88 protein-coding genes, 2 tRNA genes and 1 riboswitch (1 of these 91 only partly in view) are annotated in these 115,343 nt (G+C 38.1%); of the genes, 42 read left to right on the top strand and 48 right to left on the bottom strand.

Features of this window, described 5'->3' with window-relative positions:
* Window positions 1-427 precede the first annotated feature (427 nt).
* Window positions 428-1,561: a tRNA guanosine(34) transglycosylase Tgt gene (gene tgt / locus QM524_RS13460; RefSeq protein ID WP_283326294.1), complete on the bottom strand. Its 1,134-nt coding sequence runs from the start codon at window positions 1,559-1,561 to the stop codon at window positions 428-430.
* A gap of 226 nt (window positions 1,562-1,787) precedes the next feature.
* On the opposite strand from tgt, the gene QM524_RS13455 reads away from it, so the two are divergent.
* From QM524_RS13455 to QM524_RS13445, 3 genes are all read left to right on the top strand, one after another.
* Window positions 1,788-2,849, top strand: a complete 1,062-nt coding sequence (locus QM524_RS13455) for a glycosyltransferase (RefSeq protein ID WP_283344998.1) — start codon at window positions 1,788-1,790, stop codon at window positions 2,847-2,849.
* Between the two features lie 36 nt (window positions 2,850-2,885).
* Window positions 2,886-3,518 (top strand): 16S rRNA (guanine(527)-N(7))-methyltransferase RsmG, encoded by a 633-nt coding sequence (gene rsmG / locus QM524_RS13450; RefSeq protein WP_166579928.1) that lies wholly within the window; start codon window positions 2,886-2,888, stop codon window positions 3,516-3,518.
* 166 nt (window positions 3,519-3,684) lie between these two features.
* A tRNA-Asn gene (locus tag QM524_RS13445) sits at window positions 3,685-3,761 on the top strand.
* A gap of 673 nt (window positions 3,762-4,434) precedes the next feature.
* Here QM524_RS13445 and pnuC read toward each other — a convergent pair.
* The 5 genes from pnuC to QM524_RS13420 form a co-directional block, all read right to left on the bottom strand.
* Entirely contained in the window at window positions 4,435-5,019 is a 585-nt protein-coding gene (gene pnuC, locus QM524_RS13440; RefSeq protein ID WP_283344997.1) for a nicotinamide riboside transporter PnuC, read from the bottom strand.
* A gap of 173 nt (window positions 5,020-5,192) precedes the next feature.
* Entirely contained in the window at window positions 5,193-5,861 is a 669-nt protein-coding gene (gene nth, locus QM524_RS13435) for an endonuclease III (RefSeq protein ID WP_095161054.1), read from the bottom strand.
* Window positions 5,862-6,078: 217 nt separating this feature from the next.
* On the bottom strand, window positions 6,079-6,321 hold the full coding sequence (locus QM524_RS13430) for a hypothetical protein (RefSeq protein WP_095161053.1): 243 nt from the start codon (window positions 6,319-6,321) through the stop codon (window positions 6,079-6,081).
* Complete coding sequence (locus QM524_RS13425) at window positions 6,296-6,898, bottom strand: RNA polymerase sigma factor (protein ID WP_095161052.1); 603 nt, start codon at window positions 6,896-6,898, stop codon at window positions 6,296-6,298. The genes QM524_RS13430 and QM524_RS13425 overlap by 26 nt, the downstream gene beginning before the upstream one ends.
* 768 nt (window positions 6,899-7,666) lie before the next feature.
* Window positions 7,667-8,080, bottom strand: coding sequence for a hypothetical protein (locus QM524_RS13420; RefSeq protein ID WP_095161051.1), 414 nt, complete (start codon window positions 8,078-8,080; stop codon window positions 7,667-7,669).
* Window positions 8,081-8,414: 334 nt separating this feature from the next.
* Between QM524_RS13420 and QM524_RS13415 the strand changes: the two genes are divergently transcribed.
* Together QM524_RS13415 and cobA are read left to right on the top strand one after the other, a co-directional pair.
* Window positions 8,415-10,517, top strand: a complete 2,103-nt coding sequence (locus QM524_RS13415; RefSeq protein ID WP_283344996.1) for a nitrite reductase — start codon at window positions 8,415-8,417, stop codon at window positions 10,515-10,517.
* A 211-nt stretch (window positions 10,518-10,728) separates the two neighbouring features.
* Window positions 10,729-11,517, top strand: coding sequence for a uroporphyrinogen-III C-methyltransferase (cobA, locus tag QM524_RS13410; protein ID WP_283344995.1), 789 nt, complete (start codon window positions 10,729-10,731; stop codon window positions 11,515-11,517).
* A 103-nt stretch (window positions 11,518-11,620) separates the two neighbouring features.
* Here the strand turns inward: cobA and QM524_RS13405 are convergent, their stop codons facing one another.
* Together QM524_RS13405 and QM524_RS13400 are read right to left on the bottom strand one after the other, a co-directional pair.
* Complete coding sequence (locus QM524_RS13405; RefSeq protein ID WP_283344994.1) at window positions 11,621-12,472, bottom strand: 5'-methylthioadenosine/adenosylhomocysteine nucleosidase; 852 nt, start codon at window positions 12,470-12,472, stop codon at window positions 11,621-11,623.
* Window positions 12,473-12,623: 151 nt separating this feature from the next.
* Window positions 12,624-13,934 carry an NCS2 family permease gene (locus QM524_RS13400; protein ID WP_283344993.1) on the bottom strand — a complete coding sequence of 437 codons (1,311 nt, stop codon included), beginning with the start codon at window positions 13,932-13,934 and terminating at the stop codon, window positions 12,624-12,626.
* Window positions 13,935-14,468: 534 nt separating this feature from the next.
* Between QM524_RS13400 and lon the strand changes: the two genes are divergently transcribed.
* Entirely contained in the window at window positions 14,469-16,955 is a 2,487-nt protein-coding gene (gene lon / locus QM524_RS13395; protein ID WP_283344992.1) for an endopeptidase La, read from the top strand.
* A gap of 112 nt (window positions 16,956-17,067) precedes the next feature.
* On the top strand, window positions 17,068-17,949 hold the full coding sequence (locus tag QM524_RS13390) for a phosphatase domain-containing protein (RefSeq protein ID WP_283344991.1): 882 nt from the start codon (window positions 17,068-17,070) through the stop codon (window positions 17,947-17,949).
* Window positions 17,950-18,214: 265 nt separating this feature from the next.
* On the opposite strand, the gene QM524_RS13385 is transcribed toward QM524_RS13390, so the two are convergent.
* From QM524_RS13385 to QM524_RS13375, 3 genes are all read right to left on the bottom strand, one after another.
* Window positions 18,215-19,687 (bottom strand): DUF4301 family protein, encoded by a 1,473-nt coding sequence (locus tag QM524_RS13385; RefSeq protein ID WP_283344990.1) that lies wholly within the window; start codon window positions 19,685-19,687, stop codon window positions 18,215-18,217.
* 481 nt (window positions 19,688-20,168) lie between these two features.
* Complete coding sequence (locus tag QM524_RS13380; protein ID WP_283344989.1) at window positions 20,169-21,422, bottom strand: metal-dependent hydrolase family protein; 1,254 nt, start codon at window positions 21,420-21,422, stop codon at window positions 20,169-20,171.
* Between the two features lie 387 nt (window positions 21,423-21,809).
* On the bottom strand, window positions 21,810-26,525 hold the full coding sequence (locus QM524_RS13375; RefSeq protein ID WP_283344988.1) for a hypothetical protein: 4,716 nt from the start codon (window positions 26,523-26,525) through the stop codon (window positions 21,810-21,812).
* Window positions 26,526-26,881: 356 nt separating this feature from the next.
* Between QM524_RS13375 and QM524_RS13370 the strand changes: the two genes are divergently transcribed.
* Window positions 26,882-28,117, top strand: coding sequence for an alkaline phosphatase family protein (locus tag QM524_RS13370; RefSeq protein ID WP_095161040.1), 1,236 nt, complete (start codon window positions 26,882-26,884; stop codon window positions 28,115-28,117).
* A 363-nt stretch (window positions 28,118-28,480) separates the two neighbouring features.
* On the opposite strand, the gene prmA is transcribed toward QM524_RS13370, so the two are convergent.
* On the bottom strand, window positions 28,481-29,317 hold the full coding sequence (prmA, locus tag QM524_RS13365) for a 50S ribosomal protein L11 methyltransferase (protein WP_283344987.1): 837 nt from the start codon (window positions 29,315-29,317) through the stop codon (window positions 28,481-28,483).
* 142 nt (window positions 29,318-29,459) lie between these two features.
* Window positions 29,460-30,023 (bottom strand): RNA polymerase sigma factor, encoded by a 564-nt coding sequence (locus tag QM524_RS13360; RefSeq protein WP_283344986.1) that lies wholly within the window; start codon window positions 30,021-30,023, stop codon window positions 29,460-29,462.
* 286 nt (window positions 30,024-30,309) lie between these two features.
* On the opposite strand from QM524_RS13360, the gene QM524_RS13355 reads away from it, so the two are divergent.
* Window positions 30,310-31,176, top strand: a complete 867-nt coding sequence (locus tag QM524_RS13355; RefSeq protein ID WP_095161037.1) for an AraC family transcriptional regulator — start codon at window positions 30,310-30,312, stop codon at window positions 31,174-31,176.
* A 230-nt stretch (window positions 31,177-31,406) separates the two neighbouring features.
* On the opposite strand, the gene QM524_RS13350 is transcribed toward QM524_RS13355, so the two are convergent.
* From QM524_RS13350 to QM524_RS13340, 3 genes are all read right to left on the bottom strand, one after another.
* On the bottom strand, window positions 31,407-32,945 hold the full coding sequence (locus QM524_RS13350) for a YifB family Mg chelatase-like AAA ATPase (RefSeq protein WP_283344985.1): 1,539 nt from the start codon (window positions 32,943-32,945) through the stop codon (window positions 31,407-31,409).
* Window positions 32,946-33,260: 315 nt separating this feature from the next.
* Window positions 33,261-34,172: a S66 peptidase family protein gene (locus QM524_RS13345; RefSeq protein WP_283344984.1), complete on the bottom strand. Its 912-nt coding sequence runs from the start codon at window positions 34,170-34,172 to the stop codon at window positions 33,261-33,263.
* Between the two features lie 216 nt (window positions 34,173-34,388).
* Window positions 34,389-35,381, bottom strand: coding sequence for an ion channel (locus tag QM524_RS13340; RefSeq protein ID WP_283344983.1), 993 nt, complete (start codon window positions 35,379-35,381; stop codon window positions 34,389-34,391).
* A 203-nt stretch (window positions 35,382-35,584) separates the two neighbouring features.
* Between QM524_RS13340 and QM524_RS13335 the strand changes: the two genes are divergently transcribed.
* From QM524_RS13335 to ftsZ, 4 genes are all read left to right on the top strand, one after another.
* On the top strand, window positions 35,585-36,541 hold the full coding sequence (locus QM524_RS13335) for a sugar phosphate isomerase/epimerase family protein (protein ID WP_283344982.1): 957 nt from the start codon (window positions 35,585-35,587) through the stop codon (window positions 36,539-36,541).
* Between the two features lie 72 nt (window positions 36,542-36,613).
* Window positions 36,614-37,150 carry a thioredoxin family protein gene (locus QM524_RS13330; protein WP_283344981.1) on the top strand — a complete coding sequence of 179 codons (537 nt, stop codon included), beginning with the start codon at window positions 36,614-36,616 and terminating at the stop codon, window positions 37,148-37,150.
* A 908-nt stretch (window positions 37,151-38,058) separates the two neighbouring features.
* Window positions 38,059-39,552: a M20/M25/M40 family metallo-hydrolase gene (locus tag QM524_RS13325; RefSeq protein ID WP_095161177.1), complete on the top strand. Its 1,494-nt coding sequence runs from the start codon at window positions 38,059-38,061 to the stop codon at window positions 39,550-39,552.
* A 385-nt stretch (window positions 39,553-39,937) separates the two neighbouring features.
* Complete coding sequence (ftsZ, locus tag QM524_RS13320) at window positions 39,938-41,365, top strand: cell division protein FtsZ (protein ID WP_283344980.1); 1,428 nt, start codon at window positions 39,938-39,940, stop codon at window positions 41,363-41,365.
* A gap of 163 nt (window positions 41,366-41,528) precedes the next feature.
* Here ftsZ and QM524_RS13315 read toward each other — a convergent pair whose 3' ends face one another.
* Both QM524_RS13315 and QM524_RS13310 read right to left on the bottom strand, forming a co-directional pair.
* Window positions 41,529-42,242, bottom strand: a complete 714-nt coding sequence (locus tag QM524_RS13315) for an SIMPL domain-containing protein (protein WP_283344979.1) — start codon at window positions 42,240-42,242, stop codon at window positions 41,529-41,531.
* Between the two features lie 121 nt (window positions 42,243-42,363).
* Complete coding sequence (locus QM524_RS13310; RefSeq protein ID WP_283344978.1) at window positions 42,364-43,713, bottom strand: flavin monoamine oxidase family protein; 1,350 nt, start codon at window positions 43,711-43,713, stop codon at window positions 42,364-42,366.
* Between the two features lie 373 nt (window positions 43,714-44,086).
* Here QM524_RS13310 and QM524_RS13305 point away from each other — a divergent pair, with 373 nt between their 5' ends.
* Window positions 44,087-44,497: an RrF2 family transcriptional regulator gene (locus QM524_RS13305; protein WP_095161028.1), complete on the top strand. Its 411-nt coding sequence runs from the start codon at window positions 44,087-44,089 to the stop codon at window positions 44,495-44,497.
* Between the two features lie 218 nt (window positions 44,498-44,715).
* Here the strand turns inward: QM524_RS13305 and QM524_RS13300 are convergent, their stop codons facing one another.
* The 5 genes from QM524_RS13300 to QM524_RS13280 form a co-directional block, all read right to left on the bottom strand.
* Window positions 44,716-45,201 carry a GAF domain-containing protein gene (locus QM524_RS13300; protein WP_095161027.1) on the bottom strand — a complete coding sequence of 162 codons (486 nt, stop codon included), beginning with the start codon at window positions 45,199-45,201 and terminating at the stop codon, window positions 44,716-44,718.
* Window positions 45,202-45,311: 110 nt separating this feature from the next.
* Window positions 45,312-45,803 carry a hypothetical protein gene (locus tag QM524_RS13295; RefSeq protein ID WP_283344977.1) on the bottom strand — a complete coding sequence of 164 codons (492 nt, stop codon included), beginning with the start codon at window positions 45,801-45,803 and terminating at the stop codon, window positions 45,312-45,314.
* Window positions 45,804-45,877: 74 nt separating this feature from the next.
* The gene (locus QM524_RS13290; protein ID WP_095161025.1) at window positions 45,878-46,672 is read right to left on the bottom strand and encodes a (Fe-S)-binding protein; all 795 of its coding nucleotides are present in this window, start codon (window positions 46,670-46,672) and stop codon (window positions 45,878-45,880) included.
* A gap of 12 nt (window positions 46,673-46,684) precedes the next feature.
* Complete coding sequence (locus tag QM524_RS13285) at window positions 46,685-47,683, bottom strand: alpha/beta hydrolase (RefSeq protein ID WP_283344976.1); 999 nt, start codon at window positions 47,681-47,683, stop codon at window positions 46,685-46,687.
* Window positions 47,684-47,802: 119 nt separating this feature from the next.
* Window positions 47,803-49,131 (bottom strand): (Fe-S)-binding protein, encoded by a 1,329-nt coding sequence (locus QM524_RS13280; protein WP_283344975.1) that lies wholly within the window; start codon window positions 49,129-49,131, stop codon window positions 47,803-47,805.
* 367 nt (window positions 49,132-49,498) lie between these two features.
* Between QM524_RS13280 and QM524_RS13275 the strand changes: the two genes are divergently transcribed.
* Window positions 49,499-49,571 (top strand) — tRNA-Phe (locus QM524_RS13275).
* Between the two features lie 135 nt (window positions 49,572-49,706).
* Window positions 49,707-50,669 (top strand): HNH endonuclease, encoded by a 963-nt coding sequence (locus QM524_RS13270; protein WP_283344974.1) that lies wholly within the window; start codon window positions 49,707-49,709, stop codon window positions 50,667-50,669.
* On the opposite strand, the gene QM524_RS13265 is transcribed toward QM524_RS13270, so the two are convergent.
* Window positions 50,659-51,183, bottom strand: coding sequence for a helix-turn-helix domain-containing protein (locus tag QM524_RS13265; protein WP_283344973.1), 525 nt, complete (start codon window positions 51,181-51,183; stop codon window positions 50,659-50,661). The genes QM524_RS13270 and QM524_RS13265 overlap by 11 nt on opposite strands.
* A gap of 374 nt (window positions 51,184-51,557) precedes the next feature.
* Here QM524_RS13265 and QM524_RS13260 point away from each other — a divergent pair, with 374 nt between their 5' ends.
* From QM524_RS13260 to QM524_RS13240, 5 genes are all read left to right on the top strand, one after another.
* Window positions 51,558-53,279: a DUF885 family protein gene (locus tag QM524_RS13260; RefSeq protein ID WP_283344972.1), complete on the top strand. Its 1,722-nt coding sequence runs from the start codon at window positions 51,558-51,560 to the stop codon at window positions 53,277-53,279.
* Between the two features lie 86 nt (window positions 53,280-53,365).
* Window positions 53,366-54,616 carry an NAD(P)/FAD-dependent oxidoreductase gene (locus QM524_RS13255; RefSeq protein ID WP_283344971.1) on the top strand — a complete coding sequence of 417 codons (1,251 nt, stop codon included), beginning with the start codon at window positions 53,366-53,368 and terminating at the stop codon, window positions 54,614-54,616.
* 60 nt (window positions 54,617-54,676) lie between these two features.
* The gene (locus QM524_RS13250; RefSeq protein WP_283344970.1) at window positions 54,677-57,037 is read left to right on the top strand and encodes a glycoside hydrolase family 127 protein; all 2,361 of its coding nucleotides are present in this window, start codon (window positions 54,677-54,679) and stop codon (window positions 57,035-57,037) included.
* A 244-nt stretch (window positions 57,038-57,281) separates the two neighbouring features.
* Window positions 57,282-57,623: a type II toxin-antitoxin system RelE/ParE family toxin gene (locus QM524_RS13245; protein WP_166576901.1), complete on the top strand. Its 342-nt coding sequence runs from the start codon at window positions 57,282-57,284 to the stop codon at window positions 57,621-57,623.
* A 20-nt stretch (window positions 57,624-57,643) separates the two neighbouring features.
* Complete coding sequence (locus tag QM524_RS13240) at window positions 57,644-57,955, top strand: helix-turn-helix domain-containing protein (RefSeq protein ID WP_283344969.1); 312 nt, start codon at window positions 57,644-57,646, stop codon at window positions 57,953-57,955.
* A 5-nt stretch (window positions 57,956-57,960) separates the two neighbouring features.
* Here the strand turns inward: QM524_RS13240 and QM524_RS13235 are convergent, their stop codons facing one another.
* A complete protein-coding gene (locus tag QM524_RS13235) occupies window positions 57,961-58,830 on the bottom strand; it encodes an AraC family transcriptional regulator (RefSeq protein WP_283344968.1) in 870 nt (289 codons plus the stop codon).
* 295 nt (window positions 58,831-59,125) lie between these two features.
* Between QM524_RS13235 and QM524_RS13230 the strand changes: the two genes are divergently transcribed.
* The 8 genes from QM524_RS13230 (at window position 59,126) to QM524_RS13195 (ending at window position 70,285) form a co-directional block, all read left to right on the top strand.
* Window positions 59,126-60,040 (top strand): dihydrodipicolinate synthase family protein, encoded by a 915-nt coding sequence (locus QM524_RS13230; protein WP_283345082.1) that lies wholly within the window; start codon window positions 59,126-59,128, stop codon window positions 60,038-60,040.
* An 81-nt stretch (window positions 60,041-60,121) separates the two neighbouring features.
* Window positions 60,122-61,588 (top strand): aldehyde dehydrogenase (NADP(+)), encoded by a 1,467-nt coding sequence (locus tag QM524_RS13225; protein WP_283344967.1) that lies wholly within the window; start codon window positions 60,122-60,124, stop codon window positions 61,586-61,588.
* A 294-nt stretch (window positions 61,589-61,882) separates the two neighbouring features.
* Entirely contained in the window at window positions 61,883-62,884 is a 1,002-nt protein-coding gene (locus tag QM524_RS13220; RefSeq protein ID WP_283344966.1) for a 4-hydroxyproline epimerase, read from the top strand.
* Window positions 62,885-63,195: 311 nt separating this feature from the next.
* A complete protein-coding gene (locus QM524_RS13215; protein ID WP_283344965.1) occupies window positions 63,196-64,593 on the top strand; it encodes an APC family permease in 1,398 nt (465 codons plus the stop codon).
* A gap of 223 nt (window positions 64,594-64,816) precedes the next feature.
* Window positions 64,817-67,204, top strand: coding sequence for a glycoside hydrolase family 127 protein (locus QM524_RS13210; RefSeq protein ID WP_283344964.1), 2,388 nt, complete (start codon window positions 64,817-64,819; stop codon window positions 67,202-67,204).
* Between the two features lie 283 nt (window positions 67,205-67,487).
* On the top strand, window positions 67,488-68,324 hold the full coding sequence (locus QM524_RS13205) for a hydroxymethylglutaryl-CoA lyase (protein ID WP_283344963.1): 837 nt from the start codon (window positions 67,488-67,490) through the stop codon (window positions 68,322-68,324).
* Window positions 68,325-68,356: 32 nt separating this feature from the next.
* Window positions 68,357-69,553 (top strand): acyl-CoA dehydrogenase family protein, encoded by a 1,197-nt coding sequence (locus QM524_RS13200; RefSeq protein ID WP_283344962.1) that lies wholly within the window; start codon window positions 68,357-68,359, stop codon window positions 69,551-69,553.
* Between the two features lie 126 nt (window positions 69,554-69,679).
* Window positions 69,680-70,285, top strand: coding sequence for a porin family protein (locus tag QM524_RS13195; RefSeq protein WP_283344961.1), 606 nt, complete (start codon window positions 69,680-69,682; stop codon window positions 70,283-70,285).
* A gap of 237 nt (window positions 70,286-70,522) precedes the next feature.
* Here QM524_RS13195 and QM524_RS13190 read toward each other — a convergent pair whose 3' ends face one another.
* From QM524_RS13190 to QM524_RS13160, 7 genes are all read right to left on the bottom strand, one after another.
* Window positions 70,523-72,877: a TonB-dependent receptor gene (locus QM524_RS13190; protein ID WP_283345081.1), complete on the bottom strand. Its 2,355-nt coding sequence runs from the start codon at window positions 72,875-72,877 to the stop codon at window positions 70,523-70,525.
* A gap of 175 nt (window positions 72,878-73,052) precedes the next feature.
* Window positions 73,053-73,149, bottom strand: a riboswitch (TPP riboswitch).
* A 61-nt stretch (window positions 73,150-73,210) separates the two neighbouring features.
* The gene (locus QM524_RS13185; protein WP_283344960.1) at window positions 73,211-74,188 is read right to left on the bottom strand and encodes an AAA family ATPase; all 978 of its coding nucleotides are present in this window, start codon (window positions 74,186-74,188) and stop codon (window positions 73,211-73,213) included.
* 329 nt (window positions 74,189-74,517) lie between these two features.
* On the bottom strand, window positions 74,518-75,762 hold the full coding sequence (locus QM524_RS13180; RefSeq protein WP_283344959.1) for a DUF4350 domain-containing protein: 1,245 nt from the start codon (window positions 75,760-75,762) through the stop codon (window positions 74,518-74,520).
* A gap of 126 nt (window positions 75,763-75,888) precedes the next feature.
* The gene (locus tag QM524_RS13175; RefSeq protein ID WP_283344958.1) at window positions 75,889-76,449 is read right to left on the bottom strand and encodes a hypothetical protein; all 561 of its coding nucleotides are present in this window, start codon (window positions 76,447-76,449) and stop codon (window positions 75,889-75,891) included.
* 22 nt (window positions 76,450-76,471) lie between these two features.
* Window positions 76,472-77,218, bottom strand: a complete 747-nt coding sequence (locus QM524_RS13170; protein WP_283344957.1) for a DUF4129 domain-containing protein — start codon at window positions 77,216-77,218, stop codon at window positions 76,472-76,474.
* A 233-nt stretch (window positions 77,219-77,451) separates the two neighbouring features.
* Complete coding sequence (locus QM524_RS13165) at window positions 77,452-78,417, bottom strand: hypothetical protein (protein ID WP_283344956.1); 966 nt, start codon at window positions 78,415-78,417, stop codon at window positions 77,452-77,454.
* Window positions 78,418-78,578: 161 nt separating this feature from the next.
* Window positions 78,579-79,529 (bottom strand): stage II sporulation protein M, encoded by a 951-nt coding sequence (locus QM524_RS13160; RefSeq protein WP_283344955.1) that lies wholly within the window; start codon window positions 79,527-79,529, stop codon window positions 78,579-78,581.
* A 70-nt stretch (window positions 79,530-79,599) separates the two neighbouring features.
* Here QM524_RS13160 and QM524_RS13155 point away from each other — a divergent pair, with 70 nt between their 5' ends.
* A complete protein-coding gene (locus tag QM524_RS13155; protein ID WP_095161002.1) occupies window positions 79,600-80,334 on the top strand; it encodes an RDD family protein in 735 nt (244 codons plus the stop codon).
* On the opposite strand, the gene QM524_RS13150 is transcribed toward QM524_RS13155, so the two are convergent.
* The gene (locus QM524_RS13150; protein WP_283344954.1) at window positions 80,335-81,195 is read right to left on the bottom strand and encodes an AraC family transcriptional regulator; all 861 of its coding nucleotides are present in this window, start codon (window positions 81,193-81,195) and stop codon (window positions 80,335-80,337) included. It lies immediately after the preceding gene.
* A 174-nt stretch (window positions 81,196-81,369) separates the two neighbouring features.
* On the opposite strand from QM524_RS13150, the gene QM524_RS13145 reads away from it, so the two are divergent.
* Window positions 81,370-82,188: a phytanoyl-CoA dioxygenase family protein gene (locus QM524_RS13145; RefSeq protein WP_283344953.1), complete on the top strand. Its 819-nt coding sequence runs from the start codon at window positions 81,370-81,372 to the stop codon at window positions 82,186-82,188.
* A 216-nt stretch (window positions 82,189-82,404) separates the two neighbouring features.
* Here QM524_RS13145 and QM524_RS13140 read toward each other — a convergent pair whose 3' ends face one another.
* Window positions 82,405-82,599: a hypothetical protein gene (locus tag QM524_RS13140; RefSeq protein ID WP_283344952.1), complete on the bottom strand. Its 195-nt coding sequence runs from the start codon at window positions 82,597-82,599 to the stop codon at window positions 82,405-82,407.
* 427 nt (window positions 82,600-83,026) lie between these two features.
* Window positions 83,027-86,122, bottom strand: coding sequence for a TonB-dependent receptor (locus tag QM524_RS13135; protein ID WP_283344951.1), 3,096 nt, complete (start codon window positions 86,120-86,122; stop codon window positions 83,027-83,029).
* A gap of 223 nt (window positions 86,123-86,345) precedes the next feature.
* Between QM524_RS13135 and QM524_RS13130 the strand changes: the two genes are divergently transcribed.
* A complete protein-coding gene (locus tag QM524_RS13130; RefSeq protein WP_283344950.1) occupies window positions 86,346-87,371 on the top strand; it encodes a DUF3089 domain-containing protein in 1,026 nt (341 codons plus the stop codon).
* A 258-nt stretch (window positions 87,372-87,629) separates the two neighbouring features.
* Here the strand turns inward: QM524_RS13130 and QM524_RS13125 are convergent, their stop codons facing one another.
* From QM524_RS13125 to QM524_RS13110, 4 genes are all read right to left on the bottom strand, one after another.
* On the bottom strand, window positions 87,630-88,508 hold the full coding sequence (locus tag QM524_RS13125; RefSeq protein WP_166550881.1) for a MerR family transcriptional regulator: 879 nt from the start codon (window positions 88,506-88,508) through the stop codon (window positions 87,630-87,632).
* A gap of 152 nt (window positions 88,509-88,660) precedes the next feature.
* Window positions 88,661-89,350: a carotenoid biosynthesis protein gene (locus tag QM524_RS13120; RefSeq protein WP_283344949.1), complete on the bottom strand. Its 690-nt coding sequence runs from the start codon at window positions 89,348-89,350 to the stop codon at window positions 88,661-88,663.
* A gap of 265 nt (window positions 89,351-89,615) precedes the next feature.
* The gene (locus QM524_RS13115; RefSeq protein ID WP_388046700.1) at window positions 89,616-91,787 is read right to left on the bottom strand and encodes a 3-hydroxyacyl-CoA dehydrogenase NAD-binding domain-containing protein; all 2,172 of its coding nucleotides are present in this window, start codon (window positions 91,785-91,787) and stop codon (window positions 89,616-89,618) included.
* A 43-nt stretch (window positions 91,788-91,830) separates the two neighbouring features.
* Window positions 91,831-93,036, bottom strand: a complete 1,206-nt coding sequence (locus QM524_RS13110) for an acetyl-CoA C-acetyltransferase (protein WP_283344948.1) — start codon at window positions 93,034-93,036, stop codon at window positions 91,831-91,833.
* Between the two features lie 344 nt (window positions 93,037-93,380).
* Here QM524_RS13110 and QM524_RS13105 point away from each other — a divergent pair, with 344 nt between their 5' ends.
* Entirely contained in the window at window positions 93,381-93,743 is a 363-nt protein-coding gene (locus QM524_RS13105; RefSeq protein WP_283344947.1) for a hypothetical protein, read from the top strand.
* Between the two features lie 281 nt (window positions 93,744-94,024).
* On the opposite strand, the gene QM524_RS13100 is transcribed toward QM524_RS13105, so the two are convergent.
* The gene (locus QM524_RS13100; RefSeq protein ID WP_283344946.1) at window positions 94,025-94,750 is read right to left on the bottom strand and encodes a pyridoxine 5'-phosphate synthase; all 726 of its coding nucleotides are present in this window, start codon (window positions 94,748-94,750) and stop codon (window positions 94,025-94,027) included.
* A 351-nt stretch (window positions 94,751-95,101) separates the two neighbouring features.
* Here QM524_RS13100 and QM524_RS13095 point away from each other — a divergent pair, with 351 nt between their 5' ends.
* The 6 genes from QM524_RS13095 to QM524_RS13070 all read left to right on the top strand — a co-directional run bounded on the left by QM524_RS13095 (window position 95,102) and on the right by QM524_RS13070 (window position 102,056).
* Window positions 95,102-95,551, top strand: a complete 450-nt coding sequence (locus tag QM524_RS13095; RefSeq protein WP_095160992.1) for a GatB/YqeY domain-containing protein — start codon at window positions 95,102-95,104, stop codon at window positions 95,549-95,551.
* Between the two features lie 71 nt (window positions 95,552-95,622).
* Window positions 95,623-96,147 carry a CvpA family protein gene (locus tag QM524_RS13090; protein WP_166576923.1) on the top strand — a complete coding sequence of 175 codons (525 nt, stop codon included), beginning with the start codon at window positions 95,623-95,625 and terminating at the stop codon, window positions 96,145-96,147.
* A 606-nt stretch (window positions 96,148-96,753) separates the two neighbouring features.
* Window positions 96,754-97,815 carry a 23S rRNA (adenine(2503)-C(2))-methyltransferase RlmN gene (gene rlmN / locus QM524_RS13085; RefSeq protein ID WP_283344945.1) on the top strand — a complete coding sequence of 354 codons (1,062 nt, stop codon included), beginning with the start codon at window positions 96,754-96,756 and terminating at the stop codon, window positions 97,813-97,815.
* Window positions 97,816-97,960: 145 nt separating this feature from the next.
* The gene (locus QM524_RS13080) at window positions 97,961-99,028 is read left to right on the top strand and encodes a fatty acid desaturase family protein (RefSeq protein ID WP_283344944.1); all 1,068 of its coding nucleotides are present in this window, start codon (window positions 97,961-97,963) and stop codon (window positions 99,026-99,028) included.
* Window positions 99,029-99,264: 236 nt separating this feature from the next.
* Window positions 99,265-100,668, top strand: coding sequence for a DUF3500 domain-containing protein (locus QM524_RS13075; protein WP_283344943.1), 1,404 nt, complete (start codon window positions 99,265-99,267; stop codon window positions 100,666-100,668).
* Window positions 100,669-100,952: 284 nt separating this feature from the next.
* Entirely contained in the window at window positions 100,953-102,056 is a 1,104-nt protein-coding gene (locus tag QM524_RS13070; protein WP_283344942.1) for a HupE/UreJ family protein, read from the top strand.
* 68 nt (window positions 102,057-102,124) lie between these two features.
* Here the strand turns inward: QM524_RS13070 and QM524_RS13065 are convergent, their stop codons facing one another.
* From QM524_RS13065 to QM524_RS13045, 5 genes are all read right to left on the bottom strand, one after another.
* Complete coding sequence (locus tag QM524_RS13065) at window positions 102,125-103,144, bottom strand: CobW family GTP-binding protein (RefSeq protein WP_283344941.1); 1,020 nt, start codon at window positions 103,142-103,144, stop codon at window positions 102,125-102,127.
* Window positions 103,145-103,323: 179 nt separating this feature from the next.
* Window positions 103,324-103,779, bottom strand: coding sequence for an SsrA-binding protein SmpB (smpB, locus tag QM524_RS13060; RefSeq protein ID WP_095160986.1), 456 nt, complete (start codon window positions 103,777-103,779; stop codon window positions 103,324-103,326).
* 334 nt (window positions 103,780-104,113) lie between these two features.
* The gene (locus QM524_RS13055; RefSeq protein WP_095160985.1) at window positions 104,114-104,716 is read right to left on the bottom strand and encodes an OmpH family outer membrane protein; all 603 of its coding nucleotides are present in this window, start codon (window positions 104,714-104,716) and stop codon (window positions 104,114-104,116) included.
* Window positions 104,717-104,953: 237 nt separating this feature from the next.
* Window positions 104,954-105,325: a hypothetical protein gene (locus QM524_RS13050; RefSeq protein ID WP_283344940.1), complete on the bottom strand. Its 372-nt coding sequence runs from the start codon at window positions 105,323-105,325 to the stop codon at window positions 104,954-104,956.
* 56 nt (window positions 105,326-105,381) lie between these two features.
* Entirely contained in the window at window positions 105,382-107,823 is a 2,442-nt protein-coding gene (locus QM524_RS13045; RefSeq protein WP_283344939.1) for a penicillin acylase family protein, read from the bottom strand.
* Between the two features lie 266 nt (window positions 107,824-108,089).
* Between QM524_RS13045 and QM524_RS13040 the strand changes: the two genes are divergently transcribed.
* From QM524_RS13040 to QM524_RS13030, 3 genes are all read left to right on the top strand, one after another.
* Window positions 108,090-108,917, top strand: a complete 828-nt coding sequence (locus tag QM524_RS13040) for a glycerophosphodiester phosphodiesterase family protein (RefSeq protein WP_283344938.1) — start codon at window positions 108,090-108,092, stop codon at window positions 108,915-108,917.
* Between the two features lie 122 nt (window positions 108,918-109,039).
* Window positions 109,040-109,852: a 4-(cytidine 5'-diphospho)-2-C-methyl-D-erythritol kinase gene (gene ispE, locus QM524_RS13035; RefSeq protein ID WP_283344937.1), complete on the top strand. Its 813-nt coding sequence runs from the start codon at window positions 109,040-109,042 to the stop codon at window positions 109,850-109,852.
* Between the two features lie 33 nt (window positions 109,853-109,885).
* Entirely contained in the window at window positions 109,886-110,458 is a 573-nt protein-coding gene (locus QM524_RS13030; RefSeq protein WP_166579291.1) for a cytochrome c oxidase subunit 3, read from the top strand.
* Window positions 110,459-110,562: 104 nt separating this feature from the next.
* On the opposite strand, the gene QM524_RS13025 is transcribed toward QM524_RS13030, so the two are convergent.
* The 3 genes from QM524_RS13025 to QM524_RS13015 all read right to left on the bottom strand — a co-directional run.
* Window positions 110,563-111,339 (bottom strand): hypothetical protein, encoded by a 777-nt coding sequence (locus tag QM524_RS13025; protein WP_283344936.1) that lies wholly within the window; start codon window positions 111,337-111,339, stop codon window positions 110,563-110,565.
* 301 nt (window positions 111,340-111,640) lie between these two features.
* Window positions 111,641-112,798 carry an efflux RND transporter periplasmic adaptor subunit gene (locus QM524_RS13020; protein WP_283344935.1) on the bottom strand — a complete coding sequence of 386 codons (1,158 nt, stop codon included), beginning with the start codon at window positions 112,796-112,798 and terminating at the stop codon, window positions 111,641-111,643.
* A protein-coding gene (locus tag QM524_RS13015; protein WP_283344934.1) for a CusA/CzcA family heavy metal efflux RND transporter crosses the window boundary here: on the bottom strand, window positions 112,791-115,343 show its 3' portion. Its footprint extends 1,776 nt past the window's final position; 2,553 of the gene's 4,329 nt are visible here — the last part of the coding sequence; its start codon lies beyond the right edge, outside the window — the gene reads right to left on this strand; the stop codon is at window positions 112,791-112,793. The genes QM524_RS13020 and QM524_RS13015 overlap by 8 nt, the downstream gene beginning before the upstream one ends.

Here is a 115,343-nt window from a genome sequence, read left to right as displayed (position 1 = left end):
TTCGCATTTACTACAAAATAACGGATATGAGGTTAATAGATAGTTCTATCCTTACAAATGTAAAAATATCCCTTGAAATTCATAAAGTTTACGACTGATTTTTATAGGATAATTTGGTAATTTGAAAATGTGATGATTTGAAAATTTGGAAATGGGGTAATTTGAAAATTGATTGATTTAAAAATTTGAAGATAGTGGTAATACCCATATAGGAAGACGATTTACTCGCTTTAACATCAAAAAGGTGGTCGAGATTATTTTCGACCACCTTTTTGAAAGCTATATGTATGATGAGACCTCTTTAGACGCAAAGCATTGCGTCTCTACTAATAAAATTTCAATTAAAATAATCACTAAACCACTCAATCACCATTCACTCAATAGAAATTAAAAAAACTCAGCACTCCCAACTCAAAACTCTACACTCCTAAAGTCTTTGCATCAATTTTACGACCATTTGGTCTTTCCATGCACGGAAAGTTCCTGCTAAGATATGTTCGCGTGCTTGACCAACTAACCATAAATAGAACGTCAGGTTATGAACACTGGCAATCATGGCGCCCAAAATTTCTTCTGCTTTTACCAAATGACGCAAATACGCTTTTGTATAAGAGTTACTCACATAGCTATCCAAACCAGCATCGATAGGAGAGTAATCATCCTTCCATTTCTCGTTCTTGATATTGATAATACCTTCGGTCGTAAACAACATACCGTTACGAGCATTACGAGTAGGCATCACACAGTCGAACATATCGATACCCAAACCAATCCCTTCCAAGATATTGGCAGGCGTACCTACACCCATCAAATAACGAGGTTTATCTTTTGGTAAAATATCTGTTACGATGTCGGTCGTTTCGTACATCATTTCGGCAGGTTCTCCTACCGACAAGCCTCCGATGGCATTACCTTCACGCTCAAAACTAGCGATTACCTCGGCAGATTTTACACGTAAATCTTTGTATACACTACCTTGAACAATAGGGAAAAGCGTTTGGCTGTATCCGTACTTTGGTTCGGTAGCATCAAAATGATCACAACAGCGCTTGAGCCAACGATGCGTCATTTCCATCGACTCACGTGCATACGTGTAATCGCATGGGTATGGTGTACATTCGTCAAATGCCATGATGATATCGGCACCGATACTTCGCTGAATATCCATCACACGCTCAGGCGTAAAATGATGAATTGAGCCATCAATATGTGATTTGAAAGTAACCCCTTCTTCCTTGATTTTGCGACCAGTACCCGCCAATGAATATACCTGATACCCACCTGAGTCCGTCAAAATTGGTCTGTCCCAACCATTAAATTTATGCAAACCTCCTGCGCGTTCTAGTACATCTAAACCCGGGCGTAGGTACAAATGGTAGGTATTTCCCAGAATAATCTGGGCTTTAATATCTTCTTTTAATTCACGTTGATGAACAGCCTTTACTGAGCCTGCTGTACCCACAGGCATAAAGATAGGTGTTTGAATATCTCCGTGGTCGGTATGAATCACCCCTGCTCTAGCCTTGCTGTTGGGGTCGGTGCTATGTATGTCAAAAGTCATATTTTCGTACTAAAATAAAATGAACTCTATCTTACAAGTAGGTCATAATTAAGCAACTCTACTTTTTCGAAAAGCCTGCAAAGTTACCAAAATCTACGCACTTATCAGCATTGCAGTGATAAGGATTCACTATCTTTGCGTTTTAAAACTTAATAGTCAGTTCGCTTTGGTTCCTTTTTTACTCATTTTGTTCCTATTATCCCTTGGGATTCAACTGTATTTTATATTGAATGTTTTCAATAAAATCAATCAATATGAAGCACCTACCAGCGATTTGGTGGCATTGCCTCCTGTATCGGTGATTGTATGTAGTTGGAACGAAATCCGTAATCTCGAAGAGCTATTACCTATGCTCGATACACAAGAGTATCCCAAGTTTGAAATTATCGTCGTAGACGACCGCTCGTATGATGGCACTTACGATTTTTTACTGACCGAAGCGCATAATTTCAAGCATCTCCGTTTTATCCGAATAGAAGAAACACCAGAGCATTTATCTCCCAAAAAATATGCATTGACTTTGGGGATTAAATCAGCTAAATACGATGTGATTCTATTGACCGATGCCGATTGTCGCCCTCAGTCGAGCACTTGGATTCAATCAATGGCTTCATGCTTGACCAAAGGCAAAGAAATTGTTTTAGGTTTTTCACCCTATTTTCCAGAAAAAACTACGCTGAATAAGTTTATTCGCTACGAAACCCTTTTGACGGCGGTTCAGTATTTTGGGTTGGCGCTGTACGGAATGCCTTATATGGGCGTAGGACGCAATTTGATGTATCGTAAATCTCTATTTTTCAAAAACAGAGGGTTTGCAAAACATACCAATATCTTGGGTGGTGACGATGATCTCTTCATGAATGATGTAGCCAACGAGCAGAATACCACTATTTGTTTGGACGAAGCCTCATTTATGTATTCTATTCCAAAACATAGCTGGCAAGATTGGTACCGCCAAAAGACTCGACATATTTCGGTAAGTAAGCATTACAAAACCAATCATAAACTTACGCTCGGGATAATAGCGAGCTCTCAGATATTATTTTGGTTAAGTTTTATCATATTAATACCTTTGGTAATGTTTAGTCAGCTAGTATATTGTATATTAGGATTTTGGCTGCTTCGATTGATTGTTCAATGGGTAGTTTTGGGTAAAATTAATACACGTCTCGACCGAACTATATCTTCATACAGTATTCCCTATTGGGATTTTTTAATGACAGTTTACTATGTAGTGATGGGCGTGGTCAATACCCTGCCTAAGCGCAAAAAAATGCGTTGGCGTTAGTCTATCCTACCAATTTATTTATCCATATTTTCGATTATGAACGATTCAAAACTAATAGAAAAATACTTTCCACAGCTCACCGAAAAGCAAAAAGCACAGTTTGCTCAATTGGGCGAATTATATCGTGAGTGGAATGAAAAAATTAATGTTGTATCTCGCCAAGATATTGAGAATATCTACGAAAAACATATTCTTCATTCATTGGGTATTGCCAAGGTTGTCAACTTCAAAGATTTCTCTGAAATTTTGGACGTAGGTACAGGTGGAGGATTCCCTGGCATTCCTTTGGCGATTATGTTTCCGCATTGCCAATTTCATTTGATTGACAGCATAGGCAAGAAGATTAAAGTCGTAACAGAAGTAGCAAACGCCCTAGGTTTGGAAAATGTACGTGCCGAACAAATCCGTGCCGAACAAGTGGACGGTGAATACGATTTTATCGTGAGTCGTGCCGTAACACGTATTACTCCATTTTACGGATGGGTAAAAGGCAAAGTGAACATCAACTGCTACAATAAGCTCAAAAACGGGATTTTGTATTTGAAAGGCGGAGATTTGGGTGAAGAATTAAAAGAATTAGGAAAAAAGACAAGAACCTTCGAACTACACGAATACTTCACAGAAGAGTTTTTTGAGACCAAAAAGGTCATTCACGTTCCGATGGTATAAAAATTTAAAAAAAAGTTTACAAGATAAGTTTTTGAAAATCAGGGAATAATACAAAAGTGTGCGTTTTTTTGTAATTTTTTTGCTTAAAACACTTGCATAGTAACAAAAAAGCGCATAATTTTGCATAACAATTCAGGAACAAAGAAACACAAAATTGTAAAGAGATTCCTTCTTAGCTCAGTCGGTTAGAGCACATGACTGTTAATCATGGGGTCCCTGGTTCGAGCCCAGGAGAGGGAGCCAAAAGCCTTAAGTCGAAAGATTTAAGGCTTTTTTGTTGTTTTGAAGAAACTACATCTTTAATAAATGTCAACATCCAGCTTCTGTTTTAATCTCCTGTTTATATTATTGCTCAATGAGAGATAATGCTTCGCCCAAATGATACTCAATTATTTATTCGCCATATCATATTTGCTCAAGGATTAAAAGAGTTTAGAACACTTTTGAATTGTTCTTAAAATAACTTTCTGAAAAACAGTGATTAATACACAGGACGATTCAAAGAATTGAGAATAACGAGTTAAAACAAAGCTGTTATTTTATTCATTATAGATGATTGGAGAAGCCTTGACAACCGATGTTTTTGAATTTAGCAAACCTCATGAACTTTAATTTCTAATTAAAATTACAGATATGTATCACTTCTTAAATGATTTTAAAGTCTTGATAAAAAATCATTGGAAAACAATTCCCTTGACTGTTTTAATTATTTGGCTTAAGACAAATTACACTGATATTAAGTCAGGGGTAATTGATAGGTATACTTTGGAGTTTTCGGATTGTCACAAAACCAATCAACGCATTATGCCTGCATTTTGCGTTGAAAAGAGGAACACAAAAGCTTAATGCTTTCGATTCAAGGCTTTTTAAATATTCTTTGAAAATTCTTTATCCATTTTCTCAATTATAAATCTCTTTAGCCTTCCATCCCCCTCCTCCAATCAAAATACCCTTTAATAGCCATGACGAGTAATAGCGCATACAAAATACTCGTTCCGTGTAAATCCTTGACGTAGTACATGCCTATATACACCAAGTTGGCTACAATCCACAAAATCCAATTTTCTAGATATTTTTTCGCAATCATCCATGAAGCAATCAAACTAATGGCTGTCAAACTCGAATCTAAATAGGGTAAACTAGCATCGGTTTGGGCATGCAAATACCCAGACACACCCGTAAATGCAATACCTGCTGCCAGACAAATAGGAATGTATTTTTTAGGGATTTTACTTACTGGGAGCTCCGTTTTATTAGCCCCACCATAAAGCCATTGATACCACCCATAAACGCCCAGAATGATAAACACGATTTGTAACTCCATATCAGAATAGAGCTTGCTCTGGAAATAGACTACTCCATACACAGATGAGCTTACAATCGCCCAAAACCAACTCCAGATATTTTGTCGGATATTCAACCAGACATATATTAAGGAGGTCACAATACCAAAAACTTCTATCCAATTGGTTTGGATATAATCTATAAGAAAATCAAACATAAGGTATCGATTGAGGATTTGGGATTAGGGTTTATAAAACTGTTTATTTCGGATATCGGATGTTGGATTTCGGAAGTATAATCTTCGATTTTTTGTAAAAGGTATTTTACTTTTTTTTCGAAATCAGCAATTCCAAATCTGAAATTGTTGAAAATCAATTCACAATTCATTCTTTACAGCTTTGGGCTATCCTTACGTAAATGTGGAGGTTTGCTAAAGTACTTGCACAAATGCGTTAGCTTACACTCTTCACATTTGGGCGAGCGTGCAATGCAGACATAACGCCCATGCAAAATCAACCAATGGTGCGCTTTGGGGACTAAATCCTCAGGAATATGTTTGATGAGCTCTTTTTCTACTGCCAAAGGCGTTGTAGCAGTTTTGGCTACCAAGCCCAAGCGATGTGATACTCTGAATACGTGAGTATCTACCGCCATGGCTGGTTGATTAAAAATCACCGAAACAATCACATTGGCTGTCTTACGACCCACGCCAGGAAGGGTTTGAAGTTCTTCGATGGTACTAGGTACTTCTGAGCTGAAGTTATCAACAAGCTTTTGTCCCAAACCAATCAAATGCTTTGCTTTATTGTTAGGATAGGAAATCGAGCGGATGTAATAAAATACCTCTTCGAAAGTGGCGCTGGCTAAGGACTCAGGCGTAGGAAAACGCTCGAATAGGGCAGGCGTCACCATATTGACTCTCTTATCGGTACATTGGGCGGATAATACTACAGCCACTAATAATTCAAAAGGAGTCGTATAATGTAATTCGGTTTCAGCTACAGGAAAATTGTGAAGGAAGTAATCTATCAGTAAACGATAACGTTCTTTTTTGAGCATAACAAAATCTGGATTAACGAGATTATACAGGAGACCTGTGTGACAAGTTCCAAAAATCAAAAATAAGGATAAATAGCCAGATTTTTTAGTTGCAGAGACACAATAAGATATAATCAGAAGTTTGTAGATAACTTCTAAAAAATAAAGCAAGTAGAAACTTACTCAAGTCGATTGAAGACTTGAGTAAAACAAAAAAACATCAAACCTGAGCCTAAAACTAGGCGGAGGTTTGATGTTTTGAGTCAAAATTACGAGAATACGCTAATATGTTATCGACCGTTCTAGAGGATGGTTCACGATAACTAGCATCTAAACCAATTTTAAGATCTACCAAATCCAAATAGAATTCGAGCATTTCGGTATCGTGTACCAATGCATCTTGGATTAATAGGTTTTCTTCTTCTGAAGTTTCCTCGTAAACGTAACGAATTACGTCATTCTGCGTAAAGGTTTGTATCATAGCTCGGAGAATTTTTACTCATCATTTTGCGTAGATTTATCAACGCATAACGCATTCTCCCCAATGCCGTATTGATACTAACGCCAGTGGCGTCGGCAATTTCTTGAAAACTCATGTCTTCATAATGACGCATAACGAGTACTTCGCGCTGCGAATCAGGAAGACGTTTAATCAAATCTCTAAGATGATTGTGTGTTTCATTTTTGATTTGCATTTCCTCGATAGAGTCTTCTGCAAAATCAAGTGTATTGAATACACTACTACCATCTTCGAATACGATATTGGGATAGCGTTTTTCTCGACGGAAATTGTCTATAGCCATGTTATGGGCAATTCTAAGCACCCACGGCAAAAATTTACCTTCATCGTTGTACTTTCCAGAACGGAGTACATCCACTGCTTTTACAAAAGTATCTTGTAATAAGTCTTCTGCAACGTAAGTGTCTTTTACGATTAAATAAATCGTTGTATAAACTTTTGATTTGTATCGGCGAACAAGTGTTTCGAAGGCATGTTCGTCACCATTTTGAATATAGCGTGATACTAGCTCACTGTCGTTAACATGGATTCTTTCCATCTTGATAAATCTATTTGGTTAACGTAAAGCTTTATATCATATTGTTTCTCCTATATTGTTTTTTTAGTGACTACTCTAGTAAAAAATGAAGTATGCTTGATTGGTTGATTCAAAGATAGTAGTTGTTATATTAATTCCAAAAAAATTACAAGCAATTTTAACTTTCGTTAACAAATATTAACAGCCTTTTCTTCGTTATAAGAGAATGTACCTACTCAAAATGACTGTTTATACCTAATAAATACCTAGTATTTTCCTGAAATCTCCAAATTTATTGTTAATCTACTTTATATACGGATAACAATATGATTTGGATGTTTACTGTCTTTGGTTTCAAAAATACTCAAAACTCAGGCAAATGCAAGGAATATGTACACAGAATTGATTAAATGGTCTCAAAGTGAGAGAAAATATGGGATATAATACAATAAATAGGCCAAACTTGAAAAATGCTATTGGGAGTTAGTAGGCTAAATAAAAATCAACTATTTGGCTATCGGCTTTCGGCTCTGGGCATTCGGCAAAATATATCTATCGTTACTAAATAACATTTTAACACTCTTTGCCTTGTGCCTGTTGCCTCGTGACTTCAACAAAAAACTTAAATCTTATTCTGCACGATTACTTACATGGATAGATACTGTTGCTATTAAAAACCAACTTTAGGTGTAAATAAATGATCTTGGGGCTGGATAAGACTCAGTGAAGAGTAATAAAAAAAGAACTGCCTTTTGTGAAGCAGTTCTCTTAAATGTACCAAAAGGAAAATTATCTACGACGTCTTTTCGCTTTGCCTGATTTGCTATTACGAACACGCTCTTCTAATTCTGCGATTACTTTAGATGAATTTTCTTTGTTTGATTCGTAAGTTTCATTCAATGACTTGTAAGAAGCTTGAATCTTGTTATAGTCGTCCAACAAACGATTATATTTAATAGTAAGTGTTTCGAAAGTATCCTTACTATCTTCTTGGCATTTCATGTAGTCTTCATTCTTTTTCTTGAACTGACTTTCAAGACTAAAACGGAAGCTACTTAGTTCAGCGTTTTCTTGACGCTCCTTCAAAATTTGACTTTCAAGTCTTCTTACTTGATCTTGATACTCAGCAACTTTCTTGCTATCTGTACAACTTGACAATAAAAATGCTAATAAAGCAACAAATAAAGATAGATTTCTCTTCATGGGTATAATGGGATTAATTGGTCGATTTGATTGACTAAACAATTGTTGTAATGTTCGACTTTTAATAACTACTTGTATGACGAATGAATATAATTGATTATTACTCAGCCACTAGACCATCTGGGCAAACTTACTTGGATTTTTTGAATGTTTAAAATATATATCAAACTTTTTTTAGAAAAAGCCTTGATAGATAGAATTTCTTCCTTAGTTTTGCATAAAAATCTACTTATTTTATAGAGTAAATAATGTAGGTGGATTACTCATTACACAAGAACCTTGTGCTACTTTGACCAGCTTAGGGTGTTTTGTTTGATTTTTAAACAGAAAAGCAATGCAAAGTTTCAGAACTGAACTCGAAAATCCACTTGTTGAAAAAGACATATTAGATTTAGCTCGTAAAATTGAATTATTCAGAGAAGGTAAAATCCACGAAGAAAAATTCCGTAGTTTACGTTTAGCACGTGGTGTGTATGGACAACGCCAGCAAGGGGTACAAATGGTGCGTATCAAGTTGCCTTATGGTAAAATGACCTTTAAGCAATGGAAACGTATCGCTGATATTTCGGATGAGTATTCGATAGGAAATTTACACTTGACTACACGTCAAGATGTTCAAATTCACTTTGTTTCTTTGGACCGCACTCCTGAATTGTGGGCACAATTGGAACAAGATGATATTACACTTCGTGAGGCTTGTGGTAATACGGTTCGTAACGTTACAGCGTCTATCACTTCGGGTATCGATACTCAAGAGCCTTTTGATGTAACTCCTTATGCTGATGCTATTTTCCGTTATTTCTTGAGAAACCCTATTTGTCAAGAAATGGGACGTAAAATTAAAATTGCCATTTCTAACTCCGAAGCCGATACTGCATTGACTTATATGCACGACTTTGGTTTGATTCCAAAAGTGTTGGATGGTAAACGTGGTTTTAAAGTAGTTGTTGGTGGTGGCTTAGGTGCTCAACCTATGTTGGCTTATACAGCATTTGAGTTTTTAGAAGAAAATCAAGTAATTCCATATTTTGAGGCAGCTTTACGAGTATTCGACCGTCATGGTGAGCGTAATTCTCGTCACAAAGCTCGTTTGAAGTTTTTGATTCAAAAAATTGGTTTCGATAAGTTTGTAGAGTTGGTAAATGCAGAAACTATTGCGATCAAAAACAAAACATTTGAGATTCCAACTACTGGTTTTAGCGAAACGGAAATCGAAGGATATTTGCCAACTCAAACAGCATCGATAGTAGCTCCTGAGACTGAAGAATATAAAACTTGGTTACAGTCTAACGTTTTTGCTCAAAAACAAGAAGGATATTTTGGTGTATATGTTCGTATCTTAAATGGTAACATTTCTTCTAACACGTCTCGTTCTTTGATCGAACAGTTGGATGGATATATAGCAAATGATGTACGTGTGAGTATCAACCAAGGTTTGATGTTGCGTTTTGTACCAGAAGCCAATATTCCATATATCTACGAGGTGTTAAAAGCGCATGATTTGGCATCTCCTGGAGCTAACTCAATTGCTAATATCACGGCTTGTCCGGGTACAGATACTTGTAACTTGGCGATTTCGGATAGTACGAATATTACTTCCAAATTAGAAGCTGTTATTTCTGAAGACTTCCCTGATTTGATTTATAATAACGATATTAAAATCAAAATTTCAGGTTGTATGAACTCTTGTGGTCAGCATGGTATGGCAAACATCGGTTTCCACGGTTCGTCTTTAAAGTCGGCAGATAAACGTGTCTTGCCTGCGCTTCAAGTACTATTGGGCGGTGGAACAGTTGGTAATGGTGTGGGTCGTGTAGCTGATAAGGTAATTAAAGTGCCTTCAAAACGTGGTCCTGAAGTATTGAGAGTATTGTTGAATAATTATGAAGAAAATGCTACAGAAGGTGAATACTTCAATGATTATTATGACCGTCAGGGCGAAAAATATTTCTATAGCTTATTAAAGCCAGTGGCTGACCTTACCACTTTGAAAGATGATGATTTCATTGACTGGGGTGCTTCGGAGCAATTTGCTACAGAAATTGGCGTAGGTGAATGTGCTGGTGTAATGATTGACTTAGTTGCAACTTTGTTGTTCGAGTCAGAAGAGAAATTAGAGTGGACTTTGAATGCCTTTAACGAAAACCGTGTAGCAGATTCTATCTATCATGCTTATAGTGTGTTTGTAAGTGCGGCTAAAGCCTTGCTTTTGGATAAAAGTGTTAACGTTTCAACACAAAGTGCTGTTATCGAGAAATTTGATGAGCATTTTGTTGCAAAAGGCGAAATCACCATTGCTCAGAGCTCTTTCAAAGAATTAGTACTTCAAATCAACCAAAATGAGCCTAGTATTGAATTTGCAACTACCTATATCGCTGAAGCAAAAGCTTTCTTAGCACTTGCCAAAGCATATCGTGAGCAAACAGTAGAGGCGTAAGAAGTTTTGATTGATTATTTAGTGTAGTCATATACAACATTTGAAGGGGTGTAATTCAAAAGGCTTGTCCAATTGGATACACCTCTTTTCATTTTATTGAGTGATTTGTGAGTAAAAGATGGAGTACTTTTTAGTATTCTTATAAAAATTGACCTATCGTAATTTGGTTTAATTCGCTTGCCATTACTCTGTGATCAAATACTTTTCGATTATGAATAATTTAGAAGCTTTTCATACAATGGAACCTAAGCCACGCCTGACGGTAGTCGGCGCTGGACCTGGTGACCCAGACTTAATTACCGTAAAAGCCACTAAAGCATTAGCTTCGGCAGATGTGGTGCTTTATGATGCGCTAATTGCTCCTGAATTGTTGGATTATTGTAAACCAGAAGCTGAAAAAATTTACGTTGGCAAACGCCCAGGAGAAAGCCATTCTCAAGATGCTATTAATTTTTTGATAGTCGAAAAAGCCTATATGTATGGTCATGTGGTGAGATTGAAGGGTGGCGATCCATTTATTTTTGGTCGTGGTATGGAAGAAATCGAATATGCTCAGCAATTTGGGTTAGAAACGGCTTATATTCCGGGCATATCTTCGTCGGTAGCTGCTGCTGGTTATGCAGGTATTCCTTTGACTACGAGAGGAGTTAGCGAAAGTTTTTGGGTAATTACAGGAACCAAATCAGACGGCTCTTTATCCAAAGATTTGGCACTAGCTTTACAATCATCGGCAACTATTGTTGTTTTGATGGGAATGAGCAAAATAGAACAAATTGCAGAACTATGTATTCAACACGGTAAAGCAGATTTGCCAATTGCCGTTGTACAGCAAGGAACAACCGTTCATCAAAAAGTTGGAATTGGCACTGCTAAAAATATTAAATTCGTCGTTGAGCACAATAAGCTATCTAATCCTGCCGTTATTGTGCTTGGAGAAGTAGTAAAGTTTGCTTCAACAACGACATTACAGTCAATTGCACAAAAGAAGTTTAGTGTCTAGTACACATTCGACATATTAACAAGCCCCCAAGGCATGTTTAAAGATTATTAGTGGTTAGGTATTTAGAAAAGCTCAATAGTTATTACTATGAGCTTTTTTTGTTTTATAGTGCTTTCAATAAGCCTAAGACCAAACTAGCAGAATTGTAAGCAGCAATTTTTTCAAAATTGGGCATATCCTGATGAGCTTCGCCATTGGCATTGTCACTTATGCTTCTCAAAACTAAACATGGTAATTGCATTTGATAACATACCTGTGCTACAGCCGCTCCTTCCATTTCGATTGCATCGGCTTTAAGGTTTTTTCTAAGTTCCTCTACCTTTGCCTGAGAATTAACAAAAACATCCCCTGTAGCAATGATTCCTGTCAAAATTTGAGGCATTCTATTATTTTTTCCAACAGCTTGATAAGGACATTTGGGAGCTATCTTTTGAGCTAAACCTATCAAAATACTATCTGAAGGAATATAAATCGGATTCAACTGTAAGGTTGCAGGATTTCTTGTTGGACGCAGTGTAATCCCTTCGTTTTGAAGTCTGCCAAAATCGTGATGTACGCAAGATTTGGCTATTACAATATCGCCTGGAGCAATACCGTTGGCAATTCCACCTGCAATGCCTGTAAAGATAAGCCTTTCAGGTTGCCAGTTCATCAGTAATAAAGTTGTTGTCATAGCGGCATTGACTTTGCCTACGCCAGTCAATGCGATTACTACCGATTTACCAGAAAGTTCTCCTGTCAAAAAACGAACTCCTTTTACTCGATGTTCTTCTTTGTTTTTGAGAGAATCCTCCAATAACTGGATTTCTGCATTAAATGCTCCTACAATTGCAGTAATAGTTTTAGTTTTTTGAGAAAAAACTTTGGGACTAAAGAAGCAAACCAAAATGAGCGTACTGATGAATACTGTGCGAATTGATGCACAAAAAGATGACTTTGGGCTAAAATTGAACATGTTTGTTGTGATAGGAGGTAATGCTTTTTACTCTTGGTTATTAGCATTCAGCAATACAAAGCTGATAACCAGAGCTTAAAACATTACTTAGCATTTGAATTAATGAATAGTCTTATTTGAAATCAATATGAAAGTCGATAAATACATTTTTCTAGTGTCCCCAAAAAAGTGCAATGAGTGCAAAAGCATCGATAATCCACAAAGCAAGTGATACTTCTTTTGATTTCCCGACAGCGACTTTGATAATAGTCCAGCTCAAAAATCCCCAAATAATACCTTGTGTAATCGAATAAGAAAAAGGAATAAGGACAAGGGCTAAAAAAGCAGGAACGGCATCGTCAAGCCCTGCCCAATTGATTTTAGCAATAGGTTTCATCATAAAAACGCCTACAATAATCAACGCTGGAGCCGTTGCAATGGCAGGAACAATACTCAACAATGGAGACAAAAACATAAATGGTAAGAATAAAAGTCCTGCCGTAATGGCAGTAAGTCCTCTTCGACCTCCTTGTTCAATGCCAACAGCCGATTCGATGTAGGCTGTACCCGGACTTGTGCCCAAAATGCCTGCTAAAAGCGTGGCCACGGCATCGGTCATAAGTGATTTTTTGACGTTTTGTGGCTCCCCATTTTCGTCATACAAATCTGCTGCTTCGGCTATTCCTACGAAGGTTGAAATACTGTCGAACATATCTGTAAAAACAAAAGCAAAAATCACTGGGAATAGCGAAACTTTCAGTGAGTTTACCAAGTCTAATTGAAATAATAAACTAAAGTCAGGAGAAGCAAAAACACCCTGCCAAGTAACTAGTTGGGCATTGCCAAAATTGACAGCCGAGGCATCGCCCCACCAGCGTCCAATCGGGATAGCCAAGAGGGTTGTCAATATGATTCCTATAATAATTCCGCCTGTAGTTTGACGAACAATTAAAACTGCTGTTACGAATAAACCTATTAGAAAAGTGATAACGATTGGGTCTTTAAACGAAGCGATACCGACCAATGTTGCTGGATTACCTATGATGAATTTCGCATTTTCAAAACCTATTAAGCTAATAAAAAGCCCGATTCCAGCCGATATTGCAAACCTAAGCTGTGTAGGAATCGCTTTTACGATATAGGTTCTAACATTAAACGCAGAGAGAATAACAAACAAAACCCCTGCCCAAAATACAGCGCCTAACGCTACCTGATAGCTAATACCCATGCCTTTCACGGCTGTGAAAGTAAAGAAAGCATTCATGCCCATGCCGGGTGCTACCACAATCGGGTTTTTGGCATAAAGTCCCATCATTAAGCTACAAAAAAAGCTTAAAATAACCGTTGCCGTCAATACCGCATTGAAAGGCATACCCGCCTGACCCAAGATAGAAGGGTTGACGACGATGATATACATGGTGGCCAAAAAGGAGCTTACGCCAGCAAGAATTTCTGTGCGATTCGAGGTAATTTTAGTTGTCATGAATAAGGGATTTTTCTAAAAATACAGTCCAATTTAGACAATCCCAAATAAGATGTAGATTCTCATGACTTTAATACAATTTCTTATTAAATTAGTTTCAATACCAATATGACACTTTTTTTTACTTGAAACCGTTATATAAATTTAAACCTACCGATTACGAAAGTTATTTTGGGTCAGTTACTTACAAGAATACTGACAACTTGTTCATTGGCACAGCTTTTGACCATTTAATAATTCACTTAAAAAGTATTCAGATTTTACTATAACTTTATTATCATTCTGACACTTTGTCAGTTGAGCTACTTACTAATTTGGAATTAAGCGCAGAACAAAATCTATTTTTAACATCATTAATTTTTTCTACAACTTCTTCAAATTATGAGTAAAATTCATCAACAGCAGCTTGCTTACGGAAATATTGATAAACTATTGCTTCTAATTTGCTTATAAGCTCATAGCCAAAAGCATCATGCTGAATGTTACTTAATTATAATACCTTACCGCTTATCCAAATTTTTTTAGAGGGAGATTATGAGCTACAATAAAAAATTTTTTGATACACTCAGACTTGCCGAAATTTCGGATTTCGATGGGATTGAGTTGATACCTTTAGGTACAGAACAAGTTGATGACGAGAAGTTAGGAAAACTCTCCGATGAATTACCAATACTTCCTATTCGCAACATCATATTATTCCCAGGAATGGTGATTCCTATTACGGTAGGAAGACAAAAATCTGTGCGCCTTGTCAAGAAAGCCTACAAAGGTGATCGTACCATTGGTGTTATTGCACAGGCCAACCCTAGCAAAGAAGAACCTGTAGGTGATGATTTGTACAAAGTGGGAACGGTAGCACATATCCTAAAAATGATTGTGTTGCCAGGAGGAAATATCACGATTATCGTTCAAGGACGTAAGCGTTTTGAAGTAACCGAGTATGTCAAAACAGAACCACACTTGTTGGCTAAGGTGAGCTATATTGAAGACACTTTCCCAACGAAGTTAAATCGTGAGAACAAAGCTTTGGTTCAGTCTTTGCGAGATGCGGCTGGAAAAATTTTATTATTAAATCCTGAAATTCCACGTGAGGCACAAATTGCCCTAGATAATATTGAGTCTCCTAACTTTTTGGTGCATTTCCTTTCTGCTAATATCAATGCAGAATTAGCCGAAAAACAACAATTGCTCGAAACTTTTAGCGGAATCGAACAAGCTCAAAATTTGTTGGAGTACATGATGAAGGATATTGATTTACTTGAACTCAAGCGAGAGATTCAAAGTAAAGCCAGTAGCGACATAGACCAACAACAAAGAGATTATTATTTACGTCAACAAATTAAGGTTCTTCAAGAAGAACTAGGCGTTGATAGCCCTGAGGCAGAAATTGATAAATTACGTGCTAAAGGTGCTAATAAAAAATGGTCAAAAGAGATTTCTGACCATTTCCAAAAAGAATTAGGAAAGTTACAGCGTACCAACTCCATGTCGGCTGAGTATCCTATGCTCATGAACTACGTAGAGTTATTAGCTGATTTGCCTTGGAACGAGTACTCAAAGGATAATTTTGACCTAAAAAAGGCGCAAAAAGTACTTGATGCTGACCATTTTGGTTTAGAAAAAGTAAAAGAGCGTATCATCGAATATTTGGCCGTTCTGAAAATGAAAGGCAATATGAAGGCACCAATCCTTTGTCTTTATGGCCCTCCAGGGGTTGGTAAAACCTCATTAGGTCGTTCTATCGCCAAAGCCTTGGGACGTAAATATGTACGTATGGCCTTGGGTGGCTTACACGATGAATCAGAAATTCGTGGTCACCGCAAAACTTATATTGGTGCCATGCCTGGCAAATTGATGCAAAACATCAAGAAAGCTGGTTCATCAAACCCAGTATTTATTCTTGATGAAATCGATAAAGTTGGTTCTGACCACCGTGGCGATCCTTCTTCTGCTTTATTGGAGGTACTTGACCCAGAACAAAATAGCGCTTTCTTGGACAATTACTTAGAAGTAGAGTTCGACTTGTCAAAAGTTTTGTTTATTGCTACTGCCAACTCTCTTGACACGATTCACCCTGCTTTGCGTGACCGTATGGAGATTATAGACATTAGCGGTTATACTATGGAAGAAAAGGTGCAAATCGGTAAAAAACACTTACTTCCAAAACAAAAAGAAGAACACGGACTTGAAAATAAAACGATTAACGTAACTGATGGTGCACTTCAAAAAATAGTTGAAGGATATACTCGTGAGTCGGGTGTACGTAAGTTGGAACAAGAAATCGGTAAGCTAGTTCGTAAAATCACTAAAGCCATCGCCATGGGCGACGATTACCCTAAAGTAATCAAGCCGGATGATGTGGTGAAGTTGTTGGGAACTGAGATTTTTGATAAAGACTTATACGAGACGAACGACTTGGCAGGCGTAGTTACAGGCTTAGCTTGGACTCCTGTAGGTGGCGACATTCTATTTATCGAATCACTATTAAGCCGAGGGAAAGGAGGTTTGACTTTGTCAGGACAATTGGGTGATGTCATGAAAGAGTCGGCACTAACAGCACTTTCTTACTTGCGTGCTCATTCAGATGATTATAGGATTGATTATCGTATTTTTGATAATTATCATTTGCATATTCACGTGCCAGCAGGAGCGGTGCCTAAGGATGGTCCTTCTGCAGGTATTACCATGACTACGTCTATTGCTTCAGCTTTGACCCAACGCAAAGTAAAACCACATTTGGCGATGACAGGTGAAGTAACGTTACGTGGCAAAGTGTTGCCAGTAGGTGGTATCAAAGAAAAGATTTTGGCTGCTAAGCGTGCTGGGATTAAAGAGATTATTCTTTGTAATAAAAACAAAAAAGACATTGAAGAAATCACGCCAGCTTATATTTCAGACCTTACTTTCTACTATGTAGACCATGTGGATGAGGTATTGAAAATTGCTTTATTACCTGAAAAAGTTAGTAAGCCAATTGATTTTATTTTTCCAGAAGAGAAAAAAGAAAATGTATTAGCATAAGTAATCGATAAATAACCTTCGAGCAGCCCACTGCTAAAAGTTTATAGGATTTAACAGTATCCAACTTAGGCACAGAGCTTCTGACTCTGTGCCTTTTTTATGTTCAAAAAAGATGTCTCAAAAAGTACTTATTCTACAAGGAATTCCTGCTAGTGGAAAATCTACATTTGCTAAAGCGTTGGTAGCTGATAGTCGAGGTTTGTGGAAACGACTCAATAAGGATGATATGCGCGCTATGCTTGATGATAGTGTGCATTCAAAAGAGAATGAAAGCTTTGTTGAACAGCTCCGCGATATGATGTTGTTTGAGGCACTTAAGTATGGAAAGAATGTAGTTATCGATGATACCAACCTTTGGGAAAGACCTATCGAGCGAGTAAAAAAGGTCGTAGAGCAATTTCAAAAAATACATCGTACCAAGATAGAAATAGAAATAAAACCATTTGAAGTGGATTTAGGTACTTGTATTGAGCGAGACAGCCAGCGAACGACAAGCGTTGGAGCAACAGTTATTTCAAAGCTCTATCGTCAACATATTGTATCAAAAGAAGAACTATATACCTATACAGAAGCTGATGGGTTATTACCTCAAGCTCTCATTTGTGAACTGGATAATGTATTGGCAATAGCTCATCAGCGAAATCTACAAGACGTTTTTTTGTGCGAAAATGACTTGGTGCATCAACCCATCAAAGAGTTACTAGATATTTACCGAGCAGCCAATTACCAAATCATTTTGCTAACCCAGCGCCCAGAAACCTACCGTCGACAAACACAAAATTGGCTCTATTATAATCGCATCGAGTTTGATGAATTATTGATGTATCCTTCAGGTATTAAAGGCATTAGGCATAAGAAAGAGTTTTATGAAGAAGAAATAGCTCTTAGGTATCAAGTAAAATTAGCTTTGGAAACACAACAAGAGGCTGTGGATTTATGGAGGCTAGAACTTCAAATTCCATGCTTGCAAGTGGGTTATGGTGATTTATACTAAGTACGAAGGATTTTATTTTGTTCAAAATAGCTCTTATCGTTAGTGTTTTTTGTGTAGTTACAACCCTTGCGGTTGTCATTTTGAATACAGTAACTGCAAGAGTTACCGCTACATTTACTTTATTAGAAAGACAAAGCAATCCTTCGTACAAACCAAATTCACAACTCATAATTCAGTACTAATACCTAGACTTTATTCATAGATAATAAAAAACCCTCAAATGAGTCATACACATTTGAGGGTTTTAAACTTATAATATACACTATTATTGGTGTTCGTCTCTTAAAAGGTCGTTTACCGTTTTTACTGGATTGAACGTAATCAATGGAACTTCTACAAAAACAGTATTCCAATCAGACATAGCGCCATTCCATAAACCTGGAAGTTCTTGTGCCTTTACTTCTTTTCCGTCACGAGATTTCACCGTTACGAAGCCAGTTTTAGGGTCTCTAAATTGCAATAAATTGAATTTTTCGCCTTTACCATTCTTCAAACCACAGATCAAATCAACTGGGTTAAAGTGAGTTGAGTTATTGAAAATGGCTTTTTGCTCATCACTGTCTACATCTATTTGAGCAGACTCTACAATTTGCAATGAAGCTGTTCCATCTGAGTTTTTGCACCAGAAAGGACCGCCGCCAGGTTCGCCAGTGTTTTTCACAACACCACATACACGAATAGGACGATTCAATTTTGTTTTGAAATATGTTACTTTTTGCTCGTCTGAGTAAGTATCGAAGCCCGCTGGAGGTAGTACGCAAATCTCTTTTTCGTAGAATTCAGCTAACTCAGCTAATAATTCTGGCGTTACACCAGCTTCTAAGGCAGCCTCAAAGGCAAAGATTTTTGATTGATAATTCAACAAAATACCTGCAAGTGCTTTCTTATAATCATAAGTTGTACCTTTCAAGCGATCTGGAACAACGTTGTCGATATTCTTGATAAATACGATGTCTGCATCGATATCATTCAAGTTTTCAATCAAAGCACCATGACCCGCAGGACGGAACAATAAGGTATCATCTTTTTCACGGAATGGAGAATTATCCATGTTTACCGCGATGGTATCTGTTGAGCCTTTTTGTTCAGAGAATGAAACGTTAAATTTCGTATTTAAAGCTCTTTGATAGTACGGCAAGATACTTTTGGTTAAGCCTTGGAAACCAGCGTTGTATTCTGGCGATACCGTAAAGTGCAAGTTGGCAACACCTTCCGAAGCACCATAGTTAGCAGCCTCGATAATATGTTCCTCTAATGGCGTACGACAACCCTCTGGGTAGGTATGAAATTTCAACAAACCTTTTGGTAAATAGCCGTAGTTTAATCCTTTTTCTGTCAAGAAATACTCTGCAATAGTCTGCTTATCTGCATCTTCTGGAATTAACTCCAATAAGTCTTTGTAAAAAGCAAATAAAGGAAGTTTTTCAAAAAACTGATCTACCGATTTATCTGCTTTGTTCTCTGTCAGGAAAGTAAAAAGGGACTTAAACATACGAGTAGCGGCTCCAGATGCAGGCACAAACTTTAATAAGTTGAGACCCGCTGAGTTTTGAGCATAGCTATCGGCATATTGCTTCACTTCTTCATCCGATAAGCGAATTACACCGTCGTTGACAGTTGCTGCTTTTTCTAGACTCATGAATGGGAATCCCGTTCTGAAGTCTTCAATTTGCTGCTCTACCGTCTCTATCGCAATGTTTTTGGATTGAATTTGTAAAAGGTCTTTTTCTGAAAACATAGTCGCTTTGGAGTAAGAGTATTTTTTAATGGGATAAAATCTATATTACTTATTTAATTGGTACTGAATTGCTGAGTTGTGGTTGGTGCAAAGCTCCAAAACGTATAACTTGTTGGTCTTTCAACCCAATATTTCTATGGTAAAAACTCTTTTTCCCATCAACAAATATACTTTTTTTGGATAGCATATTTGTATAAAAGTTAGTGAGCGGTAGCTATTACCATAAATCTAATTTTCTTCTGTCCAAATGCTTTTTACACTTGTAAAAGTAGAGGTTCATATTCTTTTCATAGTCATGACTAGGTTAAAGATGTAGAGTATCTACGTTGGTTTATCTAGCAAGTTTTTTAGGCAGCTTTGGATTTAGAAATTGAAGCCAAACCCGCTTTAATATCATGCTTAGAAGGCCAATAGATTTTAAATATACTCATTTGTTTGGGAAGCCTTTATCTACTTTTACTTTTTTTTCCTCAATAATTTATTAATCGACTTTAATTCCACCTTTGAGTACCATTTTCACCTTTCTAATGGCTTTAATATCTTGTATTGGATTTCCCTCTACCACAACAATATCCGCTAAATTCCCAGCCTTGATTCTACCAAGTTCTTTTAATTTAAAGACATCTGCATTGATAGATGTACTCGAACGCAATACATCCAATGGCTTCATCCCATATTCTACCATCAATTCTAATTCCCGTGCGTTATCGCCATGATTAAACACGCCGACGTCGCCTCCCATACAAATTTTCACGCCTGATTCTAAAGCCTGCTTGAAAGCTTTACGCTTAGTCACTATACGCTCTGGTTCGGGATCCTGTCCTTTTTTCCACCCTCTATATTGCGAAATAGCGTCACCAGCAGCCAAAGTTGGACAAAAACATACATCGTGTTGTTTCATCAAGGCAAAAACCTCTGGCGTAGCATTATCGCCATGTTCAATGGTCTTGACACCTGCCATTACGGCTCTGCGAATACCTTCTGCTGTAGAAGCATGGGCCACTACGTCCCGTCCTGAACTGCGGGCTATATCAACCACCATTTTGAGCTCTGATTCTAAAAAAGTAGGCTGAGCATCTTTAAATAAACCCCATCGGTAATCGGCATATACCTTCACGACATCGGCTCCTTTCCCAATTTGAGTACGCACAGCTTTTGCCAAATTATCAACACCATCAGCCTCTTCAGCTCCTTGTATTACTGATACATCTGACTGAAATCCTTTGGGTCCGTAGCTTCCTGTAGCTACGAGCGCTCGACCTGCAACAAGCATACGAGGCCCCTGAATGACACCCTTTTCAATAGATTGTTTCAATCCTACATCATCATAATCAGCGCCTTCTGAACCTAAATCTCTCACCGTAGTAAAACCTGCTAATAAAGTTTTGCGAGCGTGGTTGCCAGCCCGCAAAATACGCTCAGCGCGTGATTCTCGTAGTACTTGGTCATCCCAAGTAACTTCATTGTAGGGATGTAACAGTAAGTGAGAATGCCCCTCTATGAGTCCAGGAAGCAATGTACAATTGGGCAAATCAATGATTTCGGTATTAGCTGGCACTTTTAAAGTGGCTCCAACTGCTTCTATTCGTTGATTATGCACTAATACTTGCCAATTTGCTTGAAGATTTTCACCATCAAAAACCTGTTGAGGTTTTAGTAAAATCCATTTTTCTTGTGCCATTGACTGTAATCCCGCCGCAAGTATGAATCCAGAGAGTAAAACTTTTTTTAACATATTTGAATTAAGTTAGTGCGCAAAATAAAATTTAAGATGTGCTTTGGGCTTTCAGGTATCGGCTTTCGGCGGTGGGCTTTGGAAAAAAGCATGGCTGTGGTTATTAAAAAATATTTTAACACTCTTTGCCTAGTGCCTGTTGCCTAGTGCCTAAACACATAACTTAAATCTTATTTTGCATGATTACTTATATAACTCTAATCAATACAAGGCGAATCAAATCAATTAGAGCTTTTAGTTTGATGAATGTAAGAGGTATTCGCCTCAGGTAAAATTGCCTTCACTGTAAATGTAAAAATTCTCCATTAAAAACTCATCTTTCCATAGAGGTGATATGTGATGATATAGCAACAAAAAAGCCACTTCTTTCGAAGTGGCTTAATAATTTTAGAAGCCGTCTTTGGCTTCCTCTTTTTTCTTTTCTACTTTTTTAGTTTTATCATCACCTTGAGCGACCTTTTTCTGCTTAGTTTCTTTCACTCGATAAGCTTCCATAAAGCGTTCTACAAAGGCTAGCTTTTCCTCGGCTCCAACGCCTAAGAAAATATAGGAGTTCTTACCACTACCTTTTTTCACACCTTTTGCCTTGGCAGCTACAGCATTGTTGAATTCTGCATCTGATGAAATTACGCCCATTTCGCCTTTGATATAGCCCAAAAAGTACCATGTATCTTCGTTTGGCGCTAAATACAAATAGAACTCATCTCCCTCATTGGTTTTACGAATTTCTAGATACCCATCTACTTCCGAGTTAATATCTGTTCCGCCTATACTTGCCAAGCTCAGTTTTCCTGTTGAATAAAACGCCGATTGTTGATCCGAATAGCGTAGATTAACCTTAGAAAATACTAATGAGGTATTCAACTTAGAATTGATGGTATGCACAGGGACGTGTTCGTTTTTCAAACGACGTTCGATTGACTCTACGGCTTTGTGACCGACCAAATTTGCCAGTTTTGACATCAAGCGTTCTTTATCTTCAGGTTCGTCGGCACTACCATTATCTCTAGAGTCCAAGTTGATTTTAACAATTTTGTCTGATAATGCTTTTAGTACTTCCGAAGGCATCGGGAAATTGACTAATAGCATTTGATCAAATTTATATTTACTACTATCTATTCGAATATCCGCAAAACCTGCTCCTTGAATATAGTTATTTGGGGTAAAGAAATTGAAGGCACCTTCCAAATTCAAAGTTTTCTTGGCATCATCATAGATATAGCGATTGGCTTCGTAGGATTTATCGGTTTCTTCTGTGCCTATTTCAAACTTTGATGATTTGGCAACATCTCTGAATTTACCATTTACGACAAAGATATTTTCGTCTTTGGCATCTGTTTTTTCAGATAAGAAAGTCGTGTAAAGTCCCGTAGAAGCTGTTCGGAAATGTAAACCAGCTAACAATTGCGTATTGATATCGCTTTTTAATTCTGGCTGTACATCTAGCGTTAGATTGTTGGTGCTATTGCCTTTGTAGGGAATCCAACTAATTACATCTGAGCGTCCTTTAGTTTCTGGTTTAATAAAACCTTCCATTTTAAGATTCTTCTCCGAGGCTGTTAAAATTACATCGCCTTTGTAAAGAATTTTTGACGAAAGATGGAATTTATCTTTCTCATCTACTGTCGCTTTGGCTGTAGTCGTAATAGCTTTTACCTTTTTATTTTTACGGTCGTCAGCACCAGTTTCTTTAAAAGTAAAGTTACCAATCTTCAGATTCAGCGTATCACCGACCAAGTTTGGGAAGCGATAAATGGCGTCGCCTTCAAAAGCATTTCTCGATAAAATTCGAATATTACCTCCAACGAGTTTATGATAGCTCGTGAGCGTATCAATTTCGAGTTTGGCATTGTAGAAAGTCTTCATTTCGGCATCGCGACGAATTGATACTTGGCCTTGGTCTGGAATAATTTTAGCATCAGCAGACTTAATAAATGGCACACCACTAATATTCAATGATTGTTTTTCGATTTCGTAAAGTGCTCCTGACCCATTGAATGTTAAGCCCTCTTGAGATGGCTCGATTGAAGTAAAGGTTGATGTTTTAACATCGCCTTTCATCGTAATATTTTTCTTATTAATATCCCATTCCGCACTATTGATAGAAGTACGATAGGCTGTATAAGGGAAATACATACTTGTAGAATCTTCGAGCTTGAGTACGGCAGGAGTTTTGATATTTACTTTACCTGTAGTCAAGTTGAAATACACATTCATATGCTTACCAAACAAGGCAGGCTTAGCCGCTTTTAGATTACTACCTACCATCAAGTTGGCTGGTTCGGCGGAGAACCCATCTTTTCCAAATTTGAAATTATCAGACTCCGTCTCTGAATCTTGGCGGTGTACTTTACCAAAACCAAACATACCTGTCTGACGAACTAATAACTTACCTTCTAGTTTCGAAGAAGCAGCATAAAATTCAAATGAGTTTCCTTTGGTTTCAATCAACATACTATCCACTTTGGGTTGCCACTTAAGCGAGTAGTTTTTAATGTCTACTTTGGTAAAATAAGCTTGACCGACAGGACCTTCATTAATTTTACCGATGGTACCAGTAGCATTGACTGAGTCTTGCGTAAATACGGCCTCTTTAGCCTGAATTTGCGCTGTTAGGTGGTTGATTTCTCCAGCAGTATGCAAACCTCGCTTATCCATAATCAATGGTTCCTCAAACTTGATAAAGCTTTTGGTATTATAAAGCACATACTTACCCTCCGCCACTTTGTGACTAAACCCAAGGGTATTGTCTGGCATCGAAATCAGGGTTTCTTTAAAAGGTGGGAAAATACCATCCGAATAGAATGTTCCCACAAAGTCGATATCCTTGATATTTAAACTATCAAAATCAATGCTTGGTACTTTAAAATACACCTTTTTGTTATACGCCATTTGTCCACGATAGGCATGGTCGAAATAGGCGGTAACGCCCGTAGGAACCACCAATCGAGGATATTCAACCAGTCTTTGACGACCAGATTTGTTGTCGGGTTTGTTGATATAAATTGTACCCGACTCATACTTCAAATCACCTCCAACTTCGGTTCTGCCACGTTTGGCAAGCTCTTTTTGTGGCACAAAAGTAATAGAGTCAATTTTGTTTAGTTTAACACTAAATTCACCATAATTAAAGGATAAATCTTTTCCTCTAAATCTAAAATTACCTGTTTTTAACTCTCCACTAATACCGAAGTTACGGTCCTTATTTACTTTGATAAGATTGTCATAGGGAGCCATGTACACATTTAGTGAATCTGACAAATAAAACTGCTTAACCCCTCTAATAATCAACTGATTGTCCTTTAAACTCAATGTTGCATTAGCTGTGGTATCTTTACTACTAGTTGCATAAAGCGATGGGATTAATAAGTTGTCATAATCTCGTTTGGTATTTTGAACCGATAAGTAATGAGTTCCCTTTCTAGACAATTTGATAGTTTCGACTTCAGGGTCATACTCGAAGTAACCCTTTTGCATCATTGCCAAAAATACAGGTTTGAGCGTAGCTAGGTCTTTGTTATAGGCTTTGGCTAATTCTGAAAGTTTTACGGTAGTCAAATTATTTTTTTTGACATAATTATTAACCACAGTCAATGGATTGAAACCGAAGGTTTCCGAAATTTTATTGAATCGCTCTGGATTAAAATAGTCAAATGATTCGAATAAGGCAGGCACTACATTTTTAGCGACGAGTATATAAAAGTCAACCTTATGGTCACGCAAACTCCAGCGCATAGCATCGGCTGTAATTTCTAGTTTATGATAGCTATCAATATAACCCGCTTCCTTAAAACCACTTTCATCGACTTTACTTAGTCGCAAATTTTGCTGCAATCGGTCGTACGTTAGTTTTCCTAATGGATGATAAATAGAATCATTTTCGGCAAAATATCCTGTAAAGGAGGCGGCTGGTGAGGTAATTAAGGAATCTCCTATTATGAATTTTCTACCCGAAATCTTGAAAGCTACCTTTCCTTCTTTTTTTACTACGATGGTGGTATACTTTTCCTGCAGAGATGAACTCAACACTGTATTGCCAGACAAGGCAATACCTCCTTTATATTCAAAATCAGCAGATTTCTTTAGCACTGCTTCATTCTTGAAAGACATAAAACGAGGAAAGGTTGACACTACATTTTTTGGGCGTTTTTTACTCTGAAACTCAAACATTCCTTTGATAGGATTCGCAAGCTTATCGGCATAGGTCAGCGTCGACGACTCGGCCTTTAATCGTGGATTACGAATATCCATGCTATAGTTATCCAAAACGGCATATGCCTGTGGCAGTCCTACTGTTTCCCAAGAAAACTTTCCACCAGTACCGAGTAATACTCCATCTTTGATACCCAATGTAGCATTAGTACCTATCAAAGTTGCCGAATCACTGGCGGTAACAATAGAAAGGTTGATATTCTTAAAAACAATCGCTGGACCAGGATTGATAAACAAAGGAGCGGTTTCTTCTACAGGTGCTGGGGCTGCTCCATTGTTGCTTGGGGTAGGGGGAGCATCGTCCCAGCCGTCGCTATTTGAAGGAGTAGTAGTGGCTGCATTGCTGTTGGTTGGCGCAACAGCAGTTGTATTTGAAAGCTCTACTTTTTGGTCATTATATTGAAAGCTAATATTCCCATCCAACACATACAATTTGTTGTAATTGGTATAATACACCGCCTTATTGCCAAATAGCAATTTCGAAATTTCTATCAAACGAAGGGTTGTCTTAGTATCGTTACTTTCAACTGATTTGCGTAGTGTTTCGAGAAAAGCATCCAATGTAGCTCCCGAAAGTTGACTAGTAGCTGAACCTGTCACCACAACATCAAATAGGTTTGAAAAGTGGGGTGGTTTGTACCCTTTTTTGACCATAAAATTTGAAAGGCTCGCTATCTTGGTCTTTTGTGGACTAGCTAGTTTGTCGGAATTCCATAGTTTTTCAAAGCCCTTGGCTATACTTTCGGCTTGCGGATTACCCGATACACTCAGCACATTTTGGGCATCAGCCAAAAATTCCTCTGGCTTATCTGATAGTTTTAGACCTTGACCATAAGTTTTTACGGTAAAAAGTAAGCCCAGAACTAACAAAAAGTAAATTTTGAGTTTCATGGATAGTATTTTTTAGTGTTAGAGTGATTTGGAGAATTTTCTCCGAAACCATAGGATGTTCTGGTAAAAATAACGACTTTTTCGCAAAGGTATTGCCAAGTCCGTGGATTACACAGCTTTTCGCTAAAGGACTTTGTCTTGTAATGAAAAAGGGACTTTTCGTCGAATTTTGCTTACCTTGTCTTCCTAAAAAGTTAATTTTGATAAAGTTTTTAGCTCAATCTTATATTGTCAGAACTTGGGCATTTTCACGCAAGACAATGCTTTTTAAAGAAAGACAAAAAATAAATCCTTTCGGTTGTACCGAAAACCCGAAACCAAAACATTATTTATCATTCATTTTAATATTACACTTCATGAAAAAATTAGTAAGCCTTTTGTGCTTTCTCAGCTGGGCATTTGTAAGCCTTGGTCAAAATAGCGATAAACCTTATGTTGTAATGGTTTCGTTCGATGGGTTCCGTCATGACTATGTTCAGAAATACCCTGTAAAACATCTTAAAAACTTTATCAAAAAAGGGGCTGCAGCCGAGGTAATGCTGCCTTCGTATCCAAGCAAAACCTTTCCTAATCATTATACTTTGGTAACAGGCCTGTACCCCGACCATCATGGTTTGATTGATAATACTTTTTATGATGCGGGTCGTGATACCTTTTATTCAATTCGCCAGCGCGATAAGGTAGAAGACCCTTATTATTATGGTGGTTTGCCTATTTGGCAATTGGTTCAACAAAATGGAATGAAAGCTGCTTCCTATTTCTGGGTAGGCTCCGAAGCCCCAATTGGTGGTCAATATCCCAGCTATTATCATCGTTTCGACGACAAAGTACCTCATCCAAAGCGTGTTCAAGCGGTATTTGATTGGTTGAATTTACCAGAAGCCGATCGTCCGCACCTGATGACGATTTATTTCTCGATGGTCGATACACAAGGACATGAATATGGCCCTAATGCACCTGAAACCGAAGCTGCGGTGATGGAAGCAGACAGTTTGGTAGGTATGTTGATGAATGGATTAAAGAAAATTAAATTGCCTGTAAATGTTATCCTTACCGCTGACCACGGTATGTACGAAATGCAAAACCGTCCAGAGACGTTTATCATTGCCGATGATTTCTTGGAAGGGTTGAACAAACAAGATTTCCTTTTTGTAAATAATAGCACCCACGGTAATATTTTCTTGAAAAATAAAGACAAAGCCGACGAAATATTCAATGCGATTGCTGCAAAGGAAAAGCATTTTAAGATTTATAAAAAAGCAGATATTCCCGAAAAATTACATTTCAATACCAACGCTCGTATTGGTGATATGCTATTGGTGGTAGAACCAGGCTATGGTTTTTATAACAAAGAATCTCTTGCTAAAAAACCTGAAAAACGTAAAGTTTGGGGCGTACACGGATTCGACCCAACTGCTTGCCCAGAAATGGGGGCGATTTTCTATGCTAACGGTCCTAATATCAAGAAAGGAGTAAAAATTCCGACTTTCCAAAATATCCATGTATATCCATTTATTGCACAACTTTTAGGCATCAGCACTCCTCCAATCGACGGCGACCCAAAGGTTTTAGAAGGGATTATTAAGAAGTAAGTTAGTGGGCAAAATAAAACTCAACTATTTGGCTTTCGACTTTCAGCAATGGGCTTTCGGTAAAACATATCTTTAATTACTACAAAACATGTTAAAACTCTTTGCCTAGTGCCTAAAGCACACAACTTAAATCTTATTTTGCACGATTACTTAAGTGTTGAAATATTTGTAAAGAGGGCAATGGATATACCAAAAAAGGGATAAAGTTTAACTGATAAACTTTATCCCTTTTTTGGTATATCTTGACTAGGTATCGGTTCTCAGATAGCCATGTACTAAAGATGCTGAGCTTGGGAGATATAGAAAAACTTACATTTTGTACCACACTGCCGCAATCAAACATCCGCAATCCGAAATAGCCAATTACTCTCTTTCAAAAACAACTGAAGCCCAGTTATTTTTGGTATCAAAAAAGGTCTTTTTCAAACCCACTTCGTTGGCTACTTGTTCAATATCTGCGATGTCATGCTCGTAAAAACCACTTACCACCAAATAAGCTTTTGGTAACATAAACGTCACATATTTCGGAATGTCACGCATTAAAATATTGCGATTGATATTTGCCAATACGATGTCATACAAATCTGCTGGTTCGTCGTCGATAGTTCCTTGTCTTACCACTACGCCTTCGCAATGGTTCAATTCCACATTCTCGCGAGAGTTTTCGGCAGCCCATTCTTCAATATCAAAAGCCGACACATAGCTAGCGCCTAATTTGGCTGCCATAATCGCCAAAATACCCGTTCCACAACCGACATCAAGTACTTTTTTGCCCTGATGCTCTGCTGCCAATTGTGAGCCTTGTATACCCAAAACCATCGAAGTAGTTTCGTGGTGACCCGTACCAAATGACATTTTAGGATTAATCACAATATCAAAACGGTGCTGGTCATCTGGTTCGTGGAAACTCGCACGTACGCGTACCAAGCCATTTACACTGATTGGCTCATAACTTTTTTCCCACTCCTCATTCCAGTTTTTCTTCTCAAGCATGCTGTAGCTATAACTAATCGGTGTCATGGCCAAGTATCTTTCCATAATTTCGTCAACGGTTTCTTCCGAAAACAAATCTTCTGTGATATAGGCATTCAAGCCATAGCTTTCTTCGGTAAAAGTTTCGAAACCGATTTCGCCAAGCTCGGCCATAAAAATATCTGCAAATTCTGGATTTACAGTGAGTTTCAGTTCTATATAGTTCATTACGATATGATGAAAATACGTCTGATTTGACGCTTCAATTTTTTACAAAGGTAGTGGTTTTTAGAAAATCGCAGGTGCTCCAAAGCCTATAACAACAAAAAAGCCTCCCGAAGGAGGCTATTCTCAAATTTCATGCTCGCTATTACGCTACTTGGTCTAGTTTGAGACGAAGGGTTTCGACACCACGGTGAATATTATTATTTACCGATTGATAGTTAATTCCCATCTTTTCAGCAATTTCCTGATTACCCATTTTGTCGAAGTAACGCATTTTGAGTGTTTCCCAAACACGAGGTGACAAGTCTTGTACAGCTTTTTCCAAACGCTGGAAAGTAGCTTCACGCTCATCGCTATCGTGCTGATAGTAAAAGGCATCCTTTTCGAACTCATACGTCAACTCTGGCGAATCATCAAAAGAAAAACTATTGCGTGATTCTGCCACACGACGTACTAGCTCATGCCTAAGAGAGGTTTTAAGGTAAGGTTCTATATTGTCAGTGTCCGAAAGGAACGTCCTACGATTCCAAAGGTTAAGGAATAAATCATGTACTGCATCCATTACCTGCTCGGTATCCATCGAGATTTTGTTGCCGTAGCGAATCAAAACCTTGTAATACTTCAAGTATACCAACTGAAACGCATGGGCATCACCAGACTTAAACTGTTGCCATAAGGTAAGGTTTTCGTGAGCAGTTAATTTTTTCATAGGACAATAATTTTACACAAGGGACACAACAAGTTCTAGTTTAGTAATATATCACATGTAAAAACTTTCGATTATACTATTTTGTCGTATATAGTCAAAACCAGTATTATAATTCTGATTTTTTGCTGAATAGTTTTAAATAGAATAAAACGAAGATATTTTGGTAAGATTTCTCTACAAAATGACTAAAAAAAAATGAATAAAACTTTTCGTTAATTAGTAGTTTCTGATACTATATTGGCATAAATACAGTAGATTTGTAAAATATGTCAGTAATTTACTCACAATGAAGCCCCTTTTTCGCAAAGTTCAGGTAGGTCCAGAGCAATCTTTTAGCATACGTCAGGATGCAGTGCCTTATTTCTATAGTCATTGGCATTATCACCCCGAAATCGAAATTGTACATATCCTAAATGGTACAGGAATGCTTTTGGTGGGCGATGGTGTGAGCAATTACCGCGAAGACGATTTGATTATTATTGGTGCCAATGCTCCACATTTTTTTAGAAGCGACCCTCAATATTTTGAACAAAGTATGGATTTACTTTCCAAATCGAATGTGATTCACTTTGACCCAAATTTTTGGGGTGAAACCTTCATGAAGCTACCTGAGGCAGCAAGTTTGAGTGATTTATTTTCGAGAATCCGAAAAGGTATGATGATTCGAGGAGAAGCTCGTGACCAAGCTGGAATACTCATTGACCAAATGCGTCAGTCGTCGGGTATCGATCGTGTGATTTTACTGCTAAAAGTCCTTAAAATTTTTGCAGCAACGACGGAGTACACTTATGTATCGCAAACTGAAGGTACTGCCAGTTTGGACGAACAAAATACCAAACGTATTGACCAGATTTTTTCCTTTTCTCTCAATAATTTTACGAGAGATATTACTTTGCAGGAAGTAGCTGACGTGGCCAATATTAGTGTCAATTCTTTTTGTAGATATTTCAAAACGCATACTCGCAAAACTTATTTCCAGTTTTTGCTAGAACTGCGCATTGGGCATGCTTGTAAGCTATTGGCAGAAGAAAAACTAAGTATATCTCAAATCGCCTACGAAAGTGGCTTCAATAATCTATCACACTTCAATCGCACTTTCAAAAGCATCATGAAAATGCGCCCGAATGAATATCAGCAGTTGTATAAGGTGTAGGAGGAATGACGAATTGAGAATGAGTGAATTAGGGCTGTACGAATGATTTCAAACTATTACAGATTTGGGATTTCTGATTTCGGAAATAACGTAAAATACCTTTGTTTTTTGGAAAATATAGAAGATTATACTTCCGGAATCCAACATCCGATATCCGAAATAAACAGTTTTTATAATCCTTCGTACAGCACTAATTCACAATTCACTCACTCAAAATTCACCATTAAAAGTTATCCCGCCCAATTCTCTCTATCTAGGCTTCGGTATTGGATAGCTTCGGCTATGTGTTCGGTTTGGATATTTTCGGTACCAGCCAAATCGGCAATCGTGCGTGCTACACGCAAAATACGATCGTAGGCGCGCGCTGAAAGTTGAAGCTTTTCCATGGCTCGCTTGAGCAACAAAACTCCCACGGGTTCAAGTACGCATACCTCTTTGACCATTTGCGAAGGCATCATTGCGTTGGAATGTATAGCAGGATAATCTTTAAAACGTTCTGTCTGTATCAATCTCGCCTTGATTACTCGTTCTCTAATCTCCTCACTCGTTTCTGTTTTACGGGTAGAAGATAGCTGGTCGAAATTGACAGGCGTTACTTCCACGTGTAAATCGATACGGTCGAGCAGTGGTCCTGAGATTTTATTCAAATATTTCTGAACTGTTCCTGGAGGGCAACTGCATTCTTTTTCGGGATGATTGTAATAACCGCAAGGACAAGGGTTCATACTTGCAATGAGCATGAAATTGGATGGAAACTCCACCGCCCAACGGGCTCTCGAAATGCTTACTTTTCTTTCCTCCAAAGGTTGACGCATTACTTCTAATGCAGACTTTTTGAATTCGGGTAATTCGTCCAAAAACAATACACCATTATGCGCTAGTGATATTTCGCCAGGCTGTGGATTTGAACCTCCACCTACCAAAGCGGCATCCGAAATGGTATGATGAGGCGAACGATACGGTCGGGTAGAAATCAGGGTAGCTTTCGTACCTAGCTTGCCCGCCACCGAATGAATCTTGGTAGTTTCAAGGGCTTCTTGTAAAGTCAATGGAGGCAAAATCGTTGGCAAACGTTTAGCAAGCATGGTTTTCCCAGCTCCAGGAGGGCCAATCATAATAGCATTATGACCGCCTGCTGCCGCTATTTCGAGCGCACGTTTGATATTTTCTTGCCCTTGTACGTGCGAGAAATCGACATCGTAATCATTTTGAGAATGAAAAAATATATCTCTCGTATCTGTTACCGTCGGTTTTATTTCAAGACTTCCTTTCAAAAAACCGATGGCTTCACCGATATTTTTGACCCCTATAATATCTAAGTTGTTGACAATAGAAGCTTCTGATGCATTTTCAACAGGTAAAATAAAGCCTTTGTAGCCACGTTTACGAGCTTCGATAGCAATGGGCAAAACACCCTTGATAGGTCGTAAAGCACCATCTAATGCCAACTCACCCATAATGACGTAGTCTTCCAAAACAGGTAAATGTGCTTGTTCAGAGGCGTGTATCACCCCCAAAGCAATAGGCAAATCGTATGCTGAACCTTCTTTTCGAATATCAGCAGGAGCTAAATTTACGACCACCTTAGTACGTGGAAAAAAATAGCCTGTTTGTTTGATTGCTGATTCGACACGGTGAGCAGATTCCTTTACGGCACCATCAGGTAAGCCTACAATAAAAAAACCTTGTCCTTGACCTTCACTTACCTCAACGGTAATAATAGTAGCATCTACGCCATGAACGGCGCTTCCATAAGTTTTAGCAAGCATGATTAAAATGTTAGGTAAAGTGATAGATGTATATGAGTTTTGAGTTGTCCTTTGTCCTTGCCTAAAATAGGTTGCCCTCAAAAAGCAACTTTGGGGCTTACGACTTTCAGCAATGTGCTTTTGGCAAAACATATCTATAGTTACTAAAAACATGTTAAAACTCTTTGTCTAGTGCCTAAAGCACATTTTGCCCACTTACTTGTTCATTTGGTTATTGAATGGGTTGTGAGTGATTGTTTCCAAAATACCACGAATAAGGATGAAACTATTTAAAGATAAAAATTAAGGAAAATCACTCATTCATTCAATCACAAATCACCCAATAATTTCTTCCACCAGCGTACAGTGGTTTTCGAGTACAGTTAGTTCCATTGCTCGACCTACTGGCATGGCCCAGTTTTCGGGTTCGTGCCCAACTGGAAAACCATAGGAGCGAGGATATTCGTATTCAGCAACGGCTTCTTCGACGATTTCATAAGCTGTTTTTCCATAGATAGAAGGGTCGTCAGATAGATTAGAAAAATGTCCTACTATCAAACCTGCCAACTCGGCCAACTGCCCAGTACGCTTAAGCTGAATCATCATACGGTCGAGCGCATAATGATATTCGCCTACGTCTTCCAGAAAAAGTATTTTACCACTCAAATTTACCTCTGACCTCGAACCAATCAAATGTACCATCAATGCCAAATTACCACCCACGAGTTGCCCTTGCGCTTTTCCTTTACGATTCATTGGATGACTTGGTACTTGATAGGATACAGGTTTGCCAAATAGCAAGTCTTTGAGCGATTCTAAGCTATGTGCGCCGCCTTCTTGCAAAAATAGTTTAGGCATTACACCATGGATACTTTCGACACCTAAACAAAACGCATGGCAAAGTACCGCCGTAATATCTGAAAAACCAATCAACCATTTTGGGTTTTCTAAAAAAGCATCAAAATTGATTTGGTCTAAAATTCGAGCACTTCCATAACCTCCTCTTGCCGAAAAAATCGCTTTGATAGATGGATTATCCAACATTTGTTGAAGATCTCTTGCACGTATCTCATCGGTTGCCGCATATTGATTATAGCTTGTTTTCAATGATTCGCCCAAAACAACCTTGAGTTCCCATTCTGTTTCCATGTAAGCTATTGCGGCTTCTAAATCTTCAAAAGCGACTTTCCACGCCAATGCCAATACTCCTACGGTATCGCCTTTTTTCAAAAATGGAGGTTTTTGCATCTAATTCTTCAATCTAAATTTTACCGTTTACACAAGATGTAAATTTACATAATTCTAGAGAGATAAGTGAAAAGAAGTTATTAGTTAAGTTAGCACGCAAAATAAAATTTAAGTTTTCAAGCAATAGGCATTAAGCCGTAAGCTAAAGAATGCGCTTGCCTAAAGCCTATTGCTTATTGCCTAGAGCGTATTAATGCAATTAATACCTACCAATATCTACTCCTCAGGAAACAATTCGCTGGCCAATGGCACTGGATTTGTCTCTGATAATTTACTCAAATCCAAGACTACGTGACCACTACTATCTATTTCGCCAAACATTGAAACAAACTTTTGTCCAAATATTACCTCCTCAGCATGATATGAGCTACGAGAATGAACGGTCTGATTAAAGGTATCTTCTGTCCCTTTTATCAAAATCAAAAATTCCGCATGTTTTTCAAGAAGTTCTTCTTGACTCATACCAAACAATGGGCTTTCATCGGTAATAGGATGAACGATAGTCCAACTGCCAGGAAAGAAATTCACTTGGCTTCTTTCCAAATGCAAGCGATTATAGGAGCGTGTTTTTCGACCATGCTCATCTTTTTGTAACATGGATAAATTAACTTCTACCGACAGGTCGATTATTTGGTTATCTCGTGCATTTACAATTCGAAACATCAAACCTGTCATATCCAAATAAGGGGCAACAACAGCCTTGTCAGAGTATAAAATATGAGCAATAGGCCGAGAAAAGCGCCCATAAAGCAAGCCCGTAGCAATAGCAAACCCCATTAATCCTAACAAAGATTCGAGCGATGCCACCGTACTCATAAGCAATCCTGTAGGTGCTATACGCCCATAACCAACCGTGGTAAGAGTTTGGGCTGAAAAGAAAAAAGCATCCATAAATCGCATAGTAGGCGTGCTCATGTCAGCTCCTTGAAGGTGCTCCATTCCGATGACATTATACAGTCCTGCAAATAGCAAATTGACCACCATAAAATACACAACCACTATCATAAAAAATTGAGGCCATGTACAAGTAATCAGCTCATGATAGATATTGATACGGTCGAGAATAGAAGAGCCCACCCTTTTGACATTAAAACTTCCGTCTCGATTGACCAATCGTTGGGCTTCGCCTACTTGCTTGCCAAAACCTAGCTCTTGGCGACTTTCTTCCTGTTTGAGGTATTTATCGTTTTTATAGCGTAATAAAGCCATATATGTGTATGTTGGAAAGGGATTTTTATAGCTAACATATTTTGAAGTCCAAATCGTTTCGTAATTTTAGAGAAGACTCTTGTTACCTTCCAAACCCTATAATACTTTTTTTTTCTTCAATGAATTTCAATAACTTCCGAATAGGTTCCTACCTCAGAGCATCATAAATATTTACCAATAAACAATTTAACAAATATTATCCAATGAACTCACGTCGTGACTTTCTCAAAACGTTTGCTGCTACTAGCGGTGTAATGGCTTTTGCACCAGAAATGTTAGCTGCTTCTGAAGCTAGCAAAAAGCTTTTCTTCGAAATTTCTTTGGCCGAATGGTCTTTGCACAAGGCGATTTTTGGTGGACAAATGACCAACCTCGATTTTCCTGTAAAAGCTCGTAAAGATTTTGGTATCGGTATTGTAGAATACGTAAATACTTGCTTTAAGTCATCTACCAAAGATTTTAAAGAAAACGGGAAAGATAGCGCTTACTTGAAAGAATTGCTGATGCGTTGCAACGATAACGGTGTCAAAAACCACCTAATCATGTGCGATGCCGAAGGCGACATGGGAGATTCTGACGAAAAGAAAAGATTACAAACGGTAGATAACCACAAAAAATGGGTAGAAGCTGCCAAATTTTTAGGCTGTAAAACCATTCGTGTTAATGCTGGTGGTAAAGGCTCTGCCGAAGAAGTAGCAAAAAATGCAGCCGATGGCTTGGCTAAACTTAGTGAGTTTGCAGCTACGATGAATATTAATGTTATTGTAGAAAACCACGGTGGATATTCGTCAAATGGCGAATGGCTTACAGGTGTTATGAAGGCCGTAAACATGAAAAACTGCGGTACATTGCCAGACTTTGGCAATTTCTGTATCAAGCGTGACGCTACCAACTGGAGAACTTGTGTAGAGGAGTATGACCGTTATAAAGGCGTAAAAGAACTGATGCCATTTGCCAAAGGGGTAAGTGCAAAAACAAATGTTTTTGATGCAGATGGCAATGAACGCGTTATGGATTACGTTCGTTTGATGAAAATCGTCAAAGATGCTGGTTTTAAAGGCATCGTAGGAATCGAATTTGAAGGCGAAGAGCTGAGCGAAGACGAAGGAATCAAGGCTACATTAAAATTACTCCAAAAAGTGGGAGGAATCTTGAGTTAAGCCTGTAACTTTGTAGTTAGCAAACTGGATACCAGCAGTTTTATCAAATATAAACTACATTTTACTTAGGATATGAAAAAGTTCTTGTTAGCAATACTTTGCTTACTCTTTGTCCAATATACCAATGCTCAAGATACGGCTACAAAGCCCAAAATCAAGTGGATGACCCTTGAGCAAGCTTTTCAGGCTATCCAGAAAGAGCCTCGCAAAATCGTTATCGATGTGTACACAGGTTGGTGTGGTTGGTGTAAAGTAATGGATCAAAAAACCTTTACCGACCCCAAAGTTATTGAGTATATCAATCAAAAGTATTACGCCGTAAAACTCGACGCCGAGCAAAAAGACGATATTACGATTGGAACACAAAAGTACATTTGGCAAAACGGTTATAACCAAGCAGGCGTGCAATTGTTACAAGGAAAAATGTCGTTTCCTACGATGGTGTATCTGGACGAAAAATTCAATATGATTCAGCCAGTGCCAGGCTATCAGGATGCTAAACAGTTTCACCAAATTATTACTTACTTTGGTGACGACCACTACAAAAAAGGAGAATGGGATAAATTTCAAAAAGATGTTTACCCTAAGCAGTACGGTAGCACAAAATAAATCAGCATAATCATTTGATTGGGCAAAAAGCTTCAGTAGATTTTTGAAGTTTTTTGCCTTTTTAAATAAGAATCTAACTTTAAGTTAGTGCGCAAAATAAAATTTAAGATGTGCTTTGGGCTTTCAGGTATCGGCTTTCGGCGGTGGGCTTTGGAAAAAAGCATGGCTGCGGTTATTAAAAAATATTTTAACACTCTTTGCCTTGTGCCTGTTGCCTTGTCCCTAAACACATCATTTAAATCTAATTTTGCACTACTACTTAAGTGATCGTGCAGAATAAGATTTAATCAATTGGAGATGTAAGATATTGATAATTAAAATTTTACATTCACAATTCACAACTCACAATTCAGCACTAATACTTAAGTATTACTACAAAATAGAATTGCATTAAAATGCTCTAGGCTATAAGCCATAGGTCTTAGACAGAAAATGTATTCATGATTTTGATAGAAATACTTTTAGCTTATGGCATATAGCTTAATGCCTATTGCGGGTAAAATTTATTTAATTTTGCCGACTAACATTAAAATTACCTTTACCTGACATTATTGCGTAAATAAGAACCAAACCATACATATACTAAATTTTGATTGCTAAGCATTTACTACACAATGTTTTTTTGTAAATTTCGATAAATACATATTCCAATAAACGGAATAAGGGTAGCTTCACATAGCCTTAAATTGCTTTTCTTTGGGAATCAATTATTTGTACGATAAATTAGGAGAGTATAGTCATTTGTATAAAATTGTAGTCAACATTCTGAAAACTACCATCGCCCTTTCGTAGCCAATTTTGAATTCTTACTTTAGATTGCATACTATTCTTATGTGAACTATTACCATTTCGTTTTAATTGATTCTATTGGGTGTCCACTCTTAGCAAATTTTGTTTAACATAACATGATGAAAAAAAGTTTTTTGAGTCTGCTTGCCGTAGTATTACTCATTGGTACCGCTGCCTATAACCCTATCAAAGACGAAACCGACGAATTAGAAGAAATCTTTCGCCAAATCAATACCGAAGTTTTGTCAAATGGGAAAGCTTACGAAACGCTAGGACAAGCTTGCAAAACCATTGGTCATCGCCTTACTGGCAGTAGCAATGGAAAAAAAGCGGAAGAATATGCACATAACTTACTAAAATCTTACGGTTTTAGCGATGTCAAATACCAGCCATTTCAAGTAGAGGCATGGTCACGCGATACCGTTACGTTAGCCATTGCGCCACGAAAAAGTGATAATTTCCGTGATGTTGAAGTCGTTTCATTAGCCATGACTCCCGTGGAGGCAAAAGTTACGTCTGAAATAGTTGACGTAGGCAATGGATTGGAAGGTGATTTTCAAGCCGTAAAAGATAAGCTTTCTGGCAAAATTGCCCTTGTCAACATTGGTTTGTTAGCACCTATCAAAGGACCACGTAATTTGCACCGTTCCGAGAAAACTGCCCTAGCTATGCAATATGGCGCTGTTGGGGTCATTTTTGTGAATACGGTAAAAGGAAATGTCCTATTGACAGGTACTGCCTCTGTAACAGGAAGTTTGATTGAAATTCCTGCTGTTTGTGTGTCACTTGAAAGTGGCATGGAGCTTCGTGCTTGGTTGAGTCAAGAACCCAATTTGGTAGCGATGATTGACATGAAAAACTTTAGTCGCATGATTAAAGCTCGTAATGTGATTGCTACACTCAAAGGTAGTAGCAAACGTCATCAAGATGAGAAAATTGTCATTGGTGGTCACCTCGACTCATGGGATTTGGCACATGGTGCATTGGATAATGGCATTGGCTCTTTCTCGATTTTGGATATTGCTCGTACCTTCCAAGCGTTGAAACTGAAACCTAAGAGAACGATCGAGTTTGTGATGTTTATGGGTGAAGAAGAAGGGTTGCTTGGCTCAAAAGCTATGATTGAAAAGCTTAATAAAAGCAATGCTATCAACAAAGTCGCTTTTATGTTTAACCTCGACATGGCAAACAACGCCAATGGGTTCAACACATCGGGTCGTGACGAGATGGTACCTTTATTTACAAGATTTGGACAAGTAATTCAGAAAGTTGAACCTTCTTTCAAAAATACAGTCATCAATCAAGCAGGATTGCACTCCGACCACCAAACATTTATGCTTGAAGGTATTCCTACAGCATCGCCAATCGGTAGTATTGCCCCAGAAGCTATTGGTTGCTATCATGCCAATTGTGATAAATTTGATTTAATCAAAAAAGATGAAATCAATAATACCGTTCGTTACACAGCGATGATGCTATATGCGATGGCAAATGCAGAAGAGATTCCTGCTAAAAAGATGGATTATTACTCAACACGTGATTTTTTCATCAAGCAAAACCTTCGCAAAGAGTTGGAGCTTGGTCGTGAATGGAAATGGGGCGCTAGCGAATAAGAATATTTCATAAAAGTTGGGGTTAAGTCAAAATAACCTCCATAGCCGAACTCCAACTTTTATGGTTTCAAATCATACGAATAAAAAGGATTTTTAAGTTGATAAATTGACCACTCACTAAAATATGCTGATTATCAAAAGCATAATGTATCAATCTGGCAACTTTTATGTAATTTTATAGTATATGTCATATTGATAGGTACTTACAATACCTGAGTAATTTAAAATTATTTGTAATTTTGGGAGCTTAAATTTGCTGTTGGCACACCAAAGTATACTGACCGAGGTAGCGACCCTCTATTACTTGATTATCCTGTCTTTGCGACTAGCATAATCCCTAACTTATCCTTACTGAATATTATTAATCCTTAACCCGTTTAAGCGTATGGCATTTTTTGATCATAATATCGAACTAAAGGATGATAAGCCTTCTAATATTATCAAAGTCATAGGCGTTGGTGGTGGCGGTAGCAATGCTGTTCGTCACATGTATGAAATGAAAATTCAGGATGTTGATTTCGTGGTTTGTAATACCGATTTACAAGCCTTGAATGATAATTCTGTGCCAACAAAACTTCAGTTAGGAGCCATTCTTACCGAAGGTCTTGGAGCGGGTACCGAACCAGAACAAGGTAGATTAGCCGCCGAAGAAAGTGCAGCTCAGATTACAGCGTTGTTGGAAGGTGGCACCAAAATGGTATTTATCACCGCAGGTATGGGTGGTGGTACAGGTACTGGGGCAGCACCTGTTATTGCTAAGGTTGCCAAAAGTCTTGATATTCTTACGGTTGCTATTGTTACTGCTCCTTACTCTTGGGAAGGAACAGAAAAAATCGATGCTGCTATGCGTGGCATCGAAGAACTACAACGTACTTGTGATACAGTTTTGGTAGTACTTAACGATAAATTACTTGAGATTTATGAAGATCTAAATATACTTGAAGCATTTGAGCACGCTGATGATGTATTGGCCAATGCTGCCAAATCAGTCGCTGAAGTAATTACCAAGTCTGGTAAAATCAACGCCGACTTTAAGGATGTTAAAAAAGTACTTAGCAACGCTGGTCAAGCGGTAATGAGTACAGCTTCAGCAAAAGGACAAAATCGTGCATCTGAAGTAATCAAAAGCGCGCTTGATTCGCCATTGCTTAACAACAAAGACATCAAAGGTGCTAAACGTATCCTTGTAACTGTGGCTACTAGTAAAGCTAAAGTTATGGGCGTGAAAGAACAGCAAATTATCACAGACTATATCATGCGAGAAATTGGCGAAGCTCCTGCTGGTTTCAAACTTGGTTTTATCCTAGATGATGATTTGGATGAAGAAATGCGTGTAACGGTTATCGCCGCAGGATTTGACTTGGGCGACGATGCTCCACTACCTGTAAATGGTAAAAATGTCGAAGAAAAAGAGCACATCGTGGCTCCTAAACCTAAGCCGACTACCATTAAAGACCTTGTGGATAGACCATTATCACCAAAACCTGTAGGTAATTTCAACAATCCTCATAGAGTGCCTGTACCTGCTGCACCTGTGCCTCAACCACAGCCTCAACCTCAACCACCTGTGGTGACTTATGAGGAAGAGGAGGTATATGAAGAAGAAGAGGAAAGAACAGAACATAAACCAACGTTTTATTACAAGCATGAAGATGATACACTTCGTGTTAGACGTATGATAGATAGTTTTTGTCAAAAAATTCCTAACGAGACAGACCTTGAGACTCCTGCTTATTTGAGACACAAAGTGCCTTTAATAGATATTAGTCAAGTTCCTGAAGTTGAGTTGTTTGACCAGCCATTGTATGAATAAAAAAAAGGGTATCGATTTCGATACCCTTTTTTGATATAATCACCTGAATAATTGTAATTTAACTTGCAATAGGCTGTACGCTATATGCTGTAAGCTAAAAGTTATGCTTGCCTAATGCTTACGGCCTATAGCCTAAAGCGTATTTGCACTAATACTTAACACTTTATTTGATTTTAAACACAGCTTTCATATCAAATCTCACCTTGATTTTTTGTACATCTACTGTACTCTCTTGCATAGGAGCAGCGTCTGCGGACATTGCCATTTCACGCTTCATTGCAGCATATACGGGTTGAGGATAATAGCCATTATCAATTTCGTATATTTCCAAAGCTTCACCCAACTGCTCGCCGATTCCTAATAATAAGTAGTTTGCTTTTTCTTTAGCATTTTGGAGAGCCTTGATTTTTACTTGTTTTTTCAAGTCCTCAATTTTTGAGTATTCAAAGCGCTCGATATTCGTTGTGAAAATACCTTTTTCATCAACACGGTTCAGAATAGCATCAATTTTTGAAAGGTTTGCTAACGCCAAAGTATAGGTTTTACTTTCTAAGAAATTGGTTGGTTTTTTCTTTCCCCACCATTCACGATAACCGTTGATACCTCCAACTGTTAAAGCCTCTTTAGGTAAACCAGCATCGGAAACAGCTTTTTGTAATTGCTGTTCTAATACCAAAATATCTACTCGGTTCTTGTTGTCTTTATCTTTGAAATATTCTCTCAAAGTAACTGAAACAAAGATTTTATCTGGTAATACTTCTTCTTCGGCAGTACCAGTCACTTCAATTTTTTTCACAGGGGCTTTATCGTTATTTTGTGCTTGAGTCGAGAATAAAACGCCACCAAACATTGCCAAGGCCATCATTATTTTTTTCATAATAGTACAAAGATTTGTTTTTGAAATATCAATTTATGTCTTTACAACGGGCTTTGGATAGCTCAAGTATGTATTAACAAAAGTTTAACAAATAGCCGAGAAATCAATCGTGAGGCTATTTTCATATTTTTTCCACTATTTCACTAGCCACTCTTTCTCCCGAACGAATGGCACCATCGATATATCCATTCCAAATTTCGGCGGTTTCGGTACCTGCCCAATGGATATTTCCTACAGGTTCACGAAGATGTTTTCCCAAGCTTGTCCAAACTCCTGTAGGCATCAGTCCTGCGTAGCACCCACCCGAAAATTCTTCTTCTGCCCAAGATTTATCCACATAGAATAGGGGAGTTTGAGCTTCCTCACCAAAAAATTGAGTAAACTGTTTTAGCACAACGTCCCTACGTTGTTGTTCTGACAAAAGAGAGAAAGCTTTTGCTTGATTTGCCAATACAAATCCCATCATAATTCCCTTTGAGCCATCTTTTGGAGAATTATCGAAAGTGACACTCACATATCCTTCATCACTTGCGGCTAAACCATTCAAGCCTTTTTCTCGCCAAAATGGTTTTTCATATACCGCATAACATTTCCAAACACTTCCCATCGGCATACGCTGCACCAACTGCTGTCGGTTGGCTGGCAATGCTGGTGAAAACTGTATCTTGTGCGTGAGGGTAGGCGGAATTGCTACAACAACCTTGGAAGCGTGATAATGAAAATCCTTCCCAATGACTTCAACTCCTTGTTCATCTTGCACGATTGCGTCTACACGATGATTTAGTAGAATGGTGTTTTCGGGTAAGGCATCTGCCATTTTGATGGCTAAAGTTTGTGCTCCACCTAAAATCCGTTCTTCTTGAGCTCCATTTTTTACATTCATCAAGGTATCAAAATCTCTTCCCGATTTGGTGTAAAATAAGGCATGAAGCATAGATATTTCATTGGGATGCGCTGCCCAAATAGCCTCAGAAGCTATTCCAAAGAGTTTTCGAGCAGTTTTAAAACGCATTTGCTGATTCATCCATGATTGTAAAGTCATGCTATCCCAATGGTATGCATTTGGCGTATTCCAAGGACTGGAAAGGTCAACAGTTTTAGATAACTTATTGATTGTCTTGATAGCAAAATCTAGACTCAGCAAAGCAGGAATAGGCAATGGAGGAATCAGTCCCTTATAATTTTTACGCTTTCCATTCATCATCAGGGTACTTTTTCCTTCATCGTAGGTGGGAAATGTCGCTAGTTGATATTCTTTCAACATGGCATAAACTCTATCTTGTGAAGGACCAACCCATGTACCTCCCATATCGAGATAAAAGCCTTCGAAGTGCTCAGTATGTACCCGTCCACCTACACGGGGGCGAGCTTCGAGCACACGCACGGTTTTTCCAGCTTGAAGCAAAGCCTTTGCGGCGGTGAGTCCCGCAAAACCAGCTCCAACAATTATGACATCTGTGGAGTTATTCATGAAAAGAGAGTTTTTATCACAATTGAAATGATATATGGAGACAACAGGCTATGAGCATATATTCATTGTTGTCCTATTCTTTGCTAGTCGATGACAGGTGAAACTGTTTTATGATAAAAATCATTTTCTATTCACCTTATAACTATAATTATTTTATGAAAAAATTAGCATTTTCACTGAAATATAGTCATTTTTTGAGCATATTCAAATTTTAGAAAAATTATCAAATCCCATAAATTTTATGTAGCTTTGTCTATAAAGCAAATAGAACTACTCTGGATACTGGATTTGTTATGGAGGAGAAAGGCTTCCATTGATTCGAGCCCAAAAGTCCTTTAGTAAAAGATTCAAGCATCAAGAAACTAAACAGAATATGATTTCCAAGAAAGCCAAATACGCTTTAAAAGCTTTAAAAGTACTAGCTCGTGAATATGAGAAAGGTCCTTTGTTGATTGCCAATATTGCCGAATCAGAGCACATTCCAAAGAAATTCTTAGAGGCAATTCTATTGGAACTCAGAAATCACGGCATTTTGCAAAGTCAAAAAGGGAAAGGGGGCGGATACTATCTTAGAATGTCTCCCGATCAAGTGACTTTTGCTAAAATTATCCGCATTATAGATGGTCCAATTTCTCCAACACTTTGTGTTTCTTTGCATTTTTATGGCAAATGTGACGACTGTGTGAGTGAAGAAGCTTGTTCGCTTCGTAGCGTAATGGAAAAATGGCGTGATGCGAACCTTACGGTATTAGAAGACACTACTTTAGCTGATTTGATTAAATAAATCAACAGGCATTCTTTATTGAATGATTTGCGATTGAGTGGATGAGTAATTGTATTAGAATTATTCTCCAACTTTATCAAAAAAAGCGGTCGAAAAATTAATTTTTCGACCGCTTTTTTTGATAATATAGCTCGGATTAAGACCCAATCATTGCGTCTCTACTGACACAAAATAATCAGTCATTCACTAAATTAGAGACGATTCAGCATCACAGAAATTTAGAGCGTTTTTTCCAAGGCTTTCATGATTTTCCCTAAACCTTCGGCATCTACTTCCGAAAAGTCATTGAGCAAGTCAGAATCTACGTCTAATACCATTGCCACATTTCCTTCTTTGTCAAAAACTGGCAATACAATCTCCGATTTTGAGGCCGAAGAGCAGGCAATATGCCCAGGGAATGCTTCTACATCGGGTACAATTACCGTCTGTTTTGTAGTATAGCAATGGCCACAAACTCCCTTGTTAAAGTTGATACGTGTACACGCCAATGGCCCTTGAAATGGCCCTAAAACAAGTTGATTTCCTTTGGTCAAATAAAAACCTACCCAAAAAAAGCCAAATGCTTCTTTTAGTACTGCCGAAATGTTTGCCAAATTGGCGATTAAATCACTTTCGGTACTAATCAAAGCTTCAATCTGTGGGATAACAGCCTCGTATATTTCTTTTCTATCTTTTGTTTCTGGAATAAATAAATTCTCAGCCATATTTGATTTTAATTGTTTGTTGATGTGCCTGATTGGCTTTTGGCTTTGAGCTGTCAGCTTTCAGAACAATATACTTATCGCCTCCTTGCCTAAACCCTTAGCCCTATAAACTAAACTAATTGCTTAAAATATCTCGCCATCCATGAATCACCTGCGGGAAGCGTCCATTTCTGTTGGAACTCAGCCACTGTAGCGACAAGCGTATTGACGATAGGAGTTTCAGGCGTAATCTCACCAGAAGTTACCAATCCTCTGATTTTCAACATCTCAACAGTTTCGATGGTATCGCCTTTAAAATAGGCAATTGAGCGGTCAAAGAAATTGACATTGAGGTGTTGTGTTAACTCCTTAAACCAACGCCCAGAGGCATCAATAGAGCATCCCGAAGCAGCGTTTTGCTGTTCGTCGGCGGCTACAATAATAAATCGATTTTGAATAATCTGAAAAGCTCCCAATAGCGGTGCACCATGTGCTGCCCATTGTTCAATTTGTTGTTGAAGATATTGACCAACAAAAGCTATTTCGTCAGATGAAAGAAGGCGTTCTGTTTGATAAACCCAAACACGTGCCGAAGGAGATATATTTTCGAATGCTATGTACATAATTGTAATGGCTTTTAGTAAGCTTTGACAAAGATAAAAATAGGGAATCTCTTTGCCAAAGCCTACACCAACAACTACATACTTGCGTCAATGAGTTCCGCTAGGTCATAAACTTTTACGGAGTCTTCTTTTTCTTTATTTTTCACCCCATCCGACATCATGACCATACAAAATGGACAAGCTACAGCAATGGTTTGTGCACCAGTTTCTAGGGCGTCTTCGATGCGTTCTACGTTAATATCCTTATTACCTTTTTCAGGCTCTTTAAACATTTGTGCACCACCCGCACCACAACACAAACCTTTGGTGCGACAACGCTTCATCTCTACCAATTCGGCATCGAGGGCTTCTAATACTGCTCTTGGCGCCTCATAAACCTCATTGGCACGACCCAAATAGCAAGAATCATGATAGGTAATCTTTTTACCCTTGAAACTACCACCTTCGGCCATTTTGACTTTACCGTCGTTAATCAACTGTTGCAAATACTCCGAATGGTGCAATACCTCATAGTTGCCTCCAAGGGCAGGATATTCATTTTTGAGGGTATTGAAGCAATGCGGACACGCCGTAACGATTTTCTTGATACCATATCCATCTAATACTTGGATGTTCATGGTCGCTTGCATTTGGAACAAAAACTCATTACCTGCACGACGTGCTGGGTCACCGGTACATGATTCTTCGGTACCTAAAACCGCAAATTTAATTCCTACACGATTAAGAATTTTGGCAAAAGCAATCGTAACTTTTTTATATCGGTCATCAAATGACCCTGCACAACCTACCCAAAATAAGATTTCTGGGGTTTCGCCTTGCATAGCCATATCGGCCATGGTTGGCACTTTGAATTCTAGCGCTTGTGACATCTGTTGAATATTTTATGGTCGGAAAACCTTTTCGTCTAAAAACTTTTCTGTGCCTTTTTGTACTCCTTCATAATCTTTCGAAAGTACGTACGAGGCTATTACGTGGTTGCCTGCATTCGGGAATACCTGTTTCTCCTTTTTCGAAGCATCAACGCCCAATTCATCGTACATTTTGAGCATAGCAGGTACTGATACTACTTTATCCTGTTCTTGCTCATTTTTATAATAATACGCCAAATAGGTTGGGCATTTTACTTTTGCAAATGTTTCTGGTGTCATCACATGAGTTAAGAAATTTTGCAAAGCAATTAAGCCATCTACATGATAATGCGTTGACCAATATTTGGCATGAAGCGGATTGTAGGGTTTAAAATCTCGTATTTCTGAGCCCATAATAGCGGTAGCTAATTTTTTACCCCAAGGATTATCAAGCGCTGCTGCATTTTTATCAAATATCTCAATACAAGGCGAATACAACACAATCGATTTGATTTCAGGATGTCTCGAAGCAAGATATAAGGTTAGCGCTCCGCCAAATGAAGTTCCTACTACGATGACTTCTTTACCTAGTTTTTTGGTAATCGCCAAAGCCTTTTCTACCGACTCTAATACTTGGTCTGTGGTAAGGTTTTTCATGGTGCTATCGCCCAAATCAATTCCATGCCCAGCCAAACGTGCGAGGTACAAATTGGCATGGTACTTTTTTGCCAAATTGGTATGAACAGGGTCACCTTCTTCTTGACTTGCCGAAAAACCATGAACATACAAAAGCGCAACATCTGTTGGCTTTTTTTGTAGAGAATCAGCCCAAATAATTCTTGCCTGATTGTCTTCTCTAATACCTTTTACGGCTTTTTCTTCGGCATTTATCTGAGCTTCGAGCGCATTTAAAGAATCGGGAAGACTAAAGCTGTAATCTTTCAAAGTTGGAGCATCAGGTTTGGGTCCCAACAAGTAGAGAATACCACCAAACCCGATGACCCCGAAAAGTATGCTGATGAAGCGACGCATATTGTGTTTTGTTTTTTTGAGTTAAAAGTTTTTTTGAGGCACAAAGTGGCAGAGGGACAAAGGCACAAAATGTGTTTTCAATCGAAAGAAATATTTTTTTCACTTTGTGCCTTTGAACCTTATCCCTCCTTCTGCGCCCAATTGAATCGATCTGCTGGCGAGAATTTCCAAGGAGCCTGATTGTTTTCTAAGTTCGAAAACATCGCATTCCATGAGCCTGGGGCATCAGATTCTTCCATGATTTGGTATCGACGCAATTGGAGAATAATATCTAATGGAGAAATATTAATAGGACATTCTTGTACGCAGGCATTACACGTAGTACAAGCTCGTAATTCTTCGGCTGAGATATAATCGCCGTACAACGACTTTCCATCATCCACGAATTGTCCTTTATTTTGCGTCATATTGCGTCCAACCTCTTCCAAACGGTCGCGAGTATCCATCATGATTTTTCGTGGCGACAGCGCCTTTCCTGTAAGATTGGCAGGACATTGCGAAGTACAACGACCACATTCGGTACAAGAATAGGCATCCATCAAGTTTTTCCAAGTCAAATCTTTGATGTCTTTTGCTCCAAAACGAGCAATTTCAGCAGGTGCGTCCGAGGCAGGTTGTTCGAGCCCCAGCATGATTTTTACTTCCTGCGTTACAGATGGCATATTAGCCATTTGTCCTTTGGCTTCCAAGTTAGAAAAATAGGTATTGGGAAACGCCAAGAAAATATGCAAATGCTTTGAATAAGTCACATATGCGGCAAAAGCCAAAATCCCAAGGATATGCAACCACCACGCCAATCGCTCATAGGCAATCAAAGCCGTTGTATTCCATCCCTCAAAAATTGGTTTGAGAAATCCACTAAATGCAAAAGTTCCCACAGGATGATAATGCTCAACTCCTCTCGATTGCAAAACGCTGTCAGCAGCATTCATGCTCAAAAGAAAGAACATCAAGATAATTTCTGAAAACAAAATCGTATTAGCATCAATTTCTGGAAAACCACTCAACTCACGGTGGCGATTAGCTTGAAGGCGTTCTACTTTGGTAATATTTCTACGAACCAAGAAAATCACACATACGACCAATACCCCAAAAGCCATTGTTTCGAAGAAATTAATCAATAGGGGATAGGTATCGCCCAAAATTGGCGCAAAAAGACGGTGTGTTCCCAAGAGCCCATCTAAGACGATTTCGAGCACCTCGACATTGATTAGCAAAAAGCCTGCGTAAATAACAAAGTGCATTAAACCAATCAAGGGGCGGTCAAACATCTTTTGTTGTCCAAAAGCAATTCGTAGCATCATAGCACGACGTTCTTCGGGACGGTCGCTACGGTCTTCATCACGACCCAGTAAAATCGTGTTGCGAATAGTTTTGATTCGTTGTCCGATAAAATACCCTGCCGCAGCTAATGCTAACAGAAATAGGATTTGTTGTACGACTTGCATAGTAAGTTGAGATTATTGCTGATTACTTTTGGTAGTGACGAAATCTTTGAAAAACTACCTGATTTTGCCGTAAAAAGCTACCAAATATATTCTTTTAATATTTTTTCATGAAAAAACTGCATATTGCAAAGATGGGCAAAATTAAAATAGTATGCAAGCATACTATTTTAATTTTTTTCTATTTTTTTGTAAAATTTTTCATTGATGTAACTTTCTGAAAATCAAACAAAAAGCCCCTAATTTTAGAAATTTCACAATTTTTTTTCATTTTTTTTGCGAAAACATTTTGGTTTTTAATTTCTGTCTACTAATTTTGCAGTCCCGAAACACACGAACAAAACACGAAAATGTAACGGGAAATCAGAACGGTGAAGTAGCTCAGTTGGTAGAGCATCGGACTGAAAATCCGTGTGTCGGCGGTTCGAGTCCGCCCTTTACCACAAAAACCCTCTCAGATTCATTTCTGAGGGGGTTTTGTGATTTTAGGGAAAAAATGAAAGATTTCTTTCTCTCCACAAAAATTGTGGCTATATTATCTACAAAACTTATCTATTTCACATCTAAGCTCATTTCAGATGATTGATGTCCGAAGTTCTATTCAAAAACTCAAATCCATTCGACAGGGTACTTCCAAATATGGAAATGCCCCACATAAGCTTATTCTGATCCTGACTATTATCGAGCTAATTGAAAACGGACACTTTCTAAAGAATGAATTTTACATTGACCCAGACTTTGTAGCCCATTTTAGAGAAAACTGGACTCTTTTGGTTGATACAGCACATAGTCCAGACTTTACTCAGCCTTTTTATTATCTTCAAAACGAAAAGTTAGCGGGAGAGCCTTTTTGGAAACTTCATCTCAATTTTGGTTTTACCCTCACAAATCACATCAGGAGCATCAACATTTTAAAAGACGTGGTTAAATACGCTTCATTTCAGGAGGACTTTTATCTCTTATTACAAAATTCAGAATTTAGACTTTTAGCACAACATACCATTCTTGACACCTATTTTACAAAAACGAAGGAGCAATTCGTCATTGCCAAACAATTTGGGAAAGGATATATCAACGATTTAGAAGGCTTTTTGTTGAACGAAAAGGAAGCCCCAATTTATAATATTGGCTTCAGCTCAATCGATGAAGAGGAAGTTTTTGTCAGAAGTGGATTATTTCCACGCTTAATAAGAAAAGTTTACTCTTCCACTTGCTGTATGTCAGGAATGAAACTTATCACTGATTTTGGCGGAGATTTGATTGAAGCTGCCCATATCATCCCGTTTAGTGTTTCAAAAGATGATAAAGTCACGAATGGATTAGCCCTTTGCCCAAACTTACATACAGCGTTTGATAAAGGTCTTGTAAGTATTGATGACCATTTTAGGATTTTGGTTTCTTCACAAATTAGTGAAAACACAGAACATCCTTACAGTCTGGCACAATTACGTCAAAAAAAGATCATGATGCCATTTGGATCAAAACAATACCCTAATATTGAGAATATTCGTTGGCATCGCGAACATATTTTTAAAGATTAGTATCCACCACTTCCACCTTCAATTCCTTCCCTAAGCCCAATGCTACAATTTTGTGAAGGGTTTCTAATTGAATATCGCTTTTGCCGTTTTCAATTCTCGAAATATAGTTTCTGGTTGTACCTGCGCTCAAAGCTACTTCTGCTTGGCTAAGACCTGCTTTTTCTCGGGCTTCTTTCAACATAACTCCTACGGGTATTGTATCTATGTTCTTGATGAAATGACTTTGTTCATAAAGAACGTCTGGGTCGAGGCTAGTGGGAACTTCAATACGCTTGTTTCTAAAATTTACTACAGAGGTATGATTCAACCATTCTAATGTTTTTGACTCATTTACGGCCACATGCTTGAATACCTCCCAATCTTTCAGTGCAAGAAGATGTGCGTTAGCGTTTTTATTCCATTGTTGAAAAAATGGCTCGAAATCTATCACTCGTATCTCAGCCGTAGTCCAAATTACGGTGATTTTATACGGCTCAACTGATACAATCTTAGTAATACGGGGTAATTTATTCATGGCGTCGAAATCTATTATTTGATATATCCTTTCAATAATATTTTTATCCAATCGAAAAATGTTACCTAATTAGATAACATCACTCACAATACTAGTGAATTTATAAAAACGCCCAACATTAACCCTCTGATTATTTTCGATTTACGCTATTCTGCTATCGTGAATCAGAATAATATTTTCGGCACAATTCTCATTATCTGAATTTTCCAATACCTATTTATTACCACTATTTCCAACAATTCCTTCTATCCTTGGTTAATATTTGCTTATATTTTGGTAAAATGTACATAGCGCTTCCTTCTTGAATAAAGTAATTTTACGTTATACCCATTTATCTTGGGAAACCGTCATGGGCATCTTAACTATCATTATGTATGAAACACTTCGTCAATTTATGCTTTATTACTTTTGGGATGGTTTTGTTGGGTATTGTACCAAGCTGGGCACAAAAAACAACAGCCAACGATGCTTTGAGACAACTCATCGAAATGTATCATGCCGATCGTGGTAACCTTCAGCGTTTTTATACGATTGACCATTCTCCTGAGCGTAGAGAGCGATTCAAAACCCTAGCTCAGTCTTACCTTTCGCAACTACAGCCAATTGATTATAATGCCCTCGATGCTGGCGGGCGTGTGGATTACTTGTTGATTAAAAGGGATTGGGAAGATGTCCTTTATCAAAGTCAGGAAGAAGCTACCGCCTTTCAGCAGTTGGCAAACTGGTTTCCATTTGCACAGGTGATTTATGATGCCGAAAAGGCTCGTCGCAGAGGACTTATGCCCGATTCGCCCAAATTGGCGTCGGAACTTAATCAATGTGTGAAACAAATTGCGGGTCTACAAGCCAAGTTAAAAGAAACAAAAACCCTTACCAAAGATTTATCTAACCGTGGTAGTCGTATTGCCTTGGGGTTAAAATCTGCCTTAAACTCTGTTTTCAGTTTTTATAATGGCTACGACCCAATGTTTACTTGGTGGATGGCAAAACCTTATGCCGAGCTAGATAGTGTGTTGAAGGGCTATTCTACGGCTTTTTTGAAGGCTACAACCGTAAGTTCTCAGGTCAAAAACGATGCTTCGGGGATTGTTGGCAATCCTATCGGCAAAGAAGAACTCACACGTAAACTGAAATTAGAAATGATTCCGTACTCGCCAGAAGAGCTGGTGGAGATAGCAAACAAGGAATTTGCGTGGTGCGATGCCGAAATGCTGAAGGCTAGTCGTGAGATGGGTTTTGGGGATAATTGGAAAGCAGCTTTAGAAAAAGTAAAGCAAACGGCCGTTCCGCCAGGGCAACAGCCTGCGGCGATGGTCAAACTCTATGAGGAATCTATCGCCTTTTTGAAAGATAATAACTTGATTACGATTCCGCCATTGGCGGAAGAAACTTGGCGCTTGTCGATGATGAGTCCTGAGCGTCAGTTGGTCAATCCTTTCTTTTTGGGTGGTGAAGAGTTTATTGTTTCGTATCCTACCAATACGATGACGCATGACCAAAAAATGATGAGTATGCGTGGCAACAATCCTCATTTTTCGAGAGCTACTGTACATCATGAACTCATTGCTGGCCACGGCTTACAGTCGTTTATGACCCGTAGATATAAAACTTATCGTCATTTCGAAACGCCATTTTGGGTAGAAGGCTGGTCGCTGTATTGGGAAATGTTGTTATATGATCTGAAATTTCCTCGTTCGGCAGAAGACCGCGTTGGGATGTTATTTTGGCGTATGCACCGCTGTGCGCGTATTATTTTCTCGCTCAATTATCATATTGGTAAATGGTCGCCACAAGAGTGTATCGACTTTTTGGTAGACCGTGTAGGGCACGAATATGCCAATGCCGAGGGCGAAGTACGTCGTTCGTTTGTAGGAGGTTATGACCCATTGTACCAAATAGCTTATATGATTGGAGGCTTACAAATCAGAGCCTTGAAAGATGAATTGGTCGGTACGAAAAAAATGACTTATCAACAATTTCATGATCAATTTATGCAAGAGAACAAGCTCCCTATCGAAATGATGCGTGCTATCCTTTCTCGCAAACTTTTACCCAAAGACTATCAAACCAACTGGAGATTTTATTCACTTAAATAATAGAAGAATTTGGAGATTTGGAAATTTGAAAATGTGCCTACTCATCTTCAAATTTTCAAATCTTCAAATTTTCAAATCAACATACCATGAATCACATTTCAATTATTGGCGGGGGGATTGTAGGATTAAGTTCTGCTTATTATTTGCATGAGGCGGGCTATAAAGTGACGGTATTTGATAAAGGAGATTTATCGGATAACTGTTCTTATGGCAATGCAGGCTATGTGTGTCCGAGCCATTTTGTGCCTTTGGCAGCACCAGGGATTATTTGGCAAGGAATCAAATGGATGTTTAATCCTTTGAGTCCTTTTTATGTAAAACCTGCTTTGAATAAAGCGTTAATCAATTGGGGGGTCAAATTTATGCAAAGTGCCAATCAGCAACATGTGGAGGATTCGGCAGTACCCTTGAGAGATATTTCTTTATTGAGTCAAAAACTGTTTGAAGAATGGGAAGCTAATGCTTCTTTTGACTTTGGTTACGAGCGTAAAGGTATGCTTGAAATTTTCCAAACAGAAGCCGTTGCTACCCACGCACATCATACCGTCGAAAAAGCACATGAGTTAGGGTTAGATGTAAAATACCTCAATAAAGAACAACTACAGGCTTTAGAACCACAAACGCCTCTCAATGCCATTGGAGGACTACAATTTAATTGCGATACCCACGTATATCCAAATCTTTTGATGAAGAATCTTATCTCAGATTTACAGCAAAAAGGTATCGAAATCAAAACGAATGAAAGCATTACAGGTTTTGAGAAAAAGAATGGTAAAATCACTCATATCCGTTCCCACAAACAGCAATATGCTACCGATGCAGTAGTAGTTGCAGCGGGTTCTTGGAGTCGTGAATTAGCCGAATTGGTAGATATTACCCTTCCGCTGATGGCAGGTAGAGGATACTCCTTGACTTTGGAAAATAGTCCTCATAAAATCAACCATCCTATTATTTTGGCCGAAGGTCGTGTGGCATTAACGCCAATGGATGGTAACAAAATACGTATGGGAGGCACGATGGAAGTTGTTTCGACTAATACTCCTCCGAATTTCCAACGTGTAAAAGGAATTTTACAATCAGTCAAAAACTTTTTACCAACTTTTGATATTGCATTCCCTGCTGAAAAAGACATCTGGCATGGTTTCCGACCTTGTTCGGCCGACGGTTTGCCTTATATCGGTCGTACTAGTACTTATGACAACGTTGTAATTGCTACAGGGCACTCGATGATGGGACTTAGTTTAGGCCCAGGTACAGGAAAACTGGTCGAAGAAATTATCAGCGAAAAACCTACCAGTATTGATATTCAAGCATTCAACCCACAACGATTTGACTAAAAAGAAAGGGCTTTTATCTGACGATATCGTTCTTGGATAAAAGCCTTTGTTTTCTTTACTATGAAAAAATTTACCCTTCTCTCTATTTTTTGTGTATTGTTTTTAGGAAAAATAAATGCCCAAAATTATACCCCTCTCAAAGTTGACAAACGCTTTAAAGTACAATCCAAAGTTACCTTACAGGCCTATCCATTCGACTTGGACGAAGTGACTTTATTGGAAGGTTCGCCATTTAAAAATGCGATGGATAAAGATGCGGCGTATTTGTTGAGTATCGAGCCACAACGTTTGTTGCATCGTTTTTATCTCAATGCGGGCTTACCCACTAAAGGCGCAGTGTATGGCGGCTGGGAAAGCGAAGGTCTTTCTGGACATACCCTTGGGCACTATCTTTCGGCGTGTGCGATGATGTACGCTTCATCGCAGCAAAAAGTTTTTAAAGACCGTGTCAACGAGATAGTAACGGCTTTGGCAGAATGCCAAAAAGCTCGCAAAACGGGCTATGTAGGCGCTATCCCAAAAGAAGATTCGATTTTCACAAAAGTATCTCGTGGCGAAATCAAGTCTGGAGGCTTTGACCTCAACGGCGGTTGGAGTCCTTGGTACACAGTTCATAAAGTCATGGCGGGTTTGTTGGATGCTTATTTGTATTGTGGAAACCAACAAGCTTTGGCCGTAGTGACAGGTATGGCAGATTGGACAGGAAAAACTGTCAATCCACTTTCGCCAGAGTTATTACAAAAAATGCTTAAATGCGAATACGGTGGAATGGCAGAGGTGTTGGCGAACTTATATGCCATTACGGGTAAAAAAGAATACCTCGATTTGTCTTATAAATTTTATGACGATTTTGTAATGGTGCCTTTGTCGAAACGTATTAATCCAATGGCTGGCAAACATTCGAACACCAATGTACCCAAAGCCATAGGTAGTGCCCGACAATACGAACTAACGGGACTGGAGTCTGATAAAACGATCGCAAGCTTTTTCTGGGATATTATGGTACATCATCATACTTATGTGATTGGTGGAAATAGTAACTACGAATACTGTGGTGAGCCTGACAAATTGAGTGAACATTTGAGCGATAATACTTGCGAAACCTGCAATACCTACAATATGCTAAAGTTGACTCGCCACTTGTTTACTTGGCAACCCAACAGCGAGTTGACAAACTATTACGAAAGAGCACTTTACAACCATATTTTGGCATCACAAAACCCCGAAAGTGGTATGATGTGCTATTTTGTACCCTTGAGAATGGGGACTAAAAAAGATTTCAGCGACCAGTTCAATACCTTTACTTGCTGTGTTGGAAGTGGCATGGAAAACCATGTAAAGTACAACGAAAGTATTTATTTTCAAGGAGCGGATGGAAGCTTGTTTGTGAACTTATTTATTCCTTCTCGTCTGAATTGGAAAGAAAAAGGTCTGGTGTTGACACAACAAACAAAATACCCAACTCAGGGCAATTCACAGCTTACCTTAGAACTCCGCAAGGCTCAAAAATTTGCCCTTAAAATTCGTAAACCTTGGTGGGCAACCAACGGTGTTCAAGTAAAAGTCAATGGTCAGTCTGTTGCTTCGGAGCCAGATGCCAGTGGCTATATTGTGGTAGAAAGAACATGGAAAAATCAAGACCAAATATCGCTTGAAATGCCTATGCAAGTTTATAGCGAAAGTATGCCTGACAACAAAGACCGTATTGCTTTACTTTACGGGCCTTTGGTTTTGGCAGGACAATTGGGCAAAGAAAATCCAGATCCAGTGTATGGTATTCCTGTTTTGTTAACCGACAATAAAAATGTAAATCAGTGGGTAAAAAGTGTGGAAAACGCACCCTTAACTTTCAAAACCCAACAAGTAGCCGTTCCTTTTGAAGTAACTCTTATTCCTTTTTACCAAAGTTATCAACAACACTATAGTGTGTATTGGGATTATTTCACCAAAGCAGGTTGGGAAGAGAAAAAGGCCGCTTATGAAGCAGAGAAAAAACGTCAGAAAGAGATAGAAGATAAAACAGTAGATAATTTCAGAATTGGCGAAATGCAACCTGAACGCGACCACAACCTTACCATCGATGGCGAGTCCTACGTGAGCGATGCCCTAGGACGTACAGGTCGTGAAGTCAGAAAAGGAGGTTCGTTCTCATTTGACTTAAAAATCAAAGCTAATTCAACCCAAGCATCCATTTTGATGACCTATATTGGCGACGACAAAGGTCGTTTCTTCGATATTTTAGTAGACGGTCAAGTATTGGCAACACAAGAGTTGAAAGGTGGAGCAACTGGTAAGTTTTATGATATATCTTACCCACTAAATACTTCTTTCACTGCTAATAAGGATAAAATTAGAGTAACCATCAAAGCCCATACAGGCAAAACAGCAGGAAGAGTTTTTGGAGTGCGGAGTTTGGAATGATGAGTGAGGAGTTGTGCTTTATTGGATGAATAGTCAAAACTATTCTATAGATAAATGCCATTTTACAGCGCCGAAGGTGCGAAAGAACACCAATTATATTGGAGTCTTTCGCACCTTCGGCGCTTGATTGATTTAGATCTTTGTAATCTCTAAATTTTTACCATTTTTTCTTTAAGTAAAGATATGGATTTGTTAAAAAAGTTTCTAAATTTAGAAACTTTTAAGTTTTACACCGTTTGCAAAAATGAAATATTTTGAAACCATATTTATGGAAGAAGCGAATGATTTTATTGCCTCATTAGATGCTAAAATCATTAGAAAAATTATCTATAATATCGATTTAGCAGAACAAACCAATGATCCCAAGTTGTTCAAAAAGCTACAACATGATATCTGGGAGTTTCGAACTCAATATTTAGGTTTGCAAATAAGACTTCTCGCATTTTGGGATAAAACAAATCAACAAGAAACCTTGGTCATTGCCACACATGGTTTTATCAAAAAAGTAGATAAAATTCCTGCTAACGAAATCAATAGAGCAATTAGACTAAGAGAAAAGTATTATAACCTTAAAAATATTCAGTAGTGTCTATGAAAACCCAAGAAATGAAAACATTCACTTTAGCTGAAATGAAAGATAAATATATCGGACAAATTGGCACTTCAGAGCGAGAAGAATACGAATATGAGCTTAGTATGGAGCTATTGGGAAGGATGATTAAAATAGCCCGACAAGAACGAAACCTCACACAAGAAGAACTTGGTAAGTTAATTGGAGTACAAAAAGCTCAAATATCAAAATTAGAAAATAGTGCCAATAGTGCTACCATCGACACCGTTGTAAAAGTATTTCGAGCATTAAAGGCTGAAATAAAATTCAATGTCAAACTTGAACAACAAGCCTTGAGTATCGGTTAATTTCCTCACTTAAAAAACTCCTCCAAATACTCACTTGGTGATTTGCCTTTGATACGTTTGAAGATACGGTTGAAGTTGGTAATACTATTAAAACCACAACTGTAAGCTACTTGCGCAATACCAATGGGAGATTCGTTGGTGAGTTTTTTACAGGCTTCATTAATACGTACTTCATTCAAGAAAGATAAAAAGGTATGACCTGTGTGCTTTTTGAAATATCTACAAAAAGCATGTGGTGTCATGTGGGCTTTATTGGCTGCGTCTTCGAGGGTAATAGGCTTTTCAAATTCTTGAATGATAAAATTATAGATATTACTCATTCTCAAACCTTCATTTTCACTGTAAAGCTTTGGTCGTGATCCTTCCGAAAGTGCCCCTAGCGATTCTATGCTAGAGATTAATCGCAGCAAATCCATAAAATGAATCATTTGCTCGATACCGATATGTTCATGAATGAGCATCATCTTGGTCGAGATTTCCTCCGCTTTTTCTGCTGGTATCTTAAATCCATTGGGATTTTGTTGTAAAAAGCGTTTTACATTGAGCATTTCGGGTAAATTAAACAAAGCCGCTAATGGTCCATGAGGATTGAAAAATAGCACCAAGGCTTGAATTTCTAATTCGCTTTTTGGTAAAAAATAGCTTGGATCGCTCTTAAACATGTGTGGCTGGTTGGCACCCAACCAAAAAATCTCATTCGATTTGAAAGTGTGCATATTATTATCCGCAATCAAAGTTCCTTCGCCTTGCTGCACCCATGTAATCTGTATCTCCTCATGTCTATGCAAATGTGGATAGAAATACGGCATAATATCCTGCTGAACAATAATCGTATGATCGTGCGGTACGGGAATGGTAAATTGTAAGACTTTCATTGCTTGTATACATACTTGTTAAAAGGATTCAACATGAATCTGTAGGTACTCTATCTGTAGTCTTCAACAAATTAAGTTTAACCTCCACTACCAAAATTCATTTCCCAAAAGCTAAAATTAGTTTGTCTTTATGCTACCAAAATACTCTTTTCCACTAATTAGCTAAATATAAACAATTTTATAGTTATTCTCCCTACAAATAGGTTAATATCTGACTATAATTGATTAAAAATCAACCTTTGACCCGCTTAGGTTTTGGGTAATTTTGATAAAAAACAACAACAGAACTATGGCAATCAATTGGCAAGGCGTATTTCCCGCTGTGACGACAAAGTTTGGTGCAGATGACCAACTTGATTTTGAATTATTTGACAAAAACTTGCAATTCCAACTCGAAGCAGGTGTAGACGGTATCATTCTTGGCGGAACCTTGGGCGAAGCAAGTGTACTAAGTCTAGAAGAAAAAGGAGCGTTGGTAAAGTTTACCGTTGAGAAGGTAGCTGGGCGAGTTCCAGTAGTTTTAAATATTGCAGAAGGAGCTACCAGAGATGCAATCCAGTTGGCTAAACTAGCCGAAGAATGGGGTGCTGCTGGCTTGATGATGCTTCCTCCTATGCGCTATAAAGCTGATGACTACGAAACAGTAGAATATTTCAAAGCGGTAGCCAATTCTACTACACTTCCGATTATGATTTACAACAACCCTGTAGATTATAAAATTGAGGTAACATTGGATATGTTTGCTTCCTTGGCTGAGTGTGAAAACATTCAGGCAGTAAAAGAATCTACACGTGATTTGACCAACGTAACCAGAATGCGTAACCGTTTTGGCGACCGTTTCAAAATCATGTGCGGTGTAGATACCATTGCTATGGAGCAATTGGTAATGGGTGCTGACGGCTGGGTGGCTGGTTTGGTATGTGCCTTCCCTGAAGAAACAGTGGCTATTTATAAATTAGTAAAAGCTGGTCGCTACGAAGAAGCTCGCAGTATTTATCGTTGGTTTATGCCATTGTTGGAACTAGATATTCATCCAAAATTAGTACAATACATCAAGTTAGCTGAATCAAGAGTTGATTTGGGTAGTGAAGCAGTACGCCCACCACGTTTGGTACTTAGCGGTGCTGAAAGAGAACGCATTTTGGCACTTATCGATGGCGCTATTGCAATCAGACCAACGTTGCCAGATTATAAGGCGATTGTATTATAATTTGAAAATTTGGAGATTTGAAAATGTGTAAATCATTCATTTTCAAATCTTCAAATTCACTCATTTTCAAATTTCTCAAAAATGTCTCAAATCATTTCAACGGTAATGCAACAAGCACAAGAGGCATTTGAGCATTATCGCCAAGTATCGGGTAAAAACCGTGCTATATTTCTAGAAACTATTGCAGAAGAAATCGAGGGTTTGAAAGATTCCTTGGTGGCCATTGCTCATCAAGAAACCAATCTTCCATTGCCGAGGCTTCTAGGAGAAATTGGACGTACAACAGGTCAATTGCGCATGTTCGCCCGTCTGATTGCTGAAGGTTCTTGGGTTGAAGCCTGTATTGATACAGCCAATCCTGACCGAGTACCTCCAAAGCCAGATACTCGTAAAATGCTTGTTCCGATTGGCCCTGTGGCTATTTTTGGTGCTAGCAATTTTCCTTTTGCTTTTTCTACCGCAGGCGGTGATACCGCAAGTGCATTGGCTGCTGGTGTTTCAGTTGTAATCAAAGCGCACCCTGCCCATCCTGAAACTTCAGCATTGATGTTCTCGGCGATGGAAAAAGCCATTGCACGTTGCCAAATGCATCCTTTTACGATACAACATCTCAACGATGCTAGTAACGAAACAGGTAAAGCATTGGTGATGCACCCACTTACTACGGCGGTTGGTTTTACAGGCTCACAAGCAGGCGGAAAAGCCCTAAAAGCTTACGCCGACCAAAGAGAGGTTCCTATCCCTGTTTTTGCCGAAATGAGTAGTATCAATCCTGTGGTTTTATTTCCTGAATCCTTAAACCAAACAAATACAACGTTAGCAAAAACCCTTGCAGGGTCTATTTCGCTTGGGATGGGACAGTTTTGTACCAAACCGGGCTTGCTTTTGGCAATAGATAGTCCTGCATTAAGTACTTTTTCAGAGACTTTAGAACATGAACTAACACAGGTTGCCTTGCATCCTATGTTGCATACAGGTATCGCAAAAGCCTTTGATAAAGCACGCTACACTATTACATCGCAAGCAGGAGTAGCTTCTGAAGCTTCTCTAGCTGTGGTTGAGGATTTGGAAAAACCTACTCCTAGTCTTGCGAAGGTTTCAGCGAAAGATTTTATTGAAAATCCACTTTTACATGAGGAGGCATTTGGGCCTTTTGCCTTACTCGTGATTTGTCAAGATGTACAAGAACTTTCACAAGCACTCAAAGCACTTGGCGGACAACTTACCACAACACTGATGGCGACAGAACAGGACGTTGAAAACTATCCTGAAATTCTATCGCTCCAGTGCTCATTGGCTGGTCGTGTGATTCTGAACGCCGCCCCAACAGGTGTGGAGGTAGCTGCTAGTATGGTTCATGGAGGTGCGTATCCTTCCACTTTCGACGCTCGCTATACCTCGGTAGGCACAAGCGCCATTAAGCGTTGGGTTAGACCAATTTGTTTACAAGGATTCAAAGATTGGATGCTACCAGAAGAATTAAAAGATGGTAATCCATTAAAAATTTGGCGTTTGGTCAATGATACATTTACCAACGAAACAATTTAGTTAGTAAGTTAATGAATGATTACGTGATGAATTATTACTGCTTAGGCACACGAAATTAACGACTATGAGCTTTTGACTATTAGGTGTATGTATGTGGAAAACCTATTACAGTCAACTACTCACAGTTCAATGTAGCCCTTTCGGTGCCTTTGCTGTAATTTTTAATATTTGTAGATAGTGTAAAATTACCTTTAGCTTTCAGCTTCGGGCATTCAGCAAAATATCGGTAATCAAAAATTACACTCCAAACTCATCACTCAAAATTCATCACTCATACTTACCCCTGATAAAACTATGAAAAAAACATTTTTTTGTGTAGACGCCCATACTTGTGGTAATCCCGTAAGACTAGTGGCAGGAGGTGGGCCTGTTCTTGAAGGAAGTAATATGAGCGAAAAACGCCAGTATTTCCTTCAAAATTACGATTGGATTCGAAAAGGACTAATGTTCGAGCCTCGTGGTCATGATATGATGAGCGGAAGTATTTTGTATCCTCCTCATGATCCTGAAAATGACGTAGCGGTATTGTTTATCGAAACCAGTGGCTGTTTGCCTATGTGTGGACATGGTACCATCGGAACAATCACTATTGCCGTAGAAGAAGGACTAATCACACCAAAAATAGAAGGAAAAATCCGTATGGAGGCTCCTGCAGGTTTGGTTTTAATTGACTATAAACAAGAAGGTAAAAAGGTTAAAAGCGTAAAACTCACCAACGTATCTTCTTTCTTAGCAGCTACGGATTTGAGTGTAGAATGTCCTGATTTAGGTCCTATCAAAGTAGATGTTTCGTATGGTGGTAACTTTTATGCCATTGTTGATGTTCAAGAAAACTTCAAAGGTTTACAACATTACAGTGCTGACCAACTGATTAGTTGGAGTAGAACCTTACGTAATCGTATCAATGAGCAATATTCTTTTGTTCATCCCGAAAATGATACCATCAAAGGATGCTCGCATATCTTATGGACTGGCGACGTATTAGACCCAACGTCTACAGCTCGTAATGCAGTATTCTATGGAGATAAAGCCATTGACCGTTCACCGTGTGGTACGGGTACTTCGGCACGTATGGCACAGTGGTACGCCAAAGGCAAATTAAAGAAAGGTGATGAGTTTATTCATGAAAGTATCATCGGTTCAAAATTCATTGGAAGAATAGAAGAAGAAACTACCGTGGGAGGAAAGCCCGCCATGAAACCAAGCATAGAAGGTTGGGCAAGAATCTATGGATATAACACTATTAGCATCGACCCTGAAGATGATCCTTATGCTTATGGGTTTCAAGTACTTTAGCATTAATGCTGAATTATGAGTTGTGAGTTGCGAATTTAAAATGTAAGATTTTAATTATCAGCACCTTGCATCCACAATCACTCAAAATTTTAATTTGTAGGATTACCCTCATAAGTATGCAAGATATATCTGAGCTTCTTTGAGAATATTTTACCTAATGCCTAAGGCTTACAGCCTAAAGCACATTAATATGATTTTATTTTGCATTAATACTTACCTCTATTGAGTGATTGAGTGGTGGAGCGGTTGAGTGAGTATGAAGATTTACACTTATTCAATCACTCATTCATCAATCACTAAATCACTCAACTATGTCTCAAGAACAACCATCATTCAAACGCTCCTTTCGCCTCTTCGATGCCACTATGATTGTGGCGGGATCCATGATTGGGTCGGGGATTTTTATTGTAAGTTCTGATATTGTCCGAAATGTGGGCTCTACAGGAGGGTTACTTTTGGTTTGGGTTCTTACTGGATTACTCACTGTAGCGGCGGCCGTTAGTTATGGCGAACTTAGTGGTATGTTTCCCAAAGCAGGAGGACAATATATTTACCTCAAAGAGGCCTTCAATCCTTTAATTGGTTTCTTATATGGTTGGAGCTTTTTTACCGTAATCCAAACAGGTTCTATCGCGGCCGTTGGAGTTGCCTTTAGTAAATTTTCGGCTTACCTTTTTCCTGTCTTAAGCGAAAAAAATATTCTATTCTCAGTCTTAGGACTCAATATCTCAGCAGCACAGCTTACCTCTATTGCTCTCATCATTTTTCTTTCGTTTATCAACACGCGTGGTGTTCAGTATGGCAAATACGTCCAATCAATTTTTACAGTTACCAAATTGCTTGCCTTATTTGGTTTAGTCGTTTTTGGATTTATTCTTACCGCCAATACCGAAACTTGGCATCATAACTGGGAAACGGGCTTTTCTATTCAACAACTTACCTCTTCAGGATTTTTGCCATACACAGGTTGGGCTGCTTTCGGAGCAATAGCCGCCAGTATGGTAGGTAGCTTATTTAGTAGTGACTCGTGGAATAATGTGACATTTATCGCAGGCGAAATCCAAAATCCTCAACGCAATATTGGGCTGAGTCTTTTCCTTGGAACACTCATTGTAACAAGCATTTACTTGCTCGCCAACATCATGTATGTTTCGGTATTAGACCTACCCGCAATTGCTTTTGCCGAAAACGATAGGGTGGGAGTAGTGGCATCGCAACATATTTTTGGTGAAGAGGGCACTATGATTGTAGCCATTTTCTTGATGATTTCAACTTTTGGTTGTGATAACGGACTTATCTTGGCTGGAGCACGAGTGTATTACACGATGGCAAACGATGGTTTATTTTTCAAGAAAGTAGGTGAGCTTAATAAAAATGGTGTACCCGAAAAAGCGCTATGGATTCAATGTGTTTGGGCTTCGGTTTTATGTTTGAGTGGCAAATATGGCGAACTTCTCGATTATGTAATTTTTGCGGTACTCATTTTTTATGCACTTACCATTCTAGGAATTATTCGTTTACGCATCAAAAAACCAGAGCTAGAAAGACCTTACAAAGCATTTGGATACCCTTTTGTACCATTACTGTATATTTTTACAGCCACTTGTATTTGCATTTTATTACTGATTTACAAACCCAATTATACTTGGCCAGGCTTAGGTTTAGTATTATTAGGGATTCCTGTTTTTTATTTACTTAAAAAAAATTAGTGAGGTGTGAATTATGAATGAGTGAATGAGAGTATGTTAAAAAAATATTTGGCATGTATCGAAAAAACAAAATTTCCACTCGCCACTACTCGCCTGCTACTCAAATAGCAGGGTAAAGAAAATAACTACAAACTTCCTCATTGAAATTTAAAAGAATTTAGTTGTTTGACTCATTTCATTCACTAATTCACAATTCACCAACTCACTAATTCAATAAATAGCTATGATACAAAAAACAATACTTTTCTGCTTTTTTTGTTTAGGAGCTTTTGCCCAAAAAGGCGATTATCCTATTCAGCCTGTGGCATTTACTCAAGTTCATTTTAAGGATAATTTTTGGACTCCAAAAATGCAGGTAAACGCCAATGTGACTATTCCTTACACGCTTAATCAGTGTAAAATCACAGGACGTATTGACAATTTCCGTAAAGCTGCAAAACAAATCCCAGCCGATAAGAGCACTTCATTTACCTTTGATGACACAGATCTTTACAAAGTCATTGAAGGGGCTTCTTACAGTCTACAAACACAGAAAAACCCTCAGCTAGAAACCTATCTTGATTCCTTGATTACGATTATTGGCTCGGCACAGGAGGCAGATGGCTATTTATATACTTTTAGAACCATGCCAATCCAAAAACCTCATGAATGGCTTGGCGCTAAACGTTGGGAAAAAGAAGAAGATTTGAGTCATGAACTATACAATTCTGGTCACTTGTTCGAATCGGCGGTTGCACATTATCAGGCTACAGGTAAAAAGAACCTCTTGAATATTGCCATCAGAAACGCTGATTTATTGGTACAAACTTTTGGATGGGGCAAAGAAGAACGTTTCCCTGGGCATCAAATCGTAGAAACAGGTTTGACAAAATTGTACAGAGTCACTGGCAAAAAAGCCTATCTTGATTTAGCTAAGTTCTTTTTAGATTTAAGAGGAAAAGAAGGACACCTCAATCAAGAATATAGCCAATCGCACAAAAAAGTCATAGATCAACACACTGCTGTAGGTCATGCGGTACGTGCCACCTATATGTATACAGGTATGGCCGACGTAGCCGCACTTACTGGCGACAAAGCTTATTTGTCTGCAATTGATGATATTTGGCATGATGTAGTAGATAAAAAACTTTACATCACAGGAGGAATAGGTGCGACAGGCAATGGCGAGGCTTTTGGCGACGATTATGATTTGCCAAACATGAGTGCTTATGCCGAAACATGCGCTGCTATTGCCAATGTGTACTGGAACCAACGTATGTTTTTATTACATGGCGATGCTCAGTATGTCGATGTCCTTGAACGAACACTTTACAATGGTTTGCTTTCAGGAATTTCACTGAGTGGTGATAAGTTTTTCTATCCCAATCCACTAGCTTCTATGGGGCAACATCAGCGCCGTGCTTGGTGGGATTGTGCTTGTTGTGTTTCAAATATGACTCGATTCCTGCCCTCGGTGCCGGGATATACCTATGCTCAAAACCAAAAAAATCTTTATGTAAACCTTTTTGTAGGTGGTACTGCTACGATTCAATTGCCCAATACGGCTGTAACAATTACCCAACAAACGGCATATCCTTGGGAAGGGAAAAATGATATTACTATTGCACCAGCCCAAACGGCTCCATTTGCACTCCATATTCGTATTCCAGGTTGGGCTTTAAGCAAACCATCTTCGGGGGATTTATACAAAGATGAAACGCCAGAAAGTCCAATTCAGCTTTTGGTAAATGGCAAAGCCTTTTCTTATAAAATGGAAAAAGGCTATGCAGTAATAGATAGAGTTTGGAAAAAAGGCGATAAAGTAAGTTTCACACTTCCGATGGATGTTAGAAAAATTTTGGCTAACAGCAATGTAAAAGCTGACAAATCAAAATTTGCCTTGCAGAGAGGTCCAATGGTATATTGTTTGGAAGGAAATGATAATACCTCTGCATCAGTCATGAGTTTGGTTGTGGATAAAACCGCTCCAGTTATAGCCTCTTATCAACAAGATTTGTTGAACGGAGTAATGACTTTAAACATGAAAGGATTTACTACACAAAGACAAGTAGGGTCTGAAGAATTGGTAAAGAAAACGACAGATATCAAGGCGATTCCCTACTATTCATGGGCCAATCGTGGAGCTACAGAAATGACAGTTTGGATTCCGTATGAAGAAACGGCAGCTCGTCCAACGCCTGCGCCAACTATTGCCAGCAAAAGTAAGGTATCAGGTTCTGTGAGTAATCCATTGATGCTAAAAGCACTAAATGACCAATATGAGGTAGAAAACTCTAATGACAAAAGTGCCAATTTCTTGCACTGGTGGCCTAAAAAGAATACTACTGAATATCTTCAATATGACTTTGACCAAACTTATACAGTATCCTCGTCAAGCATTTATTGGTTAGATGATAGCCCTTGGGGAGGCTGTCGTATTCCTGCTTCTTACAAGATTTACTACCAAAAAGATGGTGAATGGATTCCTGTAAAAGTCATCAATCAAAGCCCTATTGCCAAAGACCAGCTCAATACGATACAATTTGAGCCTGTAACAACCAAAGCAATCAAAATGGAAGTGCAACTACCTGTTGATAATGCTGCTGGGGTTATTGAGTGGGCAATAAAATAGGTTTAGGCTATGCAGTAAGCAAAGGATTCAGTACGTATTTTGCTTACTGTAAAAGGTTATCATGATTAAAATCAAAAATCCTCAATCCGATATTATACTAAGAGCTTTGGGTTAGGCGTTTTAATATCAAATACTTTCACTCTCAAAAAAAAGATATTTTCTAATTACCTAACCATTGTAATTGCATGAATCCCAGTCAGAAATCTTCTGATTGGGATTTTTTGTTTTTTCATAAGAATCATTCATATTGAGTCCTGAAACAATCATCAATAAACAAAAAACTATGAAAATTATCGAATGCCCAAGAGATGCCATTCAAGGCTGGAAATCACCTGTTTCTACCGCATTAAAAGTAGAATACCTCAACACACTACTGCAAGTAGGGTTTGACACATTGGATTTTGGCAGTTTTGTCTCTCCCAAAGCAATTCCTCAAATGGCAGATACTGCCGAGGTATATCATCAGCTAGAATTGGAAGGTGTTTCTACTAAATTACTGGCAATCGTTGCCAACCTAAAAGGAGCCGAGCAAGCTGTTTTGTTTGAGCATATAACTTATTTAGGATTTCCATTTTCCATTTCCGAAACCTTCCAACAACGCAATACCAATAGTTCAATTACTCAAGCTTTCGAAACGGTTAAGGCAATACAGGGATTATGTCTTAAACATGACAAAAAGCTGGTAGTCTATTTCTCAATGGGTTTTGGCAATCCCTACGGCGACCCGTATAGTCCTAATATTGTGGGAGAGTGGGCCGAAAAAATGGCTTCATTAGGAGTAGAAATTATTGCTTTGTCGGATACCGTTGGCGTTGCAGAACCTCCATTAATTGGGCAATTATTTAGTCATTTAATTCCACTTTATCCTCAAATCGAGTTTGGAGCACATTTCCATGCGAGTCCTTTTAATTGGGAAGACAAAATTCATACTGCCTATCATGCAGGTTGTCGTCGTTTTGATGGTGCTCTTGGGGGATTTGGAGGTTGTCCGATGGCGAATGACGAGCTTGTGGGAAATATTAATACCATAAATCTTATAGAAAAATTCAAAGACTCATATCCTATAAATCATCAAGCTTGGCAAAAAGCAATAGACTTGAGTCAAAAGATATTTATTTAGCCTTGAGAGCTTATTTCAAAACAAACAAAACCATGGAATTTTATCAATCAAACAAAGTGGATAACTTCGAATCTCCCGATTTTTATCAAATAGATGATTTATTGACTGAAGAACACCTCCTAATACGTCAATCAGTGAGGGATTTCATTAAAAAGGAAGTATCCCCAATTATTGAAGATGCTGCCCAAAAAGCAGTTTTTCCTGCACATTTAGTTAAAAAATTTGGAGAAATGGGGCTTTTGGGTCCAACAATCCCTGAAAAATATGGAGCAGGTGGATTAGATTATATCGCTTATGGTCTGATGATGCAAGAAGTTGAAAGAGGCGATTCTGGTTTGCGCTCGATGGCATCTGTACAAGGCTCTTTGGTGATGTATCCTATCTATGAATATGGCTCAGAGGTGCAAAAGCAAAAGTATTTACCCAAATTAGCCTCAGGGGAATATTTGGGATGTTTTGGATTGACAGAACCAGATTTTGGTTCAAATCCTGCGGGCATGAAAACCCGAATTGAAGATAAAGGAGAGTATTATCTACTCAATGGTTCAAAAATGTGGATATCCAATGCTCCTATGGCAGATATTGCTATTGTTTGGGCAAAAAATGAACAAGGACGTATCAAAGGGCTTATCGTAGAACGTGGAATGGAAGGCTTTTCGACCCCAGAAATACATCAAAAATGGTCTTTGCGAGCGAGTTGTACAGGCGAACTGGTATTTGATAATGTCAAAGTTCCTAAAGAAAATCTATTACCTAATGCCGATGGCTTGCGTGGTCCTTTGGGTTGTTTGGATTCGGCACGCTATGGTATAGCATGGGGTGCTTTGGGGGCTGCGATGGATTGCTATGATTCGGCAAAAAAGTATGCTTTAGAAAGAATTCAGTTTGACAAACCCATTGCTTCATTTCAATTAGTACAAAAAAAATTGGCGGAAATGCTTACTGAGATTACCAAAGCTCAATTAGTTTGTTGGCGTTTGGGGATGCTCAAAAATGCTGGAAAAGCCACCACAGCACAGATTTCATTGGCCAAGCGCAACAATGTTGACATGGCTTTGAAAATAGCTCGTGAGGCACGCCAACTACATGGAGGTATGGGAATTACGGGCGAATACCCAATCATGCGACACCTCATGAACCTCGAATCGGTAGTTACTTATGAGGGTACACACGATATTCATCTCCTGATTTTAGGTGCTGAAATAACGGGTATTTCGGCATTCAAGTAATAAACCGCTTACTCAATCAAGCAAAAGGTGCTCAATAATTTGAGATAATTTTGGGTTTTATAGTCAAACAGCGACTCAACTGGGTCTGTCGTGATTGTTTTATTTTTCATTAAAATCCTTAATCTTATGCGTAACATTAAAAAATTCGCCATCCTTGCTTTATTGTGTGTATGTTCGCCACTTTTAAAAGCACAAAATTTATCTTTTGGTCCTACAATTGGAGTAAACTCTTCAAGTCTCTCAGGGCTTTCTGACACAAAATCAAGAACTGGACTCTCAACAGGGCTTTTCTTGAATTATAGCTCTACTTCTCACTGGGGCTTTGGAATGCAGGTATTGTATAGCCAACAAGGCGCTAATTATGAGAGAAGCGATGATTATCTCAAATTAGATTATGTACAAGTGCCTTTGCTTGCAACGTATTACTTTGGTTCTCAAAAAACGACAGGGTCATGGAGACCAAAGGTTTTTGCTGGTCCTCAAATAGGGTTTTTAACAAGTGTAGCCAATAAAAGTGGATACGACTATGCTGGTAGCTATAGTTCAACTGACGTAAGTGCTGTTTTAGGTGCGGGTGTAAATTATGCACTTAGCCAAAAAATGTGGTTGAATTTGGATGCTCGTTATGCACTAGGGCTTACAGATATTGCCAAAAGTCCAACTTTAGATGTATCCAATCGTGTGTTTAGTGTTAATGTAGGACTAAGTTTTCCTCTTGGTACATACAAATAAAAAAGCTCGTAAGTAACCTTACGAGCCTGTGAACCACTTACTAGGAATAACTTTATAGATTATAGAAGTATTAATTTGCATTAAGGAAAAGACAAATGTGCAGACGTTTTGTATACTTCCGAAAAATAGCAAATATTCATTAGGTAGTGGTAGCGAATCTTATTAAACGGTCGCACTTTATGCAAAAGCCCCGAAATATCAATATTTCGGGGCTTTTGTTTTGCGAATTACAAGTTCTTAAAACTTAATATTTACTCCTAACAAAAAGTTAAATCCTGCTTGTGGATAGTAGAAGTTTTCAGTAACCGTCTTGCCTTCGTAGATATAGCTGTAAGTATAGCCATTTGATTCGTAGAGCGTATTGAAAATATTATTGCCCAACAAACTCAATCCCAATTCTTTACAGAATGATGGTTTGAATGTATAAAGAATTCGTAAATCGTTGGTAAAATAAGCATTCAACTTGCGGTTTTCATTGCTTGTATTATCCATATATTGCTTTCCTACGTATTTTGACAACAATCCTAGTTCAAGTCCTTTGGTTGGTGTATAAAGCAATTGCGATCCACCGATTACATTGGGTGAAAAGGCTATGTCTGTTTTAGCGAACTTGTTTTCCACATCAATATAAGGTTCGTCATAACTTGGTACCACCTCTGTAAAATTATTGATTTTGTTACTTGAAAGGGTCGCATTTACATTCCATTTCAATGCTTTAGTCAATTGGACACCTGCTTGTAGCTCAAGTCCCATTCTGTAGCTACTTGGTACATTGACACGAATTGGAGTGCCCACATCATTCAATTTTCCTGTCAAAACCAATTGATTTTTATAGTCCATCCAATAAGCATTTGCTTCAAAAGCTACTTTTCCTTTTTGTGTTTTAAAACCAGCTTCCAAATCACGCAAGGTTTCTGCTTGTGGCGCTTTTCCTGGGTTATCTACAAAGTCTGAGCGATTAGGTTCTTTGTTGCCAATGCTATATGACAAAAATGCAGATGTTCCTGCCGAAACCTGATAGGTTAAACCCATTTTAGGGTTGAAGAAATTATAGTTTTTACTTTGAGAAATATCTACCAAGTTATCGTCAATACCTTTAATGCTGTATCCAACAGTACGATATTGCAAATCAGCAAAGGCATTTAGCTGCTCGTTTAATTGATAATAAACTTTTCCGTAAAGGTTAAAGTCTGTTTTTAGAGCGGTGCCACTGTAGTATTTATCGCCTAGCTTAGCGGTTGAAGCATATTGTGCCCAAATAATTTGTCCGTAGTGACGACCATCATATTGGTTCCAAGCACCACCAATATTGGCACTCAAGCGATTATTACCTTTGTAGTCAAATGAAAAAGTACTTCCATAGAAATCATTATCCAACCATTTCTGACGGACTAAATCGGTTTTTGTGATAGTCGTATTGCCAATAACTACATTGGGCAAACCATATTTCGAGAATTTATCTTGCTCTTTGAATTGCTCATAATAGCCACGTCCGTAAGTATAATGCAAGTTGAAGTTGAAAGACCAATTCGATGAAAGGCTATGCGACGATAATAATTGGTAATGGTCTTGCTGATAATTATCGGTTTGGTTTGGATACGTATAAGGATTGTAAGTACGGTTGGTGCTCAACAAGTACTCAGGAACACCTTCCCATGCTTGGTAAGTTTTTTCTTTACCAGAAAATACATTCAAACGATAAAAAGATTTTTTGGTAAAATAGGCACCTGATAAATAAAACGAACGAAGGTCTGAAGAAGCACGGTCGATATAACCATCAGATTTAAGTCTCGACAAACGAGCGTCTAATGTAAAACGATTATTCAATAGACCAGAACCAACTAAAACGGTATTTTTGAACGTATTAAATGATCCAAATGAGTTGTTTGATTCTGCGTAAGCATCTTTTCTAAATTCGTTTGTAGACATATTGACACTTGCCCCAAACGCTCCAGCGCCGTTGGTAGACGTACCCACGCCACGCTGAATCTGAATAGAGTTAGTCGAGCTAGCAAAATCAGGCATGTTTACCCAATAAACTCCTTGTGATTCGGCATCGTTGAGCGGAATACCGTTGATGGTAACATTAATACGAGTAGCGTCTGTACCACGAATACGAATACCCGTATAACCAATCCCAGCGCCAGCATCCGAGGTAGTTACCAACGAAGGTGTAAAGTTGAGTAATTGTGGAATATCTTGACCCAGATTTTGCTTTTGAAGGTCTTCTTTACTCACATTGGTATAAGCTACAGCAGATTTTTCATTAGCACGAGTAGCGTTCACCACTACTTCGTCGGCCATAAAAGAGCTTTTTTGAAGCGAAAAAGAAATGTTGGTATTTTGCTGAAGCTCAATAGAATTACTTTGTTTTTCAAAACCTACAAAGCTTACCTTGATCGTATAAGTACCTTTTTTAAGATTTTTAATAACAAAATTGCCTTGTGCATCAGTAATTGTTCCTCGCATCGTATTGTCGATGGTAAGGGTTGCGCCAGCCAATCCTTTTTTGGTTTCGCTGTCAGTTACTTTACCCGAAATACTCAATTGTGCATAAGCCGATATGGTCAGACTGCACAATAACATAACCATAAAAGCTTTTTGCGCTAACTCGCTTAGAAGAGTTTTTGCGAAAAAGCGCTCAGTCGTTAAATTTTTCATCATTTTTGAAAACATAACGACAGGTAAAGGAGCCAAATCCTGTCCGATTTAACAATAATAATAACCCGTAAAAAATTGATTGATTGAATGATAGAAAGATTGTACCACGATCTATCATCAAAATCCCTTCGACAGCATTACCTGTATCAGGTTCAATGGGTATAATCTCAGCCCGTTGTTATGAGGCACCCCTTTTTTGTGATTGTGACTGCAAAGGTATGATGAAAAGTGATACAATCGATTCGGAAGCTAGAAAAGTTTGAATTATCGTGGTACTTCTATTTTTTGTACAATTCCTTTAAGAACATCTTCTACATTAGCTCCTTCCATTTCTTTTTCAGGTGTAAGTGCCACACGATGACGAAGAATGACAGGTAATAATTCTTGAATATCTTCGGGCGTAACAAAATCTCGTCCACGAATGGCCGCAAAGGCTTTAGATGCTTGCAACATGGCAACCGAAGCGCGTGGCGAAGCGCCTAAATACAGAAACTTTGAGCGACGAGTTTCGTGAATCAACTTGGCAATGTATTCCAAAATATTTTCTTCCACAATGACTTGTTTTACTTTAGCTCTCAAGCTATACAATTGTTCAGAAGACACAACAGGTGAAATACGGTCTTCTACCTTACCTGCGTCCTCTTTAGCACGACTTTGATGACCTTTCAAAATGTCAATTTCTTCACTGAGATTGGGGTATCCTACCAAAATCTTGAACATAAAACGGTCAAGTTGTGCTTCTGGAAGGCGATATGTCCCTTCTTGTTCGATAGGATTTTGGGTAGCAATTACTAAAAATGGAAATGACATCGGATAGGTGGTGCCTGCATTGGTAATCTGACGCTCTTCCATCACCTCAAACAAGGCCGATTGCGTTTTAGCAGGCGAGCGATTGATTTCATCTATTAGTACAATATTGGAGAAAATAGGCCCTTTTCTAAACTCAAAATCACTGACTTTAGGATTAAAAACGGCTGTGCCTATTACATCCGAAGGCATCATATCGGGCGTAAATTGAATTCGGCTAAAGTCTACCGAAATCGTGCGTGACAAAAGTTTGGCCATCAAGGTTTTGGCAACGCCAGGTACGCCTTCCAATAGGATATGTCCATCGGCTAAAAGTGCTGTCAGCAATAAATCAACCGTTTGTGGCTGACCAACAACAATTTTGCCTATTTGCTCGCGTATTTCTGTAACCGCCTGATGCAATTCGCTTAAATCTATGCGTGATTCAAAATTCATAATTTTGGTAAAAGAGCGTGAAATGGTATCAATAAGTATAAGTTACAAGTAAAGTTTCACCATCACCTAAGTAATGTATTAATAGGCATAAGTGGCAGAGGCACAAAGGCACAAAGTGGTTTCACTATCACCTGAGTAATGTATTAATCAGTTTCAAAAGCTCTGTAGGAGATTTTGAAAAGACTTATCGCTGAAAAAATCCTAATAAACAGACATATTAATCATCAGCTTTAAACGATATGTTATAGGCTGAATTATCCGTTTTTTGTAAACCACAGAAATACAGCCAAAAGCCGATTGCTCAAAGCTGACCGCCGAAAGCCTATCTTTTATGCTTTGACCATTTGATAAAACTCTTCAATGGCTTTATTGAGTTCAATAAGGTCTTTTTCAGAAATGCTATTCACCGTATTCAAATGCTGAATCGTATGAAAAAGAGCTTGCAGTTTGCCTAATTCTAACCCAGATTTATTACTCAATTCCGTCAAAAAATCTTCATCGATTTGATAGGTATTGAGATAAAAATTATCCCTGATAAAGTGTAAAAAATGGGTAACTTTCTTCTTAGCGATAGTCAAATGTTCCTTTTTGTTAAAATATAACTGCCCTATGGTCTTTACAAATATGACTGAGGTATTTTGAGGAATATCAATAATAGGAATAATGCGTTGACGGCGTTTTGCCTCAAAAACCATAAAAATCACAAGAGCCAAAAGCGTCAAATAATAAGCCCATCGTAAGGCTGGTTGACTGACAATAAACCTAAAAGGTGATTCATCGTAGGAAGCCTCGCTAGCTTTACGGATAGACTTGTTCATTACCCTGAAACGAGTACCAATAGAAGGTGCCTGATAATATTCGTCCCAATAAATGGTTTGCTGCGGAAGATAGCGCAAAGCGTTTATGGCAAAATAGCAATTCTGAGGTTTGATGAGATAATAGTTACTAAAAGCACTAGGCGTGGAATTGAGCAATAAGGTACCATTCCCCCATTTTACCTTAATAAAAATAGGCTTTTTGAGATGATTATAAGCCAGAACTGTCCATGGTATTGTTGATTTGGTCGTATCAACAAAAAAAGCTTCTGCATCTTCCATTCTAAAAACAAAGGGCTTTTTCTGGCGGAGTTCTGGATGGGTAAAATTAAGCGACGTGGCTGTACCCTTCTTCAAAAAACTAATATAATCGGTAGAAAGATGTAATGTATCGCCAAGTGAGCCAAAGTCCTCGGCCGAAATAAAGGCCGTATTTCCCATTGACACAAACCGTAATAGCTTTGTCAACGAAATAGAATCTAAGGTAAAAGTATTGCAGATATTAATATAGGAAGTGCGCTGTAAGTCAACACTTTGCTCTGTATGTCGCGCTAAAACAGGGAATTTTTCGTCATGAATTTGCTGAGAGGGAAAAAGCTCAGGAAGAATTTTATATAAAACTTCGCCTCCAAATGGAATATCGTCTTGATTGGAATAGGTAGGTGTCCAAATGACTGGCTTGGGCTTATATATTTCAATTAATATAAACCCCAATAGTGTAATACCCAATACAATAAGATATTTAGTTTTCTGCGTCATTCAGCGGTGCGATGTGGTTTTGTGTTAATAAAAGATAGTCTGATATTCCTTCCACACTTTTTCCACAAATCTATGAATCTATGTCAAATAAAAAAGCATTTGAGCTAACTCAAATGCTTTTTTATTTTATTCTTCTTCCTCCTCGTCATCAGTCACCGTTGTGATACTTTTGATCTTTGAGTTTTCGCAGTAAATTTCTAGGAAAGAATCCGAGCTACCAAACTGTACGCTAATCGTAATCCAAGAAGGATTAAATTCGTCGATATCACGGAATTTATAAGATTTAGGAAACATCTTTTTCACCTTTGCAATAGGATCTCCTACTTTCAATCCTCCAAGATTGTCGAGTTGGAATTTTGTTGATTTCAACTCAAAACCGCTTACTATTTCGTCCATGACATAAAATGAATCTTTTCCATAAAGATAGATTTCAAAATGGTCACTATTTTGAGCATCAGGAGTTTCTTCTTTTCTAACAGAATCTGGTGAGCCTAATTTTTCTAATAAAGCGCCATAAGGTCCTCCTAATTTTACACCAGAAACGATGGTTGATTCAAAATTGATGGTATCATATTCAACTTCCTCGATGCGTCTATGTTGGCTTGTTTCTACAATAGTGGTTTTAAAAGAGCTGAATGTTAGGGCTGTTGAAACTCCCAACAAAATAATTAAGCTTATCTTTTTCATGTTATTATCACGCGTTTTAAGGCTAGCGCCTACTTCGTGTTATACTGCGATTAAAGTTGGAAAATTGATTTTGTATAGATTCAAATTCGATTGCACTAATCAAAAAATCTCCGTACCAGATATATTCAAATAGGGTTGTAAGAGATTCGAATTCTTGACGTAATTCGGTTGGTTGTAACTCGTAAATATAACTCCGATTGGTTTTATTTAATCGCCATTCGATTAGGTCTTGATTACTCAAAGATTTTAATACTTGTAAATAGTACAAGCGAGTCGCCAACCTAAACTGTTGCGTAGACAAAGCGCCCTCGATTGCTTTTTCAAAATCTAACGCATGAATATCTTGTTCTAGTACTTGATAATCAATAGAAATCGATTGGTCTTTGCGTCCGAAGATATTTGCAAATTCAATACCAATTAGCTTCATAATGACAAAGATTATCACAATTACCAGAAAAATATACATACCTATCTTCAAAGATTTACCTGTAGTACTTTTCTCAAAAAACTGAGAAAACCAACGCAAAAACATCAGCCAAAGCCTACTGCTCAATGACATCTGTTCGATAGGAACGGCTTGATACTGATACTTTTTTTCTTTTCGAAGACTCGTTAACGTTTTGTCTGGTTGCTTGAGCGGACTCAGTTGTGTGAGCGAGTCAACACGACTTATTTGCCCTTGAAGACGGCAAACAGGCATTAGAGTCACCCAAAAACAAAGTATGACGTATTTTAAAGTAATAGGAATATGCCTCTTTTTAACACTCATTTTTGAGTTAGAAAAATAATGGACAAGTTTCAAATCATTGTGAATTTGGGAGCACGGAGCTTCACATTGGCGGTTCAGCTATGCATATGCTTAAGTTCGTAGGCAAAATAAAATTCAACGTTTCAGTTATCGGCTTTCGGCGATAGGCTTTGGGAAAAACATTTTAACACTCTTTGCCTTGTGCCTGTTGCCTAGTACCTAAAAACCTTATTCTGCACGATTACTTATCTGTACTAATGGTTTCCCAAGTTATTGATTTGTTTAAATAGACTATTACCGTCTTTTTTCTCGACAAGATTAAAATACTGGAATCCTAAAGCAATATAGGTAATGGCTGATAAAATAGACGATCCCACCATCGAAATCACTGTTGATATCACTACCACCCAGTCGCTGGTAATGCCTGATTGGATACCTAGTACTTTTAAAACTGATAAGATAGCAGCAGGAAGACTGAATACAAGTCCAATAAAGTAAACAATGATTGATACCACCATGACGAGTCCGAAAGTCGACCACCATTTGCCTTCGATAAGGTATTTGGCTCTACGAAGCGAAAAACCAGGGCTAGCATCTTCAAAAACGATTATGGCTGGACTTAGCAAAAACATAATCATAAAATAGATCATGACTGCAAAAATCACTAAACCAAAAATTCCAATAATCATGGGTCCTGCTACACCACCCACTGCTATACCCAAGGCTCCAGTAGCAAGTGATGCTAAAATGATGATGCCAAAAAAGACAAGCAACACCAAGAAAAAACCTCTAAAAACAGGAAGGAAATGTATTTTCACTTTTTCAGTTACTCTTTCTACCGTAATTCGTGATACTGAATCCTCCAAATAACATTGCATATAACTATAAACCGTTACCACCAAGAGAACCATAGAAATCACTGTGGCAAACAGTAATATAAAATAAGCTGGTCCGATGATATCGATACCACTTCTACTAAATCGTCTTAATATTTCTTCGACACCAGCGTTAGCATCGATGGGCGTGTCAGAGTAATTGCTACTCAATACATTGATTTGATGGAATCCTCCTGCAATGCCTGCAATCAGCAAGATGGGACCAACAATAAATAATAAAGCAAGAAATAAGTCTTTGAAATTGAGACGAACAAAAGAGAAAGTATCGTTAATTTTTTGACTAAAATCACGCTCTCTTTCAAGAGGCAGGTACTGTTTTTCCATAATAGTTGTATTGATAGTAATCAGGGATATAAGCTAAAAATAAGGTTTTCTGAAATAGAATAAGCTTTTGCTCAATGGTCTTTTCGTAAGTATTATGTAAAATGGTCAGTGGAGAATTTTCAGTTTTTACACTCAAAATTCATTCTTCTTGGCATCATACTTTAACATAATTGACTTTTTTGAAATACTTTTTGAGGATATACGATAAAATACCACACAATAAATAGGAAAGACGGTACAATTATGAGCAAACTATAAAAGGTATTTAGATGCTGTCGTGTAATGAAACTTTCGATGAAGCCAGCCATAATAAACAAAGGTACTAAAGCAATAACGATTTTAATGCCATTTTTTGCGCCAATCTTGAAAGATTCCATACGTGAATAGGTTCGAGGAAATAAAAGGCTATTTCCCATCACTAATCCCGCACATCCTGCCACAATAATCGATGAGATTTCTAAAACGCCATGTAGCCAAATTGTCAAAAGAGATACTTTCAGAAAACCTTGCTGATAACAAAAATATTGAAATACCCCTAGCATAATTCCATTCGTGATAAGCATATACGCCGTGCCTGCTGAGAACAAACAGCCCATTACAAAACACACAAAAGAAACTTTGATATTATTAGAGGTAATCTGCAAAAACATCATTAGCGGATCGGTACCTCCGTACACAGCCAAAGGATCTCCTTTTCGTATGTTTTCTAGCGTCATGTCAATATAGTCGTCGCCTAAAATCAGTCGGGCAAAAGTATCGTCGTGTGCCACAGAGATAGCCCCAATGATTGCCGAAATAAACGTAATACAGAAGGCTACCCAAAGCTCTTTTCGAAAACGAAACAGGAGATAAGGCACTTCAAACTTCCAAAACTCAACAAAACGATTGGAGGATTCTTTCTTATTGGCGTAAATTTTTCGGTAAAATTGAGCCGTCAGTTCATTCAAATAACGAGTAGTCGTTGAACTAGGGTAAAACGTCTGTGCGTAGGCCAAATCGTCGGTTAATTCTATAAATCTTTCGGCTAGTGTATCTGAATGAATACTTTGTACATCTTCTTCAAAAGATTGCCATTTATCAAGATTTTGTTTCTTAAATAATGCCTCTCTCATGGTGCATTTTTGCTTAAGGTAGTTTAATTTTAAGCAATATATCAAAATAACTTTACCACTGTGATAGATAATGAGTAAAATAAAAATACGGACAGCTCAAAATGTCGAAGTAGCTTTTACACCAGCTAGTATCGGAGATAGAATTATTGCATATTTGATTGATTTGGTAGTTTATTTCGCATGGATTCTTGTTTTTTCTTTAATTGCTACATGGCTGGATGACAGTCTATTCAACAACAGAATCAGAACGATTCTTTTCTTTGGGTTTGGTATTTTACCCCTCTTTTTTTATGATTTAATCTGTGAAATCTGGCTCAATGGTCAAAGCATTGGGAAAAGAGCTCGTAATATCAAAGTGATTAAACTAGATGGTAGTGCTCCTACCATTGGTGCCTATATCTTACGTTGGATTTTTAGAATTATTGATTTTAGTATTTTTGGTCAATGGGTTGGTGTGGTAGCGATTGCGGCAGGTGGTAAAGGACAGCGTTTGGGTGATATGGTAGCAGGTACAACTGTTGTGCGCATAGAACCTAAGGTATCGCTCGATGCGCTTCGCCAGCCAGTACTTGATGAAGCCTACGAAGTCATGATTCCAGAAGTAAGTTTATTGTCTGATGCCGATATTGAAATTATTCGTCAAGTAATTCAACGAGTAGAAGAAACCCAAGATGAGCGCTTACTGAGTCAAACAGCTCAAAAGCTAAAGGAGATTATGCAAATAGAGTCAAATCTTGACGATAATGCCTTTTTGACACAAGTTTTAAATGACCATACTTTTTTGATGGCTTATGGTGACGAATAATTACATTGTCTGAAAAAGCTTTCGATAACCAAGGGGACTTTGTCCTGTAAAGGTTTTGAACTGTTTGTTAAAATGCGATACATTGCCAAAGCCACTTTCAAAACATACTTCAGCTACTTGTTTGTCGGTGCCAATCAACAAATTACAAGCATGTTTGATACGATATTCAGTAACTACATCGAGAAAGGTTTTCTTCGTAACTTTTTTGAAATATCTACAAAAAGCTGTTTCGGTCATATTGGCTAAATACGCTGCTGTTTCCAAGTGAACTTCCTGCGTATAGTTTTCAATCACATAGGCATAAACCTTGTTAATTCGCTCTAAATCGACTTTTGCTAATTGATATGCTTGATTTTGACTTTCTAAAATCTGATGGTCTTGTGGCGCTTGTGCTATGGTATTTAACAAATCCAACAAGCCTAAAACTTTCTGAACAGGAGGAACATTGAGTAGGAAAATTAATTCTTTAGCAATTCTGTTTCTCGTCTTTCCTGTGATAACCAAACCCGAAGCCGACTTTTCCAATAAATGACTAACTGCTTGCATTTCGGGTATAGTGAAAAACTTTTCTCCCAAAAAATCTGCTTTAAATTGTACCACTACAGCCTGCGACGAATCCTCTAAGCCAATCGTTTCATTTTTCCAGCAATGAGGCAAGTTGGGACCCATCAAAACCAAATCTCCAGCACTAAAATCTGCCACATGATTACCGATATATCTTTTGCCTTCACTCTTAACAATGAGAGTCAGCTCATATTCAGGGTGAAAATGGTAAGGAGCGTCAAAATATGGCAAACTAAAATGTCTGAACCCCAAGGATTGATTCAAACCATTATCTAATTGCTCTAAGGAGGCTTTCATTTTGATAAAAATTATACTCAATATAAGGATATTGATAGGAAATAGGTAAAAATGCACAAATATTGGTAAAAAACGACAAAATCTGCCTGAAAAAATTCATGTTATTTTGCCTTCATCAAAAATTAAGATTACAATAATATAACTAAAGCTTGTTATTATTTTAGTATGAAATGTATGGCTGGTTTAACCTTTCCCGACTTATCTTCTATGTATCAGATTAATGCTCAACAACAGTCAGATTATCAGCAAAATGGACATATTTTGTTGCATAACATCGTCAACACCGAAGAGATAGAAATTTACAGACACTTGATTCATCATGGTGTAGAGCGATTCAATACTGAGTTTCGTGACATGTCAGAGCGCGACACTTATGGAAAAGCTTTTCTGCAAGTAATGAATCTTTGGGAGGTAGACGACGACATCAAGAAATTTACCTTTGCAAAACGATTTGCACAAATCGCTGCCGATTTGATGGGGGTCGAAAAAGTACGTTTGTATCATGACCAAGCACTCTTCAAAGAAGCTGGCGGTGGTCATACGCCATGGCATCAAGACCAATATTATTGGCCTATCGACACCAGTAATACAATCACGATGTGGATGCCTCTGATTGATATTTCTGAAGAAATGGGCATGCTTACTTTTGCTTCAGGCTCACATGAATTAGGTTTTTTAGGAAACCTAGCCATTTCTGATAAGTCGGACGATGTGCTAAAGAATATTGTTGAAGAAAAAGGGTATCCTATTGTAAGAGCCTCCTCCATGAAAGCAGGCGATGCAACTTTTCATGCTGGCTGGACCTTACATCATGCTCCAGGGAATAACTCTTCAAAGATGAGAGAAGTAATGACGATTATTTTTGTAGCCGATGGGGCAAAAGTTGCTGAGCCTAAAAACTCTCATCAAGAAGCAGATCGCCAACGATGGATAAAGGGTTTACCAGTTGGTAGCTTAGTCGCATCTGAGTTAAATCCTATTTTGAATGGCTAAGCGTAATAGGTATAACTATTTACTAGAGGTAATGTTGTTATTAGTTACTTGTATATCAGTTATTTGAAGGCACTCACAATTAAAAGGTTACACCCAAAGTGAATCGCAGATATACTATTAATGTAAGCTTTAGGCAATCTCCCCTATGCTTTAAGCATGTTTCTCAAGAAAATCATAGAAACTTTTGCCAAATGCCCATAGCTGATTGCCCTAAGCCTAATGTTTGGGACAGCCACAGTCTTTTTTACGGAACAAACCCCATAAAAATCCTTTTTTACGTCTTCTTTTATATGTGCTTTTGGTAGTTGATGCTGAGATATGTGTTTCGACAGACTTATATTCTACTGTATTAGCTTCCGATTCTAGTTGTAAGAAACATATAGCAAAACCCAATAAAATTACCTTTTTCATAAGTGTTTAGCGTTGTTATATAGGAAAATGACTGAGTGATAACGGACAAAGTTAAAAGCAAAGTAAATAGATATTGCTCAATTAGTAGTTGTTAAATAACGAAAGTCTTGAGATTTAAGTATAAAAACATGAGGCATTCCTAATTTAGTGATTTACAATTGAGTGAATGAGTGATTATTCTGAAATTTTCTAGCTGTAGGGATGTAAAACATTACGTCCTAAGCTGAGTAAACTATAGTATTGTAATATCAAAAAGGCGGTCGAAATTAGTTTTTCGACCGCCTTTTTGGATACTATATTTCAGAATGATAACTCTTTAGATGCAAAACATTGCATCTCTACAAATAAAATTTACATTTTAGAATAATCACTCATTCGCTCAATTACTCAATCACTAAATATGAGTCATCTCATATTCACCAAAATATTATTTGTTCAATAATTCATCGAAAGTAATACCAATATAGTAAGTTGAACCTACCGAAGCACTACCATACGCTTGGAAATAAGGATTACCAAATAGGTTAGTTGCACCCACTTTGATAATCGACTTAATTGGCGCTACTTTATAGCTGAATTGAGCATCTAAGTTATTGATAGCAGGAACCACTGTATTTGTGAAAATAGGTACATCAGTTGTTGTAGGCAATGGGAAGCTCGATTCCCAAGTAAATGCATCTTGGTGACGGAATGAAACATTATATCCCCATTTGCTACCACTTGTGATACGTTTACCAAAATTAAATTTCATGCTGTATGATGGTGTGTTAAAACCAGCATAAGGAACTTCTGTAGAGGCAACGAAATTATTCATTTGGTTGTGTGAGATATTCGCACCTACAGAGTAACCTTTATCTAATGAGTAGTTCAAACCCGCTGACCATCCTGAAATAGTAATGTCCTCGTCAGAGTTAGCTACTCTTGAGTAACCAGCACGAGTGCTACCACTACCCAAACCTGATTCGATTGGTAAGCCAGGACCAGCCGCTGCTGTAGGAACTACGATAGTTGCACCACCGATAAAGTTTTTGTAAACACTGTAGTAATAAGAAGCATCAACAAACAAACGTTTTGCAATTAAGCCTTTGTAACCAATTTCGTAAGACTGAATTTTTTCAGTAGTCAAAGGTTTTGCTTTGTATTTAGGCAATGCAGCCAATGCGTATGCTGGAGTTACTTGAGTAGCTACTTCTGTTACTTTTTGTTTAACCGTATTTTGAACGTTTGTCTGAATCAAAGTTTGTACTGGAGCAGACGCCATTTGTTGCGTTACACCCGCTTGGATTGCCGCTTGTGCATTGGCAGCTGGAAGTTGCCCTGCTGCTACCTGTGCCTGTACTGCTGCTGTTACTTGAGCTGTTACTTGTGCTTGTACTGCGGCAATTACTGCTTGTTGAATATTTGCTAATTGCGCTGTTACTGCTGCTGTTGCATATTGTACAGCGGCAGCTTTCACTGCGTCTGTAAGGTATTTTGAATTAGCACCATTCTTAGCAAGGTCAGAAGCAAAAGCTGTCAAGGTCTCACGAGTTACACCTGTTGCTAATTTGTAACGAGCATCAAATTCTGGTAATCCACCAATCAATGTTCCTGCTGGAGTAGCTAGGTCGATATATTGGTTTTGAGTTGTAGGAATACGGAAACCTGTTTGATATGACAAACGGATATTGTGGTCTTGGTTAGGTGATAATACCGCAGAGAAACGAGGTGTGTATTGACCCTCAAAATTCTGGTTTTTATCATATCTCAACGACCCTGTTAGTTTTAAGTGATCGTTTAATAGATTTTTTGATGCTTGGATGAAACCGCCGTATTCATTAATAGAAATCGAGCCATTTCTTCCATCTTTCATATCCGAAAACAAAGTACCTGCCGAGCGCAATTCATAATTACGGAAGTTAGCGCCTACAGTCAAATCCAAAAACTTAATTTCATTTTTGAAGTTGTAAAAACCTTCCACATGGTACATATTACTTCTATCAGCAAAAGCACCACCACCTTGTGTAATAGGAAGGTTGCGATATTTTTCTAACAACGTATTAAACGCTGCTGAGCCTGGTGCTGGCATATTGCGATCTGCAAATTGGCGAGCTGCTAAGTGAGCTGCATCTTCTGCCGCACCTGCCTGACGAGCTTGTAAAAATGCACCTGCATATTCGGTATACCAAGCAGTATTCGATTTGATTTCGTTGAGCATACCAACAGCTGTCAAACCAGCAGTATACGAGCCACCTGAACGCTCTTGAGTAGTATAGGCACGCAAGTTGAAGTTGTCGCCACGCAATTCTAATTTCGCTTGTGTAATATTAAAATCACGCAATGAATAACGACCAGTACCAGTATAAAGCGTAGTACCTTCACCGTAGTTTAATTGAGCAATTGCTTCTACTTTTTCTGTTAAACGATAATGTACAGCACCATTAAATTTCAAAGATTTCGTATTGTTATCTACCAAGTCTTTTTCCATATAACCTGTACGGCTCACGTTTGCATTTGGCAATGCGGCATTCAACGAATTTAAGTTCGTTTGAATCTCATCGCCATATACGTTCATACCATCATAATCGGTTTTTGTACCAGCTCCACGACTAGGGTCTGCGTTACCACCTAAGTTGAGGTTGGTATAATTAGTAGCTTCCCAATCTTTCGCACGGATATACGAGAAGTTTAATTTGAAGGCAATTTTGTTATTGAATGCTTTAGCAAAACGCACCGACATATCTGTAAATGGCGTAGTAGCTGTGCTACGGTTGCTAGCATGCATAATACCCGATTTTACGTTTGCACTTAATCCTTGGTATAAAAATGGGCTTTTGCTATTCATCAAAACTAAGCCGTTGATAGCGTTTGGACCGTAAAGCGCTGATGCAGCACCAGGCAATACCTCCACATTCTCAACGTCTAATTCTGGCATACCGATAATGTTATCTACTGCAAAGTTCAAACCTGGTGCAGAGTTATCCATACCATCAATCATCTGAACGATACGTGGGTTACCAGTCGAACCAAATCCACGCATATTGATAGACTTAAACAACAAACCTTGTGTAGCCATATCAACACCTTTCAAGTTGGCTAAACCATCATAAAAGTTGTTTGAAGCTGTTTGCTGGATAGCTTTCAAGTCCATTTTTTCAACCGAAACAGGTGATTTCATTACACTTTCTTCTACTCTGGAAGCCGCAACTACAATTTCTTGTCCCATTACAGTTTGTTCTTCTAAGGCAATAGAAAAATCTGAAGTTTTATCGGTCACCTTAAGTTCCTGAGTAGCATAACCTACGCTTGATACCGTAATCGAGAAAGGAACAGGCGTGTTTGTTTTTAAAGAGAAATTTCCTTTGGCATCTGTAATTGTACCAATCACTTTTCCTTTTACCGCAATACTAACCCCGATGAGCTTTTCTTTGGTAGCAGAGTCAAAAACCTTACCTGTAATAACAGTCTGCGAAAAGCTTGTGAATGCACAGAATAGAAATAAGACACTGGTAAGTAGTCTTATTGTAGTAGATAGTTTGTTCATACGTTTTTTAGTGAATTAAGATTACGAAAACTGTTTACTTCAAAAAGAATAGTAGATTTACAATTGTTTGAAAACTATACCGTTTGTGTTTCAAAACGATTTTAAACTCTTCTCAACTAAACAGTTGTTTGATTCGTAAATCTAACTAATGTTTAGAGAATTTAGTTAATATAAAAATGGTTTTTTTACAAATTTTTCAAAAAATCATACAATAAGATAACTTATGCGTTTTTATCCCTTGATTTTTGCATGGCTTATTCTTTCTTGCCAAAGAGTTCCTTATCAAATACAGAGCCATTATAACGAAAACACCAATCTTGTTAAGCCCAATTATGCCTTAAAGGAATATTGGGCCGCATTACCAGACCAAAATGACCCTGCCGACCAAGTACCCTTGAAGTCAGATTTTACTGATAATCAGGCATTAGCTAAGGTGGATGTTTTTTTTATTCATCCTACTATTTATACGCAAAAACCTCAAGGTCCATCTGATTGGAATGCCGATGTGAATGATGCCGATATGAATCAAAAAGTGGACGCATCTACCATTCTCAATCAGGCATCGGTATTTAATGGCTCGTGTCGTGTATATGCGCCGCGTTATCGTCAGGCACATTATCATGCGTTTGTTACCAAGGATTTGACCGATAAAGTAAAATCCTTAGATTTGGCGTATTCTGATGTAAAAGCGTCTTTTGAATATTATCTTCAACATTACAATGAAGGACGTCCTATCGTGATAGCTTCTCATAGCCAAGGTACTGTTCATGCCAAGAGATTGATAAAAGAGTTTTTTGATAAAAAACCTTTACAGAAACAGCTTGTAGTGGCTTATTTGGTGGGTATCGCCACACAGCCTAATACTTTTGAGTTAATTAAAGCGTGTGAAAATGGTGATCAAACAGGCTGTTTTGTATCATGGAATACTTATGCTAGAGATTATTATCCGTCATGGTATAACGAAGGGCTTAATACTTCGGTAAGTACCAATCCATTGACGTGGAAACTCGATGAGGAATTTGCGCCTCGTTCTTTGAGTAAAGGTGGTGTTGGACTCAAATTTACTTATATACCTGAAGCGGTAGATGCTCAAAACCATGCAGGAATGTTGTGGATTAATAAACCTTATGTAAAAGGTAGATTTTTATTAAATACCAAAATTTGGCATCGTGCTGACTACAATTTATTCTATGGAAATATCAGGGAAAATGTAAAAAATAGAGTAGAAAACTATTGGCGAGAGAAGTAATTGATAGGTAAGTAATCGTGCAACATAACATTTAAGCTATGTGTTTAGGCACTAGGCAAAGAGTGTTAAAATGTTTTTTAGTAACGATAGATATGTTTTTGCCGAAAGCCGAAAGCTGATACCTGAAAGCCTTAGGCACAACAATTAAATTCTATCTTGTCCAAAATCAACAAAGGCACAAAGTGATTAATCACTTTGTGCCTTTGTTGATTTATGATTTTAAAACCGCAAACTAAATTGCCAACGACTAAACAAAACCTACTCTTCTGCAAAAGAAATAAGATGCTTTACTTGTGTCAGAATCTCAACATTGTCGGGACAATCTAAGTCTTGACCGATTACTTGATAACCCGTAATTAAGATTTTTGTATTAGGGAAAGTATGAGCTAATTTATAGACATACTTTTGGATTTCATCTTGCGCAGGTACACTCGTTATAACAGTAAACAAATAATCTGGTTTGTGAACGTTATAGGCAAATACGAGCTCTTCAAAAGGAAGGCTTTGTCCCAAATAGACTACCTTATTTTGTCGCGCACGCACCAAATAATTGGCAAACAGCAAACTAGTCTCATGTAATTCTCCCTCTGGTAAAAACAAGAGATATTTTTTTGCACCAACTTTCAACGACGGCAACTGTCCATCTATCGCTACGATAATTTTCTGACGAATCAAATTTGAGATAAAATGCTCTTGTGCAGGACCAATCGAGCCTGTCATCCATAGCGTACCAATACGGCTTAAGAAGGGATGAATGATGTTTATCATCATATTTTCAAACCCAAACTGTAAAGTATTAGTACTGATAATTTTTTCGAAACGCTCCTCATCCAAGTCTAACATCGAAATCGTTAAGGCATGTATCTGATCGGGATAGTTCATTTGCTTATCCGAAATAACCATCACCTCACGCGCCATAGATTCAGCACTCATTTGAGCGATTTCCGAAATTTTGTAGCCGTGTTCTTTTAGCAACGCAATATTCAATACGAGCTTCAAATCTACATCATCATAAGTCCTAATATTAGTATCTGTACGTGTAGGTTTGAGAATATCATATCGTTGCTCCCAAATTCTGAGAGTATGTGCTTTTATACCCGATAACTGTTCGAGATCCTTGATAGAATAATTGCTCATGATTGTGGTATTGTTAGTCCTGTTGCTCTTGCACCTAAGCTAGAAAAAGAGGAATTCTAGCCTTAATTTCTTTTTGTTTGAGATATTTATCCAAATAGTATGAGGTAAAGCCTTTGTTCAATAAAAAGGTTTTATTTTTCAACAAAATTAATTCAATTATTCAACAAAAATGAAATTGTATGCCCTGCGAAGAAAAAGCATTGTAAGAAAAGCAATAAAATAGCTAATGGGTTATGCTTATCAAACCTACTTACACTAAAGTAATAGCCTAAGATGGATGCAATAATCCACCATGCGACATAATTGCGAATAGGAATGATATTGTTTTCCCATTGCCAAAAATCCAATGCTATTGCTACGGGTTCTATTAGATAATCTAAGCTCGTCATCAAGGTTCCTATCAAAATTCCTTGGATAATAGGATGCCAAGAAAGTTTGAAATATTCTCTGAATTTTTCCCAAAAAATACCGCTACAATACACCAGAATAAACCAATTGGTACCAATTACCAGTGGTACATTAAACAGCTTTGTTCCTAAACCAGCACCATATTGGTACACGCCAAATATTACGCCTGTGTGTACGCCAATTACTTCAATCCAATAGCCAACTAAATAACAAACGATACCTAAAATGATAAAATTCTTGTGAAAGTCTTGATGAAAAAACAATAATAAGCCAGCAGATACCCATAAATTAAAAGCCGATAATTCTTGAAAAATAGGCATTAACATCGGAACCTGCAACCCTATTAATCCTACAACATACATCAGGACTAAGATGAATTGGGTTGTTTTTGTATATTTTTCGGTGAGTATTTGCTGTATTGAATGTATTGTCATAAATATTTTTAATCAAAAAAGCCTAATCGAGATTTGTATGGTTGTTGAATAAAAGTTACACATAAGAAATGTGTTACCCTTTATTAGATTAACATATCTATTAACGAAAGGTTTAAAAGGAGGGCGTATATAAAAAAAGTAGGCTTCGAGAAAATCTCAAAGCCTAGCATTTTAAATTTAGTCAAGGTAAAAAAAGTTTATCTAATATAGAGACTTGAAATGCCGTTCTTTACGAATGTCGTGTTCAATTATCTCTAGTGAGAAATCAATAAAATCCTTTATTTGCTTCAGCCATTTCACGAAGCTGGGTGGTTGGTCTAAAACGGTCACCGTAAGTATCGGCTAATCTATCACATTCTTTCACAAAATCCACAATTCCCACTGTATCCACAAAAGAAAGTGTTCCTCCCAAATAGGCTGGAAATCCCCAAGCAAAAATAGACCCTAAATCAGCGTCGAGTGGTGTTCTAAGAACTCCCTCTTCAAAACACTTTACGGTTTCGAGGACTTGACGATAAAAAAGTCGCTGTTTGATGTCTTCGGCAGAAGGTTGTATTGAATTTAAGGGAAATAATTGAGATAATCCTTCCCAAAGATATTTTTTCTTTCCTGTGGTAGGGTCTGGGTATTCATAAAAACCTGCTTTGGCTTTTTTACCTAAGCGTCCCATTTCTGTAAACTGCTTACTGATTTGATACGCCGTATCGTCTGGCGACAATACACCAGCTTGAACAGACTCGTGCGAAATTTTGTAAGCCAAATCTAACGCAACCTCATCTGAAACTGCCAATGGTCCAACAGGAAAGCCCATTTGCTTAGCCACATTTTCAATTACCACAGGATTTACGCCATCTTTTAACAACTCTAATCCTTCAGAAGTATAAGTGCTAAATACCCTCGAAGTATAAAAACCTCTAGAGTCATTTACGACAATTGGTGTCTTGCGGATTTTCTTGACATAATCCATTGCCATGGCGAGCGCATAGTCACTGGTTTGTTTACCAACGATAATTTCTACCAATTGCATTTTATCTACAGGTGAAAAGAAGTGAATTCCGATAAAATTCTCTTGCTTTTGAGTCGCTTTTGCCAACTCGGTAATAGGAAGCGTTGAAGTATTAGAAGCAAATACGCCATCTTCTCGTAAGAACTTTTCTGCCTCTTGTGTAACATTGGCCTTGAGGCTTGGGTTTTCAAACACCGCCTCAATAATCAAATCTACGTCTTGAAGTGATTCGTAAATATCAGTAGTTTGAATAAGTGCTAAAATTTGTTCGGCTTTCTCAGCAGTCATTTTACCACGCTCAATACCTTTTTGTAATAATTTACGGGAATAATCCTTACCCTTTTCCGCATTTTCTAGTGAAGTATCTTTCAATACAACTTTCAAACCTGCCTGTGCAGATACGTACGCAATGCCCGCGCCCATCATACCCGCACCTAATATCCCAATACTGTTGATTTGTGTTACTGGGACATTTTTGGGTCTTCCTGCGCCTTTATTTACTTCATTCAGACCGAAAAAGGTCGTTCTGATAAGATTTTTGGCGACAGAAGAGTTGGCTACTTTTACAAAATGACGAGCTTCTATCACAATGCCACGGTCAATATTGACCAGCAAGCCTTCATATACACATGACATAATTTCGATAGGGGCAGGATAATTCCCTTGGGTTTTGGCAAGGGTCATGGCAGTGCCGCCCATCATCAATTGGACACCTTTAGGCGTTAAGACATTTCCTCCAGGTACTTTGAAGTTTTCTCTGGCCTTAATTTTACCCGTTTTTTTATCCACTTCATCCCAAGGCTGTACCGCAATTGGATGTGCTTCTATCCATTCTACAGCCTTCTGAAACATTTCTTCAGGAGAATCCGCTAATTGGTCGACCATACCAAAAGCCAAAGCATCTTTTGGAGAAACTCTTTTTCCTTCAAGCAATAGCGGTGCTGCGGCTTCCATTCCAATCATACGTGGGAGACGCTGTGTGCCGCCTCCACCTGGCAACAAGCCAATGGTTACTTCTGGCAAACCAATGATAGATTTAGGATTGTTTAGGGCTACTCGATGATGACAAGCCAAACAAACCTCATAGCCTCCGCCTAATGCCGTACCATTCATGGCTGCCACAATAGGCTTACCGTTGGTTTCCATTTTTCGGAAAATGGTATTCAGACTCATCGAAAGCTTGAAAAGTTCTTCGGGAGCTCGCCCATTATTTTGAAGAATCATTTTCAAATCAGCTCCTGCAATAAACTCAGGTCGTTCTGAGGTCAGAATAATTCCTTTAACATCAGGATTAGTATAGACTTTTTCAAGTGCCTCAGACAACGCAGGAATAGATTCATTGTTGAGCACATTCATAGGCTGATTAGCGATATTGATGCCTAGTACAGCTATATTGTTTTGGATATTGATAGTAATCATTTGTGTCGTCATTAAATAGAAGTTGAATCATCTTTTAAGTATTGTAGAGCAAACTCTAAATACGCTCAATAACGGTGGCGATTCCCATACCTCCTCCAATACATAAACTAGCGAGTCCCATACCTTTGCCTGTGCGTTCTAATTCATCGAGTAATGTCATCAAAATGATTGCCCCTGTAGCACCAAGTGGATGTCCTAAAGCAATAGCCCCACCGTTTACATTAACCTTGCTATGATCAACTCCCAAAACGTCCATAAATAGCATAGGAATGGCCGCAAACGCCTCATTTATTTCAAATAAGTCTATATCCTGAATATTCATTCCATTACGTTTGAGCACTTTTTGCGTCGCGGGTATCGGACCTGTCAGCATAATGGTAGGCTCTGAGCCACAAACCCCAAAAGCTGAAATTTTTGCTCGTGGTTTCAAACCCAATTTTTCTCCAATAGCTTTATTTCCTATTAATATTCCAGCTGAGCCATCTACAATTTGTGAGGAGTTTCCTGCATGATGAACGTGATTGATTTCGTTAAGTTCTGGATATTTCATCAATGCTAACTGGTCGAGTCCCATTTGTCCCATCATTTCAAAAGAAGGGCGCAGTTTTGCCAAACCATCTACTGTGGTATCTGGTCGCATACCTTCATCGTAGTTGAGCACCTCAATACCAATTTCATCTTTTACCCCAAACATCGAATGACTAAAGCGTCCATCTGCATGAGCTACTGCTGCGCGTTGTTGTGATATTACTGCAAATTGGTCAACTGCCTGACGTGAATAACCATATTTGGTGGCAATCAAATCTGCTGAGATACCTTGAGGAACAAATTTGTGGGTTGCGATAAGTTGTGGATTCATCATCATTGCACCACCATCGGCTCCCATCGCCACACGTGACATTGACTCGATACCCCCTGCAATCATCAATTCTTGTTGACCAGACATGATATAAGCCGCAGCCATATTAACGGCCTCTAAGCCAGAAGAACAAAAGCGGTTGATTTGTACACCTGCGACTGACTGTGGATAACCCGCCGCCAAAACTGCTGTGCGAGCAATATCTGCACCTTGTTCGCCAATAGGCGTTACACAACCCATAATTACATCATCGACCAATGAAGTATCGAGTTGGTTGCGGTCACGGAGTTGCTCTAATACTTGTTGGGCTAATTGTACAGGTTGGATATCGTGTAGTGAGCCATCAGATTTACCTCTTCCACGAGGGGTGCGAACGGCATCGTAGATATAAGCTTCGTTCATAGTTAAACGCTAGTTTTTGATGATTTGAATACCAGAGAAGAAAAACTATTTTAAAATTACATAAAAAGTATGCTTGCATAATATTTTTTATGTGATTTTTTTAATAATAAATTTAGTTTTGTAGAGAATTTGGTATCTTGTTTGTGAAAAATCTTCTATGGAGATTTATACATCGAAGAGTGTCATAAAAAGTATTTTTTCCCTCGACAATTATGCGTGAGCATAGCGATAAAAAGCATTCGACTGGAAAAAATAAAATTTATATTCTTGTTAAATCTTTGAAAATGAATTGATAGTATGAGTTTTCTTTCCCAAATTCCTTAATCAACTCAAACATTTTAACCATGCATCATTTACTTATCGCTTCACTGCTTTCGGTAGGACAGCCTACAGCTCAGTTATCTGACATCACTATTCCTCAGACTATTTCGGTACAGGCCGACTCATTGAGCTTCAAAGACTACTTTGGGAATTATAAAATGCAAGCCAATGATCAGATTCCTAAAATCAAGATTTATTATAAAAATGGCTCATTGGTGGCTTTGGCAGGAGATTATCCTGAAACTAAATTGAGCAAAAAACAAGATGATGAATTTGAGGAAGCGAATTACGGAGCTGCTGTATTTTTTATCAGAAAAGATGGGCTCGTTGTTGGAATAAAAGTAGTCGTACAAGGACAAGAAATGCTTGGCGATAAGGAGATATAAAAAACTTCTGACAAGACAGAACACTATCGTCCAAAGCCGCCACTTTGTACAATGAGTTTGTTTAGTTTGTCAGAAGTTGTATCAATTTTAATTACCCTTTACTCAGCCGCCACTAAGTAAGTTGGTTCAACAATTTTGTGATTAGTTATTTAGTAATTACAAATTTATCTGTCGTGACATATATTGACAAAAGTCAATGGATGAAATATGTATTTATTTGACAGTTGCCGAAAATTAATGTTAAATGAAAATGGTGTCAGTTGAATTCTGACACCATCTTTTTAATCTATAGCCTTTGTCTCTCTTAGATACAATTGTACCGTATTTTCGAGTCCATAATAGAGCGCATCGCATACTAATGCATGACCAATAGATACTTCTAAAAGGTTAGGAATATTTTGTTGGAAGTAGCGAAGGTTTTCCAAACTCAAGTCATGTCCAGCATTGATTCCCAGTCCTAATTGATTCGCCACTTTGGCAGCACTGATAAAATCTTTAATCGCAGCTTCACGATTTTGTAGGTAATATTCAGCATAAGGCTCGGTATAAAGCTCAATTCGGTCAGTACCTGTTTCTTTGGCTCCTTCAACCATACGCTCGTCGGCATCCACAAAAATTGATGTACGAATACCTGCTTCCTTAAACATCGCAATTAAATCTTGCAAGCGACTTTTATGCGTAATTGTATCCCATCCTGCATTTGAAGTGATGGCACCAAGTGCATCAGGTACAAGGGTTACTTGTGTGGGTTTGGTAGCTAATACCAACTCTACAAACTTGCCTTCGGTAGGGTTACCTTCGATATTGAATTCGGTAGTGACGATTTCTTTCAAATCATATACATCCTGATAACGAATATGGCGCTCGTCGGGGCGAGGGTGAACGGTAATGCCTTCTGCTCCAAATCGTTCGCAATCCATAGCGACTTTGACCACATTAGGATTGTTGCCACCTCTGGAGTTACGAATGGTAGCAATTTTGTTGATATTTACACTAAGTTTAGTCATAGTATTCAAAAGCAATGCTCGACAAAAGTGCTTGAATGCCGAGAGTAATGGTGAATGATTGAATAGTTTTGTATTTTTGTAAAAACTGTACAAAATTTCTGTGAAGTTATAGCATAGCTCCTGTTATGGAAATGTTTTGCTGATGATTTTTGTTCAAAAGTAAGAAACAGTATTTTGGGTATCGGGTTTCAGCTATTGGTTTTCGGGTCAATGAGAGAGAGTTGATGATATGCCTTTGGCGGTAGGCTAAATGTTAAATAGTATTTCTTATGAAGTAATAGAAACTTTTTTGCCTAATGCTTATGACGAATACCCTTTTAATTTTAAAACAATTATTTATCAAATAGAACTATGTCACTAAAATCAAATATCGAAGGTGGTATCAAAGATGCCATGCGTGCCAAAGATCAAGATCGTTTGAGAGCGCTTCGTGCTATCAAATCTTTAATTTTATTAGAAGAAACTTCTGGTAACAGTACTGGCGAATTGACTACAGACGCCGAAATGAAAATCTTGACAAAAGCAGCCAAACAACGTAAAGATTCAATGGAAGTATTCGTGGCGCAAGGTCGTAGCGATTTGGCAGAAAAAGAACAAGCTGAGTTGACTGTCATTGAAGAGTTTTTGCCAAAACAATTAACAGAAGAAGAATTAAAAGCCAAATTGACTGAGATCATTGCTCGTGTAGGTGCTTCTGCTCCTTCAGATATGGGTAAAGTAATGGGTGTTGCTACCAAAGAATTAGCTGGATTAGCAGATGGCAAAGTTGTTTCTGCTACTGTTAAAGCACTTTTAGGATAATTTTCTTACATTTTTGACTGTTGATTTTGATAGATTTACTCAAAATCAACAGTTTTTCAACCTTCTATTCTGTGAAAGTCATTGATATTTTTATACTTCTTCCAATTCTGTGGGGAGCTTTTATTGGCTACCAACGAGGAATTATCATAGAAGTAATTTCTATATTGGCTTTTATCATTTCTGTCATTATTGGCTTCAAAACCCTAGGTGTTGCATCTGATTGGCTATCGCCTTACATGACCAGCAAGGTAACCGATAGGGTATTACCTTATGTTGGTTTTGGAGCAGTATTTTTCCCAATTGTTTATCTGATTAATAAATTGGGCTGGGTACTCCGCAAATCTATTAAAGCAACTGTATTGGGGCAATTTGATTCCTTAGTAGGTGCTTTGGTTGGTGGCATGACTTGGGCTTTTGGGATTAGTATTATTCTGTGGCTTGGCTCGGCGATCGGAGTGCAAATTCCTCCCAAAAACGAGAAAGGTCCTTACTATTTATTGCCTATTGTAAAACCATTTGCTCCTTCAATTATTGAAAAAGCTGTGGATAAAGTTCCTACACAAATTAAGAGATTTAGCGAGCCACATAAATCATAAGATTGTTTTCCTCCAACCAACTCATAGAATATTATTAAATTGTAAAAAACTGTATAACAATTGTTTATAAGTTTTTACAAAAATACCATGAATCCATAAAATGCGATAAATCATTGTATTTAACTACCTCTCTGAATATCAATCCGATAAAAATTAGTCGTACCTTTGCAAAATCAATCACTTGTTTATTAAAACTAGACTATCCGAGGATAGTTGTAGCCACAAAAGATATGAGTAGTGCACAGCATTAAAAATTAGGGCTGTACGAAAGATTTCAAACTATTGCGGATTGGGGATTTTTGATTTCGGGAATAAAGTAAAACAACTCTGTTGTTGATAGAGTATTAAGTAAAAAGTGGGTTGTAAGTAGGAAAACGTTATTAGTTAACAGTATATTGGTTATTTGAAGATATTCATAATCAAAAGATTATAGTCAAATTTTGCCTCAGATATACTATTAATTTAATCTTTCCTATTACTTACTTCCGCAATCAAAATAACCAAATCAATACCCTCTAGTATCTTTCGTGGAGGACTCATCAGAAACGTTGAGAGTCCTAGAAAGTAGGCATATCGACTCATCTCGATTTAAGTATAAAGTTTATTATGGAAGTTGTAGTAGCTAACAAAAAAGATATTAGAAAGCTGAGCCTTAGCCAAATTAAAGAGTTTTTGGTAGAAAAGGGCGAGCAAGGATTTAGAGCCAAACAGGTATATGAGTGGCTTTGGAAAAAATCTGTACAAAGTTTTGACGAAATGACAAACCTCTCTAAAAAGATGAGAGAGGTTTTGGACGAAAATTTTGAAATTCGTGCCGTTACAGTAGCTGAAAAACAAGTATCTTCTGACAAAACGATTAAGTCTTCGTTTCAGTTATTTGACCAAAATTTGGTAGAAGGCGTACTAATTCCTGCCGATGACCGTATGACTGCTTGTGTATCCTCACAAGTGGGTTGTTCTTTAACTTGTAAGTTTTGCGCTACGGGTTATATGGATCGCAAGCGTAATCTTGACCCTGCCGAAATTTATGATCAAGTGGTGCGCATCCGTGACCAAGCAGAAGGGCATTATCAAACGCCATTGACCAATATTGTGTATATGGGTATGGGCGAGCCTTTATTGAATTATGCCAACGTATTGCAGTCAATCGAGCATATTACATCGCCAGAAGGCCTAGGAATGTCGCCCAAACGCATTACGGTATCGACAGCGGGTATTGCCAAAATGATAAAAAAATTAGGCGATGATGAAGTAAAATTCAACTTGGCATTGTCTTTACACGCTGCTAATGATGTGAAGCGTAATCAAATTATGCCAATCAATGAGAGCAATACATTAGAAGCCCTCAAAGAAGCATTGCAGTATTTTTACAAAAAAACAGGAAGTAGGATTACACTTGAATATATCGTTTTCTATCGTTTCAACGATACCTTAGAGGACGCAAAAGAACTTTGGCAATTTGCCAAACAGTTTCCTTGTAAGATTAACATTATTGAATATAATCCTATTGCGGAGGCCAACTATACTAACACTGATCCATTGACTTTGGAAAAATTTGCGAAGTTTTTAGAAGAAAAAGGAATGGTTGTAAATGTGCGTCGCTCAAGAGGTAAAGATATTGATGCAGCTTGTGGGCAGTTAGCAGGTAAAAAAAAGGCTGAAAATTAATACATTTGTAATGCCAAGGATTTATGGCACATTTTTTAAAACAAAAAAATCAACAACTAGTTAATACTCAAAACTAACCCTATAATCTTTGAAAATAAAGCTCTGTAAAGAGAATTAAAATTGATTATACAAGAAAACCATCTCAATGGAAAAAGTAAGTTTCAACAACAAGAACAGTGTTTTTTTTAATGCATTACGCAAAAAAGTAAACGATTATTTTCAAGCTAACCAGATTAAGCCAACAGGTAATTACAAGTTGTATTTCAAATCAACGACCCTCCTTGCCAGTGCAGTTGCATTGTATTTGATTTTGGTGTTTTTTACACCTACTGCTTGGGTCTCTGTTTTGCTTTCGGCTTTATTAGGGTTCAATATGGCTGCAATTGGATTCAACATCATGCATGATGGTGCTCATGGGAGCTTTTCAGAGCGTAAATGGGTAAATGAATTGATGGGGTATTCGTTGAATATGATTGGCGGAAGTGTGTACTTGTGGAAATTTAAACATAATTTCAATCACCACTCATTTACTAATATCGATGGGATGGACGATGATATTGATATTAAGCCTTGGATTCGTGTAAGTTCTACACAGGAAAAATATTGGTTTCACCGTTTTCAATACATCTATTGGGTGTTTTTGTATGGTTGGACATATTTGTTGTGGATTTACTGGCAAGATTTCCAAAAATACTTTACTGGAAAAGTAGGCGAAACAAAATTTAGAAAAATGGATACCAAAGAACATCTTATTTTCTGGATTACCAAAATCGGTTATGTAGCAGTTTTTGTAGCATTGCCTATTTACCGTTTAGGAATTGTAGATGCTATGATTGGTTATTTTGTTATTGCCTTTGTTTGTGGGTTTGTAAGTGCAGTAGTATTCCAATTGGCTCACGTCGTAGAACACACAACATTTCCAATGCCAGATGAAGAAACTTCTAAGATTAATGTAGAATGGGCCATTCACCAAATCCAAACTACTGCCAATTTTGCTACTCGTAACAAAATTGTTTCATGGTTTACTGGAGGTCTTAATTTTCAGGTAGAACATCACCTTTTCCCGAAAATCAGTCATATCCATTATCCAAAAATCAACGAGTTAGTAAGAGAAACTTGTCAGCAATTTGGCATTGAATATCTTGAATATCCAAGTGTTTTAAGTGCCTTACGTTCGCATGTGATGTATTTGAAACAAGTGGGAGTTGCATAAGTAATAACGAGTTATTAAGTCTATTTGATTATAAAAAGTCCATTGTGTCATTTTTGATGCAATGGACTTTTACTTTTATAATGGTCTATGAAAATAAATAGTTTGTCTTATAAAATCCTCTTTTGGGCGATTCACCTACTGATTTTTCCTTTTCACTTTTAATCTACTATTTTTCAATAACGAACTCTCATATTCTCAAGTCACAAGTATGTAATCAATCAAACCAAATCAAGGATATGAAATTCAAAATCACTATTGCAATCGCAATTTTATTTGCCACATTGATAGCCTTTAGCTGTAAACAAGATGACTCTGTTGTTTCTTCTTCAGCTACAGCGTCTATTTCTACCTTAAACTGTTCTTCTACAACCTTTTCGGCTACCCCTGTAGCTGGTACTGCCTTTACGGGCACAGCTACTGTTCCTTACACTGGTGGTAATGGAGGTGCCTATGCTACTGGCACAGCGGTTGCATCGTCGGGAGTAACTGGTCTGACGGCCACGCTCGCAGCAGGAACATTAGCGTCTGGAACGGGTTCTGTAACCTTTGCTATTACAGGCACCCCTGCGACAAGTGGTACTGCCACTTTTGCCATTACTGTTGCTGGGCAATCATGTACTATCTCCATGACTGTCAATACTGCTAGCTCAGGGTCATCGGGTTCAAGCGGAACAGGTACTACATGGTCTATAGATACAGACATTACCAATATCGTTTCGATGGCGGAGGCATTTAAAGCTACGCTTTCATCTACACAAATTACTTCGTTACAGGATACTTACAACAAAGCTCATGCTCAAAAATGGTCGAACCTTCCCGAAGGATTATACCGTGGTCGCTCAGGTTTACAGACAAGTACTCTGAGTACAGCACAGTGGACAGCTTTCTATAATTTATTAAAAGTGGCTACTAGCTCAGTAACCAACGAAGGAAATGCCGAATACTTGGGCATTCTGGCGGCAGATGACTATTTGAACTCAATAGGTGGAGGTTCAGATTATGGATCTGGCAACTACTATATTGCTTTTATAGGAACCCCAAGTACAACTGGACTTTGGTGTTTGCAGATAGGCGGTCACCACGGAACAATTATTTATACCTATAATGGTGGAAAAATGACAGGTGGCACGCCATCGTTTCGTTCTACCGAGCCATTCCCTACTTATACATGGAAAACTGTAACTTATAACCCTATTCAACAAGAACAGACGACTCTATCAAATATGTTGAAAGGCTTAAGTTCGACAGAATTAACAACAGCCAAACGTTCCTCGGCACAAAATGATTTGATTTTGGGCCCTGCTCAGGATAATAAATTCCCAACCACAAAAACGGGTGTAAAAGTAGGAAACCTGACCGCTGCGCAACAAGAGCTAGTATTAGCGGCTATTAAAACCTACACTGATGATTTGGATGATAAAGCGGCAGCGGCTGTTTACGCAAAATATAAAGCTGATATTGCAGACACCTACGTCTCCTATTATGGAACTACCAGTTTGACAAGTAGTGGTGACTACGTACTGATTGACGGGCCAAATGTATGGATTGAGTTTTCGATGCAAGGAGGTATCATCGTGAAAAACGCAAATCACCCTCACTCTGTTTGGAGAGATAGAAAAGCTGATTATGGTAGCAACTAGGTGGTATTAATGCTGAATTGCGAGTGGTGAATTGTGAATGTAATTTTTTTTTAGTAATCAGTCATGAGGATTCAGTAACCATATCTCAATCATTTTCTGTAGAAAAATTTTATAGTTTTAGACTAAATCTTAATGTGGGTAAAGTGGATAAGATTTTGCCCACATACGTAAGCTCAAAACTCCACATTTCAAAATCGCCACTCGTACTTATGTCGTCCGTTAAGTTTAAAACTATATATCTTCTTTTTTTCTTTTTAGGAAATTTTCAACTTTTTAGTCACCCTATGCCAAGTTCGATGGTGGTGCTGAAAGTACATGAAAAAAGTATTTCAGGAGAAATACAATTGCCTTTAGGTGAGCTACAATCTGCCATAGGAATGAGCGTAAATGACAATTCTGATCATTTGGTTGAGCGCCTTGGGGATACGCTTCGTCATTACTTGATGGCGCATATTCGCCCAAGAAGTTTTGACGGAAAGGCTTGGACTGTCACTCTAGGAAAAATGTGGGTAACAGAAGAGAAAACAAACCGAGCAACGGGCGATTATAAGGAGCTTATTGTTGCTTTTACAATGAGCCCACCTTTGAATTATGATTTACGAAATTTCTACTTTGACAACGATGTGATTTTGCATCAGGTAGCAAGTCATCAGATTTTGGTAAATATTAAAGAAGATTGGCAACAAGGTTTGGTTTCGGAAGATTCAACTTTACAACAAATTGGGGTAATTGCGCTGGATACTCAAACGGGTAAGATTCCCGTTTTTCAAGTCAGTCTACAGGAGGGAAGTGTCTGGCAAGGATTCAAAAATATGGTAGTACTAGGAATCGACCATATCGCAGAAGGTACCGATCATATTTTATTTATTTTGACCTTGCTTTTGCCAGCCATGCTTGTGGTGGAAGATAGAAAATGGAGTGCCTATAAAGGACTCAAGCCAAGCTTATTGTCCTTGCTTAAAATAGTAACAGCCTTTACTATTGGACATTCGTTAACCTTACTGTTGGGTGCTTCTCAATGGCTGAATTTACCCGTAAAGCCTATTGAAGTCTGTATTGCTATCACAATTTTGATTTCTTCAATACATGCTTTCAAACCTATTTACCCTAAAAAAGAAGTCTTAATTGCAGGAGGTTTTGGGTTAATTCATGGAATGGCTTTTGCCGAAACCTTGACTAATTTGGAGCTCTCTGTCAAGCAAATGATTTTGAGCATTTTGGGTTTTAATATAGGAATCGAACTAATGCAGCTATGTATTATTTTGGTGATATTTCCTTTATTGATTTTACTTTCTCAAACTCGATACTACACCATTTTTCGCCAAATTGGGGCAGTGTTAATGATTATCATGGCAATGGTTTGGATAGTTGAGAGAATGGGTGAATAGTATTTTCTAGTAGCAGGAGCTTTACCTCGCTACTAGAAATAAGAGTTTTTAGACAAGAACATTCATTCTTACACAATACACTCCTGAATTTGAAGCTGTAATGCTTTCCAATCGAGTGGCTCAGATGAAATGAGTTCCAAACGACTATCTCTTCTATAGGCCAAATAATGGCTTGTTGGCATTCCTTCTACACAATTGTATAAATACCAATCTTCTCCCGTTCGTAAAATTCCTTTAGCTCGGTGGATTTTACTGTCGAAATACCAGCGTACAATCAACATATTAAGTTTGTTGAGGTCGAATACTTCTTTATGAGAAAAAATCCAGCCGCATGAATAACTTCCCAAGCCTTTGTTGGGCTTCATGAGGGGTTTCCCTACTCTTGGAACTTGCTGAAATAAAACAGATTGGGTCGTATGATTTTCTACTGGCGACTCGTGCTCTAAATGCTCATTTGGGAATTGAGGTAAACGATTTTCATCAATTCCTAAACTTAACCATTCGGGTTTTAGACGCCCTTGTTCAATTCTGTCAATCACTAGTTTTGGAGGATACAATTCTTCGGCATATTCCCAAAAAAACTCAAGTTCCTCCTCGGTACACAAATCAGTTTTATTAGCGACCAACACATCTGCCAAAGATATTTGATCAAGATAAGTGCCATCGGTTTGATAACGCTCTCGACTCAGTTGGGCTGGATTTAAAATACAAATTGTGGTATCAACGTAAATATCATTTGAAAAGGCACGACTGCGCAACAAATCCAAAATGCTGGCAGGATGCCCCATACCTGTTGGTTCAATCAAAATACGATTGGGACGCAAACGCGTCAGCATCATTTGAAGCGAAAAGTGCATATTTTGTGCTGCCGAGCAACAAATACAACCTCCTTCTACTTCCATGACTTGCAATTCCTTGTCGCCTTCAGATGCCAACGTAAGGTGGTCGATAGACACTTCGCCAAAGTCATTGACTAATACAGCCCATTTTTCGTCTTCTGGCTTTTCTCTAAGCAGATTGACGATAGCAGTGGTTTTTCCAACTCCCAAATAGCCAGTAATCAAATTGACTGGTATTCTCTCCAACATAATTTTATCTTTTTACTGAAACGTACGCTTTAATCGTGAATGATTTCAAACTATTGCGGATTGGGGATTTCTGATTTCGGAAATAAGTGAAATACCTTTATTTTTTACAGAAAATAGAAGCTTACACTTCCGAAATCCAACATCAGATATCCGAAATAGATCAATACAAATTCCCTCACTTATTCTCGTTCCATGTTGCGTTTTACATCTTTTTCCTTGATGGTTTCACGCTTATCGTACAGTTTTTTACCCTTTGCTAAAGCGATTTCAACCTTAGCAAAACCTCTATCCGAAATATACATGCGCGTAGGAACCATCGTTAAGCCTTGGTCTTTTAGTTTGTTTTGTAACTTTCCCAATTCACGTTTGGTTAACAACAATTTTCTATCGCGAAGAGGTTCGTGATTATAGTGAGTACCTTCGCTATATTTCGAAATATTCATCTGACGGATGAATAGCTCTTCATTCAAAAACACGCAATAGGCGTCTGTTAGGTTTACTTTTCCTTGACGAATAGATTTGATTTCGGTTCCCATGAGCATAATTCCAGCTGTATAGGTTTCTAGGAAAAAGTATTCAAAAGAAGCTCTTTTGTTTTTGATGTTAATACTTTTTTCAATTTTCTCTTTTCCCATTTTATTAATTGTGATTGTGTGAATTATGAATGAGAGATTGGCACTGTACTAAAGATGATAAAAACTGTTTATTGCGGATATCGGATGTTGGATTTCGGAAGTATAATCTTCTATATTTTGCAAAAAACAAAGGTATTTTACTTTATTTCCGAAATCAGAAATCCCAAATCTGCAATAGTTTGAAATCATTCGTACAGCCCTAATGAGAGATTTATCTCATTCATTTCAATTTCATAAATAGTTTTTTGCTCTAATTATGACAAAAAAAGCCATACAGTTTATGGCTGTATGGCTTTATGAGCAAAAGACTTATAGCTAAGTCGGGCAGATAAGATTATTTCTTAGCAGCACCTTTTTTCTCAGCGTATTCTTTGTTAAGACCGTCGATAATTTGCTGTGTTACATCTACTGCGTTGTCAGCATATAGAATACCACCACCATTTGAACTATAACCTAAAACAAACTCGTATTTGTTCTCAGCATTGTGCTTTTTGATATACTCACGAATGTTTGAGTAAAGTTCTTCTTGTTTTTTAGCTTGCTCTTGAGCCAAAGCAGCTTGCTTTTGTTGGCTGTATTGTTGCAATTCGCCAGCTTTCTTTCTCAACATCATGTCTGCTGCTTGCAATTCTGCTTGAGTCATTGCTTGAGCACGTTGTTGGATTGCAGCGCCTTCAGTTTGAAGAGCACGCTCACGTTGACCTAAATCAACTTGCAAACGGTAACCTTTGTTTTCAAATTCTTTTTGAGCGTCTTTGTAAAATTGATAGTTCGTCAATAAAGAATCTGTATTTACAAAAACTACTTTTTTTCCGTCAACTGAGATTGCAGCAGAAGATGAAGAAGCTGTACTTGCTTTTTCTTCGCCTTTGTTACAAGAGAATAAAGTTGTTGCAATTGCCAAACCTCCACACAAAATTAGGGATAATTTTTTCATTTTTAAATTGTTAATAGTATTGATAAATCAGATGATACTTGTTAAAAAATGTTCGCAAAGATAGTTTTTTTTAGGAATTATCCATCGTTTTCTCACTGTTACTCAGCATAGTATTGGTGTGGGTGACTGCCTATCTATCTGATGCTAATCTTTGACAAGATAATCATTCTTGACCCAAAAATGCAAATTGAGGTTTGGTAATAGCTACTTTTAGAAGTATAAGGGGGAATTCTACCCTTATTTCTTGATTAATTGTCTTATTTGAAAACCACTGAGTGCTCCGAGTCCTCCGATTAATCCTCCTACGACAAGGGTCACCACAAATAGGGTAACAGCGCTGCCACCTAAGGGTAAAACGCCTGCAATTTTAGTCGTCAGAATGCCTTCGCTACGCCAATGGCTCCAAAATGCCACTGCCAGCCACACAAGTACATTGATAAATGCACCTATTCGGAAAGCACCTCCTGCTGAGCCTGCCAATAAAAATGCAGCTATAGCACTTGCCAAAGCCATTGACCACCACGGTAATAGGTACTGAAACAAAATGGCTAATGCCAATAAGAGTCCTGTAAAAGGACTGAATATTTTGTTATTTGAAGATGCGTTCATTTGTTTTCTACTATTTTGAATAAAAAATCGTAAACTGATATGACTGTCTAATCTTGCTATTTCTTTTTCAAGACTAAGGTTTGCTTGATTCTTTCACTCTTTTCTTCTTTGTTTTGTAAGAAAAGTAAAGAGTTCAATTCTCCCTTACGCCAAGTTTCGACCATATCATCATAATGTGGACTTCCCGGGTTACCTGATTGTCCGCCAGGGAATACACCATATCCTTTTACGGATTTGTCTTTGCCTAACTGTACAATCATACGCCAAGATGGTCCAGTACGACCCGTTGTAGCGTTGACGATTCCACTTCCTCCACCGATTTTAACATCCATTTTACTCAAAGCATCTAGCCCCGGAATAAGGTGTCTGATATCTGTTGATTTATATTTTTCCCAAGCCCAAGCTGTTCCTATTGGTGCATTTTGCCATTTGGTCAAACTGTCAATTGTTGCATTGAGTGTTACATTGGCTAATTCTTCGATGGTTTCTTTCTTATCTTTTGTTCTAAGGTCATCGAACCATGCGGCATTAGGTTGCTTCAAAATCAATTGTAGCGTACGTGCGTGCGATGGCGATTTCATGGGAATGTTTTTGTCGTAGCCAAAGTCATCTTCCCAGATAGCATTGTTCAATAAATCTACCCAGACAGCAAATATGGTTGGACCTATTTCATCAGGGTTGTTGTATTTGTTCCAAAGTTGCAAGACACGCAATGCTGCCATTTGCTTCTGGGTTGGCTTTTTCACAAAACTCAACATCGTTGGCAACCAGTCTTCTGCTTTGAGGTTATAATTATCATTTTGTAATTCTCTCAAGCTATCCACGGTGGCCTTATTCATCGTTTGCAAACGAGTATTGATACGGCGTCCACGTTCGGCAGGAGCAAATTCCCAGTTGATATAGTAAGGATACTTAGGATCAGTCGACGATTGGTTTGCAGAACTTACAAAACCACGTTTAGGATTTTTCACATGCGGGTTATGCAACTGAGGAATAAAACCTTGCCAATCTGCCGCAGGGTTAGTGCCATCCAAAATATATTTGCCTTGCTCACGAGCCTTTAACGGGAATTTTCCATTGACCCACAAGGCAATATCGTTTTGGTTACTGGCAAAAATAAAGTTTTGGGCAGGAGCCGAATAATATCCTAATGCTTTTACATATTCATCATAATTTTTGGCTCGGTTCAAATGATAAAAAGTACTCAATTCTTGTGATTTTTCATGAGCAATCCAACGCAAGGCGTGCCCAGTTGGGATATTGTCCCGAATAGGCTTTTCGTTATCCAAATACACAACAGGACCATGGTGTGTATAAAGAACGGTGTCTACGACTGTTTTTCCACCCTTTACGGTATAGGTTTCTATTCGTTTTTGTATTTTTTTCCATTGGTTATCGTGCCAATATTCTTCTTTTTTAGCATCCTTAAATTTTACTTGATACCAGTCTACCACATCTGCGCCCACATTGGTTACGCCCCAAGCAATATCGTTGTTGAAACCAATGATTACATTGGGCGTTCCTGGCATAGTAGAGCCATAGACATTTACTCCTGGGGCGGTCAACTGAACTTGATACCAAATAGAAGGTAAACTCAGGGTTAGGTGAGGGTCATTAGATAAAATCGGTAAGCCTGTCACAGATTTTTCGCCACCCACAGCCCAGTTGTTGGAGCCGATTCCCTTATCACGCTCTTCAGCAACTTTGTTACTCCCAATTCCGACAAAATCGACAGGGGCTTTGGGTAATGGGATAGGCTTAAAATCTAAAGGGGTTCCTTCTGGAATAATGGGGCTTTCTTTGAAAGGATAATTAGGAAAAAGCTCTTCAGCTACGGCTTTACCATATTTTCCTAAAATATTTGTCATGCGCAAATCGTCTGTACCAGAAGCAAGTACAAATGACATATTTTTGAGAAACAAAGCACTTTTGATAGGTGTCCAAGGTTCTGGAGCATATCCCAGCAATTTATATTCAACAGGGTAATCTCTTGGTTTGAGTTGAGAAATATAGGCATTAATCCCTTCAGAATAAGCTTCGAGTGCTACTTTCCCTTTAGGGTCTTCCATCATTCCTTCAAAAGATTTTTCTGCGCCAAAAACTGACCCCATTCTTCGTTGATAGCGGTCTTGTTCGAGGGCTTTTTCACCTACAATTTCTGTTAGACGACCTGCGGCAAAATGCGTCTGAAACTCCATCTGCCAAAGACGATCTTTGGCTGTTACATAGCCTTGGGCAAGATATAAATCATGGTCATTTTGTGCAAAAATATGTGGTACGCCAGTTTCATCGTATTCCACGGTAACTTCATCTTGTAAGCCTGGGATATTTAAGACTTGAGGTTCAGGTTTAGAAGAAATAGCCTCTGCATTTGTCCAAAAGCCAGTAAAGGGACTTAGAAAATTTCCCATAGGAGGAACATTTCCCCAGCCACGATTCAAGGCATAACAAAGACCTACAGTGATACCGACGGTAACAAGAGTTTTAACAACTTTCATTGGGTGCTTGCGTTTTAGTTTGGTGAATCGGTAAGTTTACAGTGTTCAATTATTGAACAATTGCAATATTTATTATAAATATAAACATTAGAAGTAGAAGAACAATTCGTAGATTGAATACATTCTGTAATTAGTCGTACTTTTTGAAGAAGATAGCAATTAGAGGCCAGAAAAATTTGTAATATGCTATTATCAAAAAAGGTTCTTAAGGACAATTTACTTAAAATTAAGTACTTTTCTATTTTTACCACAATACACTTTTTATCATGATGCAATCTATTATTTTTCAAGGACATAGAGGCTGCAGAGGGCTTTTACCAGAAAATACAATCCCAGCCTTCTTGGAGGCATTGAAGTATCCTATCGACTATTTGGAGCTGGATGTTTGTCTAAGTAAAGACCTTGATGTTGTTGTTTCGCATGAGCCTTACATGAACTCACTTTTTTGTTCGTATCCAACAGGGAAAGTTGTGCGTAAAAGCGAGGAGAAAAACCTTAATTTGTTTCAGCTTTCTTATGAACAAATTCGCAGTTTTGATGTTGGTCAAAGAGGGAATAAGTTATTTCCAGAACAAAAGCCTCAACCTGCTTATAAAGCATTATTATCAGAAATGATTGAAGCTTGCGAGGCCAAACGCAGCTCTTTTCCTGATTTTGGCTATAATATTGAGATAAAATCTGAGGAGAAAGAATATGGAATTAGTCAACCCTACGATGTAAAGGTATTTTGTGATAAAGTATTTGAAGTCTTGAAAAATATCAATCCTAAAAAGGTTATTGTTCAGAGTTTTGATTTTAATATTTTGAAATACTGTAAACAACAAATGGATTTGGGAGTTTATCCTAAAGTACAACTTTCAGCTTTGGTGACTAATGAGGGGGTTCGGCCTTCATTAGAAAAATTAGGCTTTTTACCTGATTTTTTCAGTCCGTATTATAAGAGTTTGACAGCGGGTAAAATAAAAATTTGTCATCAAAAAGGCGTTCGTGTAGTGCCTTGGACTATCAACGAGGTCGAAGATATGCGTCATTTGATTAGCATAGGAGTCGATGGAATTATCACTGATTATCCGAATAGGATTGTAGAGATTTGAAGTTTTTAGACTTTACCCAAAAATAGCCCAAGTCTGAGACTTAAACTAGAGTGTATCAACATAAACTACGTCTCTAGTATATTTGTGACTATAAAACATTAAACGTATTAGAATTACTCAAAATGCTAACTTTTCCCAACGCTAAGATTAATATAGGACTTTATATCACCGAGAAACGTGCTGATGGATTCCATAATTTAAGTTCATGTTTTTATCCTGTGGGTTGGAGCGATGCGCTAGAGATATTACCAGCAGAGACTTTGAGTTTTGAGAGTACAGGTATCGAGATCCCTGGTGATGCTAGTCAAAATCTTTGTTTGAAAGCCTATCATTTGCTCAAAAAAGATTTTCCTGAAATGCCTCCTGTGCGTATTCATTTACACAAAGTTGTACCAATTGGAGCAGGTTTGGGGGGAGGGTCGGCAGACTGTGCTTTTACGATTAAATCACTAAACTCGTTATTTGATTTAGGGTTAGACGATAAAGCCATGCAGACGTATGCTAGTCAGTTGGGGAGTGATTGTGCTTTTTTTATTGAAAATAACCCAAAATATTGTTTTGGAAAAGGCGACCAATTTGATGAAATAGCTGTTTCTCTGAAAGGGAAATATATCGTATTGGTCAACCCTAATATTCATATTTCAACGGCCGAAGCATACGGTTCTATCAAGCCCAAGCCAGCCAATGTTGATTTACAAATAGCATTATCTCAACCCGTAGCTACTTGGAAAGATGCTATTTTGAATGATTTTGAAACGAGTCTGGCGCCTAAATATCCTGTAATTCAAGAAATTAAAGATACGCTTTATGAACTAGGTGCGGTATATGCCAGTATGACGGGTTCGGGCTCGACAGTATTTGGTATTTTTGAAAATACTCCAGAAATAAAACAAGCATTTAAAGATTATATGGTTTGGCAAGGTCCTTTGGAATAAATAAAAGATCTAGCCTTTCTTCAATTTAAAATTATGCAACGCAAAGAACCTTTTAAGTTTATGCTACAGTTGGCCATGTTTGGAAGTGGCTTATTGTTTTTGGGCTTACTGGTATTCTATACCATATTGAGCCGACCCCAAGCTGGTTTTGGCAAACTAATTTTACCCGAAATTTTTTGGGCAAGTACATTATTGATATTAATCAGTAGTCTTACCTTGCATCTTGCCGATTGGAGTTTCGATAAGCATCATTTCAAAAGCTATCGGTTCTATATGGGAACCACGCTTACGCTAGGTATTTGCTTTATTATTATGCAATTATTTGGCTGGAAGGAGCTATTTGAACTCAATGCCAACTCAGCGATTCGAACCTCCCGAGGATTCATTATCATGATTTCTGGACTACATATTCTCCATATCGCTGTGGGGTTGATTTTTTTGGTAAAAATCTTTATTGAATCGCTCAAAAGGCTCTCTTATGTAGAATCTTTTGTGTATTCGGTAAACCCTCCCAATCAGCTCAAAGTTAATCTAATTGTGTTTTATTGGCATTTTGTAGATATTCTCTGGGTAATCCTATTTTTGTATTTGTGGTGGCAGAATTAGATTTAAGTTTTTTATAGAAGGCACAAGGCAACAGGCACAAGGCAAAGAGTTGTGCTTGCCTAATGCCTACAGCTTACTAATGCAATTGTATGCAGCATCAATACTTATTTCTTGTAATACAGCATTTTTTTACCTGTGTTATAATCCGTTAATAGTAAAGCTCCTTTTTCGATATAGTATTTCGAATTGGGAACATCGATTACTTTGCCATTGATAGTAATGCGCCAATACAACATATTCCCTTTGGTAAACCAGCGAGCACCTGCGGCTTTGATTTGAGCAATTACAGAGTTATCTCCTCCTCCTGAAGAGTTTCCAGAGCTATTGGGGCCACTTACATAAGCGCTTGAGCCTCCATCGTCGATAGTGCCATCGGCATTGAGTACAATAGTAGTGCTACTTCCTCCATAAAATCCTCCGTTTGAAGAATAATTTTCATGATGCGTCCATGCGCCAACAAGATTGGGGTCACGAAATAATCCATCAGGTTTTGTGGCTGAGGTAGCAGGCTTTGTAGGCTCTGTTTTTTTGGCAAAACTCCCTTGTAAAATAACCTGATTATTGTAGCTAATCTGTTGTTGGATTGTGTTGTTTTGCCAAATCATCTCAAGACCAAATACGGTTCCATCTTGGTATGAAAGCGTGCCAATGGCATTGGGAGTATTGACGGTACATTTTAATTCGTAGCTTTCAATATTTGCACCTGAGTGCACATGTAGTTTACCAACGATTTGGCTGTTCCCAGCACTTGTAATGGACATTTCGGCAGGTAAAGAACCTCCACTGCCTTGAACTTGTCCTTGCCAGTTACCAATAAAATTTTGAGCAATAGTTTCAGATAGAGACATAAAGAAGAAAGATAGATATATAAGCGTTTTCATACCGAGCGTTTAGGATTATTACCTAACTAAAATAGCTCATCATGTGGCATTCTACAAAAAAACAGGAGGTTTCTGAGTAAGTGGAGAGAGAAATTCATATTTGATTTTCAGTAGCTTAACTAATTGAGTGAATTGAGATTGAGAGAATGAGTGATTATTATAAAATTTGAATGCCAACTGTAGAGAGGCAATGATTGCGTCTTGAGCCGAGTTATATCAAAAAAGCGGTCAGAAATTATTTTCCGACCGTTTTTTAGACGCAAAACATTGCGTCTCTACTACTCAAGACTCATGTTTCACTCTACTCTTCTCCTTCGCCACCTGCTAGCATAGCTTGTAAAACAGAAGCATTTGCTTTGACGATTTCTTTTGATGGTAGCGTTTTTTCGAGGATAATTTCTACCATACCATTTTCGGTAATACCTAGTTTTACAGGAATTTGTTGATAACTATTGGTTTTGAGTTTCACAAATATTAATCCACCTTCTCCGCGACGAACAACTGCATCTTCGGGCAAGGTCTGAACAGCTTTTTTACCTGTCAAAATCTTAGTATTTACGTATTGTCCTACCACTAATTTTTGTTCCAAAACCTCATTATCTAGGTGTCCATGAACCAAAATAGCTTTGGTTGGACCTTCGATGGTTTGTCCGACCAAAATCACTTTCCCTGTTAAAGGCTTATTGGCAAGTCTAGGATTTTCAAGCAATAATGTTTGACCCACTTGTACTTTATTCGCATCTTTTTCAAAAACATTCAACTCCAAGTGCATGTGCTCACGGCTCACGAGTTCCATCATGACATCGGTAGGAGCGATGTTTTTCCCTATGTTGACATAAACCATTTTGGTTACGCCATTAATGGGCGAAATAACGTTGATTGATGGCGTAATTGTGCCCGCTTTGAGTTTAGCGATATTACAACCAATCAACTTAAGTTTTTCTTCCAAACCATTAATCATTGCTTTACCTGTTTGGTATTCAGCATCAATTTGTTGCAATTTCTTTTTTGAACCAACATTCTCTTGATTTAGGGTTTCTTGACGACTCAAATCCTGTTCTTGGAATTTTTGTTTGCTCAAGGCTTGTAAATATTCCTGTTGTAGCTGCACATATTCCATACTCTGTACTACTGCCAATACTTGCCCTTTACGAACTGGCGTGCCAGGCAATAAATCAATTCTTTTGACAAAACCTGCAATCGGCACGCTCACCGAAATCATTTGTTGAGGTGGCACTTCTACCTTGCCATTAGCAGTAACCTCTTCGCCAACAATGGTTTGTTCAAAATCACCCACTGGCAACTGAACATTTTTAGCTTGAGCCTCGCTCACATGAACGATATCTACCACCTTTTCGGTAGTTGCTTCAGTTGCTGTTTCGGATTTTGGGTCTTTTGAGCAGTTCCATAAAAGTAAACTAGACAAAAGTGTAATATATATAGGGGCTTTCTTATTCATGGCCTACAAGAGTTTCGATATTGATAATTACTTGATTAAAATTGTGTACTTCGCTCAAATACATTTCTTTGATTTGCCAAGCCTGCGTAATGCTTTGGACAAACTCCACGTATTCTATTTCTCCAGCTTGATAGCTTTTATGCGCAGTGCTAATCATCAAATTAGCCTGCGGAATAGCAGAACTTTGATAATACTGTACTGATTTTCTTAGCTTTTCTAGCTGAATCTTTAGCGATTGTAATTGCTTGGCAGTTTGCTGTTCGGCTAGAGACAAGCTTTCTTTGGCAATTTGCTCATTGATACCCGCGGCATTGATTCGTGCCTTTTGTGCCTTGGCAAAAAGAGGAAAATTGAGCCCTGCTTGAACAAAGTTTTGGTTATAATTTCGCTCAATACTTTGGTTGGTAATACCTACTTTAAAATCAGGCTTCAAACGCTCTTTCTCGAGTTTTGTTTGTAGTTGACTCACTTCAATTTGCTGTCTAAGCAATTCCAAATACGGATTATTACTTACTTCTGTTATTTGAAGCTGCAAAGGTTTTTGCATATTGGTCTGATTATCAATCACAAAATCAGCAGGAATATTGAGTAAAAATGAAAGGCTTTGATAAAGACTCTTTTCATCAGACAAAATACTTTGAATTCTATTTTGAATTTCACGCAGACGAGTTTCGGTCGAAACTTTTTCTAGTAAATTGGTTTCACCCGTTTGATAGCGTAAAGACGCCGCCTTGAAAGCACTTTGGTACAAGCTATCTTGTTGCTGAACCACCTTGAGTAATTGGGTATTGAGTAAAATTTGATAATACAAACTTTTTACCTCTGCTACTACTTGATTCTTCGTCATATTTAGACGTTTTTCGGACGAAGCAGTATGACTTTTCAACAGATTTTCTTGTGCCTTGTACAAAGAGGGAAAAGCAAATGATTGTCCCAAACTAAAAGTTACATCATTGTTGGTATAGGTCTGCGTACGACCAAATTGGGTATCAAAACTAGTTTTGGGCAAGTCTTTCGCTGTTTTTTCTAAAGCCCTATTGCCCGAAATTTCAAGTTTGCCCACCTGTATACTTTGATTTTGTTGAACAGCTTTCTCTATACAGTTATCCAGCGTCAAAACTGGCGTGTTTTGGGCAGGTGCTGTTTTAACTATTCCGAAGCTCAACAATACAAGAATCATTGCTATCGAAGGTTTGATTTTTACCTTAGTAGCCATAAGACTATAAATCGCAGGTAATACCACCAAGGTCAATAACGTTGCAGAAATCAAACCACCGATAACCACCGTCGCCAAAGGGCGCTGTACTTCAGCACCTGGCGAATGTGAAAGTGCCATTGGCAAAAAGCCTAAAGAGGCTACTGCGGCTGTCATAACTACGGGGCGAAAACGCGTCTTAGTACCTTCTATAATTCGCTCATAAATATCAGTAATACCCTGTTTTTCAAGACTATTGAAATAGGCGATCAATACAATCCCGTTGAGTACAGCTACACCAAATAGAGCAATAAATCCGATACCAGCCGACACCGAAAACGGCATTCCACGAAGCCATAGCGCCATTACGCCGCCAATAGCAGATAACGGAATAGCGGCAAAAATGATAAGTGCTTCTTTGAGAGAATTAAACGTAAAAAACAATAAGGCAAAAATGAGGAATAGTGCAACAGGCACTGCAATTGCCAAACGACTTTTGGCTGCATTGAGGTTTTCAAAAGCTCCTCCATATACAAAATTGTACCCTACAGGAAGTTCTACTTTTTTGTCTAATACCTGTTGTATTTCATACACCAAGCTTTCAACATCGCGGTTACGAACATTAATACCGATGGTAATACGACGACGAGCATTATCACGAGCAATTTCGGTAGGAGCGTCCTGATATGAAATATTGGCGACTTGCGATAAAGGAATTTTACCCCCATTTGGCAAATCGACATACAAATCGCTGATATTTTGTAAATCTTTGCGATACGCAGAATCAAGACGAACTACCAAACCGAAGCGTTTTTCTCCTTCATACACTACCCCAGCTTCTTCGCCAGCAAAAGCAGTTTTTACAAGAGCGTTCAATTCTTTTATTTTAAGACCATACTGAGCGATTTTCTCACGATTATAGTCCACAACCATTTGTGGTACGCCCTCGATTTGTTGTACCTTCAAGTCTCCAACACCTTCTATTTTAGCGATATGCTTGGCACATTCTTGCGCTTTTTGGTATAAAATATCCAAGTCCTCTCCAAAAATTTTAATCGCAACATCAGATTTTGTTCCTGCTATTAGCTCATTAAAACGCATTTGAATAGGTTGTGTAAATTCAAAATTTACCCCAGGCAATTCCGACAAAGCATCGTCCATTTTCGCAGAAAGCTCTTCCATTGTTTCTGCTTTTTTCCAGTGCTTCATGTCTTTTAATTCAATAATTAAATCACATGAATTGATTCCCATAGGATCAGTAGGAATTTCGGATGCTCCAATACGAGATACTACTTGACTTACCTCATCTGGAAATTCTCGAAGAATAATTTGTTGCGCTCGGGTATTCAT

Source organism: Flectobacillus roseus (assembly GCF_030056595.1).
Lineage (GTDB): Bacteria > Bacteroidota > Bacteroidia > Cytophagales > Spirosomataceae > Flectobacillus > Flectobacillus roseus.
This window is presented reverse-complemented; position numbering and strand designations above follow the sequence as displayed.

Coding starts and splice junctions, on each gene's coding strand:
- QM524_RS13305 (WP_095161028.1), top strand. CDS start 44,087: ATGATTTCCAAGAAAGCCAAATACGCTTTAAAAGCTTTAAAAGTACTA.
- QM524_RS13220 (WP_283344966.1), top strand. CDS start 61,883: ATGAAAAAAACATTTTTTTGTGTAGACGCCCATACTTGTGGTAATCCC.
- QM524_RS13165 (WP_283344956.1), bottom strand. CDS start 78,417: ATGGAAAAACAGTACCTGCCTCTTGAAAGAGAGCGTGATTTTAGTCAA.
- QM524_RS13370 (WP_095161040.1), top strand. CDS start 26,882: ATGAAAAAATTAGTAAGCCTTTTGTGCTTTCTCAGCTGGGCATTTGTA.
- QM524_RS13420 (WP_095161051.1), bottom strand. CDS start 8,080: ATGAAGAGAAATCTATCTTTATTTGTTGCTTTATTAGCATTTTTATTG.
- QM524_RS13025 (WP_283344936.1), bottom strand. CDS start 111,339: ATGAAAACGCTTATATATCTATCTTTCTTCTTTATGTCTCTATCTGAA.
- QM524_RS13070 (WP_283344942.1), top strand. CDS start 100,953: ATGCCAAGTTCGATGGTGGTGCTGAAAGTACATGAAAAAAGTATTTCA.
- QM524_RS13170 (WP_283344957.1), bottom strand. CDS start 77,218: ATGAGTGTTAAAAAGAGGCATATTCCTATTACTTTAAAATACGTCATA.
- QM524_RS13195 (WP_283344961.1), top strand. CDS start 69,680: ATGCGTAACATTAAAAAATTCGCCATCCTTGCTTTATTGTGTGTATGT.
- QM524_RS13380 (WP_283344989.1), bottom strand. CDS start 21,422: ATGTTAAAAAAAGTTTTACTCTCTGGATTCATACTTGCGGCGGGATTA.
- QM524_RS13390 (WP_283344991.1), top strand. CDS start 17,068: ATGTCTCAAAAAGTACTTATTCTACAAGGAATTCCTGCTAGTGGAAAA.
- prmA (WP_283344987.1), bottom strand. CDS start 29,317: ATGAACTATATAGAACTGAAACTCACTGTAAATCCAGAATTTGCAGAT.
- QM524_RS13330 (WP_283344981.1), top strand. CDS start 36,614: ATGAAAAAGTTCTTGTTAGCAATACTTTGCTTACTCTTTGTCCAATAT.
- QM524_RS13065 (WP_283344941.1), bottom strand. CDS start 103,144: ATGTTGGAGAGAATACCAGTCAATTTGATTACTGGCTATTTGGGAGTT.
- QM524_RS13130 (WP_283344950.1), top strand. CDS start 86,346: ATGCGTTTTTATCCCTTGATTTTTGCATGGCTTATTCTTTCTTGCCAA.
- tgt (WP_283326294.1), bottom strand. CDS start 1,561: ATGACTTTTGACATACATAGCACCGACCCCAACAGCAAGGCTAGAGCA.
- QM524_RS13135 (WP_283344951.1), bottom strand. CDS start 86,122: ATGAACAAACTATCTACTACAATAAGACTACTTACCAGTGTCTTATTT.
- QM524_RS13270 (WP_283344974.1), top strand. CDS start 49,707: ATGATTGATGTCCGAAGTTCTATTCAAAAACTCAAATCCATTCGACAG.
- QM524_RS13375 (WP_283344988.1), bottom strand. CDS start 26,525: ATGAAACTCAAAATTTACTTTTTGTTAGTTCTGGGCTTACTTTTTACC.
- rsmG (WP_166579928.1), top strand. CDS start 2,886: ATGAACGATTCAAAACTAATAGAAAAATACTTTCCACAGCTCACCGAA.
- QM524_RS13325 (WP_095161177.1), top strand. CDS start 38,059: ATGAAAAAAAGTTTTTTGAGTCTGCTTGCCGTAGTATTACTCATTGGT.
- QM524_RS13055 (WP_095160985.1), bottom strand. CDS start 104,716: ATGAAAAAATTATCCCTAATTTTGTGTGGAGGTTTGGCAATTGCAACA.
- QM524_RS13160 (WP_283344955.1), bottom strand. CDS start 79,529: ATGAGAGAGGCATTATTTAAGAAACAAAATCTTGATAAATGGCAATCT.
- QM524_RS13350 (WP_283344985.1), bottom strand. CDS start 32,945: ATGCTTGCTAAAACTTATGGAAGCGCCGTTCATGGCGTAGATGCTACT.
- QM524_RS13400 (WP_283344993.1), bottom strand. CDS start 13,934: ATGACAACTAAAATTACCTCGAATCGCACAGAAATTCTTGCTGGCGTA.
- QM524_RS13115 (WP_388046700.1), bottom strand. CDS start 91,787: ATGACGACACAAATGATTACTATCAATATCCAAAACAATATAGCTGTA.
- QM524_RS13105 (WP_283344947.1), top strand. CDS start 93,381: ATGCATCATTTACTTATCGCTTCACTGCTTTCGGTAGGACAGCCTACA.
- QM524_RS13210 (WP_283344964.1), top strand. CDS start 64,817: ATGATACAAAAAACAATACTTTTCTGCTTTTTTTGTTTAGGAGCTTTT.
- QM524_RS13020 (WP_283344935.1), bottom strand. CDS start 112,798: ATGAATAAGAAAGCCCCTATATATATTACACTTTTGTCTAGTTTACTT.
- QM524_RS13180 (WP_283344959.1), bottom strand. CDS start 75,762: ATGACGCAGAAAACTAAATATCTTATTGTATTGGGTATTACACTATTG.
- QM524_RS13300 (WP_095161027.1), bottom strand. CDS start 45,201: ATGGCTGAGAATTTATTTATTCCAGAAACAAAAGATAGAAAAGAAATA.
- nth (WP_095161054.1), bottom strand. CDS start 5,861: ATGCTCAAAAAAGAACGTTATCGTTTACTGATAGATTACTTCCTTCAC.
- pnuC (WP_283344997.1), bottom strand. CDS start 5,019: ATGTTTGATTTTCTTATAGATTATATCCAAACCAATTGGATAGAAGTT.
- QM524_RS13120 (WP_283344949.1), bottom strand. CDS start 89,350: ATGACAATACATTCAATACAGCAAATACTCACCGAAAAATATACAAAA.
- cobA (WP_283344995.1), top strand. CDS start 10,729: ATGAATAATTTAGAAGCTTTTCATACAATGGAACCTAAGCCACGCCTG.
- QM524_RS13205 (WP_283344963.1), top strand. CDS start 67,488: ATGAAAATTATCGAATGCCCAAGAGATGCCATTCAAGGCTGGAAATCA.
- QM524_RS13215 (WP_283344965.1), top strand. CDS start 63,196: ATGTCTCAAGAACAACCATCATTCAAACGCTCCTTTCGCCTCTTCGAT.
- QM524_RS13310 (WP_283344978.1), bottom strand. CDS start 43,713: ATGAATAACTCCACAGATGTCATAATTGTTGGAGCTGGTTTTGCGGGA.
- ftsZ (WP_283344980.1), top strand. CDS start 39,938: ATGGCATTTTTTGATCATAATATCGAACTAAAGGATGATAAGCCTTCT.
- QM524_RS13040 (WP_283344938.1), top strand. CDS start 108,090: ATGATGCAATCTATTATTTTTCAAGGACATAGAGGCTGCAGAGGGCTT.
- QM524_RS13145 (WP_283344953.1), top strand. CDS start 81,370: ATGGCTGGTTTAACCTTTCCCGACTTATCTTCTATGTATCAGATTAAT.
- QM524_RS13225 (WP_283344967.1), top strand. CDS start 60,122: ATGTCTCAAATCATTTCAACGGTAATGCAACAAGCACAAGAGGCATTT.
- QM524_RS13425 (WP_095161052.1), bottom strand. CDS start 6,898: ATGGAAAGAATCCATGTTAACGACAGTGAGCTAGTATCACGCTATATT.
- QM524_RS13345 (WP_283344984.1), bottom strand. CDS start 34,172: ATGCAAAAACCTCCATTTTTGAAAAAAGGCGATACCGTAGGAGTATTG.
- QM524_RS13050 (WP_283344940.1), bottom strand. CDS start 105,325: ATGAACGCATCTTCAAATAACAAAATATTCAGTCCTTTTACAGGACTC.
- QM524_RS13080 (WP_283344944.1), top strand. CDS start 97,961: ATGGAAAAAGTAAGTTTCAACAACAAGAACAGTGTTTTTTTTAATGCA.
- ispE (WP_283344937.1), top strand. CDS start 109,040: ATGCTAACTTTTCCCAACGCTAAGATTAATATAGGACTTTATATCACC.
- QM524_RS13240 (WP_283344969.1), top strand. CDS start 57,644: ATGAAAACATTCACTTTAGCTGAAATGAAAGATAAATATATCGGACAA.
- QM524_RS13235 (WP_283344968.1), bottom strand. CDS start 58,830: ATGAAAGTCTTACAATTTACCATTCCCGTACCGCACGATCATACGATT.
- QM524_RS13315 (WP_283344979.1), bottom strand. CDS start 42,242: ATGAAAAAAATAATGATGGCCTTGGCAATGTTTGGTGGCGTTTTATTC.
- QM524_RS13260 (WP_283344972.1), top strand. CDS start 51,558: ATGAAACACTTCGTCAATTTATGCTTTATTACTTTTGGGATGGTTTTG.
- QM524_RS13110 (WP_283344948.1), bottom strand. CDS start 93,036: ATGAACGAAGCTTATATCTACGATGCCGTTCGCACCCCTCGTGGAAGA.
- QM524_RS13340 (WP_283344983.1), bottom strand. CDS start 35,381: ATGGCTTTATTACGCTATAAAAACGATAAATACCTCAAACAGGAAGAA.
- QM524_RS13265 (WP_283344973.1), bottom strand. CDS start 51,183: ATGAATAAATTACCCCGTATTACTAAGATTGTATCAGTTGAGCCGTAT.
- QM524_RS13075 (WP_283344943.1), top strand. CDS start 99,265: ATGAAATTCAAAATCACTATTGCAATCGCAATTTTATTTGCCACATTG.
- rlmN (WP_283344945.1), top strand. CDS start 96,754: ATGGAAGTTGTAGTAGCTAACAAAAAAGATATTAGAAAGCTGAGCCTT.
- QM524_RS13125 (WP_166550881.1), bottom strand. CDS start 88,508: ATGAGCAATTATTCTATCAAGGATCTCGAACAGTTATCGGGTATAAAA.
- QM524_RS13355 (WP_095161037.1), top strand. CDS start 30,310: ATGAAGCCCCTTTTTCGCAAAGTTCAGGTAGGTCCAGAGCAATCTTTT.
- QM524_RS13285 (WP_283344976.1), bottom strand. CDS start 47,683: ATGCGTCGCTTCATCAGCATACTTTTCGGGGTCATCGGGTTTGGTGGT.
- QM524_RS13190 (WP_283345081.1), bottom strand. CDS start 72,877: ATGGTTATGTTATTGTGCAGTCTGACCATATCGGCTTATGCACAATTG.
- QM524_RS13335 (WP_283344982.1), top strand. CDS start 35,585: ATGAACTCACGTCGTGACTTTCTCAAAACGTTTGCTGCTACTAGCGGT.
- QM524_RS13360 (WP_283344986.1), bottom strand. CDS start 30,023: ATGAAAAAATTAACTGCTCACGAAAACCTTACCTTATGGCAACAGTTT.
- QM524_RS13255 (WP_283344971.1), top strand. CDS start 53,366: ATGAATCACATTTCAATTATTGGCGGGGGGATTGTAGGATTAAGTTCT.
- QM524_RS13280 (WP_283344975.1), bottom strand. CDS start 49,131: ATGCAAGTCGTACAACAAATCCTATTTCTGTTAGCATTAGCTGCGGCA.
- QM524_RS13095 (WP_095160992.1), top strand. CDS start 95,102: ATGTCACTAAAATCAAATATCGAAGGTGGTATCAAAGATGCCATGCGT.
- QM524_RS13175 (WP_283344958.1), bottom strand. CDS start 76,449: ATGAAAAAGATAAGCTTAATTATTTTGTTGGGAGTTTCAACAGCCCTA.
- QM524_RS13045 (WP_283344939.1), bottom strand. CDS start 107,823: ATGAAAGTTGTTAAAACTCTTGTTACCGTCGGTATCACTGTAGGTCTT.
- QM524_RS13290 (WP_095161025.1), bottom strand. CDS start 46,672: ATGTCACAAGCGCTAGAATTCAAAGTGCCAACCATGGCCGATATGGCT.
- QM524_RS13100 (WP_283344946.1), bottom strand. CDS start 94,750: ATGACTAAACTTAGTGTAAATATCAACAAAATTGCTACCATTCGTAAC.
- QM524_RS13295 (WP_283344977.1), bottom strand. CDS start 45,803: ATGTACATAGCATTCGAAAATATATCTCCTTCGGCACGTGTTTGGGTT.
- QM524_RS13405 (WP_283344994.1), bottom strand. CDS start 12,472: ATGTTCAATTTTAGCCCAAAGTCATCTTTTTGTGCATCAATTCGCACA.
- QM524_RS13385 (WP_283344990.1), bottom strand. CDS start 19,687: ATGTTTTCAGAAAAAGACCTTTTACAAATTCAATCCAAAAACATTGCG.
- QM524_RS13200 (WP_283344962.1), top strand. CDS start 68,357: ATGGAATTTTATCAATCAAACAAAGTGGATAACTTCGAATCTCCCGAT.
- QM524_RS13155 (WP_095161002.1), top strand. CDS start 79,600: ATGAGTAAAATAAAAATACGGACAGCTCAAAATGTCGAAGTAGCTTTT.
- QM524_RS13245 (WP_166576901.1), top strand. CDS start 57,282: ATGAAATATTTTGAAACCATATTTATGGAAGAAGCGAATGATTTTATT.
- QM524_RS13140 (WP_283344952.1), bottom strand. CDS start 82,599: ATGAAAAAGGTAATTTTATTGGGTTTTGCTATATGTTTCTTACAACTA.
- QM524_RS13185 (WP_283344960.1), bottom strand. CDS start 74,188: ATGAATTTTGAATCACGCATAGATTTAAGCGAATTGCATCAGGCGGTT.
- lon (WP_283344992.1), top strand. CDS start 14,469: ATGAGCTACAATAAAAAATTTTTTGATACACTCAGACTTGCCGAAATT.
- QM524_RS13150 (WP_283344954.1), bottom strand. CDS start 81,195: ATGAAAGCCTCCTTAGAGCAATTAGATAATGGTTTGAATCAATCCTTG.
- smpB (WP_095160986.1), bottom strand. CDS start 103,779: ATGGGAAAAGAGAAAATTGAAAAAAGTATTAACATCAAAAACAAAAGA.
- QM524_RS13030 (WP_166579291.1), top strand. CDS start 109,886: ATGCAACGCAAAGAACCTTTTAAGTTTATGCTACAGTTGGCCATGTTT.
- QM524_RS13250 (WP_283344970.1), top strand. CDS start 54,677: ATGAAAAAATTTACCCTTCTCTCTATTTTTTGTGTATTGTTTTTAGGA.
- QM524_RS13430 (WP_095161053.1), bottom strand. CDS start 6,321: ATGATACAAACCTTTACGCAGAATGACGTAATTCGTTACGTTTACGAG.
- QM524_RS13415 (WP_283344996.1), top strand. CDS start 8,415: ATGCAAAGTTTCAGAACTGAACTCGAAAATCCACTTGTTGAAAAAGAC.